Annotated in this window: 108 protein-coding genes and 3 pseudogenes (1 of these 111 running past the window's edge); 49 read left to right on the top strand and 62 right to left on the bottom strand. The window is 65.6% G+C overall.

What is annotated here, in order from left to right:
* Positions 1-243 (top strand): annotated as a pseudogene (locus CYD53_RS22130) (GTP 3',8-cyclase MoaA); the annotation flags it as partial.
* A 188-nt stretch (positions 244-431) separates the two neighbouring features.
* Here CYD53_RS22130 and CYD53_RS22125 read toward each other — a convergent pair.
* Positions 432-1,133, bottom strand: coding sequence for an SDR family oxidoreductase (locus tag CYD53_RS22125; protein ID WP_103720251.1), 702 nt, complete (start codon positions 1,131-1,133; stop codon positions 432-434).
* A 113-nt stretch (positions 1,134-1,246) separates the two neighbouring features.
* Here CYD53_RS22125 and CYD53_RS22120 point away from each other — a divergent pair, with 113 nt between their 5' ends.
* The 4 genes from CYD53_RS22120 (at position 1,247) to CYD53_RS22105 (ending at position 5,508) form a co-directional block, all read left to right on the top strand.
* Positions 1,247-2,140: a LysR substrate-binding domain-containing protein gene (locus CYD53_RS22120; RefSeq protein WP_245928372.1), complete on the top strand. Its 894-nt coding sequence runs from the start codon at positions 1,247-1,249 to the stop codon at positions 2,138-2,140.
* A gap of 360 nt (positions 2,141-2,500) precedes the next feature.
* On the top strand, positions 2,501-3,097 hold the full coding sequence (locus tag CYD53_RS22115; RefSeq protein ID WP_103720249.1) for a hypothetical protein: 597 nt from the start codon (positions 2,501-2,503) through the stop codon (positions 3,095-3,097).
* Between the two features lie 6 nt (positions 3,098-3,103).
* Entirely contained in the window at positions 3,104-4,561 is a 1,458-nt protein-coding gene (locus CYD53_RS22110; RefSeq protein ID WP_103720248.1) for a hypothetical protein, read from the top strand.
* Between the two features lie 182 nt (positions 4,562-4,743).
* Positions 4,744-5,508, top strand: coding sequence for a hypothetical protein (locus CYD53_RS22105; protein ID WP_103720247.1), 765 nt, complete (start codon positions 4,744-4,746; stop codon positions 5,506-5,508).
* A gap of 10 nt (positions 5,509-5,518) precedes the next feature.
* On the opposite strand, the gene CYD53_RS22100 is transcribed toward CYD53_RS22105, so the two are convergent.
* On the bottom strand, positions 5,519-7,291 hold the full coding sequence (locus tag CYD53_RS22100) for a methyl-accepting chemotaxis protein (RefSeq protein WP_181011976.1): 1,773 nt from the start codon (positions 7,289-7,291) through the stop codon (positions 5,519-5,521).
* Between the two features lie 451 nt (positions 7,292-7,742).
* On the opposite strand from CYD53_RS22100, the gene solA reads away from it, so the two are divergent.
* The 5 genes from solA to CYD53_RS22075 all read left to right on the top strand — a co-directional run bounded on the left by solA (position 7,743) and on the right by CYD53_RS22075 (position 13,563).
* On the top strand, positions 7,743-8,882 hold the full coding sequence (gene solA / locus CYD53_RS22095) for an N-methyl-L-tryptophan oxidase (RefSeq protein WP_103720245.1): 1,140 nt from the start codon (positions 7,743-7,745) through the stop codon (positions 8,880-8,882).
* Between the two features lie 27 nt (positions 8,883-8,909).
* Positions 8,910-9,806 carry a DMT family transporter gene (locus CYD53_RS22090; protein WP_103720244.1) on the top strand — a complete coding sequence of 299 codons (897 nt, stop codon included), beginning with the start codon at positions 8,910-8,912 and terminating at the stop codon, positions 9,804-9,806.
* 11 nt (positions 9,807-9,817) lie between these two features.
* Entirely contained in the window at positions 9,818-10,990 is a 1,173-nt protein-coding gene (locus CYD53_RS22085; protein WP_210202407.1) for a multidrug effflux MFS transporter, read from the top strand.
* 138 nt (positions 10,991-11,128) lie between these two features.
* Positions 11,129-11,728 carry a TRAP transporter small permease subunit gene (locus CYD53_RS22080; protein ID WP_103720242.1) on the top strand — a complete coding sequence of 200 codons (600 nt, stop codon included), beginning with the start codon at positions 11,129-11,131 and terminating at the stop codon, positions 11,726-11,728.
* Positions 11,729-11,898: 170 nt separating this feature from the next.
* Positions 11,899-13,563, top strand: coding sequence for a TRAP transporter large permease (locus tag CYD53_RS22075; RefSeq protein ID WP_103720266.1), 1,665 nt, complete (start codon positions 11,899-11,901; stop codon positions 13,561-13,563).
* 306 nt (positions 13,564-13,869) lie between these two features.
* On the opposite strand, the gene CYD53_RS22070 is transcribed toward CYD53_RS22075, so the two are convergent.
* Positions 13,870-14,736 (bottom strand): NAD(P)-dependent oxidoreductase, encoded by an 867-nt coding sequence (locus CYD53_RS22070; RefSeq protein WP_103720241.1) that lies wholly within the window; start codon positions 14,734-14,736, stop codon positions 13,870-13,872.
* Between the two features lie 147 nt (positions 14,737-14,883).
* On the opposite strand from CYD53_RS22070, the gene map reads away from it, so the two are divergent.
* Positions 14,884-15,633 carry a type I methionyl aminopeptidase gene (gene map, locus CYD53_RS22065; RefSeq protein WP_103720240.1) on the top strand — a complete coding sequence of 250 codons (750 nt, stop codon included), beginning with the start codon at positions 14,884-14,886 and terminating at the stop codon, positions 15,631-15,633.
* Between the two features lie 27 nt (positions 15,634-15,660).
* On the opposite strand, the gene CYD53_RS22060 is transcribed toward map, so the two are convergent.
* From CYD53_RS22060 to rocD, 5 genes are all read right to left on the bottom strand, one after another.
* A complete protein-coding gene (locus CYD53_RS22060) occupies positions 15,661-16,377 on the bottom strand; it encodes an ABC transporter permease (protein ID WP_103720239.1) in 717 nt (238 codons plus the stop codon).
* On the bottom strand, positions 16,374-17,102 hold the full coding sequence (locus tag CYD53_RS22055; RefSeq protein ID WP_103720238.1) for an ABC transporter permease: 729 nt from the start codon (positions 17,100-17,102) through the stop codon (positions 16,374-16,376). The genes CYD53_RS22060 and CYD53_RS22055 overlap by 4 nt, the downstream gene beginning before the upstream one ends.
* A gap of 74 nt (positions 17,103-17,176) precedes the next feature.
* Positions 17,177-17,956 carry a transporter substrate-binding domain-containing protein gene (locus CYD53_RS22050; protein ID WP_103720237.1) on the bottom strand — a complete coding sequence of 260 codons (780 nt, stop codon included), beginning with the start codon at positions 17,954-17,956 and terminating at the stop codon, positions 17,177-17,179.
* Positions 17,957-18,154: 198 nt separating this feature from the next.
* The gene (locus CYD53_RS22045; protein ID WP_103720236.1) at positions 18,155-19,399 is read right to left on the bottom strand and encodes an MFS transporter; all 1,245 of its coding nucleotides are present in this window, start codon (positions 19,397-19,399) and stop codon (positions 18,155-18,157) included.
* A 478-nt stretch (positions 19,400-19,877) separates the two neighbouring features.
* Positions 19,878-21,098 (bottom strand): ornithine--oxo-acid transaminase, encoded by a 1,221-nt coding sequence (rocD, locus tag CYD53_RS22040; RefSeq protein ID WP_103720235.1) that lies wholly within the window; start codon positions 21,096-21,098, stop codon positions 19,878-19,880.
* Between the two features lie 374 nt (positions 21,099-21,472).
* Between rocD and CYD53_RS22035 the strand changes: the two genes are divergently transcribed.
* Positions 21,473-22,144: a spermidine synthase gene (locus CYD53_RS22035; protein WP_103720234.1), complete on the top strand. Its 672-nt coding sequence runs from the start codon at positions 21,473-21,475 to the stop codon at positions 22,142-22,144.
* 17 nt (positions 22,145-22,161) lie between these two features.
* Here CYD53_RS22035 and CYD53_RS22030 read toward each other — a convergent pair whose 3' ends face one another.
* The 3 genes from CYD53_RS22030 to CYD53_RS22020 form a co-directional block, all read right to left on the bottom strand.
* Entirely contained in the window at positions 22,162-22,407 is a 246-nt protein-coding gene (locus CYD53_RS22030) for a hypothetical protein (protein ID WP_103720233.1), read from the bottom strand.
* A 77-nt stretch (positions 22,408-22,484) separates the two neighbouring features.
* On the bottom strand, positions 22,485-22,835 hold the full coding sequence (locus CYD53_RS22025; protein ID WP_103720232.1) for a DUF1330 domain-containing protein: 351 nt from the start codon (positions 22,833-22,835) through the stop codon (positions 22,485-22,487).
* A gap of 192 nt (positions 22,836-23,027) precedes the next feature.
* Positions 23,028-23,615 (bottom strand): isochorismatase family protein, encoded by a 588-nt coding sequence (locus CYD53_RS22020; protein WP_103720231.1) that lies wholly within the window; start codon positions 23,613-23,615, stop codon positions 23,028-23,030.
* Positions 23,616-23,738: 123 nt separating this feature from the next.
* On the opposite strand from CYD53_RS22020, the gene CYD53_RS22015 reads away from it, so the two are divergent.
* Positions 23,739-24,398, top strand: a complete 660-nt coding sequence (locus tag CYD53_RS22015; protein ID WP_181011975.1) for a TetR/AcrR family transcriptional regulator — start codon at positions 23,739-23,741, stop codon at positions 24,396-24,398.
* Positions 24,399-24,465: 67 nt separating this feature from the next.
* Here CYD53_RS22015 and CYD53_RS22010 read toward each other — a convergent pair whose 3' ends face one another.
* Genes CYD53_RS22010 through speB form a run of 3 tightly spaced genes read right to left on the bottom strand, consistent with a single transcriptional unit; the run spans position 24,466 to position 26,849 of the window.
* On the bottom strand, positions 24,466-25,248 hold the full coding sequence (locus tag CYD53_RS22010) for a hypothetical protein (RefSeq protein WP_103720229.1): 783 nt from the start codon (positions 25,246-25,248) through the stop codon (positions 24,466-24,468).
* A 51-nt stretch (positions 25,249-25,299) separates the two neighbouring features.
* The gene (locus tag CYD53_RS22005; protein WP_181011974.1) at positions 25,300-25,785 is read right to left on the bottom strand and encodes an Lrp/AsnC family transcriptional regulator; all 486 of its coding nucleotides are present in this window, start codon (positions 25,783-25,785) and stop codon (positions 25,300-25,302) included.
* A complete protein-coding gene (speB, locus tag CYD53_RS22000) occupies positions 25,782-26,849 on the bottom strand; it encodes an agmatinase (RefSeq protein ID WP_103720228.1) in 1,068 nt (355 codons plus the stop codon). Before speB ends, CYD53_RS22005 begins: the two co-directional genes overlap by 4 nt.
* A 330-nt stretch (positions 26,850-27,179) precedes the next feature.
* Here speB and CYD53_RS21995 point away from each other — a divergent pair, with 330 nt between their 5' ends.
* The 3 genes from CYD53_RS21995 (at position 27,180) to CYD53_RS21985 (ending at position 30,208) form a co-directional block, all read left to right on the top strand.
* Complete coding sequence (locus CYD53_RS21995) at positions 27,180-28,265, top strand: TRAP transporter substrate-binding protein (RefSeq protein WP_103720264.1); 1,086 nt, start codon at positions 27,180-27,182, stop codon at positions 28,263-28,265.
* A gap of 299 nt (positions 28,266-28,564) precedes the next feature.
* Positions 28,565-29,671: a TRAP transporter substrate-binding protein gene (locus CYD53_RS21990; protein ID WP_103720227.1), complete on the top strand. Its 1,107-nt coding sequence runs from the start codon at positions 28,565-28,567 to the stop codon at positions 29,669-29,671.
* A 93-nt stretch (positions 29,672-29,764) separates the two neighbouring features.
* Positions 29,765-30,208: a porin family protein gene (locus CYD53_RS21985; protein WP_146055971.1), complete on the top strand. Its 444-nt coding sequence runs from the start codon at positions 29,765-29,767 to the stop codon at positions 30,206-30,208.
* Positions 30,209-30,470: 262 nt separating this feature from the next.
* Here the strand turns inward: CYD53_RS21985 and CYD53_RS21980 are convergent, their stop codons facing one another.
* From CYD53_RS21980 to CYD53_RS21960, 6 genes are all read right to left on the bottom strand, one after another.
* Positions 30,471-31,160 (bottom strand): uracil-DNA glycosylase family protein, encoded by a 690-nt coding sequence (locus CYD53_RS21980; protein ID WP_103720225.1) that lies wholly within the window; start codon positions 31,158-31,160, stop codon positions 30,471-30,473.
* Positions 31,100-31,636: a hypothetical protein gene (locus CYD53_RS30000; RefSeq protein ID WP_146055970.1), complete on the bottom strand. Its 537-nt coding sequence runs from the start codon at positions 31,634-31,636 to the stop codon at positions 31,100-31,102. The genes CYD53_RS21980 and CYD53_RS30000 overlap by 61 nt, the downstream gene beginning before the upstream one ends.
* On the bottom strand, positions 31,570-32,070 hold the full coding sequence (locus CYD53_RS21975; RefSeq protein ID WP_103720224.1) for a hypothetical protein: 501 nt from the start codon (positions 32,068-32,070) through the stop codon (positions 31,570-31,572). The genes CYD53_RS30000 and CYD53_RS21975 overlap by 67 nt, the downstream gene beginning before the upstream one ends.
* Entirely contained in the window at positions 32,071-32,682 is a 612-nt protein-coding gene (locus CYD53_RS21970) for a glutathione S-transferase family protein (protein ID WP_103720223.1), read from the bottom strand.
* Positions 32,683-32,901: 219 nt separating this feature from the next.
* Positions 32,902-33,783 (bottom strand): arsenate reductase/protein-tyrosine-phosphatase family protein, encoded by an 882-nt coding sequence (locus CYD53_RS21965; protein ID WP_245928371.1) that lies wholly within the window; start codon positions 33,781-33,783, stop codon positions 32,902-32,904.
* The gene (locus CYD53_RS21960; protein WP_103720221.1) at positions 33,780-34,298 is read right to left on the bottom strand and encodes an arsenate reductase/protein-tyrosine-phosphatase family protein; all 519 of its coding nucleotides are present in this window, start codon (positions 34,296-34,298) and stop codon (positions 33,780-33,782) included. Before CYD53_RS21960 ends, CYD53_RS21965 begins: the two co-directional genes overlap by 4 nt.
* 134 nt (positions 34,299-34,432) lie before the next feature.
* On the opposite strand from CYD53_RS21960, the gene CYD53_RS21955 reads away from it, so the two are divergent.
* Positions 34,433-35,476, top strand: coding sequence for an ArsJ-associated glyceraldehyde-3-phosphate dehydrogenase (locus CYD53_RS21955; RefSeq protein ID WP_103720220.1), 1,044 nt, complete (start codon positions 34,433-34,435; stop codon positions 35,474-35,476).
* 1 nt (position 35,477) lies between these two features.
* On the top strand, positions 35,478-36,722 hold the full coding sequence (arsJ, locus tag CYD53_RS21950; protein ID WP_103720219.1) for an organoarsenical effux MFS transporter ArsJ: 1,245 nt from the start codon (positions 35,478-35,480) through the stop codon (positions 36,720-36,722).
* 143 nt (positions 36,723-36,865) lie between these two features.
* Here the strand turns inward: arsJ and CYD53_RS21945 are convergent, their stop codons facing one another.
* The 7 genes from CYD53_RS21945 to CYD53_RS21915 form a co-directional block, all read right to left on the bottom strand.
* Positions 36,866-37,669: an ABC transporter permease gene (locus CYD53_RS21945; RefSeq protein ID WP_210202406.1), complete on the bottom strand. Its 804-nt coding sequence runs from the start codon at positions 37,667-37,669 to the stop codon at positions 36,866-36,868.
* Positions 37,670-37,692: 23 nt separating this feature from the next.
* Positions 37,693-38,442, bottom strand: a complete 750-nt coding sequence (locus CYD53_RS21940) for an ABC transporter permease (protein WP_103720218.1) — start codon at positions 38,440-38,442, stop codon at positions 37,693-37,695.
* The gene (locus CYD53_RS21935; protein ID WP_245928370.1) at positions 38,439-39,275 is read right to left on the bottom strand and encodes an ABC transporter ATP-binding protein; all 837 of its coding nucleotides are present in this window, start codon (positions 39,273-39,275) and stop codon (positions 38,439-38,441) included. Before CYD53_RS21935 ends, CYD53_RS21940 begins: the two co-directional genes overlap by 4 nt.
* Before the next feature lie 11 nt (positions 39,276-39,286).
* On the bottom strand, positions 39,287-40,276 hold the full coding sequence (locus CYD53_RS21930) for an ABC transporter substrate-binding protein (RefSeq protein WP_103720216.1): 990 nt from the start codon (positions 40,274-40,276) through the stop codon (positions 39,287-39,289).
* Positions 40,277-40,371: 95 nt separating this feature from the next.
* A complete protein-coding gene (gene phnN, locus CYD53_RS21925) occupies positions 40,372-42,423 on the bottom strand; it encodes a phosphonate metabolism protein/1,5-bisphosphokinase (PRPP-forming) PhnN (protein WP_146055968.1) in 2,052 nt (683 codons plus the stop codon).
* A gap of 22 nt (positions 42,424-42,445) precedes the next feature.
* Entirely contained in the window at positions 42,446-43,282 is an 837-nt protein-coding gene (gene nadC / locus CYD53_RS21920) for a carboxylating nicotinate-nucleotide diphosphorylase (RefSeq protein ID WP_103720215.1), read from the bottom strand.
* 36 nt (positions 43,283-43,318) lie between these two features.
* Positions 43,319-43,819, bottom strand: a complete 501-nt coding sequence (locus CYD53_RS21915; protein ID WP_210202405.1) for a MarR family winged helix-turn-helix transcriptional regulator — start codon at positions 43,817-43,819, stop codon at positions 43,319-43,321.
* Between the two features lie 113 nt (positions 43,820-43,932).
* Between CYD53_RS21915 and CYD53_RS29995 the strand changes: the two genes are divergently transcribed.
* The 3 genes from CYD53_RS29995 to CYD53_RS21900 are packed head-to-tail and all read left to right on the top strand — an operon-like array spanning position 43,933 to position 45,235.
* On the top strand, positions 43,933-44,412 hold the full coding sequence (locus CYD53_RS29995) for a hypothetical protein (protein WP_146055967.1): 480 nt from the start codon (positions 43,933-43,935) through the stop codon (positions 44,410-44,412).
* A gap of 2 nt (positions 44,413-44,414) precedes the next feature.
* A complete protein-coding gene (locus CYD53_RS21905) occupies positions 44,415-44,720 on the top strand; it encodes a type II toxin-antitoxin system TacA family antitoxin (protein WP_103720213.1) in 306 nt (101 codons plus the stop codon).
* Positions 44,708-45,235 (top strand): GNAT family N-acetyltransferase, encoded by a 528-nt coding sequence (locus CYD53_RS21900; protein WP_103720212.1) that lies wholly within the window; start codon positions 44,708-44,710, stop codon positions 45,233-45,235. Before CYD53_RS21905 ends, CYD53_RS21900 begins: the two co-directional genes overlap by 13 nt.
* 253 nt (positions 45,236-45,488) lie before the next feature.
* On the opposite strand, the gene CYD53_RS21895 is transcribed toward CYD53_RS21900, so the two are convergent.
* Positions 45,489-46,040, bottom strand: a complete 552-nt coding sequence (locus CYD53_RS21895; protein ID WP_103720211.1) for a thermonuclease family protein — start codon at positions 46,038-46,040, stop codon at positions 45,489-45,491.
* Positions 46,041-46,126: 86 nt separating this feature from the next.
* Here CYD53_RS21895 and CYD53_RS21890 point away from each other — a divergent pair, with 86 nt between their 5' ends.
* On the top strand, positions 46,127-47,644 hold the full coding sequence (locus CYD53_RS21890) for a sensor histidine kinase (RefSeq protein WP_103720260.1): 1,518 nt from the start codon (positions 46,127-46,129) through the stop codon (positions 47,642-47,644).
* Between the two features lie 95 nt (positions 47,645-47,739).
* Here CYD53_RS21890 and ilvD read toward each other — a convergent pair whose 3' ends face one another.
* Positions 47,740-49,581: a dihydroxy-acid dehydratase gene (gene ilvD / locus CYD53_RS21885; protein WP_103720210.1), complete on the bottom strand. Its 1,842-nt coding sequence runs from the start codon at positions 49,579-49,581 to the stop codon at positions 47,740-47,742.
* 339 nt (positions 49,582-49,920) lie between these two features.
* On the opposite strand from ilvD, the gene CYD53_RS21880 reads away from it, so the two are divergent.
* A complete protein-coding gene (locus CYD53_RS21880; RefSeq protein WP_103720209.1) occupies positions 49,921-50,820 on the top strand; it encodes a LysR substrate-binding domain-containing protein in 900 nt (299 codons plus the stop codon).
* Between the two features lie 7 nt (positions 50,821-50,827).
* Here the strand turns inward: CYD53_RS21880 and cobT are convergent, their stop codons facing one another.
* Positions 50,828-51,859, bottom strand: a complete 1,032-nt coding sequence (cobT, locus tag CYD53_RS21875; RefSeq protein WP_103720259.1) for a nicotinate-nucleotide--dimethylbenzimidazole phosphoribosyltransferase — start codon at positions 51,857-51,859, stop codon at positions 50,828-50,830.
* Between the two features lie 115 nt (positions 51,860-51,974).
* Here cobT and CYD53_RS21870 point away from each other — a divergent pair, with 115 nt between their 5' ends.
* On the top strand, positions 51,975-52,847 hold the full coding sequence (locus tag CYD53_RS21870) for an adenosylcobinamide-GDP ribazoletransferase (protein WP_103720208.1): 873 nt from the start codon (positions 51,975-51,977) through the stop codon (positions 52,845-52,847).
* Complete coding sequence (locus tag CYD53_RS21865; RefSeq protein WP_103720207.1) at positions 52,844-53,020, top strand: DUF1289 domain-containing protein; 177 nt, start codon at positions 52,844-52,846, stop codon at positions 53,018-53,020. Before CYD53_RS21870 ends, CYD53_RS21865 begins: the two co-directional genes overlap by 4 nt.
* Before the next feature lie 4 nt (positions 53,021-53,024).
* Here the strand turns inward: CYD53_RS21865 and CYD53_RS21860 are convergent, their stop codons facing one another.
* Positions 53,025-53,525: a GNAT family N-acetyltransferase gene (locus CYD53_RS21860; protein ID WP_103720206.1), complete on the bottom strand. Its 501-nt coding sequence runs from the start codon at positions 53,523-53,525 to the stop codon at positions 53,025-53,027.
* A 63-nt stretch (positions 53,526-53,588) separates the two neighbouring features.
* A complete protein-coding gene (locus CYD53_RS21855; protein ID WP_103720205.1) occupies positions 53,589-54,422 on the bottom strand; it encodes a sulfite exporter TauE/SafE family protein in 834 nt (277 codons plus the stop codon).
* A 388-nt stretch (positions 54,423-54,810) separates the two neighbouring features.
* Between CYD53_RS21855 and CYD53_RS21850 the strand changes: the two genes are divergently transcribed.
* Positions 54,811-56,037, top strand: a complete 1,227-nt coding sequence (locus CYD53_RS21850; RefSeq protein ID WP_103720258.1) for an SMP-30/gluconolactonase/LRE family protein — start codon at positions 54,811-54,813, stop codon at positions 56,035-56,037.
* Positions 56,038-56,331: 294 nt separating this feature from the next.
* Here CYD53_RS21850 and CYD53_RS21845 read toward each other — a convergent pair whose 3' ends face one another.
* The 7 genes from CYD53_RS21845 to CYD53_RS21815 all read right to left on the bottom strand — a co-directional run bounded on the left by CYD53_RS21845 (position 56,332) and on the right by CYD53_RS21815 (position 62,492).
* The gene (locus CYD53_RS21845; RefSeq protein ID WP_103720204.1) at positions 56,332-57,042 is read right to left on the bottom strand and encodes a DUF1428 domain-containing protein; all 711 of its coding nucleotides are present in this window, start codon (positions 57,040-57,042) and stop codon (positions 56,332-56,334) included.
* A gap of 256 nt (positions 57,043-57,298) precedes the next feature.
* Entirely contained in the window at positions 57,299-58,048 is a 750-nt protein-coding gene (locus CYD53_RS21840) for a DUF899 domain-containing protein (RefSeq protein ID WP_103720203.1), read from the bottom strand.
* 102 nt (positions 58,049-58,150) lie between these two features.
* Entirely contained in the window at positions 58,151-58,639 is a 489-nt protein-coding gene (locus CYD53_RS21835) for an SRPBCC family protein (RefSeq protein ID WP_103720202.1), read from the bottom strand.
* Positions 58,640-58,743: 104 nt separating this feature from the next.
* On the bottom strand, positions 58,744-59,088 hold the full coding sequence (locus CYD53_RS21830) for an ArsR/SmtB family transcription factor (protein WP_103720201.1): 345 nt from the start codon (positions 59,086-59,088) through the stop codon (positions 58,744-58,746).
* Between the two features lie 233 nt (positions 59,089-59,321).
* On the bottom strand, positions 59,322-59,603 hold the full coding sequence (locus CYD53_RS21825) for a hypothetical protein (protein ID WP_103720200.1): 282 nt from the start codon (positions 59,601-59,603) through the stop codon (positions 59,322-59,324).
* A gap of 77 nt (positions 59,604-59,680) precedes the next feature.
* Complete coding sequence (locus tag CYD53_RS21820; protein WP_103720199.1) at positions 59,681-61,270, bottom strand: MDR family MFS transporter; 1,590 nt, start codon at positions 61,268-61,270, stop codon at positions 59,681-59,683.
* 31 nt (positions 61,271-61,301) lie between these two features.
* Entirely contained in the window at positions 61,302-62,492 is a 1,191-nt protein-coding gene (locus CYD53_RS21815; RefSeq protein ID WP_103720198.1) for an HlyD family secretion protein, read from the bottom strand.
* A 110-nt stretch (positions 62,493-62,602) separates the two neighbouring features.
* Here CYD53_RS21815 and CYD53_RS21810 point away from each other — a divergent pair, with 110 nt between their 5' ends.
* Positions 62,603-63,250 (top strand): TetR/AcrR family transcriptional regulator, encoded by a 648-nt coding sequence (locus CYD53_RS21810; protein ID WP_103720197.1) that lies wholly within the window; start codon positions 62,603-62,605, stop codon positions 63,248-63,250.
* A gap of 349 nt (positions 63,251-63,599) precedes the next feature.
* Here CYD53_RS21810 and CYD53_RS21800 read toward each other — a convergent pair whose 3' ends face one another.
* Positions 63,600-63,869, bottom strand: a complete 270-nt coding sequence (locus tag CYD53_RS21800; RefSeq protein WP_103720196.1) for an usg protein — start codon at positions 63,867-63,869, stop codon at positions 63,600-63,602.
* Positions 63,870-64,126: 257 nt separating this feature from the next.
* On the opposite strand from CYD53_RS21800, the gene groES reads away from it, so the two are divergent.
* Genes groES through CYD53_RS21785 form a run of 3 tightly spaced genes read left to right on the top strand, consistent with a single transcriptional unit; the run spans position 64,127 to position 66,482 of the window.
* Positions 64,127-64,441, top strand: coding sequence for a co-chaperone GroES (groES, locus tag CYD53_RS21795; protein WP_103720195.1), 315 nt, complete (start codon positions 64,127-64,129; stop codon positions 64,439-64,441).
* Positions 64,442-64,494: 53 nt separating this feature from the next.
* Positions 64,495-66,120, top strand: a complete 1,626-nt coding sequence (groL, locus tag CYD53_RS21790; RefSeq protein WP_103720194.1) for a chaperonin GroEL — start codon at positions 64,495-64,497, stop codon at positions 66,118-66,120.
* Positions 66,121-66,179: 59 nt separating this feature from the next.
* On the top strand, positions 66,180-66,482 hold the full coding sequence (locus tag CYD53_RS21785; protein WP_103720193.1) for a DUF982 domain-containing protein: 303 nt from the start codon (positions 66,180-66,182) through the stop codon (positions 66,480-66,482).
* A 278-nt stretch (positions 66,483-66,760) separates the two neighbouring features.
* On the opposite strand, the pseudogene CYD53_RS21780 reads toward CYD53_RS21785, so the two are convergent.
* The 7 genes and pseudogenes from CYD53_RS21780 to CYD53_RS21750 form a co-directional block, all read right to left on the bottom strand.
* Positions 66,761-67,006, bottom strand: a pseudogene (locus CYD53_RS21780) (hypothetical protein); the annotation flags it as partial.
* Positions 67,007-67,087: 81 nt separating this feature from the next.
* Complete coding sequence (locus CYD53_RS21775; RefSeq protein ID WP_103720191.1) at positions 67,088-68,137, bottom strand: LacI family DNA-binding transcriptional regulator; 1,050 nt, start codon at positions 68,135-68,137, stop codon at positions 67,088-67,090.
* Entirely contained in the window at positions 68,137-68,778 is a 642-nt protein-coding gene (locus CYD53_RS21770) for a ThuA domain-containing protein (protein ID WP_103720190.1), read from the bottom strand. Before CYD53_RS21770 ends, CYD53_RS21775 begins: the two co-directional genes overlap by 1 nt.
* A 143-nt stretch (positions 68,779-68,921) precedes the next feature.
* Positions 68,922-70,019 carry a Gfo/Idh/MocA family protein gene (locus CYD53_RS21765; RefSeq protein WP_103720189.1) on the bottom strand — a complete coding sequence of 366 codons (1,098 nt, stop codon included), beginning with the start codon at positions 70,017-70,019 and terminating at the stop codon, positions 68,922-68,924.
* 46 nt (positions 70,020-70,065) lie between these two features.
* On the bottom strand, positions 70,066-70,917 hold the full coding sequence (locus CYD53_RS21760) for a carbohydrate ABC transporter permease (RefSeq protein ID WP_103720188.1): 852 nt from the start codon (positions 70,915-70,917) through the stop codon (positions 70,066-70,068).
* Positions 70,910-71,842, bottom strand: coding sequence for a carbohydrate ABC transporter permease (locus CYD53_RS21755; protein ID WP_103720187.1), 933 nt, complete (start codon positions 71,840-71,842; stop codon positions 70,910-70,912). The genes CYD53_RS21760 and CYD53_RS21755 overlap by 8 nt, the downstream gene beginning before the upstream one ends.
* 36 nt (positions 71,843-71,878) lie before the next feature.
* Complete coding sequence (locus tag CYD53_RS21750) at positions 71,879-73,138, bottom strand: extracellular solute-binding protein (protein ID WP_103720186.1); 1,260 nt, start codon at positions 73,136-73,138, stop codon at positions 71,879-71,881.
* A 183-nt stretch (positions 73,139-73,321) separates the two neighbouring features.
* Here CYD53_RS21750 and CYD53_RS21745 point away from each other — a divergent pair, with 183 nt between their 5' ends.
* A complete protein-coding gene (locus CYD53_RS21745; protein ID WP_103720257.1) occupies positions 73,322-74,080 on the top strand; it encodes an SDR family NAD(P)-dependent oxidoreductase in 759 nt (252 codons plus the stop codon).
* A gap of 349 nt (positions 74,081-74,429) precedes the next feature.
* On the opposite strand, the gene CYD53_RS21740 is transcribed toward CYD53_RS21745, so the two are convergent.
* Both CYD53_RS21740 and CYD53_RS21735 read right to left on the bottom strand, forming a co-directional pair.
* Entirely contained in the window at positions 74,430-75,206 is a 777-nt protein-coding gene (locus CYD53_RS21740; protein WP_103720185.1) for an IclR family transcriptional regulator, read from the bottom strand.
* Between the two features lies 1 nt (position 75,207).
* Positions 75,208-76,161, bottom strand: a complete 954-nt coding sequence (locus CYD53_RS21735; protein ID WP_210202404.1) for an IclR family transcriptional regulator — start codon at positions 76,159-76,161, stop codon at positions 75,208-75,210.
* Here CYD53_RS21735 and CYD53_RS21730 point away from each other — a divergent pair.
* From CYD53_RS21730 to CYD53_RS21695, 8 genes are all read left to right on the top strand, one after another.
* The gene (locus CYD53_RS21730) at positions 76,133-76,951 is read left to right on the top strand and encodes a shikimate dehydrogenase family protein (RefSeq protein ID WP_210202403.1); all 819 of its coding nucleotides are present in this window, start codon (positions 76,133-76,135) and stop codon (positions 76,949-76,951) included. The genes CYD53_RS21735 and CYD53_RS21730 overlap by 29 nt on opposite strands.
* A gap of 42 nt (positions 76,952-76,993) precedes the next feature.
* On the top strand, positions 76,994-77,662 hold the full coding sequence (locus tag CYD53_RS21725) for an amino acid ABC transporter permease (protein WP_103720183.1): 669 nt from the start codon (positions 76,994-76,996) through the stop codon (positions 77,660-77,662).
* Between the two features lie 6 nt (positions 77,663-77,668).
* Positions 77,669-78,319 (top strand): amino acid ABC transporter permease, encoded by a 651-nt coding sequence (locus CYD53_RS21720; RefSeq protein WP_103720182.1) that lies wholly within the window; start codon positions 77,669-77,671, stop codon positions 78,317-78,319.
* 37 nt (positions 78,320-78,356) lie between these two features.
* A complete protein-coding gene (locus CYD53_RS21715) occupies positions 78,357-79,202 on the top strand; it encodes a transporter substrate-binding domain-containing protein (protein ID WP_181011972.1) in 846 nt (281 codons plus the stop codon).
* Between the two features lie 63 nt (positions 79,203-79,265).
* Positions 79,266-80,051, top strand: a complete 786-nt coding sequence (locus CYD53_RS21710; RefSeq protein WP_103720180.1) for an amino acid ABC transporter ATP-binding protein — start codon at positions 79,266-79,268, stop codon at positions 80,049-80,051.
* A gap of 74 nt (positions 80,052-80,125) precedes the next feature.
* Positions 80,126-80,593 (top strand): MaoC family dehydratase, encoded by a 468-nt coding sequence (locus tag CYD53_RS21705; protein ID WP_103720179.1) that lies wholly within the window; start codon positions 80,126-80,128, stop codon positions 80,591-80,593.
* Positions 80,590-82,119 carry an acyl CoA:acetate/3-ketoacid CoA transferase gene (locus CYD53_RS21700; protein WP_103720178.1) on the top strand — a complete coding sequence of 510 codons (1,530 nt, stop codon included), beginning with the start codon at positions 80,590-80,592 and terminating at the stop codon, positions 82,117-82,119. Before CYD53_RS21705 ends, CYD53_RS21700 begins: the two co-directional genes overlap by 4 nt.
* Positions 82,120-82,157: 38 nt before the next feature.
* Positions 82,158-83,144 (top strand): aldo/keto reductase, encoded by a 987-nt coding sequence (locus CYD53_RS21695; RefSeq protein WP_103720177.1) that lies wholly within the window; start codon positions 82,158-82,160, stop codon positions 83,142-83,144.
* A 240-nt stretch (positions 83,145-83,384) separates the two neighbouring features.
* Here CYD53_RS21695 and CYD53_RS21690 read toward each other — a convergent pair whose 3' ends face one another.
* From CYD53_RS21690 to CYD53_RS21630, 13 genes are all read right to left on the bottom strand, one after another.
* Positions 83,385-84,887 (bottom strand): tripartite tricarboxylate transporter permease, encoded by a 1,503-nt coding sequence (locus tag CYD53_RS21690; RefSeq protein WP_103720176.1) that lies wholly within the window; start codon positions 84,885-84,887, stop codon positions 83,385-83,387.
* A 1-nt stretch (position 84,888) separates the two neighbouring features.
* The gene (locus CYD53_RS21685) at positions 84,889-85,344 is read right to left on the bottom strand and encodes a tripartite tricarboxylate transporter TctB family protein (protein WP_103720175.1); all 456 of its coding nucleotides are present in this window, start codon (positions 85,342-85,344) and stop codon (positions 84,889-84,891) included.
* A gap of 39 nt (positions 85,345-85,383) precedes the next feature.
* Positions 85,384-86,298, bottom strand: a complete 915-nt coding sequence (locus CYD53_RS21680; protein ID WP_103720174.1) for an amidohydrolase family protein — start codon at positions 86,296-86,298, stop codon at positions 85,384-85,386.
* Between the two features lie 76 nt (positions 86,299-86,374).
* Entirely contained in the window at positions 86,375-87,343 is a 969-nt protein-coding gene (locus CYD53_RS21675) for a Bug family tripartite tricarboxylate transporter substrate binding protein (protein ID WP_103720173.1), read from the bottom strand.
* Between the two features lie 61 nt (positions 87,344-87,404).
* Positions 87,405-88,292 (bottom strand): ABC transporter permease, encoded by an 888-nt coding sequence (locus CYD53_RS21670; RefSeq protein WP_103720172.1) that lies wholly within the window; start codon positions 88,290-88,292, stop codon positions 87,405-87,407.
* Positions 88,285-89,103 carry an ABC transporter ATP-binding protein gene (locus CYD53_RS21665; RefSeq protein WP_245928369.1) on the bottom strand — a complete coding sequence of 273 codons (819 nt, stop codon included), beginning with the start codon at positions 89,101-89,103 and terminating at the stop codon, positions 88,285-88,287. Before CYD53_RS21665 ends, CYD53_RS21670 begins: the two co-directional genes overlap by 8 nt.
* A complete protein-coding gene (locus CYD53_RS21660; protein WP_181011971.1) occupies positions 89,103-90,107 on the bottom strand; it encodes an ABC transporter substrate-binding protein in 1,005 nt (334 codons plus the stop codon). The genes CYD53_RS21665 and CYD53_RS21660 overlap by 1 nt, the downstream gene beginning before the upstream one ends.
* Before the next feature lie 32 nt (positions 90,108-90,139).
* Positions 90,140-91,147: an ABC transporter substrate-binding protein gene (locus tag CYD53_RS21655; RefSeq protein ID WP_103720170.1), complete on the bottom strand. Its 1,008-nt coding sequence runs from the start codon at positions 91,145-91,147 to the stop codon at positions 90,140-90,142.
* 41 nt (positions 91,148-91,188) lie between these two features.
* Positions 91,189-92,163: a hydroxyacid dehydrogenase gene (locus tag CYD53_RS21650; protein ID WP_103720169.1), complete on the bottom strand. Its 975-nt coding sequence runs from the start codon at positions 92,161-92,163 to the stop codon at positions 91,189-91,191.
* Between the two features lie 218 nt (positions 92,164-92,381).
* A complete protein-coding gene (locus CYD53_RS21645) occupies positions 92,382-93,092 on the bottom strand; it encodes an IclR family transcriptional regulator (protein ID WP_103720168.1) in 711 nt (236 codons plus the stop codon).
* A gap of 43 nt (positions 93,093-93,135) precedes the next feature.
* The gene (locus CYD53_RS21640; RefSeq protein WP_103720167.1) at positions 93,136-94,059 is read right to left on the bottom strand and encodes an SMP-30/gluconolactonase/LRE family protein; all 924 of its coding nucleotides are present in this window, start codon (positions 94,057-94,059) and stop codon (positions 93,136-93,138) included.
* Entirely contained in the window at positions 94,056-95,102 is a 1,047-nt protein-coding gene (locus CYD53_RS21635) for an amidohydrolase family protein (RefSeq protein WP_103720166.1), read from the bottom strand. Before CYD53_RS21635 ends, CYD53_RS21640 begins: the two co-directional genes overlap by 4 nt.
* Positions 95,103-95,107: 5 nt before the next feature.
* Positions 95,108-95,782, bottom strand: coding sequence for an RraA family protein (locus CYD53_RS21630; RefSeq protein ID WP_103720165.1), 675 nt, complete (start codon positions 95,780-95,782; stop codon positions 95,108-95,110).
* Between the two features lie 116 nt (positions 95,783-95,898).
* Here CYD53_RS21630 and CYD53_RS21625 point away from each other — a divergent pair, with 116 nt between their 5' ends.
* From CYD53_RS21625 to mmsA, 10 genes and pseudogenes are all read left to right on the top strand, one after another.
* Positions 95,899-96,918, top strand: coding sequence for an ABC transporter substrate-binding protein (locus CYD53_RS21625; protein WP_103720164.1), 1,020 nt, complete (start codon positions 95,899-95,901; stop codon positions 96,916-96,918).
* Between the two features lie 641 nt (positions 96,919-97,559).
* Positions 97,560-99,332, top strand: coding sequence for a PAS-domain containing protein (locus tag CYD53_RS21620; RefSeq protein ID WP_146055966.1), 1,773 nt, complete (start codon positions 97,560-97,562; stop codon positions 99,330-99,332).
* 158 nt (positions 99,333-99,490) lie between these two features.
* Complete coding sequence (locus CYD53_RS21615; protein WP_103720162.1) at positions 99,491-100,561, top strand: aldose epimerase family protein; 1,071 nt, start codon at positions 99,491-99,493, stop codon at positions 100,559-100,561.
* 282 nt (positions 100,562-100,843) lie between these two features.
* Positions 100,844-100,999, top strand: a pseudogene (locus tag CYD53_RS21610) (sugar ABC transporter permease YjfF); the annotation flags it as partial.
* Entirely contained in the window at positions 100,996-101,769 is a 774-nt protein-coding gene (locus CYD53_RS21605; protein ID WP_103720161.1) for a FadR/GntR family transcriptional regulator, read from the top strand. The pseudogene CYD53_RS21610 and the gene CYD53_RS21605, both read left to right, overlap by 4 nt.
* Before the next feature lie 8 nt (positions 101,770-101,777).
* Positions 101,778-102,704 carry a dihydrodipicolinate synthase family protein gene (locus CYD53_RS21600; RefSeq protein WP_103720160.1) on the top strand — a complete coding sequence of 309 codons (927 nt, stop codon included), beginning with the start codon at positions 101,778-101,780 and terminating at the stop codon, positions 102,702-102,704.
* Positions 102,701-103,627, top strand: coding sequence for a Gfo/Idh/MocA family protein (locus CYD53_RS21595; protein ID WP_103720159.1), 927 nt, complete (start codon positions 102,701-102,703; stop codon positions 103,625-103,627). The genes CYD53_RS21600 and CYD53_RS21595 overlap by 4 nt, the downstream gene beginning before the upstream one ends.
* Positions 103,621-104,523: an SMP-30/gluconolactonase/LRE family protein gene (locus CYD53_RS21590; RefSeq protein WP_103720158.1), complete on the top strand. Its 903-nt coding sequence runs from the start codon at positions 103,621-103,623 to the stop codon at positions 104,521-104,523. The genes CYD53_RS21595 and CYD53_RS21590 overlap by 7 nt, the downstream gene beginning before the upstream one ends.
* A gap of 91 nt (positions 104,524-104,614) precedes the next feature.
* The gene (chvE, locus tag CYD53_RS21585) at positions 104,615-105,682 is read left to right on the top strand and encodes a multiple monosaccharide ABC transporter substrate-binding protein (protein WP_103720157.1); all 1,068 of its coding nucleotides are present in this window, start codon (positions 104,615-104,617) and stop codon (positions 105,680-105,682) included.
* A gap of 193 nt (positions 105,683-105,875) precedes the next feature.
* A protein-coding gene (gene mmsA / locus CYD53_RS21580) for a multiple monosaccharide ABC transporter ATP-binding protein (protein WP_103720156.1) crosses the window boundary here: on the top strand, positions 105,876-105,881 show its 5' portion. It continues 1,560 nt past the right edge of the window; only the first 6 of its 1,566 coding nucleotides appear in the window; the start codon lies at positions 105,876-105,878; its stop codon lies beyond the right edge, outside the window.

The raw sequence follows: 105,881 nt of genomic DNA, 5'->3' as shown, positions 1-105,881 counted from the left end.
CATAATTTCTGCGAGAGCTGCAACCGCGTGCGCCTGACCTGCACCGGCACGCTCTATATGTGCCTGGGCCAGGAGGACGCCGCCGATCTGCGCGCCCCCTTGCGCGCCTCGCCCGACGATGCCGGCCTCCACCGCGCCATGGAAGAGGCGATCTCGCGCAAGCCCAAGGGCCATGACTTCATCATCGACCGGCGCCGCGCCAAACCCGCCGTCGGACGCCATATGAGCGTCACCGGCGGCTGAGGCTCTGCCGTCATTCCGGGGCGATCCGAAGGATCGAGCCCGGAACCCAGAACCGATGCCGCTGCTTGGAAGAGCTGACCGGCTCGCGTCACGAGGACACGCATCGGTTCTGGGTTCCGGGCTCACGCCTTCGGCGTGCCCCGGAATGACGGCGGAGGGATAATGGCAGCGCTCAGCGCTGAAGGTCGTCAGACCGACCGGGTGATGCCGCCATCGACGCGGATGTTCTGCCCGGTGATGTAGCCGGCATCGTCGGAGGCCAGGAAGGCGATCGTCCCGGCGATCTCTTCGGCGCGGCCGTAACGCTGCAGGGGCACGCGCTCACGGCGCTCATCCGTCGCCGGCAGGCTGTCGATCCAGCCCGGCAGCACATTGTTCATGCGGATGTTGTCGGGTGCGTATTTCTCCGCAAAAATCTTGGTGAAGGAGGCAAGGCCCGCCCTGAACACCGCCGAGGTCGGGAACATCGCATCGGGCTCGAAGGCCCAGGCCGTCGAGATGTTGATGATCGAGCCCGAGCGCTGCGCCTGCATGATCGGCGTCACCAGCCGCGCCGGCCTGACCGCGCTGAGGAAATAGACCTCCATGCCGCGCTGCCAGTCCTCGTCGGGGATTTCCAGGATGGGCGCACGTGGCCCGTGCCCGGCGCTGTTGACCAGGACATCGACCCTGCCCCAGCGCTCGAAGACCGTATCGACCAGGCGCTTGACGTCGTCGTTCGACTGGTTCGAGCCGGTGAAGCCGATGCCGCCGAGCTCCTTGGCCAGCGCCTCGCCCTTGCCGGAGGAGGACAGGATCGCCACCGCAAAGCCGTCCTTGGCGAGACGACGCGCGGCGCTTGCGCCCATGCCGCTGCCGCCGGCCGTGATGATCGCCACTTTCTTCGTCATAGCGCGCTCTTTTCCTGGTTGATGCCCCTGTTCATAGGGTCCGGCGCCGGCCTGAACCATGGATTTCCCGTGCAGGGACCCTGTAGCGCTGCTACATCCTTTCGATGTCGCGAATGCCTCCGCTTGCAACCCTGCGCGCTTTCGACGCCGCCGCTCGCCATCTCAACTTCAGGCTCGCCGCCGAAGAGCTGAACGTGACGCATGGCGCCGTCGCGCAGCAGGTCCGGGCGCTGGAGGCCAGCCTCGGCGTGGCGCTGTTCGAGCGCGAGCCCAGAGGCCTGGCGCTGACGCCGACAGGGCGCGCCTTCCATCCGCAGATCCGCCGCGCCTTCGCCCTGATCGCGGGCGCGATGGCGGGAATCGAACCGACGCAAGCGCATGAGCGGCGCGGCGTCACCGTGACGGTCACGCCCTCCTTCGCGGCGAGATGGCTGATTCCGCGGCTCGGCAGCTTTTCGGCGCTCGCGCCCGATGTCGAGGTGCGCGTGCTGGCCTCGGAAGCGACGGAGCGGCTGGGTGGCCCCGGCCTGCCCGATCTCGCCGTGCGGCTCTCGGCGCCGCCCTTCGACCGCGCGCTGGAGGCGCAGCGGCTGCTCGCCGATGATCTGTTTCCCGTCTGCAGCCCGGCGCTCGCCGCAACGCTGGCGACGCCGGCCGATCTCCTGGGGACGACGCTCCTGCACGACGCCCATGACGCCTGGCCGCTCTGGCTGGAGCTGGCCAACGCCCGGGCGCCGTTGACGGCCGGCAAGCGCTTCAGCCAGACCGCGCTCGCTTTGGGAGCGGCGCTCGACGGCCAGGGCATCGCGCTCGCCCCCTTCGCCCTGGTCGCGGACGATCTCGCCCAGCACCGGCTCGTGGCGCCCTTCGGGACCGATATCCGCCTGGTCTCGGAGCGGGCTTTCTACCTGCTGACGCCGAAGCTGGCGCGGACGCGGCCCGAGGTCGCGCTGTTTCGCAGCTGGCTGCTCGATGAGAGCAAGCCGAGGGCGGAGCCTGGCGTTTGACGGTTTTGCGCGCGGCAGGGCCGTAAACTGGGACAGAGCTCAATTCGTTAGAGTCCGTTTGGAGACTCTGCGACCCCTCATCCTGAGAGGCTGGCTTCGGAGGGCTGCCCGAGCCGTCATTGCGAGCGTAGCGAAGCAATCCAGGGGCCGTCGAGCGAACCCTCCTGGATTGCCTCGTCGCTGACGCTCCTCGCAATGACGGGCTAGGCCGACCCTGTAGCCGCCCTCGGAGCCACGCGCCTCAGGATGAGAACTGGAATGTCCAAACAGAGAGGGCTCTTCCACCACCCCAACTCGTTACAACTTGACCCGATAGCCGGTTGGGCTAACGTTTTGGCCCGTTCCGGTTGCAGGCGTTTCATGCTGAGTCGTGTCCATTCCCGGATCAAGGCGTTCCCGCGCGCCGCGTTCCGCCTGGTGCAGGACACCGTCTTCGAGAGGCTCGTGCTGGCGGCGATAAGGCTGTGGCGCGATGTCCGCTTCCCCGCCTTGCTCCTGACCGGCGTCCTGTGTCTGTGCCTGGCCTTCGCCGGTTTCTCGGCGCGGACGGTGTTTGCGAGCTTGCGGCCGGCAGCGACCACGGCGATCGGCCCCGGCATCGCGGCGGTCTTCGCCTTCCTCATCGTGCTGGAACTCTGCGCCGCCGGCGCGCTGACGGGGCTGCAGGGCTTGCTGCGCCTGTCCTACGACACCGGCCGCCACCGGATCGGCGCGCTGTTGACAATGCTTGCGCTCATCATCGCCGGTGTTGCGGCCCTGGCGCTTGCGGCGGTGGCTGCGGGCTCGGCCTCGTTGCTCGGCCACAGCGCGCTCTTCATCGCCGCGCCGCTCCTGATTCTGGTCGCGCTCTGGTTCGACAGGGCCTATCGCCGCCCGGCCTTTCCGCGCTTCCGCGATTTCCACGCCGACATCGTCGATGTCCGGGGCTATCTGGCGCGAGCCTCTCATGATGGTTGATCGCGCATGACCGATGATCGCGGCAGCGGCACGGGCGTGCCGCCGATTACCGGCTATCACCTGGCCGAAACGGTGCAGGCCGGGCTGCGCGGCGCCGGCGACGCGCTCGCCAACAACCCGCCCGCTCATTCCGCCCTGCCCTCGCAGACCGAGCTCGGCCTGCTCGCCCGCGTCACCGAGCTGTTCAACGGCATCCGCCAGGAGGCGACGGCCAAGCTCAATGCGCTTCATGCCGAGGTCATCGGCAAGCGCGAGGCGCTGACGGCGGAGCGCTACGAGACCCGGATCAGGCGCATCGAATCCGGCATGCGCGCGCTGCTGAACAAGCATGGCGGCGAGCTCGAGCAGACGGTGTTCGACGCGCTGAAGGCCAAGCGCGAATATGAGTACTTCAACTATGTGAACCAGCGCAGCGCCGACCCGAAGCTGGAGAAATGGCAGTTTACGCTGGCCTTCCTGGTGGTGCCGCTGGCGATCGAGAGCCTGCTCAACGGCAATTTCTTCGCCGACGCCAGCGATTTCGGCCTGATCGGCGGGGCGGCGACCGCCGTGATCATCTCGGCGCTGAACATCTCGCTCGGCTTCGTCATGGGCCTGTGGCCGGCGCGCTATTGCCAGCACGCCAAGGCCTCGCATCTGTTCTGGGCGCTGCCGGCCTATGCCGGGATGATCGCGCTGATCGTGCTGTTCAACCTCGCCGTCGGGCATTACCGCGAATTGCTGATCGCCAATCCAGACGCCGCCTCGCAGCAGGTGGTGCCGCATATGCTGGCGAACCCGCTCGGCGTCTACGAGCTGAAATCGATCGCGCTCGTGCTGATCGGCTGCCTGATCGCCTTCTTCTCCGCCTCCAAGGGCTATTCGGCCTTCGGCAGCTACCCCGGCCAGGCCTTCGCCTATAAGCGCTGGCGGCAGCGCTGGGAGGCGGTGGAGCGAGAGCGCCGCCGGCTCGACACCGAGCTCGCCCCCGAACTCGAGCAGATCCGCGGCCAGGTCGAGGGGTTCCGCGAGGATTGCCAGAGCGAGATCGGCCGGCTGCAGCTCGCCAAGGCCAGCGCCGACCAGATCCGCGACCGTTATCTCACCCGCGTCGCGCAGTTACGCGCCGCCAAGGACGCCGCCGTGATGCAGTATCGCGAGGCCAATCTCAGGGTGCGCACCGATCTGCCGCCGGCCTATTTCTCGCAGGGCATCAACCTGCCCGAGATCGACCAGCCGGCGGAGCTCGTCGACCATTCCAGGCTGCGGGCGCTGATCGAGGATGTCGAGCGCCAGTTCGCCAATATGCCAGCCCTGATCGAGGCCAAGCTCAAGGACCAGCTGGCGCTGGTGCGCGGGGTCGATCTCGCCGGCGAGATCGAGCGCCTGAAGACACGCGCGATCGAGGCCGGGCGCGAAGCCTATGAGCAGGACGAGGCCAACCGCAAGGCGATCCACGCGGAATTTTCCGCGACGCCGCGCTGAGACGGAGCCTTGGAGATCTCCCACAGCCCTCATCCTGAGGAGCGCTCCGCCGGAGCGCGTCTCGAAGGATGTTCCAGGAGGCTCCCGAACCATCTGGAACATCCTTCGAGATGCCGCTGCGCGGCTCCTCAGGATGAGGGCTCACAGGCCCAGACGGGCGCCGGAGCGGATTGCGACAGGCCATGAAAAGCGAACATTGGGCGATCACCGCCACCATCCTGGCCGGCCTCTCGCTCGCCGGTTTCTTCGCCGCCCCGAGACTGCTCGGCGGGCCGCCGCGCGATGCGGAGACGCTCTGCAGGAAGAGCGGGCCGGTCGGGCATACGCTGATCCTCGTCGACAAGACCGATCCCTGGAGCGAGGTCCAGGCGGGGCGCTTGAAGAAGCTGGTCAAGGAGGTCGGCGAGGCGCTGCCGGCCGACCGGCTGATGTCGATCTATGTCTTCAAGGACGTGTTCGAGCCGAATTTCCCGCCGCTCTTGGCGCTATGCAACCCCGGCCGCACGGTCAGCGAACTGATCGGCAATCCGCGCCGCGACTATGTCCGGTGGGTCGAGAAATTCGGCCGTCCGCTCGACGAGGCGCTGACGGTGCTGGCCCAGCCGGCCAAGGGCAATCAGTCGCCGATCGTGGAGGCGATCGGCGACGTGCTGGCGCGCCGCGAGAACCGCGTGCAAAGCGGAGACCGGGCGCTGCTCCTGGTCTCAGACATGCTGCAGAACTCGCCGCAATTCACCGTCTTCGGGAACAGCCCCGGCGCGCGCGATCCCGAGCGCCTGCGCCGGCTCGTCGGCAAGACCTGGAGCGATGCCGATGGCGCCTCATGGCGCCTGCAGGTGCACCAGGTCCAGGGCGTCTACGATGGCGCCCGGCTCGAACAGGCAAGCTCGCTCTGGCAGCAGGCTTTGCGGGCGCTCAACATCCCCTTCGCCTGGGACCGGCTTTAGAGCCGTGTGTTCACATCCGATAGGCCATGCGCACGCCGCCCCAGTGGCGGCCATTGATCCGCAGCGGCGCGTCGACTTCGCGCATCAGGTCGGTGACGCCGCCGCCCATGTCGCGTCGATAGGACTGGACCAGGAAGGGGCGCACCGAGCGTGCCGCCATGATGCCGGCCCGATCGTCGAAGATGCGCCGGTTGCGGCTATTGGCGATGTTCCAGGCCGGATCGCCCAAGCGCTGCGGCTGCGAGAAGGCAGCGTTATGGACCGGGATATAACCGTTGCGGTCGATCGGCAGGGCAAAGACCATGCGGGGATCGCTCGCCAGGGTCTTCGCCAGCAGCGGCGGCAGGATCGCTTCGAGCGTCGGCAAGGCGAGGTTGGCGTATTGCGGCGGATCGGTCTGCGGCAGCAGCCGGTAGTCGATGTCGAAGAGCTCGTCCTCGCTCAGCCGGCGCTCCCGCAGCGCCTGCAGCATGGCCTGCGCGATGCTGTCGGCAAAGCTCTGTGCCGCCACGATCAAGGGCCGGTATGAACGCTCGATCTCGCCCAGCAGCGCCCGCAGCGGCGCATTCGCCTCGACCGCCCCCGATTCGAAGGCGATATGCAGGCCGAGTTCGCTCGTCGCCATCAGGCGGCAGGCGAGCGGCGGAAGCTCATCGATCCTGATCGTGCCCCTGGCGCCCAATCGCGGCGGCTGGGCGACGCTTGCAAGCAGCGCGCCGCCTAAGCCGAGATCGATGGTCTGGCTGACGATGCGTTGCGTGCCGAAGCTGACCTCGGCGCGGCGCTCGGCGGGGAAGCGGTCATATTGGCGGCGGTCGGCGAAGGCGGCGTGCCGCAAGGTCGGGATGAAGCGCCGCAGCATGTTGTCGGCCTGGCGCACGCCGTCGGACAGCGAGCTGCGCGCCCGGGCGCTGTCATCGGCAGCCGAGAGCGCCACGCGGTCGATCTCGTCGACACGGTGGAGCACGGTTTCGACGAAGCGCGCCGTCTCGCCGGCGCTGCGGGAGAGCTCGGCTGCAGCCGCAGCCTGCTCCTGCGCGGCGCCGCCGATGGAGGCGATCACCGGATTGACGTCGCGCACCATGCCCAGCGCCTCGTTGACGATCGCGGCCGAGCCCTGCGCCGTCTGGCTGAGGTTGTCGACGCGACGGCGGATATGGTCGACCGCCTCGCGCACCTCGACCGAGAGCGTCTTGACCTCCTGCGCCACGACACCGAAGCCGCGCCCCGCCTCGCCGGCGCGCGCCGCCTCGATCGTCGCGTTGAGCGCGAGCAGATTGGTCTGCCTGGCGATCTCGGCGATGGCATCGACGATGCTGCGGATCTCGAGCGTGGCGACGGCGAGCCCGGTCATCATCTCCGTCGCCTCGCCGGCACGCGTGGCTGCGGCGTCAAGCCTGTCGCGGGCGCTGATCATGGTCGCGCCGACATGCTCGGCCGCGTCCGAGACCTGCTGCGTCGCGGTCGCCAGCGCGGCCGAATTCATGCTGGCGGTGAAGGTCGCGGCGCGCAGGTCCGCGATGCTGTCATGGATCTCGCGCGAGCGCCCCTCGGCATGGGCGGAGAACTGCTCGGCCTCACCAAGACCGCCGGTCAGGCGGCGCATCGCCGCCACGACATCCTGCTCCAGCGTGCCGACGGCCTCGTGCAGCGCGCTGTCATCATAGGTGCCCTCGAGCGAGACCTCGCTCACGGGCGCCGGCAGCGCTTCGCCGGTGGCGGAACCCTGCGCGGCCGCCATGTGGTTTCGACTGCCTATCCAGCGCCGAACCTTGCCGAGCATCAGCCATTCCTGGAGTGTTGGAGAAAGCGATCTTTTATCAGCCGACATCATTAACAAAGGATAACCGACGCGGGCCGCGGCACGGCCGGGAGCCGGATGATGTCACGGGCTCTGTCTCGATCACCCATGCGCCGTCATCCTGGGCGACCGAAGGTCGTCCCGGGATCCATCGCAGGGAGCCGCGCTCTACGATGGATCCCGGAGCTGCGCCGCTGACGCGGCTTGTCCAGGATGACGGTGCAGGTGACGGAAAGCGATCGGAAGCCCCTGATATCGCTCGGTTCATTTCAGGTCAGCTCCTAAAGCAGGATCAATGCGGAAGGCCCGTCCCCCCGTTTTCGCATCCTGCGCTAGACCTTCTGGGCATGGACCCTGGGGAAAGCGGACGCTAAAGCTCTGCGCCCGCCTCGCCTGTCGCCGCCAGAGTCCAGTCCTTGCCTGAGCCTTTGCCATGACGAGCCATAGCTACGATGTCATCGTCGCCGGTGTCGGGGCCATGGGCTCGGCCGCCTGCTGGCACCTCGCCAGGCGCGGCCTCAAGGTGCTCGGCCTCGAGCGCTTCGACCTCGGCCATACCATGGGCTCATCGCACGGGCTCAATCGCATCATCCGCCTCGCCTATTTCGAAGGCTCGCATTACGTGCCGATCGTGCGGCGCGCCCATGAGTTGTGGCGCACCACCGGGGACGAGGCGGGGATGAAGCTCCTGCATGTGACCGGCTCGATCGATCTCGCGCCGGAGGGCGCAGGCCCGGTTGAATCCTCGCTGCAATCCTGCCTCGACCACGGGCTCGTCCATGAGCGGCTCGACGGCGCGGAGATCGCCCGGCGCTTCCCCGCCTTCCAGCTGCCGGAGGGCCATGTCGGCCTGTGGCAGCCCGATGGCGGCTTCGTCGCCTCGGAAAAGGCGATCTACGCCCATGTCGGCCTGGCGCAATCGCGCGGCGCCGATATCCGCACCGGCGAGCCGATGCTCGACTGGACCCCGACCGCGCAGGGCGGCGTCGTGGTGCGCACCGCGCGCGGCACGTACTCGGCCGGGCGATTGGTGATCACCTCGGGCGGCTGGATCGCGGACGCCGTGCCGGCGCTCGCCAGCAAGGTCTCGACCGTGCGCCAGGCGATCGGCTGGTTCACGACGCGTCGGCCGGAGCTGTTTCGCGAGGGTGCCTTTCCGGTGTTCATCCTCAGCGTCGAGGAAGGCGCGTTCTACGGCTTCCCGCTCTACGAACATCCGGGTTTCAAGCTCGGCGGCCCGCATTTCGGCCGGGAGCCGATGGATCCGCGCGACGACGACCGCACGCCCAGCCCGCGCCAGGTCGCGCTGATCCGCGAATGCCTCAGACGCTACATCCCCGACGCCGCCGGCGACCCGCTGACCCTCAAGGGCTGCGTCTACACCGTCTCGCCCGACGAGGATTTCATCATCGATGCGGTGCCGGGCGTGCCGCAGGCCGTCTTCGCCTCCTGCTGCTCCGGCCACGGCTTCAAATTCGCCAGCGCAATCGGCGAGATCCTCGCCGATCTCTCGACCTCCGGCCGATCGGCCTTCGACCTCACGCCGTTCTCGCTCGACCGCCTCGCGGACTGAGCGACAGCCGCGCAACGAAAGCCAGCCTTGGCCAGTGCAGCCACAAACCGCCGCGGCATCATCGCCATGCTGACGGCGATGTCGCTCTTCGTCTGCAATGACGCGCTGATGAAACTCGCGCGGGACGCCTACCCCGCCGGCCAGGCGATCGCATTGCGCACCGTCTTCGCGATGCTGGCGGGGCTCGCTCTGGTGCTCGCCTTCCGCGAGGGCGACAAGCTGCTGCTGGCGTTGCGCCCCGTGGTGCTGCTGCGCGGCGTGATCGAGGCCGGCGTCGCCCTGTCCATGGTCTGGGCGCTCGGCCGGCTGCCGCTCGCCAACATCACCGCCATCGGCATGGCCTCGCCCCTGATCATCGTCGTGCTTGCGGTGCTGATGGGCATCGAGAAGGTCGGCTGGCGGCGCACGGCGGCCGTCACGGTCGGGTTCTGCGGCGTGCTGATCGTCGTCAGGCCGACGGCGGAAGGCTTCAGCCCCGCCGCGATCGTCGCCCTGCTCAGCGCCCTGCTCGTCGGGTTCCGCGACCTCCTGACCCGCCGGATCGACAAGGACATCCCCTCGACCGTGGTCTCCTTCACCACGACGATGCTCGTCGGGATCATCGCCCTGGGCTATGGCATCGCCGAGGATTGGGAGCCGGTCTGGCGGCGCGAGACGGTCTATGTCGCAGCCGCGGCCGTGCTGGTCTCGGCCGGCAGCTTCTTCATCATCAGCGCCTTCCGCGACGCCGATGTCGGCGTCATCTCGGGCTTCCGCTATTCCATCGTGATCTTCGCTGTCATCATCGGCTATCTCGGCTGGGGTGAGGTTCCAGACCCCCTCGCCTTCGCCGGCATCGCGCTCATCGTCGGCAGCGGGCTCTACACGATGCACCGGCAGCGGGTGCGCCCCGATTCCAATCTCAAGATCGCCAGAGCCGAATGAACGCCGCCGCCATGCGTGCCAAGCCGACGCTGACCGTGCTGGTGGCGATCTCGACGCTGCAGCCGATCGCGCTCAACCTGCTCGCCCCCTCGACGCCGACGCTCGCCCGGCATTTCGCCGCAAGCTACGCCACGATCCAGCTCACGCTGACGCTGTTTCTCGTCGCCGTCGCGCTGATGCAGCTCGTCATCGGCCCGCTCTCGGACAGGTTCGGCCGGCGGCCTTGCGTCAATGCCGGCATCGCACTGTTCCTGCTCGGCTCCGTGCTCGGCGCGGTCTCGCACTCGACCGGCATGCTGCTGCTGGCGCGCGTGCTCGAAGGCGCGGGCGCGGGCTCGGCCTTCGCCCTGTCGCGCGCCATCATCCGCGACAGCGCCAGCCGCGACGAGGCGGCAAGCCAGATCGCCACCGTCACCATGGTGATGGTGGTGGCGCCGATGCTGGCGCCCTATCTCGGCGGCCAGATCGAGACCTGGTTCGGCTGGCGCATGATCTTCTGGTTCATGACGGCGTTCGGAGCCGGCGTGCTGCTGCTGACGATCGCAAGGCTGCCGGAGACCGCGCCCAATCTCGGCCAGCGCAGCGCGCTGCTCGGCGTCTTCCGCGCCTTCCCGCTGCTGATCGGCGACCGCAGCTTCGTCACCAATGTGATCGCGCTGTCGATGACCTCGGGGGCCTTCTTCGGCTTCGTCGCGGCGGCCCCCTTCATCGTGGTCGAGACGATGGGGCATGGGCCCGACGCCTATGGCGCCTATTTCATCCTGAACGCCTTCGGCTACATGGTCGGCAATTTCGCGATGTCGCGCCTGGCCGTGAAGCTCGGCACGAAGCGATTGATCCGCAACGGGCTGATCATCTCAAGTGTGGCGATGAGCGTGGCGCTGGCGCTCTCGCTGAGCCCGGTCTGGACGCCGCTCGCCTTGTTCCTGCCGCTGGCCTTCAACGCGGCGGGCAACGGGCTGACGATCCCCGGTGCGACGGCCGAGGCGCTCTCGGCCAGGCCCGAGCTCGCGGGTTCGGCGGCGGGGCTGATGGGTGCGATCCAGCTCGGCTCCAGCGCGCTGGCAACCATTCTCATCAGCTGGCTCGTTACACTTTGGCCGCAGGCGCTCGTCGTGATGATGTGGCTGATGATGGTGGTGGGGTTATTTGTGTTGCGTTTCAACAGGATCGCGCGCGATTGATGCAAATGATCCTTTAGTGGGAAACCCCGCCGACTGCGCCGCACAATCTTGTACTGCCCTGGACCTTGATATAACAGCGCTGCATACCCGCCATAAGCGTGACACAGGCGGGACGCTGCGCGCTTCGGGAGGATGGACGTGGAAGGACTACTCAAGGTCAGCCGCGCGATCGACACGATCAACGGCCAGATCGGCAAGAAGATAGCCTGGCTGATCCTGCTCGCCGTCATCGTCGCGACGGTCAACGCCATCATCCGCAAGGTCTTCAACGTCTCCTCAAATGCCTGGCTCGAATTGCAATGGATGCTGTTTGGCGCGGTCTTCCTGCTCTGCGCCTCCTGGACGCTGCAGGTGAAGGAGCATATCCGCATCGACATCGTGAACAGCCAGTTGCCCAAGAGCGTGCAGCGCTGGATCGACCTGATCGGCCACGCGCTCTTCCTGATGCCGTTCTGCGTGCTGATGATCTACCATTCCTGGCCCTTCTTCACCCGCTCCTATGTGATTGGCGAGCAGTCGCTCTCGGCCGGCGGCCTGCCGCAATGGCCGGCCAAGGGGCTCCTGTTCATCGGCTTCGTGATGCTCGCCTTCCAGGGCATTTCCGAGATCATCAAGCAGATCGCGATCATGCGCGGGCATCTTGAAGACGACGAGACCTTGCGCGGCCATGCCGCTGCGGCCGAGGCTGAAGCCCAGCGCCTGCTCGACCAGGCCAAGGCGCAAGGTTTGGCTTCGTGAACAACGCTGGCCGCGCAGACACCTCCAGAGACGTCCGGACCCCTTCCATGACCGCATCCCGCCTCGCGCGTGGCGCCGGCCTTCTGGTCGCGCTCACCGTCACCGCCTTCTTCAGCCTCCATACCGGTGACGCCCAGGCGGCCGGCTTCGCCGATTTCATGCGCGTCAACATGGCGCCGGTGATGTTCGCGGCGCTCGTGCTGTTCCTGCTGCTGGGCTACCCCGTCGCCTTCGCGCTCGCGGCCAACGGCCTGTTCTTCGCCATCATGGGCATCGAGCTCGGGCTGTTCCAGGAGAACTTCCTGCAGGCGCTGCCGGAACGCATCTACGGCACGATGAACAACGACGTGCTGCTGGCGATCCCGTTCTTCACCTTCATGGGGCTGGTGCTGGAGCGCTCCGGCATGGCGGAGGACCTGCTCGACACGATCGGCCAGCTGTTCGGGCCGATCCGCGGCGGCCTCGCCTATGCGGTCATCTTCGTCGGCGCGCTGCTGGCGGCCACCACCGGCGTGGTCGCGGCCTCCGTCATCTCGATGGGCCTGATCTCACTGCCGATCATGCTGCGCTACGGCTATGACCGCCGCCTCGCCTCGGGCGTCATCGCCGCATCGGGCACGCTGGCGCAGATCATCCCGCCCTCCCTCGTCCTGATCGTGCTCGCCGACCAGCTCGGCCGCTCGGTCGGCGACATGTATGAGGGCGCCTTCATTCCCGGCCTCGTGCTGGCCGGCCTCTATGCCGGCTATGTCTTCCTGGTCACGATCGTCTATCCCAACCGCGCACCCGGCCTGCCGCCGGAAGCGCAGACCCTGCGCGACTCCGACGGCCAGACGCGGCGGCGCTCGCTGCTGGTGGTGACGATCCTCTCCTTCGGCATCGCCATCGCCTATATGAAATACTTCACCAAGGTCGGCGCCGGCGCCGATTTCGTGGTGCTGACGATGTCGATCGCGGTGGGCGTGTCCTTCGTGATCGCGCTCGCCAATAAATGGCTGGGCCTGGGCCTGCTCTCGCGCATGACCGAACAGGTCGTGTTCGTGATGGTGCCGCCGCTGGCGCTGATCTTCCTGGTGCTCGGCACGATCTTCATCGGCCTCGCAACCCCGACGGAGGGCGGCGCGATGGGCGCGACCGGCGCGATCCTGCTCGCCTTCGGCAAGAAGCGCCTGACGTTCGACCTGCTCAAGCAGGCGACCGAATCGACCGCCAAGCTCTCGGCCTTCGTGCTGTTCATCCTGGTCGGCGCGCGCGTGTTCTCGCTGACCTTCTACGGCGTCAACGGCCATGTCTGGGTCGAGCATCTGCTGGTCGGCCTGCCGGGCGGCGCGACGGGCTTCCTGATCGTCGTCAACGTGCTGGTGTTCCTGCTCGCCTTCTTCCTCGACTTCTTCGAGCTGGCCTTCATCATCGTGCCGTTGCTGGGACCGGCAGCCGACAAGCTCGGCATCGACCTGATCTGGTTCGGCGTCATCCTGGGCGTCAACATGCAGACCTCGTTCATGCACCCGCCCTTCGGCTTCGCGCTGTTCTTCCTGCGCTCGGTCGCACCGAAAAACCGCTACAAGGACAAGATCACCGGGCTGCAGATGGAACCGGTCACCACCGCCCAGATCTATTGGGGCGCAGTGCCCTTCGTGGTGATCCAGTGCATCATGGTGGGCCTCGTCATCACCTTCCCGAAGATGGTGACGCACTACAAGGCGAATGCGGTCCTGCTCGACCAGAAGTCGATCGACAAGCAGTTCGACTCGATCCAGATCCCGGGCCTCGGTGGCTCCGGCGGCCTTCCGGGGCTCGACCTCAACGCCCCGCCGAAGCTCAACCTGAACTGAGGCGAACAGCGCTTCCAAAGGCGCGGCCCTCAAAACGTGGAAGGCCCCGGAGCGATCCGGGGCCTTTTTCTTGGAGACCGTCAGGACACTCCAGCCCTTGCCTGAGAAGCCGTGTAAGCGGCGTCTCGAAGGAGAGGGCTCACGGAAAAGCCAGACGGGCACTCAATCGTCATTGCGAGGAGCGCAGCGACGAAGCAATCCAGGAGGGCTCGCGCAAACCTCTGGATTGCTTCGCGGAGCCTGTACTCGGGCTTGCCGAAGGCAAGACCCGGGTGCTCGCAATGACGGATGCAGCGAAGACGCCGCTCAGTCTTCGAGCCGGGCGATCAGGCTCGAGGTGTCCCAGCGCCGTCCGCCCATCTTCTGGACTTCGGCGTAGAACTGGTCGACCAGCGCGGTGACGGGCAGCTGCGCGCCGTTGCGGCGCGCCTCCTCCAGCACGATGCCGAGATCCTTGCGCATCCAGTCGACGGCGAAGCCGAAATCGAACTTGCCGGCATTCATGGTCTTGCCGCGGTTCTCCATCTGCCAGGAGCCGGCCGCACCCTTGGAGATCACCTCCAGCATCGACTCGACATCGAGCCCGGCGCGCTTGGCGAAATGGACGCCCTCCGACAGGCCCTGGACGAGGCCGGCGATGCAGATCTGGTTGACCATCTTGGTGAGCTGGCCGGAGCCGGCGGGACCCATCAGCTTGCACATGCGCGCGAAGCTCGCGATCACCGGCTCGGCACGGGCATAGACCGCCGGGTCGCCGCCGCACATCACTGTCAGCACGCCGTTCTCGGCGCCGGCCTGGCCGCCCGAGACCGGCGCGTCGACGAAGCCGAAGCCCGCAGCCGTCGCCGCCTCGTCGAGCTCGCGGGCGACACCGGCAGAGGCCGTGGTGTGGTCGACGAAGATTGCGCCCTTCTCCATGCCGGAGAAGGCGCCGCCCTCGCCCAATGTCACCGCGCGCAGATCGTCGTCATTGCCGACGCAGGCGAAGACGATCTCCTGGCCCTTGGCCGCCTCGGCCGGGGTCGGCTGGCTGGCGCCGCCATGCTGGGCGACCCAGGCTTTCGCCTTGGCCGGGTTGCGGTTGTAGACCGTGACCTCGTGGCCCTTGGCCTTGAGATGGCCGGCCATGGGATAGCCCATCACGCCGAGACCGAGGAAGGCGACTTTGGTCATGTTTCGCTCCACTGCTTTTCTTGAAATGCCGGAACCGGCTTAGCCTGTGGCAGCCCAACTGAAAAGCATCGCGCCCGTGTCCCGCTCATGCGCGCAACGGACGCTGCATGTTGTCGCCGGCCGCCGGACCGGATAGGGCATGCGGTCATGACGATATCCAATGATGACGAGCTGAAGGACCTGCGCGAGATCAGCCGCATCGTCGCCAACACGCTGGCGGCGATGGGCAAGGCGCTCGAACCCGGCATGACGACGGCGGAGCTCGACCAGATCGGCCGCGCGGCGCTGGAAAGCGCCGGCGCCCGCCCGGCTCCCGAGCTCGCCTACAGCTTTCCTGGTGCGACCTGCATCAGCGTGAACGAGGAGATCGCCCACGGCATTCCCGGCCCGCGCCGGATCGCAGCCGGCGATCTCGTCAATATCGACGTTTCCGCCGAGAAGAACGGCTTTTTCTCCGATACGGGAGCCTCCTTCGCGGTGCCCCCGGTCTCGCGCCGCACCGAGCGGCTGTGCCGCGACGGCCGCCGCGCGCTTTGGGCCGGGCTCGGCCAGGTCGGCGCCGGCAAGCCGCTTGCGGGCATCGGCCAGGCCATCGGCCGCTTTGCGGGCAAAAACGGCTATACGCTGGTCCGCAACCTGGCGAGCCATGGCGTCGGCCGCTCGCTGCATGAGGAGCCGACCGAGATCGCGACCTGGCCGGAGCGCTCGGAGCGCCGCCTGATGCAGAACGGCCTGGTGTTCACGGTCGAGCCGTTCCTGTCGCTGGGGGCGAACTGGGCCGAGAGCGGCGACGACCCCTGGACGCTCTATGGCGAACCGCGGGCGCCGACGGTCCAGTATGAGCACACGGTCGTCGCGACCACGAACGGGCCGCTGGTCCTGACATTGCCGGGCTGACGGCCGTAGCGTCGGCGTCTCGCCTGATCAGCGCAATGCCATATGCCGGGTCAGCCTGAGTTCGACCCTGTCCCAGATGCGCCTGATCACCTCGACCAGCACGAGATAGATCAGCGCCGCATAGAGGTAGATCGTCAGGTCGAAGGAGCGGGAGAAGGCGAGCTTGGTCGCGCCCATCAGATCGTAGAGCGTCACCAGCGAGGCGACCGCGCTCGACTTGATCATCACGATCAACTCATTGCCGAGCGGGCGCAGCCCCAGGATCATCGCCTGGGGCATGATGACATGGCGCAAGGTCGCCCAGCGATGCAGGCCGAGCGAGAGCGCGCCCTCGAACTGGCCGCGCGGGATCGACTGGATGGCGCCGCGCAGGATCTCGGCCTGGTAGGCGGCGGTGTTGATGGTGAAGGTGAAGAGCGCGCAATAGAACGGTTCGCGGAAGAACCACCACAGCCCGACATCCTGCCAGAACGGGCGGAACTGGCCGAGGCCGTAATAGATCAGGAAGAGCTGGCAGAGCAGCGGCGTGCCCCGGAAGAAGGTGGTGTAGCCGTTGATCGCCATCTGCGCCCAGCGCGGCCCGTAGAGCCGCGCAATGGCGAGCCCGACGGCCAGCATGAAGCCGATCACGACGGAGATGACGACCAGCTCGGTGGTGATCCAGAGGCCGCCCGCCATGCGGCAGCCATAGTTCTGGAAGACCTCGCTGCCGAGGAACCAGCCGGGATATTCGCACCAGCTCATCGCGTCGCGCCCCCGAAGGCGGCAAAGCCGCGATTGCTGCGAGCCTCCAGCTTCGCCACGCCCCAGGCCGAGGCCAGCGAAAAGGCGAGATAGATCAGCATCGCCGCGCCGAAGAACAGGAACGGCTCCTTGGTCGTGACATTGGCGCGCGTGGTGATGAACATGATGTCGGGCAAGGTGATCACCGAGACCAGCGAGGTCTCCTTCAACAGCACCATCCAGTTGTTGCCGAGCCCGGGCAGCGCCACGCGGATGAGCTGCGGAAACACGATCAGGCGAAAGGCCTGGCTCCGGGACAACCCGAGCGCAGCGGCGGCCTCGCGCTGGCCCTTCTGGATCGAGTTCAGCGCGCCGACCCAGACCTCGCTGGAAAAGGCCGAGAGCACGACGCCGAGCGCGACCATGCCCGCGACGAAGGGCGGCATCGAGAAATTGCCGGGCAGGCCCAGGCGATGCCAGAGCTCCTGCAGCAGCACCTGGATGCCGAAATAGATGATGTAGAGCGTCAGCAATTCGGGCACGCCGCGGAAAACCGTGGCGTAGACCGTCGCCAGCCAGCGCGGAACAGCTTTCTCCGAGCGCTTGCCGAGGGCGACGATCAGGCCGAGCGCCAGGCCGAAAGGAAGTGTCGCAAGCGCGATCGAGATGGTGATGCCGGCGCCCTGGAGCAGAGGAAGCCCCCAGCCGCCGGGGCCGAAGCCGAGCAAAGCGAACTTATCGAACATGCAGCAGCCGGTGCTCGGGGCCGAAGGTGTGAGCCGGCGCGGAGAACCCGCGCCGGCCGATCAGGCCGACCCGATCAGATGATCGGGATCTTGAAATACTTGTCGGCGATCTTCTTGTGCGAGCCGTCGGCCAGCGATTCGGCGATGGCCTTGTTGAACATCTCCTTCAGCGCGACGTCTTCCTTGCGCACCGCGCCGGCGACGCCGGGGCCATGGATCGACGGATCACGGACGATCTCGCCGATCTTCTTGCAGCAATCCTTGCCCTTGCCGTTGAGGAAATCCTCGAGCGAGAGCGAGTCGGCGATGATGTAGTCGAGCCGGCCGCTGAGCAGGTCGAGGTTGGCCTCCTCCTGCGTCGGATAGGGGCGCGCGGTCGAGTCCTTGTAGACCTTCTCGACGAAGTTGGCGTGGACGGTCGAGCCCTGGACGCCGATCGCCTTGCCCTTCAGCGCAGCCGGCGAGACATCGGTCGAGGTCGTCGACTTCGGTCCGATGATCCAGATCGGGGTCTTGGTGTAGACCGTGGTGAAATCAACCCGCTTCTTGCGCTCATCGGTGGCGTTCATGCCGGCGATGATGATGTCGTATTTGCTGGCGAGCAGCGCCGGGATGATGCCGTCCCAGTCCTGGACGACCCAGGTGCATTTCACCTTCATCTTCTCGCAAAGCAGGTTTCCGTAGTCGATCTCGAAGCCTTCCAGCTCCTTCTTGGCATTGAGGTTGTTGAAGGGGGGATAGGCGCCTTCGGTGCCGATCCGGATCTCCTTCCACTCCTTGGCTTGCGCCAGAGCGCCGGTCGCGCCGACGACCGTCAACGCGGCTGCGGCGATGAAACGAACGAAACCTTTCATAGGACCTCCCACAGGTTCGGCCGGCCGGGCGTTTCGAGTTCCCTGGTCCGGCTTGTGCTCATAGATTGGGCGATCTTGCATCCTTGCCGCAAGGGGGCATGCGCGCCTTTTATGGGCCGGCCCGCTCAATTATTCCGCAGACCAATCCGCTGTTTTCATTGGGAAAATCAGCCGACCGACGAAAAACGGCCTGCTGCGTCAGCCGATGCGATGGGCGCGAGAGCGACGCGCGGCCGCACTGAGACGGTCGTCGAGGAGCGCAATCAGCCAGACGGCGAGCCCGCCCAGCGCCAGCGCGACGCCGACCCAGCCCGTCGAGGTCCAGCCATAGCCGGCCGCGATCGCCATGCCGCCGAGCCAGGGACCCAGCGCATTGGCGGTGTTGAAGGCGCTGTGGTTGAGCGCGGCGGCAAGCGTCTGCGCATCCTCGGCCACGTCCATCAACCGGGTCTGCAGCACGATGCCGAGCCCGCCGCCGCAGCCGATCAGGAAGACCACCAGCGAGATCGCCCAGATGTTGCCGGCGGCGATCGGAAACAGCGCGAGCGAACCGGCGCTCCACAGCAGCATCGCCCCGGCAGCCGGCATGGTCGCCTTGTCCGCGGCCCAGCCGCCGACGAGCGTGCCCGCCGTCAGGCCGAGCCCGAAGATGGCGAGCACCATCGGCAGCAGCGCCGGCGAAACCTGCGTCACCTCCAGCAGGGTCGAGGCGACATAGGTGTAGACCGCGAACATGCCGCCGAAACCGATCGCGCCGATGCCCAGCGTCAGCCAGACTTGCCGGCGCTTCAGCGCGCCGAGCTCGCGCAAGGGGCTGGCGCCCGGCTGCAGGCGGTCGCGCGGCACGAAGGCATAGACCAGGAGCGCCGTCGCGACCGCCAGCAGCGCCACGATGCCGAAGCCCCAGCGCCAGCCGAGAGCCTGGCCCATCCAGTTGGCGAGCGGTACGCCGAGAATGGTGGCGATGGTCAAGCCCAGCATCACGCGCGCCACGGCCTGGGCGCGCCGGTTGGGCGGGGAGAGCGAGGCGGCGACCAGCGCCGCCACGCCGAAATAGGCGCCATGCGGCAAGCCGCTGAGGAAGCGGAAGGCGAGCATCCAGCCATAGCTCGGCGCCAGCGCGCTCAGCAGATTGGCGACGGCGAAGACGCTCATCAAGCCGATCAGAAGGGTGCGGCGCGTGATCCGCGCCGCCAGCACCGCGATGATCGGCGCGCCGACGACGACGCCCAGCGCATAGGCGCTGATCACATGCCCGGCCATGGGCTCGTCGATGCCCAGCCCCCTGGAGAAGAAGGGCAGCAGGCTCATCGCGGCGAATTCGGTCGTGCCGATGGCGAATCCGCCCATGGCGAGCGCGAACAGGACCAGCGCCAGATGCGTCGACCGCTGGCCGACCGCCACGGCGATATCGGCATGGCGCGTCTCGGTCGCGGCCGTCATGGATCTCGTCCCTTCCCGATATCGGCAGTGCAGCACGCGCGCTGCAGTGCAGCATGAGTGTTACCCATGCTGCCTGCGCCGGATCAACAGGCAATGGCGGGACGAGCCATGCCTTCATCGCATGATGGGGATGTGCCTCCCGCGCCCATTGAATGACGCCGGAACCTCGACGGAGAACCCTCTCCTGTAAGGAGAGGGCAGGGTGAGGTGTAGGCCGTTATCGGGCGAGGACGAGCCCTCACCGCCGCGCACGGTTTGCTTTTCGCTTTACTGGTCGAGGGGCCGACACCTCATCCCTGCCCTTCTCACTGATCTCGGGCTTGCCCGAGATCAGCACTCGAAGTGTCGAAGTCGGGTAAACCCGACTTCGATGCAGGAGAAGGGTTCCCCGCGCCTTTCGCCCACTCATGTCAGGCCAGCCGCTCAGAATGAGGGTGCGCGGGGCAAATGCGATAGCCTCATATGCGCTGCGTGGCGCTCAGGCCGCGGCCCTCGCCCCGGCGGCCAGCGCCTCCTTGAACACCGCCTCGCAGCGGGCGAGTCCCCAGTCGAGCTCGGCGCGCGTGATGGTCAGAGGCGGGGCGAAGCGGATGACGGTTTCATGCGTCTCCTTGGTCAGCACCCCGGCCCCGGCCAGGGTCTTGACCAGCGCCTTGGCGGAAGCGACCCCGGGATCGATCTCGACGCCGACCCAGAGGCCGAGGCCGCGCACGGAGCGGGCGAGGCCCGCGCTCATCGCCTCCAGCTGCACCTTCATATAGGCGCCCTGCTGCGCCGAGCGCTCGACCAGGCGCTCCTCCTCGATCACGGCAAGCGCCTCCAGCCCGATCGAGGCGGCAAGCGCATTGCCGCCGAAGGTCGAGCCATGCGAGCCGGGCTCGAACAGGCTCATCACCGCGCGCGAGGAGAGGAAGGCCGAGACGGGGTAGACGCCGCCGCCCAGCGCCTTGCCGACGATCAGCCCGTCCGCGCGGATGCCCTCATGCTGATGGGCGAACCAGCGCCCGGTGCGGCCCAAGCCTGATTGAACCTCGTCGAGGATGAGCAGAACGTTGTGCCGGTCGCAGAGCGCACGCAGCTCCCGCAGATAGCCGGGCGGCGGCACGACGATGCCGGCCTCGCCCTGGATCGGCTCGATCAGGATCGCGGCGGTCTCGGGCGTGATCGCGGCCGCCATCGCTGCGGCGTCGCCGAACGGCACGGTGACGAAGCCCGGTGCGAAGGGGCCAAAACCGTCGCGATAGCTCTCCTCCGAGGAGAAGCCGACGATGGTCGTGGTGCGGCCGTGGAAATTCCCGGCCGCGACGATGATCTCGGCTGCACCGTCTCGAATGCCCTTGACGCGGTAGCCCCAGCGCCGCGCCGCCTTGATCGCGGTCTCGACCGCCTCCGCACCGGTGTTCATCGGCAGCGCCATCTCCTGCCCGGAGACCTCGCAGAGCTTGGCCAGGAACGGGCCGAGCGGCTCGGTGTGGAAGGCGCGGCTGGTGACCGCGAGCCTGCGCGCCTGCTCGGAGAGCACCTTCAGGATGCGCGGATGGCCATGGCCGAGGCTGACGGCGGAATAGCCGCTCATCATGTCGAGGCGGCGGACGCCGGTGGTATCGGTCAGCCAGACGCCCTCGCCATGGGAGAGCATGATCGGCAGCGGCGCGTAATTCTGCGCGCAGACGGCCTGTTCCCGGTCGATGGCGTCCATGGCGGCTCTCCCTGGCAAAGGATGAGGATAGGCCCATCAGAGCAGCCGAACATGCTCGGGAAACGGGAGGAATGCAGCCGAATCTGTCGTTCAGGCGACAGAACCGGGCGGCCAGGCTATCGCATCTGGCTCCACAGCCCTCATCCTGAGGAGCGCTTCCGCAGGGAGCGCGTCTCGAAGGATGCTCCAGAAGGCGTTTCCGGAGCAAACTGCAGCATCCTTCGAGACGCAGCCTCCGGCTGCTCCTCAGGATGAGGGCTCAAAAATCCAGATGCGATAGCCCTGGGACCGGGTGGCCAGGCTCGCCGCCACGCCGCGACGAGGCTATAGCCGTGCCTGCCCTGCCGCGAGACCTGTGCCGAGAGACCTTTGCCGTGATCCCCTGGACCCTGATCGACAGCGCGAAACTGCCCGGCCAGGGCGAGCTCAGGCTGAAGCGACGCGGCAGCGAGTTCTCGATCATGCTCGGCACCAACGAATTGATGAACAGCCGGCTCAGCGGCTCCGAGGAAGCGCTCGCCACGCTGGCCTGCGCGCGCCTTCGGGATGCGCCGCATCCCCAGTTCCTGATCGGCGGGCTCGGCATGGGCTTCACGCTGCGCGCGGCGCTTCAGGTTCTCGGCCCCGGCGCCAGGGTCGAGCAGGTCGAGTTGGTGCCCGAGGTCGTCGCCTGGGCGAAGGGGCCGATGGCGGAGGTCTTCGCGGGCTGTCTCGACGATCCCCGCGTCAGCGTGACGGTTGCCGATGTCGGCGCCGTCATCGCCGCCGCGCCGGCGCGCTACGACGCCATCCTGCTCGATGTCGACAACGGCCCGGAAGGGCTGACCGTGCCCAGCAATGACGGGCTCTACAGCGAGGCGGGCCTGGATGCCGCGCGCCGCGCCTTACGCCCCGGCGGCGTGCTTGCCGTCTGGTCGCAAGGGCCGGACCGCCGCTTCACGCAAAGGCTGCGGCAGGCGGGTTTCTCGGTGGAGGAGAAGACGGTGCGGGCCAACAAAGGCCGCAGCGGCGCGCGGCATGTGATCTGGCTGGCGGCGCGGCGCTAGGGCTCTGCCGGAAGCCGTCATACAACCGCCGGGCAGCGGGCGTTCTCAAGCAGAAAGCGCTGTCCCAAGGCGGTCGCCGCGACCATCACGCTGCAGCCCGGCGCCTGGGTTCTCGCCACATAGCCGCGATCGACGGCATCCTCCCAGATCGACAGCCGCGGGCAGGATGTCCGCCAGGTCTCCATCACCTCGGAATAGGATCGCGGTTCGCGCGCGACCCATTCGACAAGATCAAGCAGAAGGGGGTCGTTTACATCGGCCATAGCCAACTCCATGGCGTCCGACGTCGGATCAGATCCGTTCCCTCGCGACCAGAAGCCTCGATCGGACAGGTCGCAGTTTAAAGATTGGGCAAGCCTTCGTCCAAGGCCGCGGCGCGCGGCAGCAATGCGTCTGCATCATCGACGCCTTCGACCAGGATGAGATCGCGCGTCAGCGCTGCCTCGCGAAAGGCGAGCGCTTCGGCATAGAGCGGCGAGCCGTACCAGGCCCGCGCGGTCGCGGCATCGGCGAATTCGGCGATCACGATCGCGCTCGGCCGCCAATCGCCCTCCAGCACGCCGATTTCGCCGCCGCGCACGAGATAGCGCCCGCCGAAGGCCGCGATCGACCGGGCCGCCAGCTCCCGGTAAGCCGCCAGCGCCTCGCCCTCCCGGAGGGTCACGTCGGAGATCACATAAGCGCGCGCCATGCCGCGCTCCTTTCCGGGTGGATGAGGTGCTCAGAGCCGGTTTGGACCCTCCAGCCCTCATCCTGAGGAGCCGCGAAGCGGCGTCTCGAAGGATGCTCCAGATGGTTCCCGAGCCTCCTGGAGCCTCCTTCGAGACGCGCTCCTACGGAGCGCTCCTCAGGATGAGGGCTCGGGTGGTTTCCAGACAATCTCTCAGGCCTTTTGCCCGAGCGCGGCGATGATGTCGGCGCTGCTGCGGATGCGCGAAACGCGCGGCAGCGTCTTCGCCAGTGCGAATTCGTGCATCTCCGCGCCAAGCGAGGTCGATGCATCCTGCGCGACGATGACGGCGTAGCCATGCTGCCAGCCATCCCGTGCCGTCGATTCGACCCCGAAATTGGTGGCGATGCCGCCGATCACGATGCTGGTGATGCCGCGCCGCCGCAATTGCAGGTCGAGTTCGGTGCCGAAGAAGGCGCTCCATTGGCGCTTGACGATGCGGACCGTGGCCGGCAGCGCGGCGATCTCGGGCGCCAGCTCGGACCAGCCCGGAGGTGGCCCCCCGGCCGGCAACTGCATGGGCATGTCGACGGCCTGCGCGAGCCGGTCGCCGCCATCCCCGGAGAACGCGATCGTCACGGTCACGATCGGCGCTCCAGCGGCCAGGAAGGCTTGTCCGAGCCGCTGCGTCGCCGTGACGAGCGCGGCACGGTCATAAGGTGCCAGCGGCATGGCGAGCGTGCCGTTCTGGACATCGATGAGAATGAGCGCGGTTTTGCCAGGGTCGAGATGAAAGGTCATGGTGGTCTCCGGAAGCCGGGGCGTCGCGCTCGGGCAGATATGAGCCGGGCGGCGCTCATCAATATGAGGCAACCCTCACATTTGTGATTTATGAGAATGGACTCACAAAAGTCAAGCGCAGGCGTGAGCAAGACCGCCAAGATCACCAAGACGCCCAGCCGCGGGCGGGGCGTGCAGCGCGTCTCGGCCCTGCTCGACGCCGCATCCGCCGTGTTCGCCGAGGCCGGATACGAGGCTGCGACCACGACCGAGATCGCGCGGCGCGCCAACGCCTCGATCGGCTCGCTCTATCAGTTCTTCCCGACCAAGGAGCATCTGGCGGCGGCGCTGCACGCCCGCCATCTCGACAGCCTTGCCGCCGTCTTCGACAGTCTCGCCGCCAAGGCCCAGGGCGCGGCAAATGAGCACGGCGCGGCGAGCGACGGGATCATCGACGAGCTGTTCCAGCGCCTGCTGGTCTATCTCGAGGCCAATCCGGCCTTCCTCGTGCTTGGCGAGCGCCGGAGCCTCGATCCGGCGGTCAAGAAGCAGGCGCGGGCGCGGCTGCGCGGCGGCATTGCCGGCCTGCTGCAGACGATCGAGCCGCCGGTGCCGCGCGAACGCATAGCGCCACTGGCTGCCGTGATCCTGCATCTGATCCGCATGGCGGCGATGCTGCGTGCCGATGATGATCTTGCCATTCGCGACCCTGCGGTCGCGGAGCTGCGCGAGATGCTGCGGCGGCATCTCGCTGCGACGCAGGTGATGGCTTGTCCATGGGCGAAGGCCTTGCACGCAGGCTAAGGATCGACCGGGTGGCTCGCCGCAGGGCCGCATGCGACTATGGCACCGCCCTGTCGGCTTGCGGCCTTCATTCCAGCCCGCAAAGCCCCTCGCATGAATTGACCGAGAGCGCCGTGACGACTGCCTTCAACGGCGCCTGCACGGCGGGGCTGAGCGTCGGGAGCGCGGATTGGACTGTTGCGACGAGTGCGAGGCGGTCGCCGCGCGTCGTGCCCTTGGCCAGCGCCACGGCGTTCTCGGCAAGGCCATTCGCAAGCGCGTGCTGATTCTGCGGGGTCAAGCCAGGGCTGCGGAGCGCCAGCGTTGCCGAGTTGACGATCTCCAGGAAGCCCAGGCGCATCATGCGCAGCCCCTGGCGGCGCGCATCGTTCATCTCGTCGGGCTTCAGCCGCGTGATGAAATCGGCCACCGCCGGCATTGCAGCGGCAATGACCTTGATCAGGAAGACATGCGCGCGGGTGATCTCATCCTGGAACAGCATCGCGTTGCGTGCAGTGTCCGGCTGCTGGGCCGGATCGGCGGAAAACAGCGCATAGGCCTTCAGAACCTGCGTTTCCTTCTCCAGGATGCCGAGCAGCAGGGGAATGTCGTTCGATGTATAGGGCGGCCGGCCGAGGATGACAGGGGCGTTCCACAGCGCTCCCAGCACCTTGGCGTCTGCGGGATCGCTCCATCGCGGCAGGCTTCCGTTCGCCCGTCTCTGACGCGTCAGCGCGTCCATGGCGGAAAAAGCCGCGTTCAATTGGGCCGGCCCCGATGCCGGCACCTCCGCCCACGCCTTCCAGCCGGGCGCGCCCAGCAGCGAAGCGAGCAGCAGGAATTTGATCGGGAAGGATAATTTCGCTGTCATCGCGTCTCTCGTCATCTCATCTCGCTCCGTCGCGGAGGCATGATCGGCGCGCTAATCCTCGCCCAGCGGATAACCCTCGAACTCCTTCAGCGCCTTGAGCGCGAAGGTGGTGGCGATCCTGGCCACGCCGAGTTGCGCGTCGGCGAGCCAGGCGCCGGTCAGTTCCTCATAATCAGCCAGCGAGCCCGCCACGATGCGGGCGAGATAGTCGGCCTCGCCGCTGACGACCTGGACCTCGACCACGTCGGGACAGCTTTTCAGCACCTTCTCGACGCGCTCGCGCCGGCCGACCGAGTGGTCGCGCAGCGAGATCTGCGCGAAGGCGACGATGGCGTGGCCGGCAAGCTCCGGCGCGAGGCGTGCGCCATAGCCCCGGATCAGGCCGGACGTCTCCAGCTTGCGCACGCGCTCGAGGCAGGGCCGGGCGGAGAGCCCGACCCGCTCGGAGAGGGCCTGGTTGGTGATGCGCCCCTCCTCCCGCAGGACCGCGATGATCCGGCGGTCGATCGCGTCGAGCGTCGGCGTCTTGCGCTTCACGGCCTGCCCTTGCCCGCGGCGCGGGCTTCCGCGATCAGGCACAATTCGGTGAAGAGCACCTGCGCCGCGCATTGGGCCGTGTTGGAGGTCGCGTCATATTGCGGTGCGACCTCGACCACGTCGGCGGCGACGATGTTTGAACCCTTGAGCCCGCGCAGGATGGCGAGCGCCTCGCGCGGGGTGAGCCCGCCGACCTCTGGCGTGCCGGTGCCCGGCGCAAAGGCCGGATCGAGCGAATCGACATCGAAGGAGACGTAAGTCGGCCCGTCGCCGATGACGGCAAGCGCCTTGGCGATGACGGCGTCGAGCCCGAGCGCGTCCACCTCATTGGCATGGATCACGGTCATGCCGCTCTCATAGGAGAACTCCCAGAGATACTCGGCCCCGCCGCGGATGCCGATCTGGATCACGCGGTCGGGATCGAGCACGCCGTCGAGGACCGCCTGCCGGAACGGGCCGCCATGGTGGAATTTCGAGCCCTCATAGGGTCCCGACGTGTCGCAATGGGCGTCGATATGGACCATGCCGAGCGGGCGCTTCTCGCCGACCGCCCGCATGATCGGATAGGTGATCGAATGATCGCCGCCGACCGCGAGCGGCGAGACGCCGGCTGCGACGATGGTCTTGAAGGTCGCCTCGATGTCCTCATGGCAGCTTTCGAGCGAATAGCGCGAGCGGAACGGCACGTCGCCGATATCGGCCGCCTTCAGCATGCCGAAGGGGGCGGTGCCCAGGACATGGTCCATCGGGCCCATGCGCTCGACGGCGCGCACGGCGCGGGGCCCGAGCCGCGTGCCGGCGCGGTTGGTGACGCCGAGATCCATCGGCAGGCCGATGATCGCGACATCGAGACCGCCGAGATCGGGCAGGCCCAGCGCGTCGGGCCGATAGGGCGCGCTGATGAAGGTGGCGACGTCGGAGAAGGGCCATTTGCGCTTGTCGCCCTTGAACTGGTCGGCAGCGACCTTGGCGAAGCGCGGATCGTGGATATCGGCCCCGCTCGCGCCGGCATAGCGCGCTCTCAGCTGGCTGAGTTTATCCTGGTCCAATTTGTCCCCGGCCATGTCGCGCGCCTTTCGCATTTCGTCCGCATGAGATCGGGCGGAGGTTGACCGCATGCGTGAAAAGTTTCATGCGCTCCCGGCGCAGCCGTGCCATGTTCCAGGCGCAATTGTCGAGCCCGCAGGATGGCTCGACGGTCACAGGATGTTTGGGGAGATGTGCGTGAAAAACGTGCAAGTATAGGGCCGCACACAAGAGCGCGTTGCACCAAAGAACAATGCGCCCGGCCTTGATGATTGCTGCCGCCAGCCATCATTGTCCTGAAACACCGCAGGATGGGGCAAAACCCGTCTGCGCATCATTTTGCTGAAATCCCGGAGGAGATGTTCCACATGAAGCGTCGTCAATTCATCCAGACCGCCACTGCCGGCGCAGCCGCCGCGGCGGTCGCCATGCCGGCCGTGGCGCAGTCCAACCCCGAAGTGAAATGGCGCCTGGCGTCGAGCTTCCCGAAGTCGCTCGACACGATTTATGGCGCCGCCGAGGTCATGGCCAAGATGGTCTCCGACCTGACCGACGGCAAATTCCAGATCCAGGTCTTCGCCGCCGGCGAAATCGTGCCCGCGCTGCAGGCGGCCGACGCCGTGACCAACAACACCGTCGAGATGTGCCACACGGTGTCGTATTACTATGTCGGCAAGGATCCGACCTTCGCGATCGCGGCCTCGGTGCCTTTCGGCCTCAATGCGCGCGGCCAGAACGCCTGGCTCTACCAGGGCGGCGGCAACGAGCTGTTCAACGAGTTCTACAAGAAGTTCAACATCTACGGCCTGCCCTGCGGCAACACCGGCGCGCAGATGGGCGGCTGGTTCCGCAAGGAGATCAAGACCGTAGCCGACCTGCAGGGCATCAAGATGCGCATCGGCGGCATCGCCGGGCAGGTGCTGCAGAAGCTCGGCGTGGTGCCGCAGCAGATCGGCGGCGGCGACATCTACCCGGCGCTGGAAAAGGGCACGATCGACGGCGCCGAATGGGTCGGCCCCTATGACGACGAGAAGCTCGGCTTCGCCAAGGTGGCGCCGTACTACTACTATCCGGGCTTCTGGGAGGGTGGGCCGACGGTTCATGCCTTCGTCAACCTGGAGAAGTGGAATTCGCTGCCCAAGGCCTACCAGGCAGCACTGACCGCCGCCTGTACCCATGCCAACAACTGGATGGCGGCGAAGTACGACGTCGTGAACCCGCCGGCGCTGAAGCGCCTCGTCGGCGCCGGCACGCAGCTGCGCCCGTTCTCGCAGGAGATCCTGGAGGCCTGTCTCAAGGCCTCGAACGAGCTCTACGCCGAGATCTCGGCCAAGAACCCCGACTTCAAGAAAGCGATCGAATCGATGGCCGCTTTCCGCGGAGATCATTATCTCTGGTGGCAGGTCGCGGAACTCACTTTCGACGTCTTCCAGGTGCGCACGCGCTCCCGCTGAGGCCAGCGCCGCGCTCCGGCGCGGCGTTTGCACGGCCACCACGATTCGTCCTTAAAGCCCGGCAGGTTGCCGGGCTTTTTTCATGTTCCCTGATCGCGCCGACGCACTGGTCTGCCCCTGCCCCACCGGAAACGCCGACTCTTGCGCGCAAAGGTGGTGGATTCTAATGCAGCCATGTCATTTTTGCATGAACGCCATGCTTTTTCGCTTGCACTAGCGAAAAGACCTGCTTTGTTTGTGGGAACGCGAAGACTGGACGAACCGGCACGCGCATCGTCTTTGAGGGAGGACAGGTCCATATGAAGCGTCGTCAATTTCTGAAGACGGCAGGAGCCGGTGCCGCTGTCGGCATAGGGGCCGGCGTGATCGCGAGCCCGGCCATCGCGCAAGCGATGCCCGAGGTGAAGTGGCGCGTCACCTCATCCTTCCCGAAATCGCTGGATACGATCTATGGCGCTTCGGAAGTGATGGCCAAGGCCGTCTCGGAAGCGACCGACGGCAAATTCCAGATCCAGGTCTTCGCCGCCGGCGAGATCGTGCCCGGGCTGCAGGCCGCAGACGCCGTCACCAACGGCACCGTCGAGATGTGCCACACCGCGTCCTATTACTATGTCGGCAAGGATCCGACCTACGCCTTCGGCACCGCCGTGCCCTTCGGCCTCAACGCCCGCCAGCAGAACGCCTGGTTCTACCATGGCGGCGGCATGGAGCTGCTCAACGAGTTCTACAAGAAGGCCAATATCTACGCCCTGCCCGGCGGCAATACCGGCTGCCAGATGGGCGGCTGGTTCCGCAAGGAGATCAAGACCGTCGCCGACATGCAGGGCGTCAAGATGCGCATCGGCGGCTTCGCCGGGCAGGTGATGAGCAAGCTCGGCGTGGTGCCGCAGCAGATCGCCGGCGGCGACATCTATCCGGCGCTGGAAAAGGGCACGATCGACGCGGCCGAATGGGTCGGTCCCGCCGATGACGAGAAGCTCGGCTTCAACAAGGTCGCGCCGTTTTATTACTATCCGGGCTGGTGGGAGGGCGGCGCGGCGCTGCATTTCTTCATCAACACGGCGAAATGGGACGCCTTGCCGAAGCTCTACAAATCGGTCCTGACCACGGCCGCTGCACTCGCCAATATCGACATGCAGGCCAAATACGACGCGCGCAACCCGGCCGCGCTGAAGCGCCTCGTCGGTGCGGGCGCGCAGTTGCGGCCCTTCTCCCAGGAGATCATGGAAGCCTGCCTCAAGGCCTCGAAGGAGGTCTATGCCGAGACCTCGGCCAAGAACGCCGATTTCAAGAAGATCTACGAGGCGATGTCAGCCTTCCGCGGCGACGAGTATCTCTGGTTCCAGATCGCCGAATATTCCTATGACAATTTCCTGATCCGCGCGCGCGCGGCCAATCAGCTCTGAAAAGAGCGACCGGCCAGTTTTCTGGTCCAACTCGAAGCCTGACGAACCCCGGCCTTGCGGCCGGGGTTTTTCCTTGATCAAGAGGCTGCGGCCATGGCTTCGCCGGAATTCTGTCGTTACCATCGTCGCATGGCGCATCCGAAGGTCCCGACCGTGCTGATCCGATTCCTTGCACTTGCGACGCTCGTGGTCGCGGCCGTTCCTGCCATGGCGCAGGTCATCGGCGAGCCGATTCCGGGCCAGAGCACGACGACCTCCAAGGCGACGCCCTGGCGGCCTGCCAAGACGGCCCGGCCCTGCCCCGAATACGGCCCGGGTTTCGTGCGCATGGAAGGCAGCACCGCCTGCGTGCGTCTGGGCGGCTCGGTCGCGGTCGAATACGGCGTCCGCACGGGCGGCCGGAGCGGCTCGGCGGCGACGGGCGGCGTGCGTCTCGAAACCCGCGACCAGACGACGCTGGGTCCGGTGCGCACCGTCATCCAGGCCAGGGGCCGCGTCGACCGCGGGCTCGACGGCTACACTTACGGCTATCGCTGAGCTGGCGGGGACACCGGCGCATCCTGCTCTCATACCAACGGCGTTTGCCCTCGACTGCTGGCTGAGGCTCCCCCATCATTCCGGGGCGATCCGAAGGATCGAGCCCGGAACCCAGAACCGATACCGCTGCTTGAGAAGGCACGGGTCGCCGGCTCGCTTCACGAATATCCACAACGGTTCTGGGTTCCGGGCTCACGCCTCCGGCGTGCCCCGGAATGACGGCGGAGGATGACGCCATCGCTCAGCGCTGAAGGCCGTCAGTTTAACTCGTCGGGACGAGCCGCGCGATCTCGGCGCGCAGGACCGGCACCAGTTCCGCCTCGAACCAGGGGTTGCGCGTCAGCCAGGCATTGTTGCGCCAGGAAGGATGCGGCAGGGGCAGCACGCGCGGCATGACCGGCCGCTCCAGGATTGCCCGCCAGTTCGCCATCGTCTGTGAGAGCGTCGCCCCCTCGCTCGGCCCCAGATGCCAGGCCTGGGCATAGCGGCCGATCGCCAGCACCAGCTCGATCTCCGGCAGCGCCGCGAAGACGCGGGCGCGCCAATGCGGCGCGCATTCGCGGCGCGGCGGCCGGTCCCCGCCCTTGGCATCGAGACCGGGGAAGCAATGCCCCATCGGCACGATCGCGACCCTGGCCTCGTCGTAGAAGGCGGCCTCGTCGAGCCCGAGCCAGTTGCGCAAACGCACGCCGGAGGGATCGGTGAAGGGCCTGCCGCTGGCATGGACGCGCGTGCCCGGCGCCTGCCCGGCGATGCAGAGCCGCGCCGTCGCGCTCGCCTGGATGACCGGGCGCGGCTCATGCGGCAAGGGCGGCGAATAAAGCGGCGCATCGCGGCAGATCCGGCAGGCGCGCAGATCCCGCAGCACCGCCTCGAGCGGCTCGGCCGGGCTCACCGCCGCGCCAGGCGGGAGCGGCCGGGCGCGCGCGAGATCAGCCCGTCGCAGGTCCATTGCGCAGCGCCGGCGCTGAAGCCGTGCGGATCGCCGGGCTCGATGGTGGCGATGCCGTTGATGCGCCCGCTCGGTCGGCTGCGCAGCACATAGAGCCGGCCGCTCAACTCCACCGTGAAGCAATAGGTCCGGCGCGTCTGTGTCGGTCCGTAGTAGTAGCAGACCGCATCCGCCGTGGTGATCCAGCAGGCGTCCGTATTGGCGACATTGCGGTTGTGACCGCTGGCGCGGCCGTCGGGATGGTGGAATTCGCTGAAAGGCAGGTTGTTGCCGGAATAGCGGCCGCTCACCGTATTGCCCTCGAAGGCCTTGCGGATGGCGTCGCCGCTCAGGCGCTCGGCGGCATGGCCGACGGCACCCGCGCAGACCGACAAAGCCACGACCAGGGCAGTGCGGACGAGCCGCCGCATCATCGCGACGCGAACCGGCGCCGCGACATCGGCAGGGCCGGCGCCCGCGAGATCAGCCCGTCGCAATACCAGGGCGCGCCATTGTCGCTGTGCTTGCGCGGATTGCCGAGTTCGACCGTCGCAAAGGCATTGATCTGGCCGTTGGAGACGTTGCGCAGCACATAGAGCTTCTCGGTGGCCTCGACCGTGAAGCAATGCACCGTGCGGTCTGTCGGCGGGCCGTAATAATAGCAGACCTGATCCTCCTTGGTGATCCAGCAGGCGTCCTTGTTGGGCTGCCAGCCATTATGGCCGAGCGCGCGGCCGTCCGCGTCATGATATTCGGTGAAGAAGCCGCCATTGGTATAGCGGCCGCTGACCGTATTGCCCTCGAAGGCGCGTTTGATCGCCTCGCCGCTCAGGCGCTCGGCGGCGGAGACGGGAGATGCCAGCGCCAGAGATGCCAGCGCCAATTTTGCCAGCGCCAACCCTGCCCACGCCGAGACGACGATCACGCGCATTCAGGCCTTCCAACTCGGGCGAGCCGAGAGCTCGGCGTGCCAGCGGCGGATATGGACGAAATCCTCGGGCAGCGAAATACGCGAGGGCTTCATGAAATCGATCGCGACGCCGGCCGTGATGTCGGCCACCGTCAGGTTTTCACCGCAGACGAAGCGGTTGCCGGCGAGCTGGAGCTCGAGGATCCAGAGATGGTCCTCGATCTGCTCGCGATTGGCCTCGGCCCATTCGGGGACCTGCTCCTCCAGCTCCGCCATGGACGGGTGGCTGTGGCGGAAGATCGCGGTGACGCTGTTGAACAGGCCGAGCTCGACGCGGCGGTTCCACATCTCGGTCAGCGCCTGCTGCTTCGGATCGGCCCCGAACAACGGCGGCTGCGGATGCAGGCTCTCGATGTAGCGGCAGATCGCGATGGTCTCGGCCAGCGCGGTGCCATCGTCGAGCACGAGCACCGGCAGCCGCTGCAGCGGGTTGATGCGCGTGAAGCTTTCGCTCCTGTGCTCCTTCTTGGCGATATCCACCGGCACGAGCTCAGGCAGAGGCACGCCCTTCTCGGCGAAGAAGATCCGCACCCGCCGTGGATTGGGCGCCCGCCCGCCATCATAGAGCTTCATCGAAGACCTCTCCCTTTTGCGGGCCGACCCGACCATGGCGAGGCCTTTGCGGTCAACAGGATGACGTCATTTCATGATCGATGTTTGGCGATGACGATCATGGGCGATGCCCGAAAGCGAGCCTCGGCTGGACGTGCTGGATGACATGGGGGCTCCATGCCGGCTTTACGGAGAACTTTGCGTGAGATCCTGCCGGCGAGGCCGCGGCCGGAGCGGTGGTCATGCGGCCTGCCCCAGCGACTTGTCGGTCGCTCCGTCCATCCGGCCGATGGCGATCAGAACAGGCTCCAGCTCGCGCAGCGGCATCTCCTCGAATGGCAGGTTGACGAAGGCCGTGACGCGAGCGGTCAGGTCGCGATAGCTCTGCAGGAAGGCGGCACGTCTGGCTGCTTGCGGGCCCGAGACCGACGCGGGATCGTCCAGTCCCCAATGCACCCGCATCGGCACGCCGGGGAAGGCTGGACATATCGCCTCGGCCGCGTCGTCGCACACCGTGATGACGAGATCGAGTTCAGGAGCGGCAGGACCAAAGAACTCGTCCCAGGACTTCGAGCGCATCGCCGAGACGTCATAGCCGAGGTCGTCGAGCAGGCCGAGAGCCAGCGGATGAGGCATCTCCTGCGGACGGCTACCAGCGGAATAGGCTTGGATCCGTCCGAGCCCTTCACGATTCAACACCGCCTCCGCCATGATCGAGCGGGCCGAATTACCCGTGCAGACCACCAGCACGCGCAAGGGGCGCTCGCTGGCGACGAACTCCCGGCGAGCCGGGACGGATCGCGAAACGGGCGCGCATCCCGCTGGCCTCTCGCTGCAGCAGGCGTCGGAGAGGAAGGCGAGCAGCGCGTCGGCGCGCGGGGCCTGAGCGGCGAAAATGATGTGGCGGCCTTCCCGCCGCGACGCCAGCAGTCCGACCTGTTCGAGCGCGCCCAGATGGGTCGACAAGGTGTTGTGCGCCACGGCCAGCAGCCGGCCGATGTCTCCCGCCGCGAGCCCATGCGGGCGATACCGCATGAGCAGGCGGAAGATCTCCAGCCGCGTCGGCTGCGCCAGCGCGCCGAGCAGAGCCACTGCGTCGGGAGAATCCAGCCCTTGTGTCACGCCGCGTCGTCCCTTTTGCCCATATCCTTCCCGATTGCATCGAGACGGTGCTGCAACGCCATGCCTTGCAGCGTTGACAGCGGCAAGCTCGCAAAGATCGAAATCCAATTATTGAGCATGCGGTAGGCGTCCGCGAAGGCAAGCGCCTTCTGCACGTCTTCCCCTTGGAAGGCCGCAGGATCGGGCAACGTCCAGAGCGCTGTCATCGGGTTGCCGGGCCAGGCAGGTGGCGCGGCATTGGCTGCGGTCTCGGACAGGGTGAAGACGAAGTCGAGCTCTGGCGAGCCAGGCTGGGCAAACTCGTTCCAGCTCTTGGGATGCAGGCCCGCCATATCGTGATTCAAGGATTTCAGCAGTCGAGCGACAAATGGGCTGACCTCCGGCTGCGGTTGGCTTCCGGCGCTAAAGACCATGAACTTGTCGCGGGCGAGCCGCCGCATGATGGATTCCGCCATGATCGAACGGGCGTGGTTGCCCTTGCAGACGAAGAGGACCTTCAGGGGAGCCGTTTCCATGGGGCATTCTCGTTATGTCGGTTGTTATCGACATAAATGCTGCCCAAGCAACATGTCGGAGTCAACCGACATATTGACATGTTATCTTCGTTCAGGCGATGGACCGTTCAGGATCATCGTAGGGAGCGTGGGTCATGCGGGTCGGCATCAATGGCATGGGGCGCATCGGGCGCCTGGCTCTGAGGGCAGCTCTCGGCGCGGCCGAGCGCCAGGGCGACGATCCGCGTGCCGGCAATCGACTCGACGTCGTGCATCTCAACGAGATCAAGGGCGGAGCGTTGGCGACGGCCCATTTGCTGGAATTCGACAGCATGCAGGGCCGTTGGCGCGCCGATATGGGCCCAGAGAGCGAGAACGGAATTCGCATCGGCGAGCGCCGAATGGGCTTCTCGGCTCACGTGGTGCCCGGAGATATCCCTTGGGGTGACCTTGGCGTCGATGTCGTGCTTGAATGTACCGGCAAATTCCTGATGCCTGCGACGATCGAGGGGCATCTGAAGCGCGGCGCCAAGCGCGTCATCGTCGCCGCGCCGGTCAAGGACGCCTCGGTCCTCAACGTGGTCGTCGGCATCAACGAGCATCTCTACGAGCCGGACAAGCACCCGATCGTTACCGCAGCCTCCTGCACCACCAATTGCCTCGCCCCCGTGGTGAAGGTCGTTCATGAGGCTTTCCGTATCCGGCACGGCCAGATCACCACGATCCATGATCCGACCAACACGAATGTGGTCGTCGACGCGCCGCACAAGGACCTGCGCCGCGCCCGCTCCGCCATGCTCTCGCTGCAGCCGACGACGACCGGCAGCGCCACAGCGATCGCGCTGATCTACCCTGAACTCAAAGGCAAGCTCGACGGTCACGCCGTTCGTGCGCCGGTGCTGAACGCCTCGCTGACCGATTGCGTCTTCGAACTGGAGCGCCCGACGACGGCCGCCGAGGTCAACGAGCTGTTCAAGGCCGCTGCGAAGGGGCCGCTCGCCGGCATCCTGGGCTTCGAGTCGCGGCCGCTGGTCTCGATCGACTACCAGCGCGACACGCGCTCCTCGATCATCGACGGTCTGTCGACGCTGGTGACCGACGGCACCATGCTCAAGGTCTACGCCTGGTACGACAACGAGATGGGCTATGCCTGCCGCATGGTCGATCTCGCCTGCCACCTCGAACAGGTCGGGATCTAAGGTGACCGAAGGCTCGCGCAACTACGCCATCGTCACCGCGGCCTATTGGGGCTTCACCCTGACCGACGGCGCGTTGCGGATGCTCGTGCTGCTGCACTTCTTCCGGCTCGGCTATTCGCCCTTCACGCTCGCCTTCCTCTTCGTTCTCTATGAGGCAGCCGGCATCGCCGCCAACCTGATCGGCGGCTGGCTCGCGGCCCGCTATGGCATCACGCGCATGCTGGCGGTCGGGCTGACGACCCAGATCGCGGGATTCCTGCTGCTCTCGGGTCTTTCGCCGGACTGGACCGCGGCCGCCTCGGTGACGTGGGTCGTCATGGCGCAGGGCATCTGCGGGGTCGCCAAGGATCTGACCAAGACCGCCTCGAAATCTGCAATCAAGGTGGCGGAAGCCACCGCCAAGGCCGAAGACGCGGAGGGCCGCCTGTTCCGCTGGGTCGCCTGGTTCACCGGCTCGAAGAACGCGATGAAGGGCATCGGCTTCTTCCTCGGCGGGCTGCTGCTGGAGGCGCTGGGCTTCCGTGGCGCGCTCTGGGCGATGGCGGCCATGCTCGCGCTGATCCTGGTGGGCGTCGTCACCTCGCTGCCGGCGATGCTCGGCAAGGCCAAAGCCAGCAAAACTGCCCGCGAGCTCTTCGCCAAGAACCGGGCCGTCAACCTGCTGGCCCTCGCCCGTGTCGCGCTGTTTGGTGCACGCGATATCTGGTTCGTCGTGGGCGTGCCGGTGTTCCTCTATGCGTCCGGCTGGACCTTCACCATGGTCGGCACCTTTCTGGCGCTCTGGACGATCGGATATGGTGTCGTTCAGGCAGCGGCGCCCGCATTCGTGAAGAGGAGCTCCGACGGGCTTTCGGCGGAGGTGCCGGCAGCGCGGATGTGGTCTTTGGCTCTTGCCATCGTGCCGGTGGCGATCGCCGCGGTCCTTGCCAGCACCGCTGGCCTGCGGGCTGACCTGGTTTTGGTCGTCGGGCTATGCGTCTTCGGCTTTGCTTTCGCAGTGAACTCTTCAGTGCACTCCTACCTTATCCTGGCTTATGCCGGCTCTGAGAAATCGGCAGAGGATGTCGGCTTCTACTATGCGGCGAACGCGCTCGGCCGCTTCGCGGGGACGCTCCTTTCGGGCATGCTCTACCAGGTCGGGGGCATCCAAGCCTGCCTGATCGGTTCCGCACTGATGTTGGCAGCCTGCTTCCTCGCGACGCTTGCACTGCCAAGACGCGGTACTCTTGTCACTGCACGAGGCTGAAAGCAGCCTTCAAGACGCGCATCCTGCGGCTCGATCGGCGATGACTACGCGAACCGGTGTCCACTTCGCTCGAAAATGCTCTACCTCCTTGTTTTATCGCATTTTCTTCACGCGAACCGGTGTCCACTTCGCTCGAAAATGCTCTAGCGGCCGGCCGAGCGGTGGCGGATCGCGCGCTCCAGCGACAGCAACCCGCCATTCGCCAGCACCGCGAAGAGCGCCAGGAACAGGCCGATCGCCATGATCGTGTCGAGATCGCCCAGGCCCATCGCGTTGACGGCGGTGAAGCCCAGGCCCCGCTTCGAGGCGAACATCTCGCCGATCAGGACGCCGAGCAGGCTCAGCGAGAAACCGATCCGGATGCCGGCGACGAGTTCGGGAATGATCGCCGGCAGCACGACGGACCGCACCGCCTCGAAGGCGCTGAGCCGCATCACCTTGGCCGTGCGCAGATAGACCGGCTTCAATTGGCTGATCGCGTTGCGCGTCAGGAGCGTGATCGGCACGAGCCCATGCATGATGCCGAAGGCGACCTTCGCCGGCATTCCGAGCCCGAAGATCAGCAGCACCAGCGGATAAAGCGTCACCTTCGGCAGCGAGTAGAACGTCACCAGGATAGGCTCCATCACCTCCCCGACCGGCCGCAGCCAGGCGAGCACGACGCCGAGCCCGATGCCGAGCACGATCGACAGCGCCAGCGCCCAGAGGAAGGCCGTGCCGGTCTCGGCGACGTCGAGCCAGAACCGGCTGCTCCCCATCAGGACGACGAGCCGGGCCAGGGTCGCGGCGGGCGAACTGATCGCGCCCGATGCGGTGGCGAGGTGCAGGCCCTGCCAGCACAGGATCAGGACCAGGGCGAGCACGATCGGCGGCACGATGTTTCGCAGCGCTCCGCCCGGCAGGGTCTGGCTCGGCAGGGTTTTGCTCGCCACGGTGTTACTCGCCATCGCTTTGCTCGCCATCTTGGACCTCAGCGGCGCAGGCGCGATTGCAGGCGGCGGTCGAGCCTGTCGAGCGTCATGTTGACGAGCGTGACCGCAATCACGATCAGCAGCATCAGCCCGTACATCTGCCGGTTCTCGAAATTGTTGTAGGCATAGGCGATGGCGTAGCCGAGCCCGTCGCCCGACAGGATGAACTCCGAGGCGATGACGCCGATGAAGGAGTAGGCCACGCTCAGCCGCGCCCCGGTGAAGAAATACGGCGCCGCCGCCGGCAGCTGGATCATCAGCGCGGTCTTGACCGGCGACAGGCGCATGATCCGGGCGGTGCGCAGCAGCACGCCCGGAATCCGGTCGAGGCCGTTCATCGTGGCGGTGATCATCGCCACGATCGAGAGCAGCACGGCGATGGCGATGATGGCGGCGCTGTTGACGCCGAACAGCACGATGAAGACCGGGTAGAAGATGAAGGTCGGGACGGCGTAGTAGCTTGCGAGATAAGGCTCGACCGCGCGCCGCAAAAAATCACAGGCGTGGATCGCCACGCCCAGCACGAACCCCGCCGAAATCGAGATCACGACCGAGATCATCACATTGGTCAGGGTCAGGGCGATGGCGCGGTTGAACTCGCCCGACCACAGGATGTCGCTGAGACTGGCGACCATCGCGCTGGGCGGGATGATCACGGTCCTGGCGACCCAGCCCAAGGCGCAGGCCAGTTCCAGCGCCAGCACGCAGGACAGCACGACGGCCAGGGTGACGAGCCCACGATATCTCATCGCGGCCCTGCTCCTTGCGTCTGCATGTGCTTCATCGTCTCGGCGCGCAGCTTCTCCCAGATCCGGCCGGTCATCTCACCGAAGCGCGGATCGGCGACGATCCGGCTGTCGCGGTCCTTTGACCAGCCGGTCTCGATGACGTCGATGAACAGGCCCGGCCGCGCCGACATCACCCCGACGCGGTCGGCCAGCATCGCGGCCTCGTCGAGCGAATGCGTGATCAGGAGCACGGTTGCCCTGGTCTCGCGCCAGAGCCGCAGCAATTCGTCGCCCATGATCAGGCGGGTCTGCTGGTCGAGCGCGCCGAAAGGCTCGTCGAGCAGGATCAGCCGCGGCTGCAGCACGAGCGTGCGTGCGATGCAGACGCGCTGCCGCATCCCGCCCGACAACTGCGCCGGGTAGGATTGCCGGAAATCGCGCAGGCCCATGAAGCCGACAGCATAATCGACGCGGCGCTCGATCTCGGCCTGGCCGATTCCGGCCCGCTTCAGGCCGAAGGCGACATTGGCCTCGACCGTCAGCCAGGGAAACGAGGCGTCCTCCTGGAAGACGACGCCGATGCCGTCGGGCACGCCGGCGATCGGCTTGCCCTCGAAGCTCGCCGTGCCTTCGCTGGGCGGGTTCAGCCCCGCCAGCACGTCGAGCAGCGTCGATTTTCCGCAGCCGGACGGGCCGACGACCGAGAAGAACTCGCCCTGCCGGAGGTCGAGGTCGATCGGCCCCAGCGCATGCAGCGTCTTGCCGCCGCCGGGGAAGCGGTAATGACGTGTCACGCCCCTGAGGCTTGCGGCCGGCGGCTCGACTGCCGCTTTCGGAGCGTCGCGTGACGCCATGGCGAGGACCGTCATTGATCGGCCTTGAGGTCGGCCGGCAGGAAGGAGCGGTCGATCAGCGCCCCCCAATCCGGCAAGGCGGAGATCTCGCCGACGAGCTTGAGGCCCTCGCCGATCCGGTTCAGCTCGGCCGTGCTGAAGCCGCCCTCGCTCCACATCTGCGGCTCGATCATGTTCAGCATCGCGACCTTGGCCAGGCCGGGATCCATGTTGAACTGCCTGGCGACCATGTCGGAGGCGGCTTCCGGCGCCCGGTAGATCGCCTGCACGCCCATGCGGCGGCCGGCGATCAGGGCCTTGAGCTGCTCGGGCTTGGCCTTGGCGAATTCGCGGGTGGTGATGCCCACCGAGGTCGTCATCGCCGGCAGCAGGCCCTTGGCCGCGATCACCGTGCGGTAGCGGTCCTTGCGCAGGATCGACAGCGGCTCGATCAGGACGGCGGCCGAGACGGCTCCCTGCTCCAGCATGGTCAGCCCCTGAGTATAGCCGCCCGACGCGATGCGCTGGATCTTCGAGGCGTCGATGCCCTTCGCCGCCAACTCCATCAGGAAGACCATTTCGGAGGTCGATTTCGGCGAGGTGATCGCGACCTTCTTGCCGACGAGGTCCTCGAGGCTCTTGATCTCCGAGTTCGGCATCGTCACCAGGCTGGCCTCGGCGACCGTGCGGGTGCCGGAATGGATCAGCACGATCGGCAGCCCCTGCCTGGCGGCCGCCAGGGCGGCGGCCGTAGCGACCTCGCCATAGGGCACCTCGCTCGCCAGGATGTTGCGCACGCTCGTGCCGCCGCCACCCGAGCCAACCACGCCGGTCACGTCGATGCCGGCCTTCTTGAAATCGCCCTGCTCGATTGCAACAGCCACCGGAGCGCCATAGAGGCTCGCGCCCCATTGCGTGATCGAGATTTCGACCGCGCCGGCCGTGCCCGACAGGATCGACGTCGCGGCGAAGGCGAGCGCCCCCACCAGGGATCGAGCGCTGCTGCTTGTCTTGAAAACCATACGATTTCTCCCGAAAATCGCCGCCCGTGCTCCGAAGCGGAGGACGCAGCCGCAGTTGGATAGACAAGACCCGTGGTCAGCAAGTCGAGCTGTGGTCAGACCGTCTCGAAAACCTCGCTCAGCGTGATGCCCGATCGTCTCGACGACAATTCGATGGCCGCGTCCAGATCGGCCGCTCCGGTCGCGTGAATGGTGTAGAGCGCCCCGCCGGCCGCGACATGCTGGCCGACCGATGTCGCAAGATCGATGCCTGCCGCCTTGACGGCCGGCGCGCCGGCGCTGCGCGCGACGCCGGCCAGTTGCCAGCCGTCGACGGCGGCGACGTGGCCCGCCTGCGCGGCCCGCACGACATGGGTCAGCGGACCAGGCTCGGTCCGGGCCGTGCGGCCCTGCGCCGCCACGATGCGCTCGAAGCGGTCGCGTGCCGCGCCCGAGGCCAGCAGCGCCTCGGCTTGCGCCCGTCCGCGCGTGGAATCGCCGATTGCGGGATCGAAGGACAGGATCTCCGCAGCGAAGGTCAGCGCCTTCTCGCGCAGGTCACTGGGGGCCGCCGGGTCGCAATCCAGCACCAAGCCGACGTCGCGCAGTTCCAGGGCTGGCCCGATGCCGCGGCCGATCGCGCTGCTGCCGTCAGTGGCCAGCGCGCGCACGGTGAGGCCAAGCCCGGCGCCGACCAGCTCGAAGACGCGACAGAGTTCCCGGGCGTCAGCCAGGGTCTTCAGCTTGGCGTTGGGGCCGTAGGGACAATCGACCGCGACATGGGTCGATCCCGCAGTCCATTTCTTCGACATGATCGAGGCGACCGACCAGCGATTGCTGTCGAGGCCGAGCGGCCGCGTGATCGCATTGACCACGTCGTCGAGCGCGGAATGGTTGAGCCGGCCGTTCCAGGCGATGCAGGCCCCGGTCTGGTGCACGACGCGGGCGACATCGGCTGCCGTCAGGTCGACCCGGCAGGCGGCTTCCATCGCATCGGCCGTGCCCGATGCCGAGGTGATGGCGCGCGACGAGGTTTTGGGCATCAGCAGCCCGTGGGCGGCGACGATCGGGACCACGATCAGGGTGATGCGGCTGCCGGGAATACCGCCGAGCGAATGCTTGTCGACGACGATCGGCGCGTCCCAGGCGATCCTGGCCATGAAGCGGCAGCGCGCCTGCGCCACGGCGACGACCTCGACATCGTCGAGGTTCTGGATCGTCCTGACCAGGAAGGCCGAGACCTCGCTCTCGGGATAACGATCCTCGACGATGTCGCGAAACAGCGTCTCGTATTCGTCGGCGCAGAGGCGCCCGCCATCGATCTTGCGGCAGAGCAGCGCGCGGCTGCCGGGCGTGGGCGTGCGCCTGATCGACACCCTGTGGCCCTCCGGCAGCGCCAGCGCGTCGAAGGCCTCGGCCGAGAGGCCGATCTCGTCATCGCCGAGAAACGTGCCCGGCTCGACCATGCTGACCGCGGCCCGCACGCTGCGCCCCGCCGCCATGAGCTCGATGCGCCCGCTGCCGGCATAGGTCGCGGCCGGCACCGCGCTGCTCTCCTGAGGCAGGAACGCCATGTTCGCGCGCCCCGCATGGATCGGCATGCGGCGCAGCGCCATGCGCGCGGCGGCGGTCTCGATTGCTGCGACAAGGTGTTCGATCCCGGCCTCGACGCTCGCATCATTGGCGACCGTCAGGAGCTCGATCCCCTCCGGCAGCGGATCGGGACTGCGGTCGAGGCGCCGGTCGATCTCGGCTGCGCTCTCGCGGCCGCGCGCCAGGATGCGCTCGCGCAGCCTTGCGCGCGGCGCCGTGATCTCGACGACGACGAGGCGCGGCACGACGTCGATCAGCCCCGCCAAGGCCCCGCGCGAGCCATTGGCGACGACATGGCGCCCGGCCTCCAGCTCGGCGCGCAGCTGGATCGGCAGCCCATAGCTCAGCCCATGCGCCTGCCAGCAATGCAGGAAGCCGCCGGCCGCGACACGGCGTTCGAACTCTTCGGGAGAGACGGGCTCGTGATCCTCGCCCGGCCCTTCCGGGCGCGTGATGGCGCGCCGGCAGGCGACATAGCGGCCCGACGCCGCAAGAGTGGTCATCGCACCGGCGATCAGCGTGTCCTTCCCGACACCGCTCGCACCAACAATGACGAAGAGAATGCCGGGTTTCATCGGGTTTCGTCCGCCCGCCTCGTCAGCGCGGCTCGTCGAGGCCGATATCGACCGCCGGCGCCGATTGCAGCGGCCGGCTCGTCGAGACGTAGTCGACGCCGGTCTCGGCGATCGCCGCGATGGTATCGAGCCTGATCCCGCCCGAAGCCTCCAGCGCCGCCCGGCCATCGACGAAGAGAACGGCCTCGCGCATTGCCGGGATCGCCATGTTGTCGAGCATGATCACATCGGCGCCAGCGGCCAGCGCCTCGCGGACCTGCTCCAGCCGGTCGCATTCGACCTCGATCTTGGTCAGCGCCGGAACCTTCAGCTTCGCCCGCCGAACCGCTTCGGTGATGCTGCCGCAGACCGCGATGTGGTTGTCCTTGAGCATCACGCCATTGTCGAGGCCGAGCCGGTGGTTGAGCGAGCCGCCGCAGGCGGCGGCATGTTTCTCCAGCATCCGCAGGCCCGGCGTCGTCTTGCGGGTGTCGAGCAGGCGCGCCTTGGTGTGGGCGATGGCGGCGACGTATTTCGCGGTCTCGGTCGCGATGCCCGACAGGCGCTGGACGATGTTGAGCGCCACGCGCTCGGCGGTGAGGAGCGCCTGTGCCGGCCCGCTGACGATCATCAGCACCGCGCCCTTGTCGACGGCCTGCCCGTCCTCGACCTTCAGCTCCACCTGGCAGGACGGCTCGTAGCGCGTGAAGACGGCGGCGGCGACCTCGATGCCGGCAACCGTGATCGGCTCGCGCGCATTCATGTGAAAGGTCGCCCGGGCCTTGGGATCGATCATCAGCTGGGCCGTCAGGTCGAAGAAACCGATGTCCTCCGCCAGCCAGAGGTCGACCATGCGAAGTGCGGAGAAGCGGTCATACATGCGTCTTGCCTCACGATGATGCGAACGGATTGCGGGTCAGAACATTTTCCTGAGAACGAAGATCGCCGCCACCTGTTCGGCGGGATTGAGCTCCGCCAAGGTGCGGTGCGTGATGTCGCGCGCCCGGGGGATCATCTCGTCGAGCAGGGCCCGCCCCGCCGGCGTGATCGCGACCAGAACCTTGCGGGCGTCCTGCGGGTCCTTGTCGAGGGTGATGCAGCCGCGCGCGTGCAGGCGCTCGAGAATGCCGCGTATCGTGCCCTGGTCGATCGCGGTGGCGGCGATGAGATCCTTCTGGGAGGCCTGGCCCTGGCGCGCGAGGGCGCACAAAGTCGCGAACTGGACCGCGGTCATCTGCGGGTCGCCGATATGCTCCTGGAAGATCGCGAGATGCCGGTGATAGGCGCGCCGCAGCAGGTAGCCGATCTGCTCGGTGACGTCGTAGGGCTCAGGCAGCGCCGCGCAGGCCGCGTTCTCGGCAGCGACTTTGTTCTCGACGGCTTTTTGCGCCGGTCCCGACTGTCCTGACGCGAGCATGCGAGTCCTTCCGCTGGGGGAGACACAGGCACTTTTGAAGTCTTCGATTTATAGAGTGCACACTATTCGAAAGAGGGCGTCAATGGTGATTTTCTACCGAGGCGCCGCTGCATATGGCAAAATTGATCCAAAAAATTGGCAATTCTGGCCAGAACCGGGTCTCCGCGCCGCAGGCAGCCGACCAGAAAGAAGAGTGTACCCTGTTTCCTGGGCGAGATCCGGCCCTCGTCGCGTCTCCTTGGCGTCGGTGCGTCACGATCCTCGCCGGACCTGTTGAGCCCGGCGCAGGCGCTGGATCCTGGGTGGGCTTGGGGATGCTCGGCTCGATCGCGACCATCCAGACCGTCATTGCGAGCGTCAAGCCGAAGCAATCCAAAGGTCGTCGAGCTCTGGCGTCCGTGGATTGCCTCGTCGCTTTGCTCCTCGCCATGACGGTGCAACTCAAGCTGAAATCACTCTTCAATGCGCATGCGGCGTTATCTGTGTTGACGATGTGGATACGAGTATGGCTTATCAACTCCGGGGTGACCGATTGGCAGATCGATCAACCCGCGCAGCAAAGCGCGATCAACCCGGAGAGAATGGAACCCTGAGAATGCCACCCGCCGCATCTGTCGAGAAGCGACCGGCATCGGAAACGAAGACGACGACGATAAACCTGAGAGTACCCCGGCAGACACGAGATCTCATCGACACCGCTGCAAATGTCGTCGGGAAAACGCGTACGGAGTTCATGCTGGAGAGTGCGAAGCAGCACGCGATCGATGTCTTGATCGATCAGAAGCTGTTCTCTCTGAACGAGGCGCAGTTCGAAGCGTTTATGGATGTCCTCGACAATCCGCCGCCGCCCAGCTCACGACTGAAGAGACTGTTCGCCGAGAAATCCCCATGGGAGACGTGACGAACATATCGACGAAGTTCGGGAGCGGTCTTTCGCCCCCGAGCCCCATCACCTCTCATCACGATCTCAGCCGGTTCGCCTGCGGCCACGATGCCCTCGACGATTGGCTGAAGGCTCGCGCTGTGAAAAGCGAAGGGCAAACCAGCCGCACATATGTCTGCGCCGAGCGCAATCTCGTCGTGGGCTACTACTGCATTTCGAGCGCCTCCGTCAGATTGGGGGCAGCGCCTGGAAAGCTGCGGAGAAACAGCCCGGATCCCGTGCCGATGATCGTCCTTGGTCGCTTGGCGGTGTGCAAAACTCACGAGCGACAGGGTATCGGTGCCGGCCTTCTGAAGGACGCTCTTCTTCGGGCAATCCAAACCTCCAAAATCATCGGCGTGCGAGGCGTCCTCGTGCACGCTATCGATGACAGTGCCGCGGCCTTCTACACGCGTTTCGATTTTGTTGAATTCCCCGCGGAGAGCAGGACGATGTTCATACCGATCGAGACTGCGATCAGGGCTCTCGGCTGAAACACCGCGAAGTTCAACGAGATCTCGTAAGGCCGCCGTCGAGCATTGCCCTCGAGAAAAACCGATGCCGGCTCTCGTAGCAACGCTCTAAGACACCGTTTGGGAATTCCCTCAGCCCTCATCCTCAGGAGCCATTCCCTTGGGAATGGCGTCTCGAAGGATGCTCCGGGAGGCTCCGGAACCATCTGGAGCATCCTTCGAGACGCCGCTGACGCGGCTCCTCAGGATGAGGGCTGGAGGTTCCAAACGGGCTCTAACGTGGATGTTCCCGTCGCCAGGTCTCGGGCCGCTCGAAGTCGAGCGCCCAGAGCCCGCGCCCGGCCGCCCTCGCCTGCTCTTCCTCATTGCGATAGCCGCCATAGGCGACCGCCTGGCCCTGCCGTACCAGCTCGGCGTTGATGTCGATCTCGCCGACGCGGCAATGGGCGAGGCCGCGGCCATAGCGATCGAGCTTGCTGATCTCGCAGGTGACGAGGCCACGCACCAGCAAATCGGCCAGGGCGCGGCGCGCACTGCGTCCGCAATCGACCGGCCTGCCCGCCTTGGTCATGCAGCTCTGGCGATATTCGGGCGCATCCAGCCCTTCCAGGCGCAATTCCTCGCCATTCAGCCTGAGCGAATCGCCGTCGATCGCCTGCGCCGCGCCGGTCAGCATACGAGCAGGCCCGAGCCGATATTGCAGCACGGCGCCCGCTATCGCCAATAAACCAAGGATTCCAAGGGCGACCACGAGATCGACCAGCCGGCTGACGCGCCGCCAGCCGAAGGGGCCTGACCTGAAACGACCGAATCCGAAGCGCGCCATCAGGAAGAGCTTAACGATTTACCGACCATGATGGCGAGCCGGCGGTGCATCCTGCGCCGCCGGGCGAGGACATTTTTGCTCCGATCATGGCGGAAGTCACGGCTGAACAGGTGCAACGCGGGCGTGGGCCCGACCCGAACGCATTGGCGCGCCGCAAGCTCGTCACGCGCGAGGTCAAGTCGGTGCGCGAGCGGCTGACCTCCTCGACCGGGCTCGAGCGCGCCTTCGACTACGAATTGCTGCGGCTGTTCGCACAATACCGCATGAACGGCACCGCCGGCACGCTGGTGCTGGCGCTTTGCATCGCGGCGGCGGCCTGCCTGTGGATACCCGTCTACAGGGTCGCGCCCTGGGTCGGCGCCGTCATCCTCAGCTCGCTGGTGATCGTGATCCTGTGCCGGCGTTTCCTCGCGCAGGAGACCGGCGATGTCCGGATCAAGCTGTGGCGCCGTCTCTTCGCCCTGGCGGAAGGGGTCCATGGCTTCACCTGGTCCCTGATCCTGCTGCTGTTCGCGCAGAGCGGCGCGCCTGGGGCCAAGGTCTTCGTCACCACGACCCTGCTGATCGTCAGCGCGCTGACTGTGATGCTGTCGGCCTCGATTCCGATCGCGGTCTATGCCGGGCTGCTGCCGATCACCGTCGGCATCGGCCTGTTCTTCTGGGGTCGCAACGATATCGACAGCGTGACGATGGCGCTGATGGCGGCGTCCGCCCAGTTCTTCTTCATCTTCCTGGCCAACCGGCTCTATGCCAGCTCGGTTTCCACAATCGAATTCCGCGCCGAAAAGGACGCGCTGATCGCGGAGCTGGAAACTGCGACCGCCAATTCCGACGAGGCCCGGCGCAAGGCGGAGGAAGCCAACCTCGCCAAATCACGCTTCCTCGCCACGATGAGCCATGAGCTGCGCACGCCGCTCAACGCGATCCTGGGCTTCTCGGAGGTGATGAAGAACGAGGTTTTCGGCGGGCACGCCAACGCCGCCTACAAGGAATATTCCGCCGACATCCACGGCTCGGGCCAGCATCTGCTCGAGCTGATCAACGAGATCCTCGATCTCTCGCGCATCGAGGCCGGCAAATACGAGCTCAACGAGGAGGCACTCTCGCTCGCCGCCATCGCCGATGATTGCCGCCACATGCTGAACCTGCGCGCCAAGGCCAAGGGCCAGACGATCCGCGAGGCGATCGAACCGCATCTGCCCAAGGTCTGGGCCGATGAGCGGGCGATCCGGCAGGTGGTGCTGAACATCCTCTCCAACGCGATCAAGTTCACCCCGCAGGGCGGCGAGATCTCGATCAAGGTCGGCTGGACCGCCAATGGCGGACAATATGTCTCGATCACCGATACCGGACCCGGCATCCCGGAGGATGAAATCCCGATCGTGCTGCAGACCTTCGGGCGCGGCTCGCTGGCGATCAAGACGGCCGAGCAGGGCTCAGGCCTCGGCCTGCCGATCGTGAAGGGGCTGATCGACCTGCATGGCGGCGGCTTCCACCTGAAATCGAAGCCGCGCGCCGGAACCGAAGTGACGATCACGCTCCCGGCCGAGCGGGTGATGGATACGCTGGCGGCCCTGCCGGAGCCGACGACGAGGGCGGCCTGAAAGGCGAGTGGCGAATGGCGAATAGCGAATGGTGAGAGTGGCTCTACTCGCTACTCACCACTCGCTATTCGCTATTTCGCCATTCGCCCCCACATTCAGTCCACGACCCGGACTGCGCCTTTGGCAGCGCTCGTCGTCATCGCGGCATAGGCCTTGAGCGCGGTCGTGATCTTGCGCTTGCGCGGCGCGGCGGGCTTCCAGGCGTCCTTGCCCTTGGCCTCCATCGCGGCACGCCGGCGCGCCAGCTCCTCCTCCGAGACCTGCAGGCTGATGCCGCGGTTGGGGATATCGATGGCGATGATGTCGCCATTCTCGACCAGGCCGATCGCGCCCCCTTCTGCCGCTTCAGGCGAGACATGGCCGATCGAGAGGCCCGACGAGCCGCCCGAGAAGCGCCCATCGGTGACCAGCGCGCAGGCCTTGCCGAGCCCCTTCGATTTCAGATAGCTCGTCGGATAAAGCATTTCCTGCATGCCCGGCCCGCCGCGCGGCCCCTCATAGCGAATGACGACGACGTCGCCTTCCCTAACCTTGCGGTTGAGGATGCCCTCGACGGCGGCGTCCTGGCTCTCGAAGATCACCGCCGGCCCGGAGAAGCTCAGGATCGAGGCGTCGACGCCGGCCGTCTTCACGATGCAACCGTCGAGCGCGATGTTCCCGGACAGCACGGCGAGCCCGCCATCCCTGGAATGGGCATGATCCTTGTCGCGGATCACGCCGCCGGCGCGATCGAGATCGAGTTCCTCGAAGCGGCGCTCCTGGCTGAAGGCGACCTGCGTCGGCACACCGCCGGGGGCTGCGCTGTAGAAGCTCTTCACCGCCTCGCTTTGCGTCCGCGTGATGTCCCAGCGCGACAGGGCTTCCGCCATCGTCGCCGCATGGACCGTCGGCAGCGAGGTGTCGATCAGCCCGGCGCGATCGAGCTCGCCGAGGATCGCCATGATGCCGCCGGCGCGGTGGACATCCTCCATATGGACGTTGGCGACCGAAGGCGCGACCTTGCACAGCACCGGCACACGCCGCGACAACCGGTCGATATCGGCCATGGTGAAAGCGATCTCGGCCTCATGGGCGGCGGCGAGCAGATGCAGCACCGTATTGGTCGAGCCGCCCATGGCGATGTCGAGCGTCATCGCGTTCTCGAAGGCCTTGAAGCTCGCGACATTGCGCGGCAGCACGCTCGCATCATCCTGCTCGTACCAGCGCCGGGCGATGTCGACGATCAGGTGCCCCGCCTCGACGAAGAGGCGCTTGCGGTCGGCATGCGTCGCCAGCACCGAGCCGTTGCCCGGCAGCGCCAGCCCCAGCGCCTCGGTGAGGCAGTTCATCGAATTGGCGGTGAACATGCCCGAGCAGGAGCCGCAGGTCGGGCAGGCGGAGCGCTCGATCACATCGACTTCGCTGTCGGAATATTTGCTGTCGGCGGCAGCCACCATCGCATCGACGAGGTCGACTTTCTTGAGCACGCCCTCGGCGATGTATTTGCCCGCTTCCATCGGCCCGCCGGAGACGAAGACGGTGGGGATGTTGAGCCGCATCGCCGCCATCAGCATGCCGGGCGTGATCTTGTCGCAGTTCGAGATGCAGACCATCGCGTCGGCGCAATGGGCGTTGACCATGTACTCGACGCTGTCGGCGATGATCTCGCGCGAGGGCAGGCTGTAGAGCATGCCGTCATGGCCCATGGCGATGCCGTCATCGACCGCGATGGTGTTGAACTCCTTGGCGACGCCGCCGGCCTGTTCGATCTCGCGGGCGACGAGCTGGCCGAGATCCTTGAGATGGACATGGCCGGGCACGAACTGGGTGAAGGAGTTGACCACGGCGATGATCGGCTTGCCGAAATCTGAGTCCTTCATGCCGGTGGCGCGCCAGAGGCCGCGCGCGCCGGCCATGTTGCGGCCCTTGGTGGTGGTGTCGGATCTCAGCTTCGGCATGGTTCACCCTCTCCGCCCGGGAGACTGGACGTCAGAATATCGCCGGCACTCACCAGAGAGGGAGAGCAGGATCGACACAAAAAACCGGTCCCCACGTTTTCGCATCCTGCTCTAGCGGCTGCGCCGCCGCCGGCAAAATTGAATTCTTCGATTTCCAGGATCGGCGCGGCCGATCGCAAGCCGCTGTCGCAGAAAGAGCGTTTTCGAGCGAAGTGGATACCGGCTCGCGTGAAGAAAACGCGTTTAAGCAAATTGCTCCAGCTGGAGACGGCTCGCCGGAGTTGGCATAACGGGGCATGGCCGGCGATCTCGACGGCAGGCGCGTCCGAAAGACACCGCATGATCCGCAATATCGACATCGACCTGATGCGCTGCCTCGTGACCATCGCCGAGAAGGGCAGTTTTACGCGGGCGGCGGCAGCGCTGTTCCGCAGCCAGTCGACGATCAGCTCGCAGGTGCGCCGGCTGGAGGAGCTGGTCGGCCACACCTTGCTGCAGCGCTCGCCCCATGAGGTGGCGCTGACGCGCGCCGGCGAGGATTTCCTGGGTTATGCGCGCCGCATCGTGGCCTTGCATGACGAGGCGCTCGACGTCGCCGATGCGCAGAGCGTGAGCGGGCCGGTGCGGCTGGCGGTGATGGACGACTACGCCACGATCGTGCTGCCGGAGACCCTCGCCCGCTTCGTGCGCTCCCATCCCGATGTCGAGCTCGAGGTCACGACCGGTTTCACCCGCGACCTGCTGACCAGGCTCGGCGAAGAGTTCGATCTCGTCCTCACCACCCAGAAGCAGGGCGACGGGCGCGGCGAGGTGCTGCGCAGCGAACGCACCGTCTGGGCCTGCTCGGACCGGCATGATCTGTCTCGAGAACATGGCCTGTCTCTGGAGGAGCCCCTCAAGCTTGCCCTGCTCAGCGCGCCCAACATGTACCGGGAATGGGGGCTCGCCGCCCTGAACGCGGCGGGGCTGAGCTGGCGCATCCTGTTCAGCAGTTCCAGCATCGGCGCGGTCGAGGCCATGGCGGCCTCGGGCGCCGCCGTGACCATCGTCAAGGCCGGCACGGCGCGGCCGGGCCTGCGACTGCTCGGCGCGGCCGATGGTTTGCCGGCCCTGCCGGCCTCCGAGATCGCGCTGCACATGGCGCCTGGCCGCGCCAGCCCCGCGATGCGGGCGCTCTGCGACTTCCTGCGGCAGGCGCTGACGCAAGGCGGCGACGAGAGCAGCCAGGGCGAAGCCTGACGAGGGCTCAGGCCTCCGCCGCCCCCTTCCCCGCCACACCGGCCTGAGCGAAGGTCGCCATGCCGGAATGGATCGCGGCGGCGGCCTTGACCAGCGAAGCGGCAAGCGCTGCCCCGGTGCCCTCGCCCAGCCGCATGTCGAGCGCCAGCAGCGGCTGCTTGCCGAGTCGGGCCAGGACCTGCGCATGCGCGCCCTCGGCCGAGAGATGGCCGGCGAGGCAATGGTCGATCGATGACGGCTCCAGCGCGTGCAGGATCGCGGCGGCGGCGGTGACGACATAGCCGTCGAGAATGACCGGGATGCGCTGCGAGCGCGCGGCGATGATGGCGCCGCAGATCGCCGCGATCTCGCGCCCGCCGAAGCGGCGCAGGACCTCGAGCGGGTCGCGCAGATGGGCCGCGTGCAGGGCAAGCCCCGCCTCGACGGCGGCGACCTTGCGCTTCAGGCCGGCGTCGTCGACACCGGTGCCGCGGCCGCACCAGATCGCGGCATCGCCGCCATAGAGCGCGGCATAGATCGCGGCTGCGGAGGTGGTGTTGCCGATGCCCATCTCGCCGAGGCAAAGCAGATCAGCCCCGCCCGCGAGCGCCTCCATGCCGAAGGCCATGGTGGCGACACAGGCGCGCTCGTCGAGCGCGTCGCCTTGCGTGAAATCGCCGGTCGGCAGGTCGAGCGCGAGATCGAAGACCTTGAAGCCGATATCGAAGGCCGCGCAGATCTGGTTGATCGCCGCGCCGCCGGCGGCGAAATTCTCCAGCATCTGACGCGTGACCGCCTGCGGAAAGGCGGAGACGCCCTGGGCCACGACGCCGTGATTGCCGGCGAAGACGCAGACCAGCGGCCGGTCGACGCGCGGGATCGGCTTGGCCTGCCAGGCGGCGAGCCATTCGGCGATCTCCTCCATGCGGCCGAGGCTGCCGGCCGGCTTGGTCAGTTCCTTGTCGCGAGCCCGCACCGCATTGGCCGCGGCCATGTCGGGGCCGGGCATGGCGGCAATGAGCTGACGGATATCGTCGAAGGGCAAGCCGGAAGCGGGCATGGGCGTCTCGTCGGGCGATGCGGAGATGGGCACCGGGCGCTTCGCCATGGCGGCCGGCTCGCCGCTGCTGCTATAGGCTCGGGCGCATGAAGACAATCGAGGACGACGAGACCGCATGAGCGAAACGCAGGCCGAGAGCGCAAATGCGGGGCAAGGCGAGCCGTCATTTGAGGACGAGCCGATTTGGCCGGGCTGGCTGGCGGCGACCGCGATCTGCGTGCGCTTCTATTCGCGGCTGCCGTTTCCGCGCCTGGCGAGCGAAGGCGAGGTCCACGCCATGCCGGATTTCCGGCTGGTGCCGCGCGCCTTGCCGCTCGCCGCCCTCCTCATCGCGCTGCCGGCGGCGCTGATCCTGCTGGGGGCGGGCCTTGCCGGCATCAACCCGACGCTGTCAGCCGTGCTTGCCGTCAGCGCGCTCGTGCTCGCCACCGGGGCCTTCCATGAGGACGGTCTCGCCGACGCCACTGATGGGCTGTTCGGCGGACATACCCCGGAACGGCGCCTGGAGATCATGAAGGACAGCCGCGTCGGCAGCTTCGGCGTGATGGCGCTGGGATTGTCGCTGCTGCTGCGCGTCACGACGCTGGCCGCGATCCTGGCGGCGGCCGGCCCCTGGGCTGCGGCCGGCGCCGTCCTCATCGCCGCGCCCTGGTCCCGGGCGGAGGGCATCTATCTGCTCGCGACCGAGAAACCGGCGCGTAGGGAGGGCGCATCGGTGGCGGTCGGCCGGCCGACGGGGCGCACAGCCCTGATCGCATTTTGTCTGTCGGCGGCCTTCGCGATCGCCCTCGACAACACGCTTTCCCTGCCCCCCTTCGGCCTGGCCCTCGGCCTGTTCCTGAGCTTCGGCACCGGGACGATACTCAAGCGGCTCTGCCGCCGCCTGATCGGCGGTCAGACCGGCGATATCGTCGGCGCGATGCAGCAGCTCTCCGAGATCGCGATCTATCTCGGCTTCGCGCTCATGCTGGGAGCCGCCAAGCCGTGACCACCGCGTCGAGCCCCTGCGTCAAGATCTGCGTGATCGACCCCGCCAGCAAGCTCTGCCAGGGCTGCGGCCGGACGCTCAAGGAAATCGCGCAATGGGCCGGCATGAGCGAGGCGCAGCGGCTGGCGGTGATGGCGCTTCTGCCGGAGCGCATGCGGGCGCAGCGAAGCTGACCGCTCAATCCTGCGGAGTGGCGCTGCGGGCCGTCGCGACGAGCGCCTCGCCCGCCAGCCGGTAGAAGATCTTCTCCCGCTGCGCGACCGCGCCGAGGCTCTCATAGAAGCGCAGCAATTCGGGATTGGCGGCGTCCGCCGTCCAGTCGAGACGCTTATGGCCGCGCACCAAGGCGAGGTCGGCAAGGGCACGCATCAGGGCGCGGCCGATGCCGGCGCCACGTGCCTCACGCGCCACGTAAAGCTCCTTCAGGAAGAAGCCCGAGGTCAGGCCGGGCCCGGGATAGATCGCCGCCGCCGCGGCGAAGCCGAGCAGCGCCGCCCCATCCTCGGCGATCAGGATCTCGACGCCGGCCGGCGGCGCCGCGATGCCGGCCAGGATCTGCGCCGGCTCCGGGCACGGCACGCGATAATGCCCCTGCATCTCGACCATCAGAGCCACCAGCGCCGAATGGTCGGCCTCCGTGAGATGGCGAATGCGAATGTGCCGGGTCTGAGCAGCCATCACTTGCCTCCCTCCATCACTTGCCTCCCTCCATCACTTGGCTTCCTCCATAACTTGCCCCCTTCAGGCAAGCAGCGACCAGAGGAAGCGCGCGGCGATGACCAGCAGGAACAGCCCGAAGGCCACCTCCAGCTTGCGCTTCGAGAGCCTATGCGCCAGGCGCGCGCCGATCGGGGCCGTCCAGATCGAGGTCGGGATGAAGAGCAGGAAGCCGATGAAGGAGACATAGCCGAGCGAGAGCGGCGGCAGGAGGTTCATCTTCGGCCAGCCGGCATAGATGAAGCCGAGCGCGCCAGGGATCGAGATCAGCACGCCCAGCCCCGAGGAGGTCGCGACGGCCTGGTGGATCGGGCGGCCATAGAAGGTCATGAACAGGCTCGACAACTGGCCGCCGCCAATGCCCATCAGGGCCGAGAGCACGCCGATGATGCCGCCATAGACCGTCATCAGCGGCCTGCCCGGCATCTCGGAGCCGAGCTGCCAGCGATCCGAGGCGAAGAGCAGGCGCATGGCGCTGGCGACCGCGACGACGACGAAGACGATCTTGAACAGATCAGGCGGCGCGAAGCGGGCGACATAGCTGCCGAGGAGGACGCCGAGCACGACCGGAACCGCCCAGACCTTGAGAATGTCGAGATCGACCAGCCCCTTGGCGCGATGGGCGTTGAAGGAGCGGATCGAGGTCGGGATGATGATGGCGAGCGAGGTGCCGACGCAAAGCGGCATGCGCACCTCTTCGGGCACGCCGATGACGCGGAAGACCTCGTAGAGCACCGGCACGATGACCGCGCCGCCACCGACGCCGAAAAGGCCTGCGAGCACGCCTGTGAAGGCGCCTGCGACGACGAGCGAGACGGCGAGGAAGGCGAGGTCGCCGATCGGTATTCCAGCAAACATGGGATGAGCCCGGTGAATTCGAGGCGCATCCTGTGGGCGATTTCGCCTGCGACGGCAAGGCGCCTGCGGCAGGGCCGGCATGCCAAGGCAGGACAGGAGCGGGACAAGCAAGAGCCGGACCGGAACGAGTCTCCTCCCATGCGGCTGCGGCAAGGCAGCCCCGCTGCCACGGGACTCGACCGAGCGCGACGGCGCGGCCGATCCTGAGGCCGCGTCCGAGAGCCGGATGTGAAAAAACGGACACTGGTTTTTCGCAGGAGCGATGCTCTAAGCTCCTGGAACCGACGCCGCTGCAACCCATCACAGGAAAGGATCAGAGACACCCCGGAGATGGCATGCAGCACCCGGACTAAATCGTTTCAATCAATAAAAATTGAGGGAGGTTATGATGACGGACTCCTATGAAGCGAGATCTCCGCAAGGCGCGCTTTCGCGGCGAGCCCTGATCAGGGCGGCCAGTGCCGGCGTACTCGCCGCGGCCGCTGGCCCCGTTCTGGCGCAGACCGCCGCCAGCCCCGCCGCACCACCGACAACCATCACCAACCCGCCGCGCGATTTCAGCCGGCGCGGCCAGCCGACGACCTATTTCTGGGATCCCGACATCATCGCAGTCGACCCGTCCTTCAATGGCCTGGCCCAGCCCAACGCCGCGATCCAGCGGCTCTGGACCGGCGGGCTCTGGGTCGAGGGGCCGGCCTGGAACGCACAGGGGCAATATCTGGTCTGGAGCGACATCCCGCGCAACCGCCAGATGCGCTGGATCGAGGATGACGGCCATGTCAGCGTCTTCCGCGCGCCCTCCGGCAACAGCAACGGCAACAGCTTCGACTTCCAGGGCCGGCAGCTCTCCTGCGAGCATCTCAACCGCCGCGTCGTGCGCTATGAGCTCGACGGTTCTGCGACCGTGCTCGCCGACAGTTTCCAGGGCAAGAAGCTGAACTCGCCCAATGATATCGCAGCCCATCCCGACGGCAGCTACTGGTTCACCGACCCGCCCTATGGCGGCCAGCTCTATGAGGGCGCACCGGACGCCGCCGGCGGCCCGAGCAACGCCAATGGCAAGATCAATCCGCGGCTTGGCCAGTTGCCCGGCATCGGGCTGGCGAAGCGCGAATTGCCGACCAACACCTACCGGCTCGACCCGAGCGGGCGCCTCGACATCGTCGCCACCGAGCAGCAGGTGCCCGACCCCAACGGCCTGTGCTTCTCGCCCGATTTCAAGAAGCTCTACATCGCCTCGACCGGCAAGGGACCGGGCGACACCGGGCCGGGCGGTAAGGGCGACATCCATGTCTTCGATGTCGGCGCCGACAACAAGCTCTCGAACCAGAAGCTCTTCGCCGATTGCATGATCGACGGCATCAATTGCGGGCCGGACGGCTTGCGCTGCGATGTCGAGGGCAATCTCTGGGCCTCGTCCAATGCCGGGCGCAATGTCGGTTATAACGGCGTCACGGTGTTCAACCCGGCCGGCAAGGTGATCGGCCGGATCAGGCTGCCGGAGGTCTGCGGCAACATCTGCTTCGGCGGCCCCAAGCGCAACCGGCTGTTCATGGCCGCGAGCCAGTCGATCTACGCGGTCTATCTTGCGACGCAAGGAGCCGGGCCGGGCTGAGCGCTCTCATGGAGGAGCCCCGGAGCGGTACGCTCCGGGGCTCCTCCATCATTCCGGCGGCAAAGCAGACGGCCTTTGGCGATGACCGATGGCGTCATCCTCCCCCGTCATTCCGGGGCGATCCGAAGGATCGAGCCCGGAACCCAGAACCGATGCCGCTGCTTGAGAAGACACGGGGCAGCCGGCTCGCTTCACGAGGACGCACATCGGTTCTGGGTTGCGGGCTCAGGCCTGCGGCCTGCCCCGGAATGACGGGGAGAATAACGCCGTAACTCAGCGTCAAAGGCGCTGGTATTACGCGTCGAGGATCGGGGCGAAGCCGCCATGGATCAGGCGCTTGCCGTCGAAGGGCATCTCGCGCTGCATCCGCGGATCGGCCATGACCTTCCGCCAGCCGGCGTCGCGGACGGCCTTCGAGGGCCACTCGATCCAGGAATAGACCACCTTCTCGTCGCCCGTCGCCTTCACCGCCCGCTTGAAATCGGTGAGCTTGCCGTCGGGAACATCCTCGCCCCAGCTGTCGACGACGCGGGCGGCGCCGTGCTCGCACAGAACGGCGCCGTGATGCCTGCAGAAATCGCGATAGGCATCCTTGTTGCCGGCCGGGACCGCTGCGACCATGCCGTCGACATAGGCCATGCCATGGCTGGCGCCCTGCTGGGCAAGCGACGCGAATCCGCCATAGATCATGCGCTTGCCGTCGAAGGGCATGGACGCGCCCATCTCCTTCATGCGCGGGTCGTTCATCATCTTCTCATTCGCGGCGTCGGCGGCAGCCTTGTCGGGAAATTCGAGCCAGGAGAAGACGACGACCTCGTCGGGCGCAGCCTTCACCGCGCCCTTGAAGTCGGTCAGCTTGCCGTCGGGGATGTCGTCGCCCCAGGCCTCGACGATGCGGGTCGCGCCGAACTCCCTGAAGATCGGGGCGGCCTCAGCGGCATGCTGGCGATAGGCCTCCTTGTTCGCGGCCGGAACGGCGACGACGAATCCTTGCACATAGGTCATGGCTTCACTCCCATGGGGTTAGAGGCCGGTTAGAGAGAACCGGCAGGCCAGCGCCGCACTCGATGAAGCGGGCGCCAAAACGACAGGGCGCGGGCTTGGAGCCCATTTGGAATCTCCAGCCCTCATCCTGAGGAGCCGCTTCGCTGCGTCTCGAAGGATGCTCCAGATGATTCGCGAGCCTCCTGGACATCCTTCGAGACGCGCTCCTGCGGAGCGCTCCCCAGGATGAGGGCTGAGGGGTATCTCAAGCGGCCTGTCAGCCGCAGCAGGCGCTCGCGGGCGCCGGCTCGGAGGCTCCCTTCGCGGCGGGCTTGTCCTCATAGCGATCATGATGGCGCATCCAGTCCATGATCGTGGTCTCGTTGCGGCCCTTGGGCATCATGTCGAGAAAGTTGTTCGCGCCGATGAGCAGGTCGCCGCCGCGCGCATAGGTCGAGTAGGTGTGGAAGATCTCGCCGGCCTCGTTGCGATAGAACACGCTGAAGCCCGGCATCTCGCCGCCCTCCCCGTCATGCATCTCGTAATTGTATTCGTAGCGTCCCGCCGCGCGCTCGGCCGGGCTCGGCGAGACGTGGAAGTCGTCGTTGAAGTCGCTGCCTGCCGAGGAGACCCAGGCGAAATCCCAGCCCATGCGCTTCCGGAACGGCTGGAACTCCGCATAAGGCGCGCGCGACACGGCAACGAGACTGACATCGTGATGCTTCAGATGCAGGTTCGCGCCGTCGAAATGGTCGGCGAGGAAGGAGCAGCCCGGACAGCCCTCCGTCCAGCCCGGCCCGAACATGAAATGATAGATCAGGAGCTGGCTGTTGGCGCCGAACAGATCCGCCAGCGTCAGGCGGCCATCCCGCCCCTCGAAGGCATAATCCTTATCCACCTTGACCCAGGGCAAGGCGCGCCGCTCGGCGCTGAGCGCGTCGCGCTGCCGGGTGAACGCCTTTTCGCGGGCGAGATGCGCCTTGCGGGCCAAGAGCCAGTCTTCGCGGGATACGACTTGATGTTGCATCGTCTCGTCTCCTTGTTGGGCAGGGTTTTTGGTTGGGCCGGGCTCTTGTCGACAGGCGTCTGCCCGGCCGGATTCCAAAGCCGTTGCCGATCGCATGCGCGATCAGGCGAACAGCGCCTCCAGCTTGACCATCGAGCCGGTCCAGCCATGGGTGTGGCCCTTGACCGCCTGCTCGTCGAAGAGCTGCTCATGCAGCAGCGTCAGGATGGTGATGTCGCCATCGGGCTTCAGCGTGACAGTGACGCGCGAGACGCGCTCGGGCGTCGTGATCCAGGACCAACTGAAGACCAGCCGCTCGTTCTCGACGACCTCCTGATAGGCGCCCGAGACCTGATGCCGCTCGCCGGTGTTTTCGAGCATCACGATGCGGTAGACGCCACCGACCCGGACATCGAGCTCGGCCTCCAGCGTCTCGACGTTTTCCGGCCCGAACCAGCGCGTCAGCAGCTTGGGATCGGTCCAGGCCCGATAGACCTCGGCGGGGCTGGCGTTCAGGCGCCGCTTCATCGTCAGGCTAGGAGTGGTCCTGGGCGGATTAGCCCTGGTCGGGGTGGCCTTGGCTTTCGGAGTGATCTTGGCTCGAGCATCCATCGCATCGCCTCCCGGCGCGTTTCTGTTTCAGGCGCGCCCTCCTGCGGGCGTCGTCTTTCAGGTGTTCGCTTTCAGCTGTTCTCTTGCAGCCGTTCTTTTGCCTTTCAGCTCTTCTCCTGGCGCTGCGCGTTGAGCATCGCCTCCAGCGCATCGAGGCGCTGCGTCCAGAACCGTTGGTAGCGCGCGAGCCAGCCCATCGCCTCCTCCATCGGTTCCGCGTTGAGGCGGCACGACACCGTGCGCCCCTGCTTCGAGCGCGTGACCAGCCCGGCGTCGGAGAGCACGTCGAGATGCTTCATGATCGCCGGCAGCGAGACCGGAAAGGGTCGCGCCAATTCGCTGATCGAGAGCCCGTCCTCCCCCTCGAGACGCGCCAGCAGCGCCCGCCGCGTCGGATCGGACAGAGCGGAAAAGGTGCGGTCGAGCTGCGTCTCTTGAAACTTAACCATTAGGTTAAGTTTAGGCGCACAACTCGGCGCCGTCAAGCCTCGCGCAGATACCCACATGGCGCTCTTGTTGTTGGGAGTCTCAAAGTCTGCCGCAGTTGAGCAAAACTGCCGCAAACCGCGCCCGTTATGGCTTACGTCATTGATCTGGAGGGTGCCTGTGTGTGGAATTAGAGGCTCTGGGTTATCGGCAAAGGCAGCGAGCAATAGCGGCCGTCGGCGGCCACCTTCCGTGGTCAGTGCCGGATATCGATGTCAAAATCTTCGATGCCCAGATCGTCCGAGGGGGCCTGGATCTCCAGAGACACCGGGGAAACCGGAGGACTTACAGGCCTTGCAAATCCGCTCTGAATTGCATCGTAAAACAGGACCAGAGTGAGCAAATAAAGCGCGGCCTCGATCAAGGAAATACGCCTTGGGTTGTGCCTCTCAAGGTAGTCCTGCTCGTCTCGCTCGGCTTGGCGCCGACGAAGTTTGGCACGGGCGTTGTCAACACAGGGAGCGTGGTCGTTCTGCATGGTCGTTGATCCATTGGCGCTCGCGCCAATTGCTGGGAAACTCGCCTGCGGCGGGTGGCCGACCTTGGTCGTGGTGATCAGTGCGCCGCAACGGAACTGCCCTGCCCTTTTCGGGCGAACAGGATCGCAACAGCCGCGATGGCCAGGATGACGCCAATGATCGCGAAGGTGTCGCTGAAGCCCATGACCAACGCCTGCCGCTTCACCGTTTTGCCGAGCGCGATGACTGCCTGCTGCTGGGCAGCCGCATGATCCGAGACGCCGTGCGACATGAAGTAGTTGGTCATCTGGTCGAGGCGGCCCCTGACCTCGTCGCGGAAGGGCGTGACGGCCTGTCCGATGATGTTTGAATGAAACTGCTCCCGCTTGGTGATGATCGTCCCAAGCACGGCGGTACCGACCGCGCCGCCAAGATTGCGGAGCATGTTGAACAGGCCCGACGCGTTCGCCGCGTCCGTGGGCTGGATGCTCATCATCGCGATCGCCGTCAGCGGGGTGATCACCATCGACTGGCCGACGGCACGGACGACGTTGGGCCAGAACAGCTGGTCACCGGAATAGTTCAGCGACATATGCGTGTTCATGAAACATGAGGCGGCGAACAGGGCGATGCCGACAAAGGTGATGTAGCGGATGTCGAAGCGCTTCATCAGCATCGGGACAAGCGGAATGAGGAGAAGCTGCGGGAGCCCGGTCCACGCCAGGACCATGCCGATCTGCTCGGCGTTATAGCCCTGCACCTGGCCGAGATACTGCGGCAGGACATAGACCGAGCCGAACAGGCCAAACCCGACCAGGACGTTCGACAGCGTGCCGACTGTAAAGTTGCGGTTCCTCAGCAGCGAGAGATCGACAAGCGGCTTCTTGACCGTCAACTCGATCCAGACAAAGGCCCCCAGAAACACAGCGGCAATCGCTGCGAGACGAACGATGAAGGTCGACTGGAACCAGTCCTCCTTGTTGCCCTCCTCGAGCAGGGTCTGCAGCGCCGACAGGCCGATCGCCATCGTCGCGATGCCAGCCCAGTCGCCCTGCTTGAGCAGGCCCAGCTGTGACGGCTGCTTTTCGAGCGTCAGTGAAAGCGCGACCACCATCGCGACGCTGGGCAGCGTGTTGATGAAGAAGATCGTCTGCCAGCCGTAGTTCTCGGTGAGGTAGCCGCCAATCGTCGGCCCGATCGCCGGAGCGAATGTCACCGCCAGCGCGAACATGGCCAGGCCCATCGGCTGCTGCGATTTGGGCAGGCGGGTCGCGACCATGGTGAAAGCCATCGGGATGAGCACGCCGCCGGCAAAGCCCTGAAGGCCGCGCATGGCGATCATCTCGCCGAGATTGCTGGCGAAGGCGCAGGCCATCGAGAACAGGGCGAACGCGATCGTGCTCCAGATCATATAGAGCTTGAACGAGAAGACGCGGCTGAGAAAACTCGTCAGCGGGATGACGATGATCTCGCCGATCAGGTAGGACGTCGAGATCCAGGCGCCGTTGTCGATGCCGGTGCCGATGCCGCCCTCGATATCGAGCAGCGAGGCGTTGGTGATCTGAATATTGAGGATCGCCATGAAGGCCCCGATGGCCCCGGCCGTGATCGCGATCCAGGTCGACAAGCTCGCCTTGTCACCGGTTGACGGGGTCGATGGGGCAACGGTCGGCATTTGCGTAGACATGGCCCAGCTCCTTGCAAGCCGGGCGCGCGGATTACCGCGCGTCCGCCACTGAATTGTTCTTGGAAATCTTGGTGTCGATGGTCGGAACGACCGACATGCCAGGTCGCAGGCTGCCAGCAAGGCTGTGGCCGGAATCGAGGACGATCTTGACCGGAACGCGCTGGACGACCTTGGTGAAGTTGCCGGTCGCATTGTCGGGCGGAAGCAGGGCAAATTCCTGGCCGCTGGCCGGAGCGATGCTGTCGACATGCCCCTCCACCGCGACACCCGGGAACATGTCGACCTCGATCTCGACCTTCTGACCGGGCTTCACATTGGTCAGCTGTGTTTCCTTGAAGTTCGCTACGACATAGGCGTTCGCGACGGGGACGACGGCCATCAACTGCGTGCCGGCCTGGACATATTGGCCGACCCGAAGCGTCCGGTTTCCGACGATACCGTCGACGGGGGCCAGAACGGCGGTATAGGACAAGTTGAGTTCGGCCTGGCGCTGAACGGCTTCGTCATGGGAAACCGTAGCCCTTGCCTGGGCCAGGTCGGCCTTGATCAGATCGACCTGCTTTTGTGCCTGGGCGAGCGAGGCCACATCGCGATCGATCGCGGCACGCGCAGCCGAGATTTTGGCGACCGCCGCCTGTGCGTTCTGCACGGAGCCATAGCCCGTCCTGGCGAGGTTGGCGTAGCGCTCGTTGTCCTGCTCGGCGAAGTTCGCAGTTGCCTTGTCGACTTCGACCGTCGCCTTGGCTGTATCGATCGCAGACTGCTGGGCCTCAAGCTGGGCCAGCTTGCTGGCGACGGCGGCTCGGGCTGCTTCGACGTCGGCCTTTGCCTGATCAAGCGCGACGCGGAAGTCTCGATCGTCGATCCGGGCAAGAACCTGGCCGGCCCTGACCGGTTCGTTGTCGCGGACCAGCACTTGGCCGATATAGCCGGAGACCTTCGGAGCAATCGTGGTGCTGTCGGCCTTCACATAGGCATCGTCCGTCGAGATCTGAAAGCGACCGACGTTCCAATACCCATGACCCCAATAGCCGATGCCGACGAGCGCGATCAGTGCGACACCTCCCAGCGCCACGCGGCGCAGGACGTGGCTGCTGCGAGCTTTTTCCTCTGGCGGCGGCGACAAAGCAGAATCAGCCGGCTTTTCAACCGTGGTTACCGGGACAACCCGCTCGCCAGGCATGGCGCGCTCGGCTTTGATGCGATCTTCATGTGTGCTCATCGATCCAGCTCCTACTGGGCGTCGCGATCGGCTGTTTCGTCATTTAGAAAATTGCTATTTTCCAAATAGTCCTTATATTGGCTGTGTCAACGACATTTTGGAAAATATCCATGCGCCAAAATCACGAGACGGTGAAGCGTTCTCGCGGACGCCCCCAGAAGCGGTGCGATGCCGACACGCTGCATCTCATCGTTGAAGCGGCCGATCGCGAATTTCAGTCGAAGGGCTATGCCGGTACGAGCATCATGACGGTGGCGCAGCGCGCCGGTGTCTCGACCAAGACGCTCTACAAGCTCGTTGCCACAAAGGCGGAGTTGTTCGAGCGTACGATCCAAGACCGCATTGGCCGCTTCCTGCTCGATGTGGTCGACGACGTCAGCGACGATCTCGATCCGCGAGCCGCGCTTGAACACATCCTGTTTGCATTCGGCGTCCTGACGCTGAGCCCGGAGACCATCGCGATCACGCGGCTCGTCATCAGCGAGTGCGAGCGGTTTCCCGAGGTCGCAAGGGCTTTCTACCAATCAGCCATCGTGCCCGTGAACGGCATCATTGAAGCCTGGCTGACGACGCAGAAGGACAAAGGTCTCCTGCGCTTTGACGACGTCCACATCACCTCGGGGCTGCTCCGCGGCATGATGATCATGGAGCCGCAGCGCACAGCCATGATGGCACAGCGAGGCGCTCCGCATCGCGATGAGATTGCTCTTCGGGCAAGGCAGTGCGCAGACGTCTTTTACAACGGCTGCAAGGCGTAATATCCGCCGCAGCGTCTATCCGCGCCCGCGCAGTTCCTCGACAAGCCGGATCGCCGAGCGGCGCTCATGTCGGGGCAGCCGGTCTTCGGCCTCAAGGATGCCGGTTGACACCTCCACCCTGGCCCCGAGCTTCCGCTGCGGCTGGGGTTTTTGCGCCGATGCGCTCGGGCAAGCGCAGCGGATCGCCCCTGAAGTGGTCACCGCTGCTTGAAATGACGCTCAAAGGGCATCGATGCGGGCAAGCTTCAGGCGTTGGCAATGCTGGCAGCTGCGACCGGCATCATCCTCGCCGCCATCTCCTGAATCTTCAATGCTGGCGCCCCTCTCGAAGGGGCGCTCTCCTTCGACCTCACTGAAGGCGAAACTCGCCACCGACTGCACGCAGGTCCGCCGGCCCGATCAACTCATTATGGCTGACCGTGATGCGATACAGCGCGCCTTCCAGTTTGGCCTGCCAGAAGGCCAGGAACTTGTTCAATTCCGGGAACCGCGGGGCGAGATCGTAATCTTGCCAGATATATTCCTGCAGGATGGAGGGGTGGTCCGGCAGTCGATAAAGGATGCCGGCGGTCGTCAACCCGTAGCCACTGATCTGCCGCGCGAAGTCGCGTGAAGCCATGTGTCGAACTCCGAAGCTGCCCTGCCCGATGGCAGCGCAGAACCAACGTGTCTGCAAGCCCAAAAGTTTCATTTATGGCGCCTTTTCAGGCTGTTAGCACTCCATCAAAAAAAGTGCTGCCAGCCTCTTGAAGCCGAAATTCTCCAAAACCAAATCATCGCGCGGGCGAGGTGCCTTGAGCTCGCGCGTCATTGCCGCGCAGCTCGCACAGGGCCAGCCCGCCTTGTTTGTGACCGACATGGAAATTGGAGGAACTCATGAAGTTTCGGCCACTGCATGACCGCGTTGTCGTCAAGCGCATCGACGCCGAGGAGAAGACCAAGGGCGGGATCATCATCCCTGACACCGCCAAGGAAAAGCCTCAGGAGGGCGAAGTCGTCGCCGTGGGGCCCGGCGCCCGCGACGAGGCCGGCAAGCTCGTTCCGCTCGATCTCAAGGCCGGCGACCGCGTGCTGTTCGGCAAATGGAGCGGCACCGAGGTCAAGCTCGATGGCGAGGATCTCCTGATCATGAAGGAGAGCGACATTATGGGCGTCATCGAGGCCGCGACGCCCCTGAAGCAGGCTGCCTGACGGGGCCTGATCCGATCAACCGTGAAACCTCAAGTCTGAAGGAGTGAGGAATTATGGCTGCAAAAGATGTGAAATTCGCCCAGGACGCGCGTGAGCGGATGCTGCGCGGCGTCGATATCCTGGCCAATGCCGTCAAGGTCACGCTCGGTCCCAAGGGCCGTAACGTCGTGATCGAGAAGTCGTTCGGTGCTCCCCGCATCACCAAGGACGGCGTCACCGTCGCCAAGGAGATCGAGCTTTCCGACAAGTTCGAGAACATGGGCGCCCAGATGGTGCGCGAAGTGGCCTCGAAGCAGAACGATGCCGCCGGCGACGGCACCACGACCGCGACCGTGCTCGCGCAGGCCATCGTCAAGGAAGGCGCCAAGGCGGTGGCCGCCGGCATGAACCCGATGGACCTGAAGCGCGGCATCGACCTCGCCGTGGCGACCGTGATCAACTCGCTCGAAAGCAATTCGCGCAAGGTCACGAAGTCCGACGAAGTGGCCCAGGTCGGCACCATCTCCGCCAATGGGGACCGCGCCATCGGCCGGATGATTGCCGAGGCCATGGAGAAGGTCGGCAACGAGGGGGTCATTACCGTCGAGGAAGCCAAGACCGCCGAGACCGAGCTCGACGTCGTCGAGGGCATGCAATTCGACCGCGGTTACCTCTCGCCCTACTTCGTCACCAACTCCGAGAAGATGATCGCGGAGCTCGAAGACCCCTATATCCTCATCCACGAGAAGAAGCTGTCGGGCCTGCAAGCCATGCTGCCGCTGCTGGAGACGGTGGTGCAGACCGGCAAGCCGCTCCTGATCGTGGCTGAGGATGTCGAGGGCGAGGCCCTGGCCACGCTCGTCGTCAACAAGCTCCGTGGCGGCCTGAAGATCGCGGCCGTCAAAGCGCCGGGCTTTGGCGACCGCCGCAAGGCCATGCTCGAGGACATCGCGATCCTCACCGGCGGTACGGCGATCAGCGAGGATCTCGGCATCAAGCTCGAAAACGTGACGCTCCAAATGCTCGGCCGCGCCAAGAAGGTGCGTATCGAGAAGGAGAACACCACGATCGTCGACGGCGCCGGTTCCAAGACGGAGATCGAGGCCCGCGTTGCGCAGATCAAAGCGCAGATCGAGGAGACCACCTCGGACTACGACCGCGAGAAGCTTCAGGAGCGTCTGGCCAAGCTCGCCGGCGGCGTCGCTGTGATCCGCGTCGGCGGCGCGACCGAGGTCGAGGTCAAGGAGAAGAAGGACCGCGTCGACGACGCCCTGAACGCGACCCGCGCAGCCGTGCAGGAAGGCATCCTGCCTGGCGGCGGGGTTGCGCTTCTGCGGGCGGTCAAGGCGCTCGAGGCTCTGGTGCCGGTCAATGACGATCAGAAGACGGGCATCGAGATCGTCCGCAAGGCGATCACCGCACCCGCGCGTCAGATCGTCGACAATGCCGGCGACGACGGCGCCGTCGTGATCGGCAAGCTGCTGGAGTCGAGCGACTACAGCCACGGCTACGATGCGCAGACCGGCACCTATGGCGATCTGGTCAAGGCTGGCATCATCGACCCGACCAAGGTCGTGCGCACGGCGATCCAGGATGCGGCGTCCGTTGCCGGGCTGCTGATCACCACCGAGGCGATGATCGCGGAACTGCCGAAGAAGGAGGCGGCTCCGCCGATGCCGGCCGGCGGCATGGACTTTTGAACAGGAAGGGCGCTGCGCTCCTCGCAGCGCCCTTTTTCCCAGCCGGAAGGGAGGAAGATATGCGCACCGATTTGTTCGCCCGCCCTGTCACCATCCTGACCGGGCCGGGCTTTCCGAGAGCTGTGCGGTCTCTTACCGAGGCGTATCAGCTTCTCATCGATGATCCCGGGTTTACGCGGGACGCTGGCTATACCTTCGCACTCAAGGCCTGCCAGGCTGCGCTTGCCGGCGAGATCGAAGTGGAGACAGCGCGGGGTCTGTTCGTCGCCTTGGCGGAGAAACATGATTTGCTGGCGCCTGATTTGAAGGCGTTTACGGCCTTCCAGAGGCGACGGGGCAACGATCCGCATCCCGGTGATTGATTTCCGAAGCTCAGGGCACACGAACAGGAAAAGCCGATCGGCCTTGGATTGCCTGATCGAACCGATCGCGTCGCCACTGAAGCGGCAGCGGCGATCGGATCGCCTGAATTGCGCGCTGGTCGCGTATTTTTGTCGAAGCCTTGGATCGGGCGAGGTCGCGCTGCGAGCGCCCCTAGAGCATTTCCGCGTTTCTCCGAATCGCTGAAATGCTCTAACTCCTTATTTTATCGCATTTTCTTAAACCGGTGCCCACTTCGCTCGAAAATGCTCTAGCAGGTTCAGCAACGGCGGACGCGAAACCGCCGTTCGACGGTGACGCCGAGCGGCCATGGCACAAATCCGGCTGATCCGAAATCGAACGTTTCGGTTTTCGTGCGCGAACCGGAGGCGACCTTCAGGATTAGGTCGAAGATGCGCTGGCCGGCCGGTTGCCCGGTCTCCTCACCATCGAGGATGGTGCCGCAATTGACGTTCATATCCTCTTCCATGCGGCGGAAGAGCGGTGCGTTCGTCGCGATCTTGAGCTTCTCGGCCTGAGAAAGATCAGCAGAGATCGCCCGGCCGAGCCGATCTCGGTATGGACGCCAAGATCCTGGACGCCCAGATCAGGGCAGGTTGTCCCGCAGGAAGATGTCGATCCCGATGCGTTCCTGATCCGCCACCAGCCGATCTCCTGAGCAATATGCCAGCAGCACGCGCGCCGCCGAGCGCGCTTCGTGACCTGGATCCTGGCTGATGATCGCGTCGATCTCGCCGTGCAGCAGGAAGCGCCGTGTATGCGGCGTCAATTCATGAGCGATCCAGACGATTTCCTGGGCACGGCCGGCCTGCTGCAGCGCGGCTGCAATGCCGCGGTTGCCGGCGCCCGCATTATAGAGACCGACGAGATCGGCATGCTGCCGCAGCAGGGCCTCTGTCGCTGCCAGCGTCTGCTCGTTGTCGTCGCGCCCCTGGACCGCCGGAAGCATGATCAGATCAGGAAATTCGCGCGCCATGACCTGATTGAAGCCATAGAGGCGCTCGGCATGGTCGCGTAGCGAAAGCGAACCGGCGATCACAGCGACGACACCCTGGCGGCCTCCCAGGAAGCGGCCCATCAGCGTCGCCGCGGTGCGTCCCGCAGCGGGATTGTCGATGCCGACATAATGCAGCCGCCGCGCGCTCGGCACGTCGGAGACCAAGGTGACGACGGGGACGCCGCGATCGGCGAGATCGTCGATGGCGGCGCGCACGCGCGGATGGTCGAGCGCGATCGTCGCAACGCCGTGATAGCCGGGCAGGACGCCCTCGAGGACGCGCGCCAGCGCATCGGCGTCAAAGACATCGACATGCTCCACATCGATGAAGGCGCGCTGGGCGGCCAGCCACTCGGCGGTGCGCGCGACCTGCTCGGCCAGCATGGTCATGAAGCTGTTGGCTCCGCTGGGCAGCACGAAGAGGAAGCGGAAGTTCTGATTGCGGGCGAGACGGGCCGCTGCGGGATCGGCCCGGTAGCCGAGCCTGGAGACGGCCGCCTCGACCCGCGCGATCGTCTTGTCGCGCACGCCGTCGCGGCGGTTGACGACGCGGTCCGCAGTGGCGAGCGACACGCCCGCGGCGCGCGCGACATCCTCCAGCGTCGCCCGGCCGATGACCCCTGTCTCTCCTGCCCCCATTATCGCGCCGCCCAGAGCATCCCGCGCGTCAGCATGGTGCGTATCTCCGGCAGATCCAGCTCATAGGCGCGGTGACCCAACGAGCAGTAAAACACCCGGCCCTGCCCATAGCGCTTCTTCCACACGACCGGCATCTCGACGCCGTCGATCCAGGAGGCATGCTCGCCGCTGAACCGCGTCGTCGCCAAGACCTCGATGGCGGGGTCGACATGCATATAGTACTGCTCCGAACGGTGCTCAAAACCGGAGATCCCGGCCATGATCGGATCATCGGGCCTGATGATATCGACCTTGTAGTCGATGATGTTGCCGGGATGGGCAACCCACTGGCCGCCGCACATGAACTGGTAGTCCACAGAATCGCGGAACGCGTCGCACATACCGCCATGATGGCCAGCCAGCCCGACGCCGCCGCGGACCGCATCGCACAGCGCCAGCGCCTCCGGCTTCTCGATCTTCGACATCGTGTAGATCGGCACGATCAGGGACAGATCGCGGATCGCGGGATCGAGGAAGGCCTCGGTCGAGGTCTCGACGCGCACCTCGAAACCCTCGGCCTTCAGCCAGCCCCTCATCATCGAGGCGCAGAGATCGGGATCGTGACCCGCCCAGCCGCCCCATACGATCATCGCCTTGCGCATTCCAGTCATCCTTCGTTCTAGAGCCGGATGATTTCAGACGGGGTCACTTCGTGATCCCGTCTGAAATCTGAACCCGTCTCTCATCCAAGAGTTAGAGCAGGTTCGATCGCGAAGAACCGGTTCCCACTTTTTCGCATCCTGCTCTAGTCGATCTGGCCGGTCGTACGCCCGGCGGGCAGAGGCGCCGGTCTCTCGACGCGGCTCTCGATTTTGATCCGGCGCCCCTCGTCGGCCGATTTCTGGAATGCCTCCATCACCTCGAGGACGTGGAAGGCGAGCGCGCCGCTGGCGCGATGCGGGCGGCCTGCGATGATCGCAGCGGCCATGTCGGCAACGCCGATCGAGCGGAACTCGCCATCGGCATGGCCATGCGAAAGGGTAACCGATTCCCAACTGCCCCGCGGCTTGGCGATCTTGACCTCGCCACCGAACTTGTTGGGATCGGGCACCAGCAGGCTTGCCTTGTCGCCATGGATCTCGATCGGCGAATGGGTGTGCTGAGGCACGTCGAAGCTCATCGTGATCGAGACCACGGCGCCGCTCTCGAACTCCAGCGTCCCGGCAACATGGGTTTCGACCTCGACCGGGATCAGCGCGCCGTTCATCGGCTGGCTGGTGACGAACCTTTCGGAGCGCGGCCGCGCCGTCGAACCCATCACGCCGGCCACGGGCCCCAGCAACTGCACCAGATCCGTGATGTAGTAGGGACCCATGTCGAGCATCGGGCCGCCGCCGCGCAGATAGTAGAACCCCGGCGCCGGATGCCAGCTCTCATGGCCGGGGCAGCCGAAAAAGGCGCTGCCGGCCACCGGCGTGCCGATCGCGCCGTCGTCGATCAGCTTCCGCGCGGTCTGGTGGCCACCGCCGAGGAATGTGTCCGGCGCGCAGCCGACGCGCAGATCCTTCTGGGCGGCGAGATCCATGACCTTGCGGGCCTCGAGCGTGTTGATGCCCAGCGGCTTCTCGGAGTGGACATGCTTGCCGGCGTTGAGCACCGCGAGGCTGACATCGGTATGAGCGAGCGGCACGGTCAGGTTGACGACGATCTCGACGTCGTCGCGCTTGAGGAGTTCGCCCACGCGCAGCCCTGGCACGCCGAACTCGGCGCCGCGCTTCTCCGCCGCGGCGCTGCGCATGTCTGCGACGGCCTTGAGTTCCACCATCGGAAACTGCCTGATCGCCTCGAGATATTTCGTGCTGATGTTGCCGCAGCCAATGACGCCGATTCCGACTTTGCGCATTCTTGTCTCCACAGGTGATGTCCGAGGCCGGTTATTCGAGATGCGCTCAGCCCTTGACCGCACCAGCGGTGAGGCCCGCGACGATGTGCTTCTGAGCAAAGATGAAGAGCAGGATCGTCGGCAGCAGGGTCAGCGTGATGAACGCCAGGATCAGGTGCCATTCCGACGAGAATTCGCCCTGATAGATCATGATGCCGAGCGGCCAGGGATAAAGCTGTTCGGAATTCAGCATCACCAGAGGCAGCAGGTAGCTGTTCCAGCTGTGGACGAAGGTGATGGTGCCGACGGTCGCGAGAATCGGTCGCGACAGAGGCAGCGTCACATGACGGAAGAAGGCGAAGTAGCTGCAACCATCGACGAGCGCAGCCTCCAGCAGTTCGTGGGGCAGATCCTTGAAGAAGCGCCGCAGGAGCAGGATGCTCATGGCCAGGCTGAAGGCGACCTGAGGCAGGATGACGCCGAAATAATTGTCCAGCAGGCCGAGATCGCGAACCTTGATGAAGAGCGGCAGGATGGCGGTGGCGGCCGGGAACAACAGTCCCATGGTGAGATAGCTCAGCAGCATGGAGCTGCCGAAGAAATGGATGTGAGCGAAGGCGAAGGCCGCCATCGACGCCACGAGCAGCGTCAGGACGACGGTGAAGCTCCCGATCACGAAGGAGTTCGACAGCAACTGCCAGTAGCGTTTGGACAACAGGATGCCCGTGTAGTTCTGCCACTCCCAGGTCTCCGGCAGACCGAACGGATTGGTGCGCAGCTCACCGAGCGTCTTGAAGCCGCCGAGCAAGGTCGCCAGCAGCGGCACCGCGACGAACGCCGCGACCAGCGCGAGGAACAGCACCTTGTAGACCAGGACGAGATCGAGCGGCCGGCGGCCAGCGATGGACGTGTCACTCATCGCGCATGAACCAGCGTTTGTAGGTGATGGCAAAGGTCACGCAGATCACGAACAGGATCACGCCGATGGCGCTGCCATAGCCGACGCGCATGCGCGAGACGCCGTGGTTGTAAAGGAAAGTGACCATCGTGTTGGAGGAGTCGGCCGGCCCGCCCCGGGTCAGCGGCATGACGAGGTCGAAGAGCTGCAGTGAGCCGACGACGGCGAAGAACACCGAGAGGCGGATCGTCGGGTACAGCAAGGGGATCACCACATGGCGCAGCACCTGCCAGCGCGAGGCTCCGTCGATCCGCGCCGCCTCGACCAGGTTTCGGTCCATGCCCTGCAGCGCGGCGATGAACAGCATCATGTGGAAGCCGAAATACTTCCAGACGACGACGACCAGGATGGCCAGCATCGAGGTCTGCGTGCTGGCGAGCAGATGCGGCGCCTCGGCCCCAAAAGCCCGATAGATCGATGCGAGCAGGCCGTAATTGCCGTCATAGATGAAGCTGAAGATCAGGCCGGTCGCGACCTCGGCCAGGACATAGGGCAGGAAGAACAGCATTCGCAGCGCCACCGAGCCGCGAAACTTGTCGGCGAGCATGAGACCCAGCGTCAGTGCCAGAGGCAGCTGGATCACCAGCGACACCGCGATGATCAGCAGGTTGTTGCGAAACGCCGTGCCGAAGCCGCGCGTGTCGAAGACGAAGCGGTAATTGTCGAAGCCGATCCAGCGCGTCGGGCTGCCAAACCCGTTCCAGTTGAATCCGGAATACCAGGCTGCCTCGCCAATCGGCAGCACCACGAACACTGTGAACAGCAGCAGCGCCGGCGGCAGGAACAGCAGGAGCGAGGCGAGGCGCCCGTCGGTCGCCGCTCTCCGGCGAGCGCCGGAGGCTGCAGGTCTTCCGCGGATGACGGCTGCGCCGCTGTGCTGAGACATCAGTATCGCTCGCAGGTTGACGCGCCCGGGCCGGCCTCAATTGCCTTGCTTGAACGCGTCCTGGATCGCTTTGGCGGCCTGTTTCGGCGTCATCGAGCCGCCGGCGATCTCGGCCGTCGCGTCATTCACCACCCGGCCGACCGAGGGACCCAGATCCTGATCGTAGAAGTTCTGGTGGTATTGGGACGCAGCGATGTTCCTGGCCACATTCTGCATGAAGGCGGCGCTCAGGGCCGCTTCCGCCCCCTTGAAGGTCGGGATGATGAAGTTCTGCTTGGCGAGCTCGCGCTGGACCTCGTCCGAGATGAAGAACTTGACGAATTCGACCGCCTCCTTCGGCGCGCCCTTGGTGATGATCCAGCCATTGACGCCGCCAAGCGTGTCGGACGGCCGGCCCTTGGCGCCGGCGGGCATCGGGAAGTCGAACCAGCCCAGCTTGTCCTCGGAGATGCCCTTCTTGTCGGCAGCCAGCGCGCGCTGCGTCGCGGAGTGGCTCGAGATCGCGAGGTTCATCGCGGCCTTGCCGTCGCCGAAGAAGCCGAGCGCCTGCTGGTTCTTGAAACCGAGGAAGCCGTTCTGGAACGGCTCGAGATCGACGAGCTGCTTCATCAGCTCGCCGGCCTTCTGGAAGGTCTCGCCTTCGAAGCCGCCATTCTGGCCCTTGAGCGCGGCCTCGAAAGCCGGCTTGCCGCCGAGCCGGACCGCGAGATGCGTCCAGTAGAAATGCAGCGGCCACTTGTCCTGCCCACCGACGGCGATCGGCGTGATACCGGCCCCCTTGAGCGTCTTCACCGCGGCCAGGAGGTCGTCCCAGGTCTTGATCGCGCCGCCGTCGAGATTGGCCTTCGCGAAGAGGTCCTTGTTGTACATGAACCCGACCTGCGAGACCGTGTAAGGCAGGCCGTAGAGCTTGCCATCGATCGCGAAGGCCGCGACCGCGCCCGCAGACAGATTGTCCTTGTAGGCACCCACGCTGTTCGTGATGTCCTCCAGCACGCCTGCCTCGACCTGCGCCTTGAGCACGCCGCCGGCCCAGGAATAAAGGATGTGCGGCCGGTCCTTGGACTGCAGGATGGTCGGAAGCTTGGCCTTGTAGGCTTCGTTCTCCAGAAACTGCATCTCGACCTTGACGCCGGCGTTCTTGGCCTCGAAGCGCCGGGCGACCTCCTCCCAGATCTTCACCTGGGCGGGGTTCTGCTCGAGATGGAGCCAGCGGACGGTGGTCTGCGCGGCCGCCGCGCCGGCGGCCAAGGTCAATCCTGCGGCGGCGAGCGCCAGCCTCGTGAGAAATCGCATCGCATCCTCCCAGTCCCGTCTGTCTGCGGGTTGACGCCAACCTAACTCAAATTCTGAGGTACGCAACTCAGAAAATGCGTTGCATGACCGCTCGCCCAATGCTTTCGTCCATTCCGCAACTGACTGGCCGTTCCCGGCGGAACCGGGCCGAGCGGTCAGCGCCCATGCATGTCGGAGTTGATGATGGCTGCCCTCTATCGCGATCTTGCCGGCAAGGTGGTTCTGGTCACAGGCGGCGCCTCAGGCATCGGCGCGGCGATCTCGCGCCGATTTGCCGAGCAGGGATCGACCGTGGTGCTGTTCGACATCATGCACGATACCGGCGAGGCGCTGGCGCGGGACCTGCGCGCGGCTGGATTGGCGGCGCATTTCCAGCCTGTCGACCTGACCGACATCCCGGCACTGCGGGCCGGCATCGAACAGGCGCGCACGCGCCATGGGCCGATAGAGATCCTCGTGAACAATGCGGCCCATGATGAGCGGCATGCGACCGAGGAGGTCACGCCGGAGTATTGGGACGATCGGATAGCCGTCAATCTGAAGCACCAGTTCTTCGCGGCGCAGGCGGTGCTGCCGGACATGAAGGCCAATAATGGCGGCGCCATCATCAACTTCGGATCGACCTCCTGGATGGCGGGTCAAGGCGGCATGGCCGCCTACACCGCCAGCAAATCCGGCGTGATCGGCCTCACCCGCTCGCTGGCGCGGGATTACGGCGCCTACAACATCCGCGTGAACGCCATCGCGCCCGGCTGGATCATGACCGAGCGACAGATCGAGAAATGGCTGACGCCGGAAAGCGAGGCCGAGCTGATGCGGCGGCAATGTCTCAAGCGCCGGCTGACGCCGGACGAACTGGCGAAGTTCACCGTATTCCTCGCATCGGATGAAGCGTCAGCCTGCACCGCGCAGCATTATGTCGTGGATGGCGGATGGGTCTAGAGCGTTTTCGGGAGAAGTGGACACCGCTTCGCGTGAAGGAAATTCTCCAGGACTACCCCTTCAGCTTACGTACACTACCCGTTGTGATGTCTTAGACCTCGTAGGCGACCATACTGGCCACACGGTGACCCATCGCCTCCCGGCGCGTTTCTTGTTGCAGGCGCCGTCCTCATTCGGGCGTCGTCTCTCAAACGCTGCACGCTCCCTCTCCAGTCACGACCCAACCCGCGTCTCCCCGAAGGAGCAGCAAGTTCCCTCGAAGCCAGCCGAGAACTCAAGAAACGCCCCACCCTCTAGATATGGGCAAATATTACGCGCACGATGTTATAGGCCAGCGTCCAGATAAGCTTCAGGAAAAGGCGAAGAGCGGGGAGGAAGCAGAAGCCGCTCCCAACTCCTCCGCACTGGACAGAAGCCACGGGCTGATCTCTGCCATCCGCGATGCCGTCATGCGGATCGTAGGACCGGCCACACTGACCGTGCCGACGGGCGTGCCCTGCCCTCTTCGCCGTATCGCAGTGGCGATGGCGGATGTTCCGATCTCGTAGGCTTCGGTCACGGTGGCGAAGTTCTGTGCCCGCGCTATTTCGATTTGGGAGCGCAGGGCGTCGATATCGCTGGGAGCGTTGGGGCCAACGCCAGACGTCTTTATGCCTTGCTTCTCGACGAGGCGCTGAACCTCGGAGTTCGGCAGGCAGGCGAGCCAAGCCTGGCCGTTGGCTGTGGCGGGAAGATACACCTCCGTACCGGTATCGGGCGTATAGAACAGGCCGCTGCGGGTGCTCTGCGACTTCGCAACCCATGTCAGGCGATCGCCTTCGACAACGGCGAGCCTGACGAGTTCCCCGGTCCGCTTGGCGAGATCGTCGAGAATGGGCTGCACGAGATCCGTGATCCCGCTCGCTCCGAGATAGGCCAGCCCAAGCGCAGCGAGCCTGACGCGAAGCCGGATCAGGCCGGAGCCTTGGTCGATGGTGACAAAGTCGCCATCGGCGAGGCCGGCGAGAAGGCGGTCCGTAGCAGAGACCGGAATCGCAAGGCGCGCCGCGATGTCCCGCAGGGCAAGGCCTGAGGGGAACTGGGCGAGAAGCTCCAGGATGGCCAGGGCACGGATCCGGCTCGACATCCTAATGCTCCGCTCGATCGAAGATCGGGAGACCCGCGCCCTTCAGTCCGATCTCGCTTGCCGCATCGACGAGAGCCGGAGTGATGCGATCCATCATGCTCTCAGTCATGCGGATACAGGGTCCCGCGACGCTGACGGTGCCGATCGGCACGGCCCCGTCAGCCCGGAAGATCGGGACAGCCACCGCCGCGGTGCCTGCCTCATAGGTCTCGAAGATCTTGGCGCAGCCGGCGACGCGAGCGCGTTCGACGAACTCGAGGAGCTCCTTGAGCGAGCGCGGCGCGTTGGGGCCGTAACCCTCTCGTTTGAACCCCTGCTTCGCGACGAGCTGCAAGACCTCTTCGTCGTCGAGACACGACAACCAGGCATGTCCGTTGGACGTCGCCGCGAGATAGACCTCCGCCCCTTCATCGGGATTGTAGAGCAGCCCCCTGCGCGCGCCTTGAGCCTTCGCCAGCCTGATCAGCCGCCCGGCGTCGATGACGGCCAAGGTGACGAGTTCACCGGTCTCTTCAGCCAGGCGATCAAGGACGGGCTGGACCAGGCTGGTTGCTCCGGCCGCCGCCAGATAGGCGAACCCCAGCGCGACGATCTTCGCGGTCAGGCGATAGGCGCCACCTTCGTAGTCCTGTCTGACATATCCCTCATCACGCAGGTCGCCGAGCAGGCGATGCGTGGCACTCCGAGGAATGGCAAGACCATCGGCAATCGTCATCAAGGGCAGGCCGGATGCATGCCGCGACAAGAGTTCAACGATTGCGACAGCCCTGTCCATCGGCGCCTCCGTTCCACAATGGAACGTATTCCAATTGGAATGCAGTGTCACGCGCGTTGACAAACATGGAACGACGTCCATAGTGGAATGAATTCCAGTTTTGATGGCGATGGTCCGTGCAAGCGATTTTCCAATCAGAGACGAGACCGCAGTGAACGCGCTGACGGGCCGCTCCAGCATCCCCTGCCCTTCGGGCACGACGCGGTTGTTCGCCGTGATCGGGAATCCTGTCGCCCAGGTCATGGCTCCCGAATTGATGAACTCGCTGTTCCTCGACCGTGGCTGCGACGCCGTTCTGACGGCGGTCGAGGTGAAGCCGGAGCACCTGTCGACCGTTCTTGCCGGGCTGAAACAGATCGCCAACCTCGACGGGATCCTGGTGACTGTGCCGCACAAATTTGCCGTCTGCGATCAGATCGACACCGCCAGCGAGGCTGTGACGCTTGCCGGCTCGGCGAACGCGCTGCGCCGTGAACCCGATGGCTCATGGCGTGGCGACAATTTCGACGGCACAGGGTTCGTGCGCGGTCTGCAGATCGCTGGCCATGACCCCGCTGGAAAGGTCGTCAGCCTCGTCGGCGCCGGTGGCGCCGGCGTGTCGGTAGCCGTGGCTCTGATGATGGCCGGAGCCCGGCGGCTCCATGTGACCGACCTCTCCGCCGAGCGCGCCGGACGTCTTGTCGATCGCTTGTCGAACAAGTGGCCCGGCCGGATCTCGTTGGCGGCAGTTCCGGATTCCCGGAGCGATATCGTCGTCAACGCGACGCCGCTTGGCCTCGCGGACACTGATCCGCTGCCGTTCGACCCGGGCTTGTTGTCTACGACAGCCGTCGTCGCCGACATCATCATGAAGCCGGCGGAAACACGGCTGCTGAAAGCGGCGGCTGAAATCGGGCTCCCGACACACCCCGGCATCCACATGCTGACCAACCAAGTGGAGCTCTACCGGGAGTTTTTCCGCATTCCATAAGAACAACGATCCCCACGCAAAGCGGGGACGCCTGGAGGAAGCATGACCTACGAATTCGATTTCTCGGTGCTCCTGCCGTATTGGGAGCAGTTCCTGCGCGGGTGCTGGCTGACGGTCCTGCTGTCGACGATCGCCATCCTGGCGGGACTGTCGATCGGCATCGTGACCGCTCTCGCCAAGCAGAGCACGGTCGCGTGGGTGCGCCTCACCGCCACGACCTATGTCGAGGCGATCCGCAACACACCCTTTCTCGTCCAGGTCTTCTTCATCTACTTCGGCCTGCCGGCGATAGGCATCAGCTTCCAGCCCTGGAGCGCCGCAGTCCTCGCCTTGAGCCTGAACTGTGGAGCCTTCTCGGCCGAGGTCATCCGCGGCGGCATCGACGCGATCTCGCGCGGACAGTTCGAGGCCGGAGCCGCGCTCGGGCTCAAGCGGCTGCAGGTCTACCGCTACATCGTCCTCAAGCCGGCGCTTCGGATCATCTTCCCGGCCCTCTCCGGCCAGTTCGTGCTCGCGCTCCTCACCACGAGCATCGTCTCGTCGATCTCGGCGGAAGAGCTGACCTCGATCGCCCAGTCGATCGATACCCTGACCTTCAGGAGCTTCGAGATCTATGTCGTCACCACGGTGCTGTACCTGGTGATGGCGCTGGGCTTCGCCCACATCTTCAAGGCTGTCGATCGCGCCTACTTCTCCTATCCGGTGAAGTGAGGCGTCATGATCAGGCAATTCGGCCTTTCCGAGATCCTGTCGATCCTGGCCGGCGTCCAGTCGACGGTGATGCTGTCTCTGGTGGCCTTCGCGGGCGGTGGCATCGTTGGGCTCGCCATCGCCCTGATGCGGACCTCCGAGAGATCCTGGCTGCAGCGGATCGCCGGAAGCTATATCGACTTCTTCCAGGGCACGCCGCTGCTGATGCAGCTCTTCCTCGTGTTCTACGGCCTGCCCGTGTTCGGCTACAAGGTCGGCCCCTGGACGGCCGTCAGCATCGGCCTGACCCTCCACGCGAGCGCCTTCCTCGGGGAGATCTGGCGCGGCTCGATCCAGGCCGTCCCGAAGGGCCAGACCGAGGCCGCCAAGGCGCTTGGCCTCAGCTACTTCAACCGGATGCGGGACGTCGTCCTTCCGCAGGCGATGCGGATTTCGATCGCCCCGACAGTGAGCTTCCTCGTTCAGCTCATCAAGGGAACGTCGCTCGCGGCGATCGTCGGATTCGTCGAGCTGTCGCGGTCGGCTCAGATGATAGCAAGTACGACCTACAAGCCTCTATTGGCCTACGGCTTCGCGGCAATCGTCTACTTCATCATATGCTTTCCGCTCTCACGTTTCAGCATGAATCTCGAGAAGCGATTTCAAGTAAAAACCTAAATCAACAAAGCGGAATGATCCGCAAGGAGGAGGAAACATGCAAATGATCTCTCGCATTCGCGGCGTGCTCTTGGGCGCGGCGTTCGCTTTGGCCGTCGCTCCGCTCAGCCTCGGCAGTGCAGCCGCGCAGACCGTCGAGTCCATCAAGAAGGGCGGTGTCCTCAAGATCGGATCCCAGGTGGCGCAGGTTCCATGGGGCTTCACCGATGGTGCCGGGAAACTCACAGGGTTCGACATCGAACTCGGCGAGATGCTGGCGAAGGATCTCGGCGTGAAGGTCGAGGTCACGCCGGTGACGTCGAGCAACCGGGTCGCCGCCCTCCTGACCGGACAGGTGGACGTCCTGGCGGCCGTGATGGGCATCTTCGCCGACCGGCAGAAGGTCGTGCTCTTCGCGCGGCCCTACACGACGAATGACACGATCTATATCGGCAAGACCGGGGCGAGCATCAAAGGCTGGGATGATCTCAAGGGGCTTCGCGTCGGCGTTCCCCGCGGCACGCCGCAAGACATCGCGGTGACCAAGGCCGCCCCTGCCGGAACAGTCATTCAGAGGTTCGATGACGACGCCAGCACCGTCCAGGCGCTGATCGCCGGGCAGGTCGATGTCATCGGCGGAGCGGCGACCCAGGTGCCCAACATCGCGCAGGTCGCCGGTCCCGGAAAATACGAGGAGAAGTTCGTCGTCGCCCGCGCGTTCAATGCTTTCGCGGTTCGGCCGGCCTCGCGCGAATGGGCCAATTACCTCAGCGATTTCGTGGCGCGCAAGGTCGAAAGCGGCGAGATCAAGGCCCTCTACAAGAAGTGGATCGGAGGCGAACTCGCCGCGATGCCGACCACAGGCGAAGGCGAAGCCGCCCTGCCGATCTCGATGGTGAAGTGATGGCCATGGCGGGCGACGAGTTGCCGCCCGCCGTCCCTCCCGCATGTTTTTGAGAGTTGCGACATGAACCTAGCGCCTTATGGCTCAACCGTGACAGCGCCTGCTGCAGAGCCGTCACCGATCATCGCCATCTCCGGCTTGCAGAAGTGGTACGACAGGTTCCACGCCCTCAAGGACATCGACCTGGATGTTCAGCGGGGAGAGCGGATCGTCATCTGCGGCCCTTCGGGATCAGGCAAGTCGACCCTGATCCGCTGCATCAACAGCCTTGAGCTCTACCAGGGCGGCCGCATCGTCGTGGACGGTTTCGACCTCGGCGACGGCGAGAAGAGCATCGACGCCGTGCGCGGCGAAGTCGGCATGGTGTTCCAGCAGTTCAACCTCTTCCCCCATCTCACGGTGAAGGAGAACTGCATGCTCGCCCCGATGAGGGTGCGCGGCATCGCCAGGAATCGCGCCGCCGAGCTCGCGATGACCTATCTGGAGCGCGTGCGCATCGCAGAGCAGGCGGAGAAATATCCCGCCGAACTGTCCGGCGGGCAGCAGCAGCGCGTCGCCATCGCGCGTGCGCTCTGCATGAACCCCAAGGTGATGCTGTTCGACGAGCCGACCTCGGCGCTCGACCCCGAAATGGTCAAGGAGGTTCTCGACACCATGGTCGGTCTCGCCGAGGACGGCATGACGATGCTGTGCGTCACGCATGAAATGGGCTTTGCCCGAAGCGTCGCGGACCGGGTCATTTTCATGGACCGCGGCGAGATCATCGAAAGCGACAGGCCCGGCCCCTTCTTCGCCAACCCGAAGAATCCGCGGACACAGGCCTTCCTCGGCCAACTGCTCCATCACTGACCCAACCCGTTTCAAAGACGCCAGACCAGTCGCGCAACAGCCGCGCGACGGCGACGCATCGCGAGGACATCATCATGCTTCCCGGCAAACTCTATGACGAGATCAAGGTGGGGGACGAGCAACTCACGCCCCGCGTGACGGTCACCGAAGGACACGTTCTCGCCTATGCCGGCGTGGCCGGGGACTTCTCCCCCGTCCACATGGACGAGGTTTACGCGCAGTCGACGGTCTTCGGCGGCCGCATCGCTCATGGTCTCATGGGCCTTTCCCTGACCGACGGGCTCAAGGTCCAGTCAGGCTTCTTCAGAGACGGCATCGCCCTGGGCTGGACCTGGAACTTCAAGAAACCGATCCAGATCGGCGACACCCTGCAGGTGAAGTTCAGGGTGGCCGAGATGCGCATCCCGAAAAGCCGGAGCGACATGGGCATCCTGTTCATCGCGATCGAACTGATCAACCAGCGCGGCGAGGTCGTTCAAGAGGGCGAACATCGGCTCATGGTGCCGAGGCGCTCAGCGGAGAGCCTGGAGCCCGTCCAATGACCCGCAACAAATTCATGAGCGCCGAGGCCGCCGTCGGGCTGATCAAGGATGGCGACACCGTCGCGCTCGTGGGCGGCGGCGGCGGCCTCATGGAGGCGACGCATACCTTTCGCGCGGTATCGCGGCGGTTCCTGTCGACCGGTTATCCGCGCAATCTGAACGTCGTCCACGCACTCGGCATCGGCGACAAGAAGAGCGAGGGAATGAACCACTTTGCCCATGAGGGCCTGGTGAAGCGCGTGATCGGCGGGCACTGGGTCTGGTCGCCCAAGATGCAGGAAATGGCCCGGGACGATAAGATCGAAGCCTATGTCCTTCCGAGCGGCTGCGTCATGCAGTTGTACCGCGAGATCGGCGGCAAGCGACCGGGCCTCTTCACCCATGTCGGCCTTGGCACCTTCGTCGATCCACGCCACCAGGGCGGCAAGATGAACAGCGCCGCCAGGGAGGACCTCGTCGAGGTCGTCACGATCGGCGGCCAGGAACTCCTCTGGTACAAGTCGTTCCCGATCAACGTCGCCATCATCCGCGGCTCCTTCGGGGATCCCGACGGCAATATCAGCCTGGATCAGGAAGCTGCGAACGTCGATGTCTACGCGGCCGCGCTCGCGGCCCATAACTCGGGCGGCATCGTCATCGCGCAGGTCCGCACGGCGGTCGACCTGAATTCGCTTCCAGCCCGCTCCGTGCGCGTTCCCGGCGCCATCGTCGATGCGGTCGTGGTCGATCCCGATCAACGCATGAGCTATGACCTGCCCTACGATCCCCTGATCTCCGGGGAGAGACGCGGGCCGGTCATCATCGACCCGCCCGAGCCGCTCAACATCCGCACGCTGATCGCGCGGCGCGCCTATCAGGAGCTTCGGGATGGCGACGTCATCAACTTTGGCGTCGGCATCGGCGAAGGCGTCGCCAAGATGGTCGCCGAGCGGGGCGAGGTCGGGCGCTACTACCAGACCATCGAGCACGGCACCTATGGCGGCGCACTCCTCGTCGGGCTGCTGTTCGGATTCGCACGAAGCGCCTCTGCGATGATCGACGGACCGTCGCAGTTCGACTTCTATGCAGGTGGCGGACTCGACACCGCCTTCCTGGGCTTCGGCGAGCTCGATGCGGTCGGCGACGTCAACGTCTCCAAATTGGGCGGCCTGACCGTGGGGCCCGGCGGGTTCATGGATATCGCCCAAAACGCCAGGAAGGTGGTGTTCTGCGGCACCTTCGACGCCAAGGGCGGGACTATCACCATCGGCGACGGAAAGCTCTCCATCCACAGTCACGGCAACGTGCGCAAGCTCGTGAGCCAGGTGGAGCAGATCACATATTCCGGTCGCCAGGCTCTGAAGCGCGGGCATGAGGCCGTTTTCGTCACCGAGCGGGCGGTCTTCAGGCTGACGGATGAGGGGCTGCGGCTCGACGAGGTCGCGCCTGGTATCGACATCCGTCGCGATATCCTCGACCGGATGGATTTCGCGCCGCTCATGCCGCGAGATCCAAAGGTCATGGATCAGGCCATATTCGCCGACTGAATGTCGGATCCGCATGATTGAGAAGGGGCCGCGGCCAAATGGAATACCGAAATCTGGGAAGCACCGGGCTGAAAGTCTCCCGGATCGCCCTGGGCTGCATGAGCTATGGAGATCCGTCCAAGGGCAACCATAGCTGGGTCATGACCGAGTCCGAGGGACAGCCGTTCTTTCGACGGGCGGTCGAGGCCGGCATCAATTTCTTCGACACGGCCAACGTCTACTCGGACGGCGCGAGTGAGGAGGTGCTAGGCCGCGCCATCCGGGAGTTCACGACCCGGGACGCCGCCGTCATCGCCACGAAGGTGTATGGTCGCATGCGGCCCGATGCCAATGGGCTCGGCCTGTCGCGAAAGGCGATCTTCTCGGAGGTCGATGCCAGCTTGCGGCGCTTGGGCACCGACTACATCGATCTCTACCAGATCCACCGCTGGGACTATGAGACGCCGATCGAGGAGACGCTGGAGGCGCTCCACGACGTCGTTCGCGCAGGCAAGGCACGCTATATCGGCGCATCCTCGATGTATGCCTGGCAGTTCATGAAGGCGCTGGGGCTGCAGCGCCAGCACGGCTGGGCGCGCTTCGTCTCGATGCAGAACCACCTGAACCTGCTCTATCGCGAGGAGGAACGGGAGATGCTCCCGCTCTGCATCTCGGAAGGGATCGCCGTCGTCCCGTGGTCGCCGCTTGCGCGAGGGCGGTTGACCCGCCCCTGGGAAGATGCGCCGTCCACGGCGCGCGCCGCAGCCGATGAGGTCGGGAAGGCCTTCTACGCGAAAGCCCAGGAGGCGGACCGCATGGTCGTCGGCCGCGTCGGCGAGATCGCGGAGGCGCGCGGCATTCCACGCGCGCAGATCGCACTGGCCTGGCTGCTTCACAAGAAAGGCGTCACGTCTCCGCTCGTCGGCGCAACCAAGATGCACCAGCTCGACGATGCGCTCGCCGCCATGGACGTCAGGCTGAGCGGAGAGGAAATCCAATCGCTGGAGGAACTCTACACGCCCCATCTCCTGTCCGGATACGAGTGATCGATGCTGCCGGCCGCAAGGCTGTACGTGCGGTCGAGCTCGGCCTCCTGAAACTTGACCATTGAGTTAAATTTCAGAGGACACCCCAGAGTCTGCCGGCGCCCCCTCCTATCGAACCTGTAAACGGAGCTCGGACAGCTCACTCCCCGACGACTATACGAGGCAGCGATGACCTCGTCCGTCACTGGAAGGGAGCGCTTCCGGAGTTGGCGCGTTCACGAAGCGAATGGAATGTCGCGCTCACCCTTCGGCATAGGCCTGCTCCTTCTTGGCCCGTATCGCCGGCAGGATCATGCTGACCAGCAGCAGGGCGGAGATCACCAGCAAGATCGCGCTGATCGGGCTCTTCCAGAAGATCGAAAGATCGCCCTCGGACAGCAGCAGTGCACGGCGGATGTTCTCCTCCATCATCGGCCCGAGGACATAGCCCAGGATCAACGGTGCCGGCGGGCATTTCAGCTTGGAAAAGACATAGCCGAGAATGCCGACCGCGGCGCAGAGATAGACGTCGATCGCACTGTTGTTCAGGCTGTAATTGCCGAGCGCGCAGAACAGGATGATGGCCGGGAAAAGCCAGCGATAGGGGATCGTCAGCAGTTTCACCCAGATGCCTACGAGCGGCAGGTTGAGCGCCACCAGCATGGCGTTGCCGATGAACATGCTGGCGACGACGCCCCAGAACAGCTCGGGACTGCGCGCCATCACGGAGGGGCCGGGCTGGATGCCGTTCATGACGAGCGCACCCAGGATCAGCGCCATTGTCGCGGTGCCCGGAATGCCCAGGGTCAGCATGGGAATGAAGGCGGTCTGTGCGGCCGCGTTATTGGCTGCTTCGGGCGCTGCAACGCCCTCGATCGCTCCTCGCCCGAAGCGCGAGGGATCGCGGGCCAGCTTCTTCTCGACCATATAGGCGGAAAACGACGAGATGGAGGGGCCGGTCCCCGGCAGGATCCCGAAAAAGGAGCCGATCGCGGTTCCGCGCAAGGTGGGCAGGAAGGCCGTCTTGATGTCGCTCCAGCTCGGCATGAGCCCGCCGATGCTCTTGGTGAAGACCTCGCGCGTCTCCTTCTGCTCGAGGTTGGTGACGACCTCGGAGACCGCAAAGATGCCCACCGCCAGCACCGTGAACCCGATTCCGTCGGCAAGCTCGGGCAGGCCGAACGTGTATCGCTCCACGCCGGAATTCACATCCGTTCCGACGAGGCCGATCAGCAGTCCCAAGACCACCATGGCGAGCGCCTTGACGAGATCGCCATGGGTGAGAACCGAGGCTGCGACGAGCCCGAGCAGCATCAGCGCGAAATAGTCTTCCGCACCGAAGCGCAGGGCCCAACTGGCCAGCGGCACTCCGAGCGCGACGATCAGGATCGTGCCGATGCAGCCGGCGACGAAGGAGGACAGCGCCGCAATCGCGAGCGCCGCGCCGGCGCGGCCCTGTCGCGCCATCTGGTAACCGTCGAGGCAGGTCACGGCCGAGGAGGTCTCGCCCGGAAGGTTGACGAGGATCGCCGTGGTCGAGCCGCCATATTGCGCGCCGTAATAGATGCCCGCCAGCATGATGACCGATGCCACGGGCGGCAGGCCGAAGGTGATCGGCAGCAGCATCGAGATGGTGACGAGCGGACCGACGCCGGGCAGGACACCGATCAGCGTGCCAAGCAGCACGCCGAGGAAGCAATAGGCCAGGTTCTGCAGCGACATTGCGACGCCGAAACCCAGCATGATGTGGTCGAGAACGTCCATCTCAGAGGTTCCAGGCGAAGAGCGGGTAAGGCAACCGCAGGCCCCAGACGAAGACGGCGGTGGCGAAGACCGCCATCACGACGGCCAGCACGGCGACTTCGCGCAGTCTGAATTCGTGCCCTGCATAGGCGGAGGCCGCGATCAGCAGCATCACGGCCGGGGCGAGCCCCAGCCGCTCGATCGCGGCGCCGAACAGCATGATCGACAGGGTGATGAAGAGCAGCGGCAGCCAGGCCCAGATGCCTTCCATCGCGACACCGTCGCGCAAGCCCCGGACGAGGGTCAACAACCCAAAGCCGATGAGCAGGATGCTGAGCACGCGCGGGAAATAGCCCGGCCCCATCTCGACCGAATTGCCGAAGCTGTATTTGAGCGCGATGACGAAGCCGATCGTGCCGAGCGCGATGAAAATCAGCCCGGCGATGGCATCCTGGTTTCCGGCGAATTTGACTTTCATGGAGCCTCCTGGCGAACCGGCGGAATGGCTGCGTCGCGGCTAGAAGCCGAACAGCGTTGCGGGGTTGGTGACGAAGATGCGCTGGCGGGTGCCTTCTTCGGGCGCCCAGCGGCCGACGAGATCGAGCAGGAAGGCGTCGTCGGGCTTGTCGGTCTTGGTGGGATGGGGCCAGTCGCTTCCCCAGAGCATCCGCTCGGGCGCCGCCTTCACGAAGGCGGCCGCCACGGCGCCGGCATCGGCGAAGTCCGCAGAGCCATCGGCCGAGGAGATGTACGCACCCGACAGCTTGACCCAGCCATGTCCCTTGTCGAGCAAGCGCCGCACGACCGCGAAGGCGGGGTGCGAGATGCCGGCCGGCTGTGGAATGCGCGCCAGATGGTCGAGAACGATCGGCGTCGGCAGCTCCGCCAGGGTATCGCCGAGCGCGACCAACAACTCCGGGGCCATGTTGACCTGAATGTGCCAGCCCAGCGCCGCGATCTTCTTGGCTGTTGGCGCGATCATCTCGGGCTTGAGGAAAGCACCGACTGCGAGATTGAAGCGGATTCCGCGGATGCCGCCGTCATGAAGCGCCTTCAGCTCCGCCGGCGTGACATCCGGTCCCACGACACCGATGCCGCGCGCCGTCTGACCGAACGCCTCGATCGCGGCGAGCGTCACCCGGTTGTCGGTGCCGTAGGTCGAGGGTGTGACGACGACGTTGCGGCCGCTGCCCAGCCTGCGCTGGAGCTTGCGGTAATCGGAGACGGAGGCGTCCGGCGGCCGCAATGTGGCATTGGCCGCGGCCGGAAAGCGGCTGTCGTAGATATGCATATGGCAGTCGCAGGCGAGCGCCGGCAATTTGAGCCGTGGGGGCTGCGTGCCTGTCGAAAACGGCACCGGCTCGGCCAGCGCTCGCATCGGCGCGGTCGATAGCGTTGCAGCAGTCGCCGCCAGGAAGTCACGACGTCTCATGGAAACTCCTCCCGATCGCCGGCGCGTGCGATGCGCGCCGGTCGTGTGTTGGGTCGAACGTGCCGTGGAGTGCGGCCTAGTCGGCGACCTTGATATCGGCTGCCTTGATCACGGCCGTCCATTTCGGCACGTCGGACTTGACCAGCGCGGCGAACGCCTCGGCACTGCTGCCCGTGGCTTCGGCGCCGGCCGAGCGCAGCCTGGCCTGGGTGTCGGGCAGCTTGAGCACGCGGTTCAGCTCGGTGTTGAGCCTGGCGATGACCTCCGCCGGCGTGCCGGCCGGTGCGGCGAGGCCCCACCAGGTTGCGGCGTCGGAGTTCTTGATGCCCTTTTCCTCGAAGGTCGGGACATCCGGGAACTCGGCATCGCGCTTGGTCGCGAACAGCGCGACGGGGCGCAGCACGCCTTCCTTGATCTGCACCGAAACCGACGGCACCGACGACACATAGACGTCTATCCGGCCACCCATCAGGTCGGGGAGGGCCTGCGAGGCGCCCTTATAGGGCACGTGCCGGAACTTCACCTGCGCGATCTGCTGCAGCAATTCGCCGGCGAGATGCGAGCTCGTGCCGATGCCGGGAGAGGCGAAGGTCAGCTTGCCACCCTTGGCCTTGGCGGCGGCGAGCAGATCCTCGACGGTCTTGATCGGCGAATCCTTGGCGACGACGAGAACCTGCGGCGCCGATGCGGCGAGGCCGATCGGCGCGAAATCCTTGACCGGATCGTAATTCGCCTTGCCGAGGATGGGGTTGATCACGAGATTGGCGTTCTGCGCCATCACCAGGGTGTAGCCATCGGCGGGCGCCTTGCCGGCCAGGCTCAGGCCCACGCTGCCGCCGCTGCCCGGCTTGTTGTCGACGACGATGGTCCAGCCCGTTGTCTCGCCGAGCTTCTGGGCGATCACACGCGAAACCACGTCCGTGCCGCCGCCGGGCGGAAAGGGAACGACCAGCCGGATCGGCTTTGTCGGATAATCCTGGGCGAGGCTCGGCCCCGCCAGCAAGGCCGCCAGCACAGCTGCCGCCAGAATGCGCGTTGGCTTCATGATTGTTTCCTCCGTTTCTTGGTTGTGGAGAGGCCGGCTGCCCAGCCTCTCCAGTGGGCGGTCAGTGGTTCTGCATCCCCCATTTGCGGATCGTTGCCGCCTCGATCGAGCGGAAGACGATGCCTTCGACCGCCAGGCCAATCAGGATGACGGTGAGAAGCCCGGCGAAGACCGTCGCGGTCTCCAGCGCGTTGCGCGCCTCGAAGATGTACCAGCCGAGGCCAGCCGCATTGCCTGAGACGCCGAAGACGAGTTCGGCCGCGATCAAGGTGCGCCAGGCGAAGGCCCAGCCGATCTTCAGCCCCGCCAGAATCGAGGGAAACGCCGCCGGGATCAGGATGAAGATGACCAGCCTGAGGCCGCCAAGTCCGTAATTGCGCCCGGCCATGCGCTGGGTCTGGCTGACTGAGAGAAAGCCGGTGAAGGTGTTGAGCGAGACTGCCCACAGCACGGAATGAACGATGACGAAGACGATGCTGCTGGTGCCAAGCCCGAACCAAAGCAGGGCCAGAGGCAGGATTGCAATCGCAGGCAGCGGGTTGAACATCGCCGTCAGCGTCGCCAGCAGGTCGGTCCCGATGCGGGTCGAGACAGCCAGTGTCGTCATCACCGCCGACAAGACGATCGCAGTGCCGTAACCGATCAGCAGCACGCGCAGCGAACTCGCCGCGGCGCCCGGCAGGCGGCCCGATGACATGTCCTCCCACCAGGCGGACAGCGTGTCGCTGAGCGAGGGGAACATCAGCGGATTTCCGAGCCAGCGGGCATAGACTTCCCAGGCTATGCCGAGCCCGATCAGCACGAGCGCGCGACGCACGGCCGTAATCGCGAAGATGCCTTCCCACAGTCCGATCGGGCGGCTGATCTCGCCGATCCGGCTGATGTCTTCCGGCTCGCGCTCGATGTCGGGCCGCGGCAGATTGCGCGGCGTGGCGGTGACGTCAGTCATGGGCCGTCTCCTGCGTGCCGAAGAGCATCCCGTTGATCTTGCGGTTGAACGCCATGAAATCGGCGTCACCCTGGTGCTCGTGGCTGTAGGCCGTGGCGTCCAGCTCGGCGCGGACCTGCCCAGGATGCGGCGTCAGCACGAGGATGCGCGAGCCGAGGATGATCGCCTCCTCGATCGAGTGCGTGACGAACATCAGCGTGAAGCGGACGTCGTCCCACAGCTCAAGCAGCTCTTCCTGCATGCGGCGGCGGGTCAGCGCGTCGAGCGCCGCGAAAGGCTCGTCCATCAGCAGGATGCGCGGCTCCATCGCCAGCGCGCGCGCGATCGCGACGCGCTGCTTCATGCCGCCCGACAGCATGTGCGGGTAGACGTCCTGGAATCGCTCGAGACCGACCTTGACGGTGGCGCGGCGGGCGCGGTCCTTGATCTCGTTCTTCGGGAAGCGGCCGGAACGGCGCATCGCGAACATCACGTTGTCGAGCACGGTCAGCCAGGGCATCAGTTGGTCGAACTCCTGGAAGACCATCATCCGGTCGGGGCCCGGCCGGTCGATGATCCGGTCGTCGAGCTTCATCGTGCCCTCGGTGGGGCTCAGAAAGCCGGCGACGCATTTGAGCAGGGTCGACTTGCCACAGCCCGACGGGCCCAGGAGGATGAAGCGGTCCTGCTCCTTGACGTCGAAGGAGACGCGATAGGTCGCGGTCACCAGCCGGTCGCGTGTCTTGTACTGCAGGGTCACGCCGTCGACCTGCAGCAGGGTTTGAACGCCGCTGCCGACAGCGACGCCCGGCATCTTTTCGGTGGCGAGCATCAGCTTCCCTGCCCCTTGCTGACCGGCTCGAAGAAGACGTCCTGCCACTTCGCCGGAGCTTCCTTGAGTTCGCCATTGCGCTGCATGAAGCCGGCGAAGGCCATCATGCCCTGCGGCTCGACGGTGAAGGTCTGGGCTCTGATCGCGGCCTCGACCTCAGCTGGGCTCAAGGCTGTCTTCTCGACCTCCATGTAGAGCTTGGCGGCCTGGGCCGGATCGCTCTTGATCAGATCCATGGCCTCGCGCAGGCCCGCGACGATGGTGGCGACCGCGGCGGGATTGGCACCGGCAAACTTGCTCGTGGCTCCAAGCAGCGCGCCCGAATAGGAGCGTCCGATGATGGCGTTGCCATCGACCACCTTGAAGCATTTGCCGGAGGCTTCCAGCGTCGAGATGAAAGGAGGCGCGGCGAAATAGAGCTGGATCGCCGCTTTCGAGATCAAAGCCACAGTCGCGTCCGGATGGGGCAGAACGACCATCTGCTTGTCGAAGCGGCTGGCCTGGCCCGGACCGAAGGCCTTCTCGGCCGCCATCCTGAGCAGGATCGCCTGCGGCGCGGTCGTCGCGGTGACGGCGATGCGCATCTCCGGCTTGATGTCGGCGACCGATTTCACCGACGCATCGTTGCTGTAGAGCGTCAAGACGGCTTCGTTGCAGGCGGCGATGCCGCGGATGTCGAAGGAGCCGCGTGTCTTGAGCCAGGCTGCGAGGAGCGCTGTCGGACCGTAGGCACCGACATCGAGCGTGCCGCTGAAGATGCCGTCATTGATTGCCGGCGAGCCGCTGACCCGCTGCACTGTGAAGCTGGTGTCGCCGATGCCATTGTCCTTTGCATGCCTGGCGAAGAGCGCGAGCTTGTCGGCGACCGTCGTCGCCAGATGGCTCGTACCGAACTGGATCGCGATGGTGATGTTCTTCTTGGCTTGCGCTCGCGCCGGCAAGGCGAGCCCGCCAAAGGCGGCGGCTCCCAAAGCAAGCGCGGTGCGGCGTGATGGCAGCCTCATCCCGGTTCCTCCTTGTTGTTTTCGTCCGGTCCTCAGTCGCCGGTGCCGGCCGCGATCGGGGCGAAGAACGTGTCCTGCCAGCGGGTCGGCGGGTTCTTGAGCATGCGGATCTTCGCCATGAAGGTCGCATAGGCCATGATGCCGTGCGGCTCGGTCGACCATTTGTTGTCACGGATCATTGCGGTCAGCGCGTCCTTCGACAGGTTGAACGGCTCCGACTTCAGGTAGATCTCACCGGCCTCCGCGGGCTTCGCCTTGATGAAATCCTCCGCCTGCGCGATGGCGGCGACGATGCCCCTGGCGATGGCGGGCTGCTCGGAGACGAATTTGCCCGTCGTGGCGAGCAGCCCGCTGGTCGCGGGATGGCCGAGGATCTCCTCCGACGTCGTCACGACATGCAGCTTCGGATTGGCTTCCAGCACGGTAATGAAGGGGTCGTTGGCGAAATAGCCGTCGATCGTTGCCGAGCCCGAGATCATCATGGTCGCGGCATCCGGATGCGGCAGGCTGACCATCATCTTGTCGAAACGGCGGATCCCGGCCTCGCCCAGTTGCTTCTCCGCCGCCATCCGCAGCAGGATCGCCTGCGGGGTATTGAGGGCCGTCACGGCGATGCGCGAGGTCTCGGGAAAGTCCGCGACCGTCTTCACCTCGGGCCGCGAGGTGTAGAGCGAGTAGCGGCCCATGGAGAGCGGCGTCAGCCCCTTGATGTCGTAGGACCCGCGCGTCTTCTCCCAGGCGACCAGCATGCCCGGGGTGCCCATCGCGCCGAGCTGGATGGTGTTGGACAGCAGCCCGTCATTGATGGCGGGGGCCCCGCTGAACTTCTTCACGACGACCTGCGTGGTCGGCGCGCCGGCAGCCTCGACCGCCTTGCCGAAAAGCCCGAGCGCATCAGCGACGATGATCGGCAGATAGCCGATGCCGTTCTGCATCGCGATCGTCACGGTGGTCGCTGCGCGTGCCCTGAGCGGCAGCGCACCGACCGCGAGGGTTGCGAGGCTGCCCGTCAAGGCGGCGCGACGCGAGATCTGCTTCATCGGAATCCTCCCAGCGGAAAGCGGCGCCTCGAGGGCGCTCTTCAGGCAGCAGCAGCCGCGTAATCCGGATTGACATTGGCGCGTGGGTCGAAGGGCTTGCCCTCGATGACGTCGAGCGCCTGCTCGACGGCACGCACGCCGACACGCTCGGCCGCCTCGCGCGTATTCGCCCCGATATGCGGAGTCATGACCACGTTCTGCAGCCCGGAGAGCGGGTTTTCCTTCGGCGGCTCGACCGGGAAGCAGTCGAGCCCCGCGCCGGCCAGCGCGCCGTTTGTCAGCGCGGCCGCGAGCGCCTCATGGTCGATCAGCCCGCCACGCGCGGTGTTGATCAGCATGGCGCCGCGCTTCATCAGGCCAAGGCGATGCGCGTCGAAGAGGTTCCGGTTCTCTGCGGTCAGCGGAATATGCAGGCTGACGATGTCGCTCTCGCGCAACAAGGCGTCGAGGTCGCCGACGATCTCGACGCCGTCGAGCTTGCCACGGAAGAAGGGGTCATAACCGCGCAAGGTCATCCGCAGCGGACGGACCAGCTCGATCAGGGCCGAGCCGATGCTGCCGAGCCCCACGACGCCAAGCGATTTGCCGGAAAGCTCGCTGCCGAAGCTCGACGCCTTATCCCAATAGCCGGCGCGCATGCGGGCATCGAGCCAGGCGCTCTGGCGCGTGACTGCAAACATCAGGCCGAAGGCATGCTCGGCAACCGACTGGGCATTGGCACCATGCGTGATCAGAACCGGGATGCGGTGGCGCGTCGCGCTGGCGAGATCGATCGTGTCGACGCCGATGCCGTGCTTGACGATGACCTTGAGCGACGGCGCGGCCTTGATCACGTCCTCGGTGACATGGGCCGCGCGGACGATGATGGCATCAGCCTTTTCGGCGACGGCCAGCGCGGCGATCTCGGTCGGCGGAGTGTAAGGCGCAACGGTGATGATGCGGGCGCCGCGACGCTCCGCAGTTTCCATGGCCGGCCGCGCCAGCGCAGCTCCCGTGACAATGATCGTGGCAGCCATTGCTTCCCTCTCGCCTCGCGCACCGGCGGCCTCGGGAGCAACCATCCACGCTGCCGGACTCGGCGAGCGAAACGTCGGCGTCTCTTCCCTGCAGCACCGGGCGCTTGCTGCGCCTCTTCGCCGGAACGAGCCCTGCCGGACCGTCCCATTCGCAACGACCTATCACGTCGTTCGCGCGCTGGGAAGATAAAATGAAACGCCGTTTCAATTTTTTTATGTCACTCGAGAGCGCCACCCAGCGCATGCGTGAGAACACCGGCGGTCTTCTTCAGGGTGGGAGCGACCTTTGCGGCGCTCTCGCCAGTCAGTCGCGAAGCCGGGCCCGTCAGCGCGAGCGCGCCGAGGAGCCGACCGCCGGCTCCGAACACCGGCATCGCGATCGAGGCGACATGCGGATCGGTGACGCCGCTCGAATAGATCGGGATCTCGACGGCCTTGTCCTCGGCGCTGCTATTGGGGTCGAAGCGGCGCAGCACCTGCGCGATCGAGGAGGCATCCATCGGCCGCAGATCGCCCGGGCGCACATGCATGCGCAGGGGCGACGGCGAGTCGACGCGGAACAGACATAGCCGCTGGTCGCCGCGGCGGATGTAGAAGGATGCCGTCTCGCCCGATGCCGCGACGAGCGTTTCCAGCGCCGGCATGACATGCGCCTCGAGCGCGAAGGACTGGAGATAGACCGAGCCCAGCCGCGCGATCTCGGTGCCGAGCCGATAGCGGCCATCATCCACGCGTTCGATCAGGCCGAAGCGCTCGAGCGAGATGCACAACCGCATGATCGTGCTTTTGACGAGCTGTGTGCGTTGCGCGAGCTCGGTCAGTTCGAGCGCGTCGTCGCCACGCTGGAACGCCGTCAGCACCGTCAGCAAGCGATCGGCCGAGGCTACGCCCTCCAGCTTCGGACGGGCCTTCGCCTTTTTATCGAGCATCTTCCATAGCCTCCGCCACGCCGAGCCCGTCAGACGGCCGCGGTCAATCCTGATGCGAGAACATGGGCGTTCCCGCGACATCGAGCCGGGCGCGCAAGATCGAACCCGTCTGCGATTCCGTGATGAAGAGATCATGCCCATCCGAGCCGCCGAACGCCAGATTGGTGGTCGAGATGCCGGCGCAGGAACGGATGCGCAGTTGCGGCTCGGCGGTGCGAGACAGACGCCAGATCGAGCCGAAGCCGGTATGGGCAATGAGCAGGTTGCCTTGCGCATCGAGCGCCAGCCCGTCGGGACCGCCGAGCCCGCCATGCAGTTGCGCGAAAACACCGACCTTCGTCGTCAGGCCGCCGTCGTTGAGGGGGATACGCCAGATCTGCTGGGCCCGCGTCACCGCGATCAGCAGATGCGTCATGCCGGGATCGATGACGATGCCGTTGGGGCTCGGGATGGTGTCGAGGAGGCGGGCCAGGCGTCCCTCGGGCGTCAGCCGATAAACACGGCCCGTGGCGTCGTGCAGCCCGGTCTGGCCCTGATCCGTGAAATAGAGATCGCCATTGGGCGCGAAAACCAGATCGTTGACGCCCTTGAAGCTCTCGGAGGCGGCGGTTTCGAGGAACGGCATCACCACGCCGCTCTCGGGCTCGAGGAGCATGATGCCGCGCTTGTAATCGGTGATGAAGATGCGGCCGTCGCGGTGGATTTTCAGCCCGTTCGGCCAGCCGTCATATTCCGCGACGAGTTCCCATTCGCCGTCCGGAGAAATGCGGAAGATCCGGCCGAAGGGAATATCGGTGACGTAGAGCCGGCCCTGCCGGTCGAAGCTCGGGCCTTCGAGGAAGGAATCGATCGCGAGCCCGCCACGATTGGCCGCGGCCCAGGCCGTCGCACGAGGCTGGCGGAAACGGTCGGGCAAGCGCGTGAACACGGTGGTGGCGACGTCGGATGGCGGCGCGAAGAACATCAGCCTGTCTCCGTGAGCGATAAGTCGAGACGATAGGCCTCCATCGCCGTGCGGTGAAACAGCCAGGCGCGCTCAGGCGCGGAAAACGTCGCCGCGATCCGCTTGAAGCCGTTCCAGAGAACGCCATAGCCGACCATGCCCTTGTCGACCGGGAAATTGCTTTCGAACATGCAGCGCCGCGGCTCGAACAGCTCGATGCAGCGCAGGATATAAGGCGACCAGGCCTCGGCCAGTTGCTCGGACGAAGGCGGCAGCGGCGCCTCGTGGAAATCAAAGCCGCCGACCCGCATCGCCAGCCCGCCGAGCTTGACCCGCAGATTCGGTCGTCGAGCGAGAGCGGCCAGGCTGTCCGACCATTGCGCGAACACCTCGGCGCGCCGACCACGATAGGGACCGGCGCCGAGCGGGCCGCCGCAATGGTCGAGCACGATTGTGGTTTCGGGGCAGGCATCGGCAAGCGCCGCCACCTCGTCGAGCTGGGTATGGTAGGCCCAGACGTCGAGGACGAGACCATGATGCGCGAGCCGCCGCGCGCCGGCCGCGAAGGCAGGGTCGCGCATGACGCCCGGTTCGGGCGGCACGGGATTGGAGGCAATCGCCGGATCGGGATGCCACGCCGTCTGGTTGCGGATGCCGCGCAAGCGGCTGCCGCCGGCGCGCGACAAAGCGTCGAGCACAGGCTCGAGCCGTTCACCGAGCCGCAGATCGGCATGCGCGACGATGCCGGCACAGGCTTGGCGTCGACCGTAGAGCCCGCTTGCCGCCTGGGCCGCGATGCCATTGGCGAACTCGACCTCACCAACGGGCCTGAACTCCTCCGATAGCTCCGGCCGGTACATCGAGCGGCTCTGGACGAAGACCGTGGCTCGGATATCGTGGCCGCACGCCATGTCGGCGAGCAGCTCGTCGAACAGGTAGCGCTGGCCATGCGGCCGATCCCAGAGATGGTGGTGCGCATCGACGATCGGCATGCCGGGGTCGAGCGCCGCCTCATCACGCAACGCCAGCCACGCCGGCCGCACCGGGACATGGGTCGGCGCGGCCATCGCGATCAGGCCTCGATCTCGCAGCCCAGCCTGGCGAGCGTGGCATCGACCCAGCTGCGATCGTTGCGCCCTTCATGGATCGCGGTCATCTGCCTGGTCTCGGCCTTGTGCTTGGCGTCGGCAGCGGCATAGACCGCCTCGACCTCGTCAAAGGGCACGCAGAGCAGCCCGTCATCGTCGCCGATCACAAGATCGCCGGGCGCGATCACCATGCCCTCGATCGCGATCGGAACATTGATCTCGCCGGGGCCGTCCTTGTAGGGCCCGCGATGACTGACGCCGGCGGCAAAGACCGGGAAATCATGCTCGCGGATCCAGGCGCTGTCGCGGATCGCGCCATAGATGACGATGCCGGCGAGGCCGCGCTGCTGCGCGTGGGAGATCATCAGCTCGCCGATCAGGGCGTTGGTGAGGTCGCCGCCGCCATCGACAACCACCACGTCGCCGGGCGAGGCGATGTCGAGCGCCTTGTGGATCATGAGGTTGTCACCCGGACGAGACTTCACCGTCACGGCCGGGCCGGCGAGGACGCCGCCGCCGTGCAGCGGCCGCAGCCGCGCGCCGCCGGCCGTCATGCGGGACATCGAGTCGCTGATATTGGCGACCGGCAATGCGCGGAAGCGCTCGACGACGTCCGCGGACACCTGACGGCGCCGCTTGAGAACACGAAATCCGACCATCCCTTGGCTCCCTGATCCGCTCGGCGGTGCCCGGTGATCGTCGCCGATTGACAGGGCGCCATAATGCGGCATAGCGTTTTTGAAACGACGTTTCAAAAATAACTTTGGGAGGAAACATGCAAGCTCTTTTTTCGCGTCGCGCCGTCCTTGCAGGTGCTGCCGCCGCGACGGCGCTGAGCGCCGCCCCCCGCCGCTTGCGGGCGGCCGAGGCCGCTACCATCACCATGGCGATCCAGTACGGATACGCCTATCTGCCGGTCACGGTGGCCGAGAAGCTCGGCCTCTTCGCCAAGCAAGGCGCAGCCGCGGGGCTGCCCGGCCTCACCGTCAAGATCCAGAAGATCAGCGGTGCTCCGGCGATCAACGACGCTTTGATCAGCGGCTCCGTCGACATAGGTGCCTATGGGCTGCCAGGCATGCTGATCGCTGCCGAAAAGACGCGCGGCTCGATGGACATCCGCGGCCTCGCCGCCCTCGTCGCCGGCGACAACGGGCTCTACACCAACAAAGCCGAGATCAAGACGCTCGCCGACTTCAAGCCGACCGACAAGATCGCCGTGACCTCTACGACGGGCCAGCAAGGACTGCTCGTGCGCATGGCGGCCGAGAAAGCCTTCGGCGAGGGCCAGTCGCGTCGTCTCGACACGATGATGATCCAGCTGCCGCATCCTGACGCAACCTCGGCACTGATCACGGGCGGGACGATCAGCGCTTATGCCGCGCCGCACCCCTATAGCGACATCGTCGAAAAGAGCCCGAATGTGAAGCGGCTGTTCTTCTTCTCCGATTATCTCGGCGAGCGCGTGACCAGCGGCCTCCTCGCCAGCAAGCGCGCTTTCGTCGAGGCCAATCCGCAGGTGGCCAAGGCTGTCGTCGCCGCGATCGACGAAGCCGGGGCCTACATCAAGGCCAACCCGCGCAAGGCGGCCGAGATCTTCCTCGAGTCCGAGAAATCCTCACTCGCCCTCGGCGAAACCGAGACAATGCTGACGAGCGTCTCGGAGGAATGGGGCGTTCAGCCGAAGGGCGTGATGCGCTTTGGAACCTTCATGGCAAAGGCCGGCTTGCTGAAGGCAGCGCCGGCGAAGTGGCAGGACACGTTCTTCACTCCCGTCGCGGCAGGCCAGGGCAGCTGACATTCTCTGCAGATGCCACACCGGCAAGCCCGGGCGACCTGCCCGGCCATGATCGCCTGGCTCTGCGCGAGAACGAGGAGGACGTCACGCTCTGGCGCTTCGCAAAAAGGGAGCGGCAAGCCGGAAACGGTGCGCATCAATCCGGTACTCTGGTGCAATGACGGCGATGTCATTCGTGAAATGGCGTTGTCTGGATTGGGTGTCATCCTTCGATCGGAATAGGACGTCGCACCTTATCTGGCCGCCGGGTCGTTGGTGCCGCTGCTCCCGGGCTGGTCTGCGCCCGACGCGCCGGTCGTCGCGTTGCTGGGGCCGCGCGCAACCATCGGGCGGCGCGCACGCGCAACGTCCTGAAGGGTCTTCGCAGTTCGCTTAGCCCTGTTCTGTGGAGACGTCCCTGATCGCGGCGATTGTCAGTCCTGACGCTTGCCCGAAGGTTGAGGCCTCCCCCGGGGCGGTGTCGATCGCCTGCCTGCATAGGCTGCACTCGCGTCCTTAAGCTCGGCGAGTGGTCGGCAGGTTGCCGTCCCGCGACAGGCCGGATTGGCGCTTGCTCAAGCTGCGCCGCATGCGAAGGCTTTGCGGGACGCAGACGTTGCGAGACGATCAGCTTTGAAAGACGAGGCATAGCGTCGCCGTGATTGTCCGGCAAGTTCCGCCCTCCGATTGGCGCACCCGCCGCGCGAGGTGCTCAATCGAACAGGCATCAACAACGCCGGATCGAAAGAAAAATTCAACACTCTACGCTACAAATCTCGAAACGACGACGCCAAAAGGCATATGTAATGGCTGTGTTAACTAATAAATTACCATACGGCCTGCACAAATCCAGTATAAAAGTAAAGTTTTATGCTGCTTTTTCCGGTCTGTTAATCCTGATTCTGATGCTGGTCGCGGTTTCGATTTATTCGGTCCGCGAACAATCCGCCTATCACAGGCAACTTGACGTTTCGGCACAGGCTGCCGCCAACGTCGAAAAGGTCAACGGCCTGATCTTCGCCGTCGTCATGGAATCGCGCGGCATCTACATGTCGAGCGATATGGCGACCGTGAGGCGCTATGGCGACGCGCTCCTGCAGCGAAACCGCGAACTGGCCGAGGTCATGGATCAATGGCAGCGCATCGTTCGCGATGACGATACGGAACTCTTCGCAGCCTTCAAGACCCGTGTCTCCGAGTTCATCGGGTTCCGCGCGGAGCTCGTGCGGCGCGCCAACACCATCGGCCAGGCGGCGGGTCGCGAATGGGGAGACAACGAGGCGAACCGCCAGGTGCGCATGGCACTGAACGAGGATCTCGCGGCACTGGCTACGGTCTACTTCAAGCGCGCCCACGCCATCGCCAAGCTGGGAGAGCAGGTCGAGTTCACGACCATATTGCTGGTGATCCTCGGCATCGGCGCCATCGCCCTGACCTGGCTGACAGCCTCTCTGTTCAAGGCCTCGGTGATCGAGCCGCTGCTCGCCATCACATGGGCAACCGACAGCATTGCCTCCGGCAAGACTCTGGCAGCGATCCCGTACGCCGGCAGAAAAGATGAAATCGGCAAGCTCGCTTTGGCTGTCCAGCAACTGCAGAGCACGACCGAGCGAATCCGTGAGCTCCAGAAGAGCGAACTGGCGACATCACGGGAACGCGATCACCTCGAGGAGAACAAGGTCCATCTCATCGCGGCGATCAACAATATGGCCCAGGGCCTGATCATGCTCGATGTGCACGCGAACGTCATTCTCATGAACGAATCCTACCGAAAGATGTATAATCTGCCGAAAGAGATCATGGCTTCGAGCTGCAATCTTCGCGACATACTGCGATACCGCGCCGAATCCGGCCTGTTTTCCGGAGACAGCAAAACCTACGTCAGAACGATCCTGACCCGGATCGCGCTCGGCCAACCGTCCGTAAGCCATGTCGAATTGAAGGACGGCCGCAAGATCCGCGTGTTCGAGCAGCCGACGCCCGATGGCGGCTGGGTTGCGACCCATGAGGACTTCACCAAGCAGCAGCATCTTCAGCAGACGCTGGAGCGCATGGAGCGCTTGTTTGGAACGATCGTCGAGAATGTGCACGAGGCCATCCTGGCCAAGGACGCGCTCAGCCACCGCTATCTGCTGGTCAACCGGGCCGCGGAAACCCTGTTCGGGCTGTCGCGCGCCGACATTGTCGGACGAACGGCAAGGGACGTCTTCGGCGAGGAGACCGCCGAGGCGATCGAGGGCAGCAGCAAGGCCCCGCCGGTCAAGGCTACCACGGTCGCGATCCGGAGGATCACGACGCCCGGCAATGGCGAGCGTATCGCGGCAATCCGGCATCTTCCCGCTTCGGATGGTGAAGACGGAGCGCAGTACCTGATCAGCCTGATCGAAGACCGGACCGAACAGGCAGCCGCGATACCCCGGCTGCGAACAGGCTGAGCGGCTGCGGACGTTGCGATCACCGCGGGCTGCATGCTGCGGGATTTGAGAACGATGTACATTGCGCCGCCGTGGCGGCAGACTTCAGCCGTGACGATGAGCCTCGGCTTGCCGACATAGGCCGACACGTGCCGAAAAGCGCCGAAGCAGAGAGACGCATGCCGGTCGAACGCGAGATCTTCGGGCACCTGCCGGACGGCACCGCCATCGAGCGCGTCACGCTGAGGCGGGATGGCGGGCTGACGGCGCGCATCATCAGCTATGGCGCCGCGCTCCAGGCGCTGCTGGTGGCCGACAGCGCAGGGGCGATCGACGACGTCGTTCTCGGCTTCGACGCGCTTGAGCCCTATACCCGCCCGGGCTGCTATTTCGGCATGACGGTCGGGCGCTACGCCAACCGCATTGCGGGCGGTAGCTTCGTGATCGACGGGGCACAGGTTTCGCTTGCCCGCAACAATGGCCCCAACGCGCTGCATGGCGGCGTCAACGGCTTCAGCCGCAAGGCGTGGAGGATCGTCGGCGCAGAGGATGGCCCGGTTCCGGCGCTGACGCTGACCTGCCGCAGCCCCGATGGCGAGGAAGGTTACCCCGGCACGGTCGAGACGCAGGTGCGCTATAGCCTGCCGGCTCCAAGCGAACTCCTGCTCGACATCATCGCAACGAGCGATCGGGCGACGGTGGTCAACCTGACCAATCACAGCTTCTTCAATCTCGACGGCACCGCGGCTGGCGATATCCTGCAGCATCGCCTGCAGATCGCCGCCGATCGTTTCCTTGCGGTGGACGAAACCGCGATCCCGCTGCAGGAGCCGCCGCGAGACGTCACTGGCACGCCGTTCGATTTCCGCCAGCCGCATCCGATCGGCGCCCGCATCCGGCACCCCGACGAACAGCTGCGGCGCGGCCGCGGCTACGACCATAATTTCTGCCTGGCTCCTGCGGATGGCTTGCCGACGGACGACTTACGTTTGGCCGCTCGCGTCGAGGCGCCCCGCTCCGGGCGGATCATGGAGCTCCATACCAACCAGCCCGGCCTCCAGCTCTACTCCGGCAATTTTCTCGACGGCAGCGTGGCGGGAAAGCATGGCAGGCTCCACCGCCAGGCCGACGCCTTTTGCCTGGAGCCGCAGATCTGGCCCGACGCACCAAACCGTCCGGATTTCCCATCGGCCAGGCTGATACCGGGCGCGCTCTACCGGCATCGCACGCTCTATCGCTTCACGGCCTGAGCGGCTCCCGCAGGTCGCTGACCATTAGTAAGATAGTATGACTATTTACAGCTTCAAACGGCCCCGCTAGAACAAGGCAGCGCACGCAGAGGCGCCTCGATTGATAACGTTCCGGGAGAAGCTCATGCGCCGTCTTTCATCCATGACCACGCTGCTTGCCGCGACCATGCTGGCCGGCGGTCTCAATGCCGCCAGCGCAGCCTGCCCGGCGGCTGCCGGCTGAGCGCCTTCGGCCTGATCATGCTCGCGGTCGTCCTGACCGGCGGCAGCCTGCGCCTGTTTCAGACCTGCATCAATTTCGACGGCACGTTGTCGAGCTGGTGGACCAAGATCGTCACCGGGGTCCTGCTGTTTGCCTTCATCGCGTTCCAGCAGGCGACGCTGGCGCTGGCCCGCCGCTCCGTGCGGGGCACTGCGGCAAGAGGAACCACGCCATGAAACCCGGAATCGTCGCGGTTCCCGAGCGGCGGGAGCACTCCAACCACGCCGAGGTGGCGCGGATGATCGCGATCGACATCATCGCCGGCCGCGCCAAGGAAGGCTCCAAGCTCGCCGGCGATGCCGAGCTGATGCTGCGCTTCGGCGTCTCGCGCCCCGTGCTGCGCGAAAGCGTCAAGACGCTCGTCGCCAAGGGCCTGCTTACCACCAAGGCGCGGGTCGGCACGGTGGTGCGCGAGCGCGCCGCCTGGAACATGTTCGACAGCGACCTGCTCGCCTGGCATCTTCAGGCCGGCATAGACCGCCGCTTCCTGGACGATCTCGCCGAAATCCGGCTGGCGGTCGAGCCTCGTGCGGCGGCCCTGGCCGCCGAGCGCAGAACCGAGGCCGATCTGGCCGCGATGCAGCGCGAGCCGTCCGATTCCGTGGCCTTCGCCAATGCCGATCTCGCGCTCCATGTCGCCGTCGCAAATGCCTCGGGCAATCCGTTCATGCGCTCGGTCGGCGGCGTCATCGACGTTGCACTGCGGGCGTCCTTCCTGCTGAGCGCGCCGGTCGAGGAACCCGAGCGCGACATCGTCATCATGACGCATCGGAAGATCGTCGACGCTATCGCTGCCCGCGACGTCGAGGGTGCAGCCGAGGCCATGGTGGGGGTCATCTTCAACGGATTGCGCCGCCACGGCGCGGCGCGCAGCGAACCCTCCGAGCGGCTCCCCGGGTCGCATCGTCTCATCGCCCCTTCCCGCCTTCTCCCAGACAAGGATTGAGCACCGCCATGCCTGCAGCGACCAGACCCTATCGCGGCGTCTTCCCCGTCGTGCCGACCATCTTCCACGATGACGGCACGCTCGATCCCGAGGGCCAGCGCCGCTGCCTGGACTTCATGATCGAGGCCGGCTCGGACGGGCTGTGCATCCTTGCGAACTTCTCCGAGCAGTTCGTGCTGACCGATGCCGAGCGCGACATGGTGATGGATCTGGCGCTCGACCATGTCGCGGGCCGGGTGCCGGTCATCGTGACGACGACGCATTTCGGCAGCGCGGTCTGCGCCGAGCGTTCGCGCCGCGCACAGGACAAAGGCGCGGCCATGGTGATGATCATGCCGCCCTATCATGGCGCGACCTTCCGGGTCGGCGAGGCGGCGATCGAAGCCTTCTTCCGTCGCGTCTCGGATGCGATCTCGATCCCGATCATGATCCAGGACGCGCCGGTGGCCGGCACGCCGCTCTCGCCCGCCTTCCTGGCGAAGCTCGCCCGCGAGATCGAGAACGTCTCCTATTTCAAGATCGAGGTCGCCCAGGCCGCGGCCAAGCTGCGCACGCTGCTCGAACTCGGCAGCGAGACGATCGAAGGCCCCTGGGACGGCGAGGAGGCGATCACGCTGATGGCCGATCTCGATGCGGGCGCGACCGGCGCGATGACCGGCGGAGGCTATCCCGACGGCATCCGCCAGATCGTCGATCCCTACTTCGCCGGGCGCCGCAATGAGGCCATGGCCGCCTATGCGCGCTGGCTGCCGCTGATCAATTACGAGAACCGCCAGACCGGCCTGTCGGCGGCGAAGATCCTGATGAAGGAGGGCGGGATCATCGGCTCGGCCGCCTTGCGCCATCCGCTCGAACTGCCTCATCCCAAGACGCAGGCCGGGCTGATCGAGATCGCCAAAAGCCTCGACGCCGCGGTTCTGCGCTGGAGCAAATGAGCATGCTGCGCCTCGCCATCGTCGGATTGGGCAAGATCGCCCGCGACCAGCATTTGCCCGCGGTGGCGGGCCTGCCCGAGATCGCGATCGCGGCCGTCGTCAGCCGCAATGCGCGGCTGGACGGCGTGCCCTGTTTCGAGACCCTCGAGGCGCTGTTTGCCTCCGATGTCGCGGTCGATGCGGTGGCGCTGTGCACGCCGCCGCAGGTGCGGCGAGCCCAGGCGGCGCTGGCCCTGGCGGCCGGCAAGCATGTCATGCTGGAGAAGCCGCCCGGCGCGACCGTCAGCGAGCTTGCTCCGCTGATCGCCATGGCGCGCGACAAGGGCCTGACGCTCTTTGCCACCTGGCATTCCCGCTTTGCGCCGGCGGTCGAGCCGGCCCGCGCCTTCCTCGCGGCGAACCGGCCCTTGTCGGTCAAGATCGACTGGCGCGAGGATGTGCGGGTCTGGCATCCCGGTCAGGACTGGATCTTCGAGGCCGGCGGGCTCGGCGTGTTCGATCCCGGGATCAACGCGCTGTCGATCCTGACCCGCATCCTGCCGCGCCCGGTCTTTCTGCAGGGTGCCGGGCTCGCCTTCCCCGCCAATCGCGCGGTGCCGATCGCAGCCGAGCTCGATCTTGCCGACGAGGCCGGCTTGCCGATCCGGGCGGAATTCGATTTCCTGCAGGCAGGATCGCAAAGCTGGGACATGCGCATCGAGACGGAAGGCGGAACGCTGATGCTGTCAGCCGGAGGCGCGAAGCTCGACCATGACGGCCGCCCGCTCGTCGACGAGCCGGAGGCGGAGTATCCGGCGCTCTACCGCCGCCTCATTGATCTTGTCGGCAGGCGCGAGAGCGATGTCGATCTGGCGCCCCTGCAACTCGTGGCCGACGCGTTCCTGCTCGGGCAGCGTCGCAGCATGGAGGCGTTCACATGGTGAGCGCGACGCCGGCCGCCCTGCCCGCTCCCGTGCTGCTCGGAGAAACACGCTGCCATCTCGGCGAAGGGCCCGCCTATGACGCTGCGACCGACGCGGCGTTCTGGTTCGACATTCTGGAGCGCAAGCTGTTCGAGGCTGATCTGGGAACCGGCGGCGTGACCTGCCACGATCTCCCGCTGATGGCCTCGGCGCTGGCCATGGTCGATGACGAGCGCCAGATCGTCTCGACCGAGAGCGGGCTGCATCTGCGTTCACGCCGGGACGGCGCCATGACGCCGTTTCGCGCCGTCGAGGCGGATGACCACGCGACACGCTCCAATGATGCGCGCGCGCATCCCGGCGGGGCGTTCTGGTTCAGCATGATGAGCAAGAGCGCCAAGGCCGGCGCCGCCTCGATCTATGCGCTGTCGGGTGGCGAGGTCGTGCTGCTGTTTTCCGGGCTGACGATCCCCAACGCGATCTGCTTCTCGGCCGACGGCCGGCAAGGGTTTTTCGCCGACACGGCGCAGAACGAACTTTACCGCGTGGCGCTCGACCCCGTGACGGGGCTGCCGCGCGAGGCGCCCTCCTCGCTTGCCCTGTCCGACGACGGCAAAGGGCTCGACGGCGCCGTGATCGATCGCGAGGGACTGATCTGGATCGCCCGCTGGGGCGGGGCGCGCATCGATGTCCTCACCGATCAGGGCGAGACCGTCCGCAGCCTGGCCGTGCCGGCACGCCAGCCGAGCTGCCCGGTCTTCGTCGGGCGGGCCTTCGACCGCCTGCTGGTCACCAGCGCCTGGGAGGGACAGGATGAAGCAGCCCGCGCCGCCGATCCGCTGGGTGGCGCGACATTCCTGTTCAGCCCCGGCGCGGTCGGAAAGGCGGAGCCGCGGGTCAGGCTGGGAGCGCACTGACAGTCTCATCTCAACCAAGACCGCTTGCAGGCGGCGATGAACGTTCAGCCGAATAGTCAACCAAGCAAATATTCTACCAAGGGAGAAAACGATGACATCCGGGATCACCAAGCTTCTATCCGCTCTCGCGCTGGGCGCGCTTGCCTTTGCCGGGCCGGCGCTGGCGCAATCCAAGCCCACCGTCGGCATCGCCATGCCGACGAAATCATCCGCCCGCTGGATCGCCGATGGCGACAACATCGTGAAGGTGCTGAAGGAACGCGGCTACAATACCGATCTGCAATATGCCGAGGACGAGATCCCCAACCAGCTCTCGCAGATCGAGAACATGGTCACCAAGGGGGCGAAGGTCCTGGTGATCGCCGCCATCGACGGCACCACCTTGTCCGACATCCTGCAGCAGGCGGCCGCCGCCGGCACCAAGGTGATCGCCTATGACCGCCTGATCCGGAACTCACCGAATGTCGATTATTATGCGACCTTCGACAACTTCAAAGTCGGGGTCCTGCAGGCGCAGACGCTGGTGAAGGGCCTTGGCCTGCCGGAGGCGAAGGGGCCGTTCAACATCGAGCTCTTCGGCGGCTCGCCGGACGACAACAACGCGTATTTCTTCTATGACGGTGCGATGTCGGTGCTGAAGCCCTTCATCGACTCCAAGCAGCTCGTGGTGGCGAGCGGCCAGATGGGCATGGACAAGGTCTCGACCCTGCGCTGGGACGGCGCAACCGCCCAGGCGCGCATGGATAACCTGCTCAGCGCCTTCTACAACAACAAGCGCATCGACGCCGTGCTCTCGCCCTATGACGGCATCTCGATCGGCATCCTGTCGTCGCTGAAGGGCGTCGGCTACGGTTCGGGCTCGATGAAGATGCCGCTGGTTTCGGGCCAGGACGCGGAGGTTCCCTCGGTCAAGTCGATCCTCGCCGGCGAACAGTATTCGACCATCTTCAAGGACACCCGCGAGCTCGCCAAGGTCACCGCCGACATGGTCGATGCCATGCTCAGCGGCAAGGAGGTGCCGGTCAACGACACCAAGACCTACAGCAATGGCCGCAAGACCGTGCCGTCCTACCTGCTCACCCCGGTCGCGGTCGACAAGTCGAACTGGGAAGCGATCCTGATCGCCTCGGGCTACTACAAGGCCGGGCAGATCAAGTAACGCCGCCCCTCGCGCGCGGCCCCGCCCAAGAGCAGGATGCGAAAAAGTGGGAACCGGTTTTTCGCATAGATCCTGCTCTCACTTTTGAATGAGAGACGGATTCAGATGTCAGATGGCATCACTTGGTGATCCCATCTGACATCATCCGGCTCTAGGCGGGGCCGTCGATCCATCCGGTCGCGGAGCAGATCAAATGAAT

Origin of the sequence: Allobosea psychrotolerans, from assembly GCF_002917105.1 — a bacterium.
Taxonomy (GTDB): domain Bacteria; phylum Pseudomonadota; class Alphaproteobacteria; order Rhizobiales; family Beijerinckiaceae; genus Allobosea; species Allobosea psychrotolerans.
Note: the sequence above shows the minus strand (reverse complement) of the source record. Positions and strands in the feature narration are given on the sequence as shown.

Bases quoted from the DNA above. Each gene is read 5' to 3' on its own strand.
- speB (WP_103720228.1), bottom strand. From the start codon at position 26,849: ATGGCCGGGGACAAATTGGACCAGGATAAACTCAGCCAGCTGAGAGCG.
- cobT (WP_103720259.1), bottom strand. From the start codon at position 51,859: ATGCCCGCTTCCGGCTTGCCCTTCGACGATATCCGTCAGCTCATTGCC.
- CYD53_RS22050 (WP_103720237.1), bottom strand. From the start codon at position 17,956: ATGAAAGGTTTCGTTCGTTTCATCGCCGCAGCCGCGTTGACGGTCGTC.
- CYD53_RS21900 (WP_103720212.1), top strand. From the start codon at position 44,708: ATGGGAGACGTGACGAACATATCGACGAAGTTCGGGAGCGGTCTTTCG.
- CYD53_RS21765 (WP_103720189.1), bottom strand. From the start codon at position 70,019: ATGCGCAAAGTCGGAATCGGCGTCATTGGCTGCGGCAACATCAGCACG.
- CYD53_RS21595 (WP_103720159.1), top strand. From the start codon at position 102,701: ATGAGCATGCTGCGCCTCGCCATCGTCGGATTGGGCAAGATCGCCCGC.
- CYD53_RS21655 (WP_103720170.1), bottom strand. From the start codon at position 91,147: ATGAAGCAGATCTCGCGTCGCGCCGCCTTGACGGGCAGCCTCGCAACC.
- CYD53_RS21650 (WP_103720169.1), bottom strand. From the start codon at position 92,163: ATGGCTGCCACGATCATTGTCACGGGAGCTGCGCTGGCGCGGCCGGCC.
- solA (WP_103720245.1), top strand. From the start codon at position 7,743: ATGACGAGCCATAGCTACGATGTCATCGTCGCCGGTGTCGGGGCCATG.
- CYD53_RS21755 (WP_103720187.1), bottom strand. From the start codon at position 71,842: ATGTCTCAGCACAGCGGCGCAGCCGTCATCCGCGGAAGACCTGCAGCC.
- CYD53_RS21785 (WP_103720193.1), top strand. From the start codon at position 66,180: ATGCGCACCGATTTGTTCGCCCGCCCTGTCACCATCCTGACCGGGCCG.
- CYD53_RS21770 (WP_103720190.1), bottom strand. From the start codon at position 68,778: ATGCGCAAGGCGATGATCGTATGGGGCGGCTGGGCGGGTCACGATCCC.
- CYD53_RS21940 (WP_103720218.1), bottom strand. From the start codon at position 38,442: ATGAGATATCGTGGGCTCGTCACCCTGGCCGTCGTGCTGTCCTGCGTG.
- CYD53_RS21760 (WP_103720188.1), bottom strand. From the start codon at position 70,917: ATGAGTGACACGTCCATCGCTGGCCGCCGGCCGCTCGATCTCGTCCTG.
- CYD53_RS22055 (WP_103720238.1), bottom strand. From the start codon at position 17,102: ATGTTCGATAAGTTCGCTTTGCTCGGCTTCGGCCCCGGCGGCTGGGGG.
- CYD53_RS21850 (WP_103720258.1), top strand. From the start codon at position 54,811: ATGACGGACTCCTATGAAGCGAGATCTCCGCAAGGCGCGCTTTCGCGG.
- CYD53_RS21825 (WP_103720200.1), bottom strand. From the start codon at position 59,603: ATGCAGAACGACCACGCTCCCTGTGTTGACAACGCCCGTGCCAAACTT.
- CYD53_RS21710 (WP_103720180.1), top strand. From the start codon at position 79,266: ATGAACCTAGCGCCTTATGGCTCAACCGTGACAGCGCCTGCTGCAGAG.
- groL (WP_103720194.1), top strand. From the start codon at position 64,495: ATGGCTGCAAAAGATGTGAAATTCGCCCAGGACGCGCGTGAGCGGATG.
- CYD53_RS21695 (WP_103720177.1), top strand. From the start codon at position 82,158: ATGGAATACCGAAATCTGGGAAGCACCGGGCTGAAAGTCTCCCGGATC.
- CYD53_RS22125 (WP_103720251.1), bottom strand. From the start codon at position 1,133: ATGACGAAGAAAGTGGCGATCATCACGGCCGGCGGCAGCGGCATGGGC.
- CYD53_RS22115 (WP_103720249.1), top strand. From the start codon at position 2,501: ATGCTGAGTCGTGTCCATTCCCGGATCAAGGCGTTCCCGCGCGCCGCG.
- CYD53_RS21895 (WP_103720211.1), bottom strand. From the start codon at position 46,040: ATGGCGCGCTTCGGATTCGGTCGTTTCAGGTCAGGCCCCTTCGGCTGG.
- map (WP_103720240.1), top strand. From the start codon at position 14,884: ATGACGATATCCAATGATGACGAGCTGAAGGACCTGCGCGAGATCAGC.
- chvE (WP_103720157.1), top strand. From the start codon at position 104,615: ATGACATCCGGGATCACCAAGCTTCTATCCGCTCTCGCGCTGGGCGCG.
- CYD53_RS21750 (WP_103720186.1), bottom strand. From the start codon at position 73,138: ATGCGATTTCTCACGAGGCTGGCGCTCGCCGCCGCAGGATTGACCTTG.
- CYD53_RS21675 (WP_103720173.1), bottom strand. From the start codon at position 87,343: ATGAAGCCAACGCGCATTCTGGCGGCAGCTGTGCTGGCGGCCTTGCTG.
- rocD (WP_103720235.1), bottom strand. From the start codon at position 21,098: ATGGACGCCATCGACCGGGAACAGGCCGTCTGCGCGCAGAATTACGCG.
- CYD53_RS22045 (WP_103720236.1), bottom strand. From the start codon at position 19,399: ATGACGGCCGCGACCGAGACGCGCCATGCCGATATCGCCGTGGCGGTC.
- CYD53_RS22110 (WP_103720248.1), top strand. From the start codon at position 3,104: ATGACCGATGATCGCGGCAGCGGCACGGGCGTGCCGCCGATTACCGGC.
- CYD53_RS21955 (WP_103720220.1), top strand. From the start codon at position 34,433: ATGCGGGTCGGCATCAATGGCATGGGGCGCATCGGGCGCCTGGCTCTG.
- CYD53_RS22025 (WP_103720232.1), bottom strand. From the start codon at position 22,835: ATGGCGCGCGCTTATGTGATCTCCGACGTGACCCTCCGGGAGGGCGAG.
- CYD53_RS21935 (WP_245928370.1), bottom strand. From the start codon at position 39,275: ATGGCGTCACGCGACGCTCCGAAAGCGGCAGTCGAGCCGCCGGCCGCA.
- CYD53_RS21800 (WP_103720196.1), bottom strand. From the start codon at position 63,869: ATGGCTTCACGCGACTTCGCGCGGCAGATCAGTGGCTACGGGTTGACG.
- CYD53_RS21810 (WP_103720197.1), top strand. From the start codon at position 62,603: ATGCGCCAAAATCACGAGACGGTGAAGCGTTCTCGCGGACGCCCCCAG.
- CYD53_RS21815 (WP_103720198.1), bottom strand. From the start codon at position 62,492: ATGAGCACACATGAAGATCGCATCAAAGCCGAGCGCGCCATGCCTGGC.
- CYD53_RS22085 (WP_210202407.1), top strand. From the start codon at position 9,818: ATGCGTGCCAAGCCGACGCTGACCGTGCTGGTGGCGATCTCGACGCTG.
- CYD53_RS21690 (WP_103720176.1), bottom strand. From the start codon at position 84,887: ATGGACGTTCTCGACCACATCATGCTGGGTTTCGGCGTCGCAATGTCG.
- CYD53_RS21835 (WP_103720202.1), bottom strand. From the start codon at position 58,639: ATGGATGCTCGAGCCAAGATCACTCCGAAAGCCAAGGCCACCCCGACC.
- CYD53_RS21845 (WP_103720204.1), bottom strand. From the start codon at position 57,042: ATGACCTATGTGCAAGGATTCGTCGTCGCCGTTCCGGCCGCGAACAAG.
- CYD53_RS21970 (WP_103720223.1), bottom strand. From the start codon at position 32,682: ATGAAGCTCTATGATGGCGGGCGGGCGCCCAATCCACGGCGGGTGCGG.
- phnN (WP_146055968.1), bottom strand. From the start codon at position 42,423: ATGAAACCCGGCATTCTCTTCGTCATTGTTGGTGCGAGCGGTGTCGGG.
- CYD53_RS21985 (WP_146055971.1), top strand. From the start codon at position 29,765: ATGGCTTCGCCGGAATTCTGTCGTTACCATCGTCGCATGGCGCATCCG.
- CYD53_RS21975 (WP_103720224.1), bottom strand. From the start codon at position 32,070: ATGCGCGTGATCGTCGTCTCGGCGTGGGCAGGGTTGGCGCTGGCAAAA.
- CYD53_RS21945 (WP_210202406.1), bottom strand. From the start codon at position 37,669: ATGGCGAGTAACACCGTGGCGAGCAAAACCCTGCCGAGCCAGACCCTG.
- CYD53_RS21725 (WP_103720183.1), top strand. From the start codon at position 76,994: ATGACCTACGAATTCGATTTCTCGGTGCTCCTGCCGTATTGGGAGCAG.
- CYD53_RS21905 (WP_103720213.1), top strand. From the start codon at position 44,415: ATGCCACCCGCCGCATCTGTCGAGAAGCGACCGGCATCGGAAACGAAG.
- CYD53_RS21735 (WP_210202404.1), bottom strand. From the start codon at position 76,161: ATGCTGGAGCGGCCCGTCAGCGCGTTCACTGCGGTCTCGTCTCTGATT.
- CYD53_RS21590 (WP_103720158.1), top strand. From the start codon at position 103,621: ATGGTGAGCGCGACGCCGGCCGCCCTGCCCGCTCCCGTGCTGCTCGGA.
- CYD53_RS21720 (WP_103720182.1), top strand. From the start codon at position 77,669: ATGATCAGGCAATTCGGCCTTTCCGAGATCCTGTCGATCCTGGCCGGC.
- CYD53_RS21915 (WP_210202405.1), bottom strand. From the start codon at position 43,819: ATGCTCGCGTCAGGACAGTCGGGACCGGCGCAAAAAGCCGTCGAGAAC.
- CYD53_RS21635 (WP_103720166.1), bottom strand. From the start codon at position 95,102: ATGGCCGCGCCGACCCATGTCCCGGTGCGGCCGGCGTGGCTGGCGTTG.
- CYD53_RS22010 (WP_103720229.1), bottom strand. From the start codon at position 25,248: ATGACAGCGAAATTATCCTTCCCGATCAAATTCCTGCTGCTCGCTTCG.
- CYD53_RS22100 (WP_181011976.1), bottom strand. From the start codon at position 7,291: ATGCTCGGCAAGGTTCGGCGCTGGATAGGCAGTCGAAACCACATGGCG.
- CYD53_RS21860 (WP_103720206.1), bottom strand. From the start codon at position 53,525: ATGGCTGCTCAGACCCGGCACATTCGCATTCGCCATCTCACGGAGGCC.
- CYD53_RS21880 (WP_103720209.1), top strand. From the start codon at position 49,921: ATGATCCGCAATATCGACATCGACCTGATGCGCTGCCTCGTGACCATC.
- CYD53_RS21890 (WP_103720260.1), top strand. From the start codon at position 46,127: ATGGCGGAAGTCACGGCTGAACAGGTGCAACGCGGGCGTGGGCCCGAC.
- groES (WP_103720195.1), top strand. From the start codon at position 64,127: ATGAAGTTTCGGCCACTGCATGACCGCGTTGTCGTCAAGCGCATCGAC.
- CYD53_RS21645 (WP_103720168.1), bottom strand. From the start codon at position 93,092: ATGCTCGATAAAAAGGCGAAGGCCCGTCCGAAGCTGGAGGGCGTAGCC.
- CYD53_RS21990 (WP_103720227.1), top strand. From the start codon at position 28,565: ATGAAGCGTCGTCAATTTCTGAAGACGGCAGGAGCCGGTGCCGCTGTC.
- CYD53_RS21775 (WP_103720191.1), bottom strand. From the start codon at position 68,137: ATGGGGGCAGGAGAGACAGGGGTCATCGGCCGGGCGACGCTGGAGGAT.
- CYD53_RS22060 (WP_103720239.1), bottom strand. From the start codon at position 16,377: ATGAGCTGGTGCGAATATCCCGGCTGGTTCCTCGGCAGCGAGGTCTTC.
- CYD53_RS21995 (WP_103720264.1), top strand. From the start codon at position 27,180: ATGAAGCGTCGTCAATTCATCCAGACCGCCACTGCCGGCGCAGCCGCC.
- CYD53_RS21855 (WP_103720205.1), bottom strand. From the start codon at position 54,422: ATGTTTGCTGGAATACCGATCGGCGACCTCGCCTTCCTCGCCGTCTCG.
- CYD53_RS21680 (WP_103720174.1), bottom strand. From the start codon at position 86,298: ATGAGACGTCGTGACTTCCTGGCGGCGACTGCTGCAACGCTATCGACC.
- CYD53_RS21705 (WP_103720179.1), top strand. From the start codon at position 80,126: ATGCTTCCCGGCAAACTCTATGACGAGATCAAGGTGGGGGACGAGCAA.
- CYD53_RS21630 (WP_103720165.1), bottom strand. From the start codon at position 95,782: ATGGTCGGATTTCGTGTTCTCAAGCGGCGCCGTCAGGTGTCCGCGGAC.
- CYD53_RS22075 (WP_103720266.1), top strand. From the start codon at position 11,899: ATGGCGCCGGTGATGTTCGCGGCGCTCGTGCTGTTCCTGCTGCTGGGC.
- CYD53_RS22030 (WP_103720233.1), bottom strand. From the start codon at position 22,407: ATGGCCGATGTAAACGACCCCCTTCTGCTTGATCTTGTCGAATGGGTC.
- CYD53_RS21605 (WP_103720161.1), top strand. From the start codon at position 100,996: ATGAAACCCGGAATCGTCGCGGTTCCCGAGCGGCGGGAGCACTCCAAC.
- CYD53_RS22070 (WP_103720241.1), bottom strand. From the start codon at position 14,736: ATGACCAAAGTCGCCTTCCTCGGTCTCGGCGTGATGGGCTATCCCATG.
- ilvD (WP_103720210.1), bottom strand. From the start codon at position 49,581: ATGCCGAAGCTGAGATCCGACACCACCACCAAGGGCCGCAACATGGCC.
- CYD53_RS21700 (WP_103720178.1), top strand. From the start codon at position 80,590: ATGACCCGCAACAAATTCATGAGCGCCGAGGCCGCCGTCGGGCTGATC.
- CYD53_RS21930 (WP_103720216.1), bottom strand. From the start codon at position 40,276: ATGGTTTTCAAGACAAGCAGCAGCGCTCGATCCCTGGTGGGGGCGCTC.
- CYD53_RS21870 (WP_103720208.1), top strand. From the start codon at position 51,975: ATGAGCGAAACGCAGGCCGAGAGCGCAAATGCGGGGCAAGGCGAGCCG.
- CYD53_RS21625 (WP_103720164.1), top strand. From the start codon at position 95,899: ATGCAAGCTCTTTTTTCGCGTCGCGCCGTCCTTGCAGGTGCTGCCGCC.
- CYD53_RS29995 (WP_146055967.1), top strand. From the start codon at position 43,933: ATGGCAAAATTGATCCAAAAAATTGGCAATTCTGGCCAGAACCGGGTC.
- CYD53_RS21840 (WP_103720203.1), bottom strand. From the start codon at position 58,048: ATGCAACATCAAGTCGTATCCCGCGAAGACTGGCTCTTGGCCCGCAAG.
- CYD53_RS21685 (WP_103720175.1), bottom strand. From the start codon at position 85,344: ATGAAAGTCAAATTCGCCGGAAACCAGGATGCCATCGCCGGGCTGATT.
- CYD53_RS21665 (WP_245928369.1), bottom strand. From the start codon at position 89,103: ATGCTCGCCACCGAAAAGATGCCGGGCGTCGCTGTCGGCAGCGGCGTT.
- CYD53_RS22105 (WP_103720247.1), top strand. From the start codon at position 4,744: ATGAAAAGCGAACATTGGGCGATCACCGCCACCATCCTGGCCGGCCTC.
- CYD53_RS21740 (WP_103720185.1), bottom strand. From the start codon at position 75,206: ATGTCGAGCCGGATCCGTGCCCTGGCCATCCTGGAGCTTCTCGCCCAG.
- CYD53_RS22020 (WP_103720231.1), bottom strand. From the start codon at position 23,615: ATGACCTTTCATCTCGACCCTGGCAAAACCGCGCTCATTCTCATCGAT.
- CYD53_RS21615 (WP_103720162.1), top strand. From the start codon at position 99,491: ATGCCGGTCGAACGCGAGATCTTCGGGCACCTGCCGGACGGCACCGCC.
- CYD53_RS21670 (WP_103720172.1), bottom strand. From the start codon at position 88,292: ATGACTGACGTCACCGCCACGCCGCGCAATCTGCCGCGGCCCGACATC.
- CYD53_RS21715 (WP_181011972.1), top strand. From the start codon at position 78,357: ATGCAAATGATCTCTCGCATTCGCGGCGTGCTCTTGGGCGCGGCGTTC.
- nadC (WP_103720215.1), bottom strand. From the start codon at position 43,282: ATGTATGACCGCTTCTCCGCACTTCGCATGGTCGACCTCTGGCTGGCG.
- CYD53_RS22120 (WP_245928372.1), top strand. From the start codon at position 1,247: ATGCCTCCGCTTGCAACCCTGCGCGCTTTCGACGCCGCCGCTCGCCAT.
- CYD53_RS21960 (WP_103720221.1), bottom strand. From the start codon at position 34,298: ATGGAAACGGCTCCCCTGAAGGTCCTCTTCGTCTGCAAGGGCAACCAC.
- CYD53_RS21745 (WP_103720257.1), top strand. From the start codon at position 73,322: ATGGCTGCCCTCTATCGCGATCTTGCCGGCAAGGTGGTTCTGGTCACA.
- CYD53_RS21820 (WP_103720199.1), bottom strand. From the start codon at position 61,270: ATGTCTACGCAAATGCCGACCGTTGCCCCATCGACCCCGTCAACCGGT.
- CYD53_RS21600 (WP_103720160.1), top strand. From the start codon at position 101,778: ATGCCTGCAGCGACCAGACCCTATCGCGGCGTCTTCCCCGTCGTGCCG.
- CYD53_RS21660 (WP_181011971.1), bottom strand. From the start codon at position 90,107: ATGAGGCTGCCATCACGCCGCACCGCGCTTGCTTTGGGAGCCGCCGCC.
- CYD53_RS21830 (WP_103720201.1), bottom strand. From the start codon at position 59,088: ATGGTTAAGTTTCAAGAGACGCAGCTCGACCGCACCTTTTCCGCTCTG.
- CYD53_RS21980 (WP_103720225.1), bottom strand. From the start codon at position 31,160: ATGGACCTGCGACGGGCTGATCTCGCGCGCGCCCGGCCGCTCCCGCCT.